Annotated in this window: 107 protein-coding genes and 6 tRNA genes (2 of these 113 only partly in view); 34 read left to right on the top strand and 79 right to left on the bottom strand. The window is 70.1% G+C overall.

From position 1 onward, the window contains the following. Both COA17_RS05555 and COA17_RS05550 read left to right on the top strand, forming a co-directional pair. A protein-coding gene (locus COA17_RS05555) for an HAD-IIIA family hydrolase (protein ID WP_096610619.1) crosses the window boundary here: on the top strand, positions 1 to 1,161 show its 3' portion. 141 nt of this gene lie to the left of the window's left edge; 1,161 of the gene's 1,302 nt are visible here — the last part of the coding sequence; its start codon lies off the left edge, out of view; its stop codon occupies positions 1,159 to 1,161. Then, positions 1,158 to 2,132 (top strand): GHMP family kinase ATP-binding protein, encoded by a 975-nt coding sequence (locus tag COA17_RS05550; RefSeq protein ID WP_066490360.1) that lies wholly within the window; start codon positions 1,158 to 1,160, stop codon positions 2,130 to 2,132. Before COA17_RS05555 ends, COA17_RS05550 begins: the two co-directional genes overlap by 4 nt. On the opposite strand, the gene COA17_RS05545 is transcribed toward COA17_RS05550, so the two are convergent. Beyond that, the gene (locus COA17_RS05545) at positions 2,116 to 3,363 is read right to left on the bottom strand and encodes a hypothetical protein (RefSeq protein ID WP_070321851.1); all 1,248 of its coding nucleotides are present in this window, start codon (positions 3,361 to 3,363) and stop codon (positions 2,116 to 2,118) included. The two genes, COA17_RS05550 and COA17_RS05545, sit on opposite strands and share 17 nt — an antisense overlap. Positions 3,364 to 3,519: 156 nt before the next feature. Beyond that, complete coding sequence (locus COA17_RS05540; RefSeq protein ID WP_096610617.1) at positions 3,520 to 4,341, bottom strand: transglutaminase-like cysteine peptidase; 822 nt, start codon at positions 4,339 to 4,341, stop codon at positions 3,520 to 3,522. Between the two features lie 182 nt (positions 4,342 to 4,523). Here COA17_RS05540 and COA17_RS05535 point away from each other — a divergent pair, with 182 nt between their 5' ends. Then, positions 4,524 to 5,870, top strand: coding sequence for an O-antigen ligase family protein (locus tag COA17_RS05535; protein WP_096610615.1), 1,347 nt, complete (start codon positions 4,524 to 4,526; stop codon positions 5,868 to 5,870). On the opposite strand, the gene COA17_RS05530 is transcribed toward COA17_RS05535, so the two are convergent. The 5 genes from COA17_RS05530 to COA17_RS05510 all read right to left on the bottom strand — a co-directional run bounded on the left by COA17_RS05530 (position 5,817) and on the right by COA17_RS05510 (position 11,155). After that, on the bottom strand, positions 5,817 to 6,482 hold the full coding sequence (locus COA17_RS05530; protein WP_096610613.1) for a hypothetical protein: 666 nt from the start codon (positions 6,480 to 6,482) through the stop codon (positions 5,817 to 5,819). The genes COA17_RS05535 and COA17_RS05530 overlap by 54 nt on opposite strands. 22 nt (positions 6,483 to 6,504) lie before the next feature. Beyond that, complete coding sequence (locus COA17_RS05525; protein ID WP_176484808.1) at positions 6,505 to 8,568, bottom strand: GumC family protein; 2,064 nt, start codon at positions 8,566 to 8,568, stop codon at positions 6,505 to 6,507. A 132-nt stretch (positions 8,569 to 8,700) separates the two neighbouring features. Further along, positions 8,701 to 9,999, bottom strand: a complete 1,299-nt coding sequence (locus tag COA17_RS05520) for an outer membrane beta-barrel protein (RefSeq protein WP_096610611.1) — start codon at positions 9,997 to 9,999, stop codon at positions 8,701 to 8,703. A gap of 92 nt (positions 10,000 to 10,091) precedes the next feature. Then, positions 10,092 to 10,541 (bottom strand): hypothetical protein, encoded by a 450-nt coding sequence (locus tag COA17_RS05515; RefSeq protein WP_096610609.1) that lies wholly within the window; start codon positions 10,539 to 10,541, stop codon positions 10,092 to 10,094. 110 nt (positions 10,542 to 10,651) lie between these two features. Then, a complete protein-coding gene (locus COA17_RS05510) occupies positions 10,652 to 11,155 on the bottom strand; it encodes a polysaccharide biosynthesis/export family protein (RefSeq protein ID WP_066488169.1) in 504 nt (167 codons plus the stop codon). Positions 11,156 to 11,453: 298 nt separating this feature from the next. Between COA17_RS05510 and COA17_RS05505 the strand changes: the two genes are divergently transcribed. Next, positions 11,454 to 12,203, top strand: a complete 750-nt coding sequence (locus COA17_RS05505) for a metallophosphoesterase family protein (RefSeq protein WP_096610607.1) — start codon at positions 11,454 to 11,456, stop codon at positions 12,201 to 12,203. 3 nt (positions 12,204 to 12,206) lie between these two features. Here the strand turns inward: COA17_RS05505 and COA17_RS05500 are convergent, their stop codons facing one another. Beyond that, positions 12,207 to 14,273: a S8 family serine peptidase gene (locus COA17_RS05500; protein ID WP_096610869.1), complete on the bottom strand. Its 2,067-nt coding sequence runs from the start codon at positions 14,271 to 14,273 to the stop codon at positions 12,207 to 12,209. Positions 14,274 to 14,371: 98 nt separating this feature from the next. On the opposite strand from COA17_RS05500, the gene COA17_RS20035 reads away from it, so the two are divergent. Then, complete coding sequence (locus COA17_RS20035) at positions 14,372 to 14,497, top strand: hypothetical protein (RefSeq protein ID WP_269450480.1); 126 nt, start codon at positions 14,372 to 14,374, stop codon at positions 14,495 to 14,497. Positions 14,498 to 14,945: 448 nt separating this feature from the next. Here the strand turns inward: COA17_RS20035 and COA17_RS05490 are convergent, their stop codons facing one another. Next, positions 14,946 to 15,350: a hypothetical protein gene (locus tag COA17_RS05490; protein ID WP_096610605.1), complete on the bottom strand. Its 405-nt coding sequence runs from the start codon at positions 15,348 to 15,350 to the stop codon at positions 14,946 to 14,948. 94 nt (positions 15,351 to 15,444) lie between these two features. Here COA17_RS05490 and COA17_RS05485 point away from each other — a divergent pair, with 94 nt between their 5' ends. Continuing rightward, on the top strand, positions 15,445 to 16,305 hold the full coding sequence (locus COA17_RS05485; RefSeq protein ID WP_096610603.1) for a hypothetical protein: 861 nt from the start codon (positions 15,445 to 15,447) through the stop codon (positions 16,303 to 16,305). Between the two features lie 25 nt (positions 16,306 to 16,330). Here the strand turns inward: COA17_RS05485 and COA17_RS19290 are convergent, their stop codons facing one another. Next, positions 16,331 to 16,468 (bottom strand): hypothetical protein, encoded by a 138-nt coding sequence (locus tag COA17_RS19290; RefSeq protein ID WP_156445755.1) that lies wholly within the window; start codon positions 16,466 to 16,468, stop codon positions 16,331 to 16,333. Positions 16,469 to 16,706: 238 nt separating this feature from the next. Here COA17_RS19290 and COA17_RS05480 point away from each other — a divergent pair, with 238 nt between their 5' ends. Further along, positions 16,707 to 17,651, top strand: coding sequence for a hypothetical protein (locus COA17_RS05480; RefSeq protein WP_096610601.1), 945 nt, complete (start codon positions 16,707 to 16,709; stop codon positions 17,649 to 17,651). On the opposite strand, the gene COA17_RS05475 is transcribed toward COA17_RS05480, so the two are convergent. Beyond that, positions 17,623 to 20,157 carry a TonB-dependent receptor gene (locus COA17_RS05475; protein WP_176484807.1) on the bottom strand — a complete coding sequence of 845 codons (2,535 nt, stop codon included), beginning with the start codon at positions 20,155 to 20,157 and terminating at the stop codon, positions 17,623 to 17,625. The two genes, COA17_RS05480 and COA17_RS05475, sit on opposite strands and share 29 nt — an antisense overlap. 224 nt (positions 20,158 to 20,381) lie before the next feature. On the opposite strand from COA17_RS05475, the gene COA17_RS05470 reads away from it, so the two are divergent. Next, positions 20,382 to 20,903 (top strand): RNA polymerase sigma factor, encoded by a 522-nt coding sequence (locus COA17_RS05470; RefSeq protein ID WP_066488142.1) that lies wholly within the window; start codon positions 20,382 to 20,384, stop codon positions 20,901 to 20,903. 1 nt (position 20,904) lies between these two features. Then, complete coding sequence (locus COA17_RS05465) at positions 20,905 to 21,870, top strand: FecR family protein (protein WP_176484806.1); 966 nt, start codon at positions 20,905 to 20,907, stop codon at positions 21,868 to 21,870. 72 nt (positions 21,871 to 21,942) lie between these two features. Here the strand turns inward: COA17_RS05465 and COA17_RS05460 are convergent, their stop codons facing one another. Further along, positions 21,943 to 24,162 carry a FecR domain-containing protein gene (locus tag COA17_RS05460; RefSeq protein ID WP_176484805.1) on the bottom strand — a complete coding sequence of 740 codons (2,220 nt, stop codon included), beginning with the start codon at positions 24,160 to 24,162 and terminating at the stop codon, positions 21,943 to 21,945. A 185-nt stretch (positions 24,163 to 24,347) separates the two neighbouring features. Here COA17_RS05460 and COA17_RS05455 point away from each other — a divergent pair, with 185 nt between their 5' ends. Together COA17_RS05455 and COA17_RS05450 are read left to right on the top strand one after the other, a co-directional pair. After that, positions 24,348 to 25,991, top strand: a complete 1,644-nt coding sequence (locus COA17_RS05455; RefSeq protein ID WP_245857431.1) for a ShlB/FhaC/HecB family hemolysin secretion/activation protein — start codon at positions 24,348 to 24,350, stop codon at positions 25,989 to 25,991. Further along, positions 25,991 to 28,252, top strand: coding sequence for an EAL domain-containing protein (locus tag COA17_RS05450; protein ID WP_096610593.1), 2,262 nt, complete (start codon positions 25,991 to 25,993; stop codon positions 28,250 to 28,252). The genes COA17_RS05455 and COA17_RS05450 overlap by 1 nt, the downstream gene beginning before the upstream one ends. A gap of 210 nt (positions 28,253 to 28,462) precedes the next feature. On the opposite strand, the gene COA17_RS05445 is transcribed toward COA17_RS05450, so the two are convergent. Beyond that, positions 28,463 to 28,538 (bottom strand) — tRNA-Ala (locus COA17_RS05445). Between the two features lie 79 nt (positions 28,539 to 28,617). Then, positions 28,618 to 28,938 (bottom strand): TIGR02300 family protein, encoded by a 321-nt coding sequence (locus COA17_RS05440; protein WP_066486680.1) that lies wholly within the window; start codon positions 28,936 to 28,938, stop codon positions 28,618 to 28,620. 132 nt (positions 28,939 to 29,070) lie between these two features. Between COA17_RS05440 and aroA the strand changes: the two genes are divergently transcribed. From aroA to COA17_RS05405, 7 genes are all read left to right on the top strand, one after another. Continuing rightward, positions 29,071 to 30,426, top strand: coding sequence for a 3-phosphoshikimate 1-carboxyvinyltransferase (gene aroA, locus COA17_RS05435; protein ID WP_096610591.1), 1,356 nt, complete (start codon positions 29,071 to 29,073; stop codon positions 30,424 to 30,426). After that, positions 30,423 to 31,046, top strand: a complete 624-nt coding sequence (locus COA17_RS05430; protein WP_066486697.1) for a (d)CMP kinase — start codon at positions 30,423 to 30,425, stop codon at positions 31,044 to 31,046. The genes aroA and COA17_RS05430 overlap by 4 nt, the downstream gene beginning before the upstream one ends. A gap of 275 nt (positions 31,047 to 31,321) precedes the next feature. Then, entirely contained in the window at positions 31,322 to 33,028 is a 1,707-nt protein-coding gene (rpsA, locus tag COA17_RS05425) for a 30S ribosomal protein S1 (protein WP_066486674.1), read from the top strand. A 192-nt stretch (positions 33,029 to 33,220) separates the two neighbouring features. Continuing rightward, a complete protein-coding gene (locus COA17_RS05420; protein WP_066486694.1) occupies positions 33,221 to 33,499 on the top strand; it encodes an integration host factor subunit beta in 279 nt (92 codons plus the stop codon). Between the two features lie 68 nt (positions 33,500 to 33,567). After that, a tRNA-Leu gene (locus COA17_RS05415) sits at positions 33,568 to 33,651 on the top strand. Positions 33,652 to 33,704: 53 nt separating this feature from the next. After that, on the top strand, positions 33,705 to 35,135 hold the full coding sequence (locus tag COA17_RS05410) for an ABC transporter substrate-binding protein (protein ID WP_245857429.1): 1,431 nt from the start codon (positions 33,705 to 33,707) through the stop codon (positions 35,133 to 35,135). A gap of 5 nt (positions 35,136 to 35,140) precedes the next feature. Continuing rightward, a complete protein-coding gene (locus COA17_RS05405; protein ID WP_066486672.1) occupies positions 35,141 to 35,569 on the top strand; it encodes a DUF4112 domain-containing protein in 429 nt (142 codons plus the stop codon). Here the strand turns inward: COA17_RS05405 and COA17_RS05400 are convergent. Then, positions 35,553 to 36,644 (bottom strand): anhydro-N-acetylmuramic acid kinase, encoded by a 1,092-nt coding sequence (locus COA17_RS05400; protein WP_096610587.1) that lies wholly within the window; start codon positions 36,642 to 36,644, stop codon positions 35,553 to 35,555. The two genes, COA17_RS05405 and COA17_RS05400, sit on opposite strands and share 17 nt — an antisense overlap. Positions 36,645 to 36,738: 94 nt before the next feature. Here COA17_RS05400 and rimO point away from each other — a divergent pair, with 94 nt between their 5' ends. Further along, the gene (gene rimO, locus COA17_RS05395) at positions 36,739 to 38,070 is read left to right on the top strand and encodes a 30S ribosomal protein S12 methylthiotransferase RimO (protein WP_096610585.1); all 1,332 of its coding nucleotides are present in this window, start codon (positions 36,739 to 36,741) and stop codon (positions 38,068 to 38,070) included. Positions 38,071 to 38,076: 6 nt separating this feature from the next. On the opposite strand, the gene COA17_RS05390 is transcribed toward rimO, so the two are convergent. Continuing rightward, positions 38,077 to 38,967 carry a hypothetical protein gene (locus COA17_RS05390; protein ID WP_141397023.1) on the bottom strand — a complete coding sequence of 297 codons (891 nt, stop codon included), beginning with the start codon at positions 38,965 to 38,967 and terminating at the stop codon, positions 38,077 to 38,079. A gap of 54 nt (positions 38,968 to 39,021) precedes the next feature. Between COA17_RS05390 and COA17_RS05385 the strand changes: the two genes are divergently transcribed. Beyond that, a complete protein-coding gene (locus tag COA17_RS05385) occupies positions 39,022 to 39,543 on the top strand; it encodes a GNAT family N-acetyltransferase (protein ID WP_176484804.1) in 522 nt (173 codons plus the stop codon). Between the two features lie 19 nt (positions 39,544 to 39,562). On the opposite strand, the gene COA17_RS05380 is transcribed toward COA17_RS05385, so the two are convergent. From COA17_RS05380 to COA17_RS05365, 4 genes are all read right to left on the bottom strand, one after another. Beyond that, on the bottom strand, positions 39,563 to 40,027 hold the full coding sequence (locus COA17_RS05380) for an HIT family protein (protein ID WP_176484803.1): 465 nt from the start codon (positions 40,025 to 40,027) through the stop codon (positions 39,563 to 39,565). A gap of 74 nt (positions 40,028 to 40,101) precedes the next feature. Then, positions 40,102 to 40,178, bottom strand: a tRNA-Met gene (locus tag COA17_RS05375). A gap of 66 nt (positions 40,179 to 40,244) precedes the next feature. Continuing rightward, positions 40,245 to 40,760, bottom strand: coding sequence for a 2'-5' RNA ligase family protein (locus tag COA17_RS05370; RefSeq protein ID WP_176484802.1), 516 nt, complete (start codon positions 40,758 to 40,760; stop codon positions 40,245 to 40,247). Beyond that, complete coding sequence (locus COA17_RS05365; RefSeq protein WP_096610575.1) at positions 40,757 to 42,688, bottom strand: potassium transporter Kup; 1,932 nt, start codon at positions 42,686 to 42,688, stop codon at positions 40,757 to 40,759. The genes COA17_RS05370 and COA17_RS05365 overlap by 4 nt, the downstream gene beginning before the upstream one ends. Before the next feature lie 156 nt (positions 42,689 to 42,844). Between COA17_RS05365 and COA17_RS05360 the strand changes: the two genes are divergently transcribed. Then, the gene (locus COA17_RS05360) at positions 42,845 to 43,063 is read left to right on the top strand and encodes a DUF3072 domain-containing protein (protein ID WP_066486657.1); all 219 of its coding nucleotides are present in this window, start codon (positions 42,845 to 42,847) and stop codon (positions 43,061 to 43,063) included. Between the two features lie 10 nt (positions 43,064 to 43,073). Here COA17_RS05360 and COA17_RS05355 read toward each other — a convergent pair whose 3' ends face one another. The 17 genes from COA17_RS05355 to COA17_RS05275 form a co-directional block, all read right to left on the bottom strand. After that, entirely contained in the window at positions 43,074 to 43,706 is a 633-nt protein-coding gene (locus COA17_RS05355; protein WP_096610573.1) for a tetratricopeptide repeat protein, read from the bottom strand. Further along, positions 43,706 to 44,146 (bottom strand): cytochrome c maturation protein CcmE, encoded by a 441-nt coding sequence (gene ccmE, locus COA17_RS05350; RefSeq protein WP_096610571.1) that lies wholly within the window; start codon positions 44,144 to 44,146, stop codon positions 43,706 to 43,708. The genes COA17_RS05355 and ccmE overlap by 1 nt, the downstream gene beginning before the upstream one ends. A gap of 97 nt (positions 44,147 to 44,243) precedes the next feature. Further along, positions 44,244 to 44,969 (bottom strand): heme ABC transporter permease CcmC, encoded by a 726-nt coding sequence (gene ccmC, locus COA17_RS05345; protein WP_096610569.1) that lies wholly within the window; start codon positions 44,967 to 44,969, stop codon positions 44,244 to 44,246. 58 nt (positions 44,970 to 45,027) lie between these two features. Further along, positions 45,028 to 46,077, bottom strand: coding sequence for a Leu/Phe/Val dehydrogenase (locus tag COA17_RS05340; protein ID WP_096610567.1), 1,050 nt, complete (start codon positions 46,075 to 46,077; stop codon positions 45,028 to 45,030). Positions 46,078 to 46,180: 103 nt separating this feature from the next. After that, positions 46,181 to 46,257: transfer RNA gene (locus COA17_RS05335), tRNA-His, on the bottom strand. 80 nt (positions 46,258 to 46,337) lie between these two features. Continuing rightward, a complete protein-coding gene (gene gspN / locus COA17_RS05330; protein WP_096610565.1) occupies positions 46,338 to 47,057 on the bottom strand; it encodes a type II secretion system protein N in 720 nt (239 codons plus the stop codon). 4 nt (positions 47,058 to 47,061) lie between these two features. Further along, positions 47,062 to 47,541: a type II secretion system protein GspM gene (gspM, locus tag COA17_RS05325; protein ID WP_096610563.1), complete on the bottom strand. Its 480-nt coding sequence runs from the start codon at positions 47,539 to 47,541 to the stop codon at positions 47,062 to 47,064. Beyond that, on the bottom strand, positions 47,538 to 48,632 hold the full coding sequence (gene gspL / locus COA17_RS05320; RefSeq protein WP_096610865.1) for a type II secretion system protein GspL: 1,095 nt from the start codon (positions 48,630 to 48,632) through the stop codon (positions 47,538 to 47,540). Before gspL ends, gspM begins: the two co-directional genes overlap by 4 nt. After that, positions 48,629 to 49,603 (bottom strand): type II secretion system minor pseudopilin GspK, encoded by a 975-nt coding sequence (gene gspK / locus COA17_RS05315; protein ID WP_176484801.1) that lies wholly within the window; start codon positions 49,601 to 49,603, stop codon positions 48,629 to 48,631. The genes gspL and gspK overlap by 4 nt, the downstream gene beginning before the upstream one ends. Beyond that, positions 49,590 to 50,360, bottom strand: coding sequence for a type II secretion system minor pseudopilin GspJ (gspJ, locus tag COA17_RS05310; RefSeq protein ID WP_096610561.1), 771 nt, complete (start codon positions 50,358 to 50,360; stop codon positions 49,590 to 49,592). The genes gspK and gspJ overlap by 14 nt, the downstream gene beginning before the upstream one ends. After that, entirely contained in the window at positions 50,357 to 50,758 is a 402-nt protein-coding gene (gspI, locus tag COA17_RS05305; RefSeq protein WP_096610559.1) for a type II secretion system minor pseudopilin GspI, read from the bottom strand. Before gspI ends, gspJ begins: the two co-directional genes overlap by 4 nt. After that, entirely contained in the window at positions 50,745 to 51,233 is a 489-nt protein-coding gene (locus COA17_RS05300; protein WP_245857428.1) for a GspH/FimT family pseudopilin, read from the bottom strand. The genes gspI and COA17_RS05300 overlap by 14 nt, the downstream gene beginning before the upstream one ends. 10 nt (positions 51,234 to 51,243) lie before the next feature. After that, positions 51,244 to 51,681, bottom strand: a complete 438-nt coding sequence (gene gspG, locus COA17_RS05295; RefSeq protein ID WP_066489639.1) for a type II secretion system major pseudopilin GspG — start codon at positions 51,679 to 51,681, stop codon at positions 51,244 to 51,246. Between the two features lie 22 nt (positions 51,682 to 51,703). Continuing rightward, a complete protein-coding gene (gene gspF, locus COA17_RS05290; RefSeq protein ID WP_096610555.1) occupies positions 51,704 to 52,927 on the bottom strand; it encodes a type II secretion system inner membrane protein GspF in 1,224 nt (407 codons plus the stop codon). 99 nt (positions 52,928 to 53,026) lie between these two features. After that, positions 53,027 to 54,604, bottom strand: coding sequence for a GspE/PulE family protein (locus tag COA17_RS05285; protein ID WP_096610553.1), 1,578 nt, complete (start codon positions 54,602 to 54,604; stop codon positions 53,027 to 53,029). Beyond that, entirely contained in the window at positions 54,601 to 56,805 is a 2,205-nt protein-coding gene (gene gspD, locus COA17_RS05280) for a type II secretion system secretin GspD (RefSeq protein WP_066487857.1), read from the bottom strand. The genes COA17_RS05285 and gspD overlap by 4 nt, the downstream gene beginning before the upstream one ends. Further along, positions 56,805 to 57,623, bottom strand: a complete 819-nt coding sequence (locus COA17_RS05275) for a type II secretion system protein N (protein ID WP_096610551.1) — start codon at positions 57,621 to 57,623, stop codon at positions 56,805 to 56,807. Before COA17_RS05275 ends, gspD begins: the two co-directional genes overlap by 1 nt. Positions 57,624 to 57,741: 118 nt before the next feature. Between COA17_RS05275 and COA17_RS05270 the strand changes: the two genes are divergently transcribed. Further along, the gene (locus tag COA17_RS05270) at positions 57,742 to 58,371 is read left to right on the top strand and encodes a prolyl hydroxylase family protein (protein WP_096610549.1); all 630 of its coding nucleotides are present in this window, start codon (positions 57,742 to 57,744) and stop codon (positions 58,369 to 58,371) included. Positions 58,372 to 58,440: 69 nt separating this feature from the next. Here COA17_RS05270 and COA17_RS05265 read toward each other — a convergent pair whose 3' ends face one another. The 5 genes from COA17_RS05265 to lon all read right to left on the bottom strand — a co-directional run bounded on the left by COA17_RS05265 (position 58,441) and on the right by lon (position 66,214). Beyond that, on the bottom strand, positions 58,441 to 61,236 hold the full coding sequence (locus COA17_RS05265; protein ID WP_096610547.1) for a TonB-dependent receptor domain-containing protein: 2,796 nt from the start codon (positions 61,234 to 61,236) through the stop codon (positions 58,441 to 58,443). A gap of 91 nt (positions 61,237 to 61,327) precedes the next feature. Then, a complete protein-coding gene (locus tag COA17_RS05260; protein ID WP_096610545.1) occupies positions 61,328 to 62,977 on the bottom strand; it encodes a hypothetical protein in 1,650 nt (549 codons plus the stop codon). Between the two features lie 259 nt (positions 62,978 to 63,236). Beyond that, positions 63,237 to 63,311: transfer RNA gene (locus tag COA17_RS05255), tRNA-Val, on the bottom strand. A 67-nt stretch (positions 63,312 to 63,378) separates the two neighbouring features. Further along, positions 63,379 to 63,651, bottom strand: a complete 273-nt coding sequence (locus tag COA17_RS05250; protein WP_066487866.1) for an HU family DNA-binding protein — start codon at positions 63,649 to 63,651, stop codon at positions 63,379 to 63,381. Between the two features lie 166 nt (positions 63,652 to 63,817). Then, complete coding sequence (gene lon / locus COA17_RS05245) at positions 63,818 to 66,214, bottom strand: endopeptidase La (RefSeq protein ID WP_096610543.1); 2,397 nt, start codon at positions 66,212 to 66,214, stop codon at positions 63,818 to 63,820. Positions 66,215 to 66,359: 145 nt separating this feature from the next. Here lon and COA17_RS05240 point away from each other — a divergent pair, with 145 nt between their 5' ends. Further along, positions 66,360 to 66,617 carry a hypothetical protein gene (locus tag COA17_RS05240; RefSeq protein WP_066487869.1) on the top strand — a complete coding sequence of 86 codons (258 nt, stop codon included), beginning with the start codon at positions 66,360 to 66,362 and terminating at the stop codon, positions 66,615 to 66,617. Here the strand turns inward: COA17_RS05240 and COA17_RS05235 are convergent. The 8 genes from COA17_RS05235 to COA17_RS05200 all read right to left on the bottom strand — a co-directional run bounded on the left by COA17_RS05235 (position 66,590) and on the right by COA17_RS05200 (position 74,990). Next, entirely contained in the window at positions 66,590 to 67,714 is a 1,125-nt protein-coding gene (locus COA17_RS05235) for a calcium:cation antiporter (RefSeq protein ID WP_096610541.1), read from the bottom strand. The two genes, COA17_RS05240 and COA17_RS05235, sit on opposite strands and share 28 nt — an antisense overlap. Positions 67,715 to 67,787: 73 nt before the next feature. Further along, on the bottom strand, positions 67,788 to 68,384 hold the full coding sequence (locus COA17_RS05230) for a GNAT family N-acetyltransferase (protein ID WP_096610539.1): 597 nt from the start codon (positions 68,382 to 68,384) through the stop codon (positions 67,788 to 67,790). 85 nt (positions 68,385 to 68,469) lie between these two features. After that, a complete protein-coding gene (gene clpX / locus COA17_RS05225) occupies positions 68,470 to 69,735 on the bottom strand; it encodes an ATP-dependent Clp protease ATP-binding subunit ClpX (protein ID WP_066487877.1) in 1,266 nt (421 codons plus the stop codon). Positions 69,736 to 69,827: 92 nt separating this feature from the next. Continuing rightward, positions 69,828 to 70,517 carry an ATP-dependent Clp protease proteolytic subunit gene (locus COA17_RS05220; protein WP_066487879.1) on the bottom strand — a complete coding sequence of 230 codons (690 nt, stop codon included), beginning with the start codon at positions 70,515 to 70,517 and terminating at the stop codon, positions 69,828 to 69,830. 72 nt (positions 70,518 to 70,589) lie between these two features. Continuing rightward, a complete protein-coding gene (locus COA17_RS05215) occupies positions 70,590 to 71,534 on the bottom strand; it encodes a glycosyltransferase family 2 protein (RefSeq protein WP_096610861.1) in 945 nt (314 codons plus the stop codon). A gap of 19 nt (positions 71,535 to 71,553) precedes the next feature. Next, on the bottom strand, positions 71,554 to 73,077 hold the full coding sequence (locus COA17_RS05210; protein WP_096610537.1) for a hypothetical protein: 1,524 nt from the start codon (positions 73,075 to 73,077) through the stop codon (positions 71,554 to 71,556). A 114-nt stretch (positions 73,078 to 73,191) separates the two neighbouring features. Beyond that, positions 73,192 to 74,847: a trigger factor gene (gene tig / locus COA17_RS05205; RefSeq protein WP_096610534.1), complete on the bottom strand. Its 1,656-nt coding sequence runs from the start codon at positions 74,845 to 74,847 to the stop codon at positions 73,192 to 73,194. 58 nt (positions 74,848 to 74,905) lie between these two features. Then, a tRNA-Leu gene (locus tag COA17_RS05200) sits at positions 74,906 to 74,990 on the bottom strand. A 107-nt stretch (positions 74,991 to 75,097) separates the two neighbouring features. Here COA17_RS05200 and COA17_RS19285 point away from each other — a divergent pair. Together COA17_RS19285 and COA17_RS05195 are read left to right on the top strand one after the other, a co-directional pair. After that, a complete protein-coding gene (locus COA17_RS19285; RefSeq protein ID WP_176484800.1) occupies positions 75,098 to 75,259 on the top strand; it encodes a hypothetical protein in 162 nt (53 codons plus the stop codon). A gap of 13 nt (positions 75,260 to 75,272) precedes the next feature. After that, positions 75,273 to 75,476: a hypothetical protein gene (locus COA17_RS05195; protein WP_066490808.1), complete on the top strand. Its 204-nt coding sequence runs from the start codon at positions 75,273 to 75,275 to the stop codon at positions 75,474 to 75,476. A gap of 27 nt (positions 75,477 to 75,503) precedes the next feature. On the opposite strand, the gene COA17_RS05190 is transcribed toward COA17_RS05195, so the two are convergent. The 9 genes from COA17_RS05190 to gatC form a co-directional block, all read right to left on the bottom strand. Further along, positions 75,504 to 76,130 carry a hypothetical protein gene (locus tag COA17_RS05190; RefSeq protein ID WP_096610532.1) on the bottom strand — a complete coding sequence of 209 codons (627 nt, stop codon included), beginning with the start codon at positions 76,128 to 76,130 and terminating at the stop codon, positions 75,504 to 75,506. Then, entirely contained in the window at positions 76,127 to 77,323 is a 1,197-nt protein-coding gene (locus COA17_RS05185) for a M48 family metallopeptidase (RefSeq protein ID WP_096610530.1), read from the bottom strand. The genes COA17_RS05190 and COA17_RS05185 overlap by 4 nt, the downstream gene beginning before the upstream one ends. Beyond that, the gene (locus COA17_RS05180; RefSeq protein WP_096610528.1) at positions 77,320 to 78,078 is read right to left on the bottom strand and encodes a hypothetical protein; all 759 of its coding nucleotides are present in this window, start codon (positions 78,076 to 78,078) and stop codon (positions 77,320 to 77,322) included. Before COA17_RS05180 ends, COA17_RS05185 begins: the two co-directional genes overlap by 4 nt. A gap of 55 nt (positions 78,079 to 78,133) precedes the next feature. Beyond that, positions 78,134 to 79,597, bottom strand: a complete 1,464-nt coding sequence (gene gatB / locus COA17_RS05175; protein WP_096610526.1) for an Asp-tRNA(Asn)/Glu-tRNA(Gln) amidotransferase subunit GatB — start codon at positions 79,595 to 79,597, stop codon at positions 78,134 to 78,136. Continuing rightward, complete coding sequence (locus COA17_RS05170; RefSeq protein ID WP_096610524.1) at positions 79,590 to 80,003, bottom strand: type II toxin-antitoxin system VapC family toxin; 414 nt, start codon at positions 80,001 to 80,003, stop codon at positions 79,590 to 79,592. Before COA17_RS05170 ends, gatB begins: the two co-directional genes overlap by 8 nt. After that, positions 80,000 to 80,293 carry an AbrB/MazE/SpoVT family DNA-binding domain-containing protein gene (locus tag COA17_RS05165; RefSeq protein WP_096610522.1) on the bottom strand — a complete coding sequence of 98 codons (294 nt, stop codon included), beginning with the start codon at positions 80,291 to 80,293 and terminating at the stop codon, positions 80,000 to 80,002. Before COA17_RS05165 ends, COA17_RS05170 begins: the two co-directional genes overlap by 4 nt. 69 nt (positions 80,294 to 80,362) lie before the next feature. Further along, on the bottom strand, positions 80,363 to 80,653 hold the full coding sequence (locus COA17_RS05160) for a hypothetical protein (protein ID WP_141397022.1): 291 nt from the start codon (positions 80,651 to 80,653) through the stop codon (positions 80,363 to 80,365). Then, on the bottom strand, positions 80,647 to 82,131 hold the full coding sequence (gatA, locus tag COA17_RS05155; protein ID WP_096610518.1) for an Asp-tRNA(Asn)/Glu-tRNA(Gln) amidotransferase subunit GatA: 1,485 nt from the start codon (positions 82,129 to 82,131) through the stop codon (positions 80,647 to 80,649). Before gatA ends, COA17_RS05160 begins: the two co-directional genes overlap by 7 nt. Next, complete coding sequence (gatC, locus tag COA17_RS05150; RefSeq protein ID WP_066490786.1) at positions 82,131 to 82,418, bottom strand: Asp-tRNA(Asn)/Glu-tRNA(Gln) amidotransferase subunit GatC; 288 nt, start codon at positions 82,416 to 82,418, stop codon at positions 82,131 to 82,133. The genes gatA and gatC overlap by 1 nt, the downstream gene beginning before the upstream one ends. A 136-nt stretch (positions 82,419 to 82,554) precedes the next feature. Here gatC and COA17_RS05145 point away from each other — a divergent pair, with 136 nt between their 5' ends. The 3 genes from COA17_RS05145 to COA17_RS05135 all read left to right on the top strand — a co-directional run bounded on the left by COA17_RS05145 (position 82,555) and on the right by COA17_RS05135 (position 84,557). After that, on the top strand, positions 82,555 to 83,661 hold the full coding sequence (locus COA17_RS05145; RefSeq protein ID WP_096610859.1) for a DUF3089 domain-containing protein: 1,107 nt from the start codon (positions 82,555 to 82,557) through the stop codon (positions 83,659 to 83,661). Then, positions 83,658 to 84,119 carry a Holliday junction resolvase RuvX gene (gene ruvX / locus COA17_RS05140; RefSeq protein WP_096610516.1) on the top strand — a complete coding sequence of 154 codons (462 nt, stop codon included), beginning with the start codon at positions 83,658 to 83,660 and terminating at the stop codon, positions 84,117 to 84,119. The genes COA17_RS05145 and ruvX overlap by 4 nt, the downstream gene beginning before the upstream one ends. 114 nt (positions 84,120 to 84,233) lie before the next feature. Then, positions 84,234 to 84,557, top strand: a complete 324-nt coding sequence (locus COA17_RS05135; protein WP_245857427.1) for a VOC family protein — start codon at positions 84,234 to 84,236, stop codon at positions 84,555 to 84,557. 74 nt (positions 84,558 to 84,631) lie between these two features. On the opposite strand, the gene COA17_RS05130 is transcribed toward COA17_RS05135, so the two are convergent. Together COA17_RS05130 and COA17_RS05125 are read right to left on the bottom strand one after the other, a co-directional pair. Next, positions 84,632 to 85,090 carry a GNAT family N-acetyltransferase gene (locus tag COA17_RS05130; protein ID WP_096610514.1) on the bottom strand — a complete coding sequence of 153 codons (459 nt, stop codon included), beginning with the start codon at positions 85,088 to 85,090 and terminating at the stop codon, positions 84,632 to 84,634. Between the two features lie 363 nt (positions 85,091 to 85,453). Beyond that, complete coding sequence (locus COA17_RS05125) at positions 85,454 to 85,750, bottom strand: putative quinol monooxygenase (RefSeq protein ID WP_176484799.1); 297 nt, start codon at positions 85,748 to 85,750, stop codon at positions 85,454 to 85,456. A 105-nt stretch (positions 85,751 to 85,855) separates the two neighbouring features. Between COA17_RS05125 and COA17_RS05120 the strand changes: the two genes are divergently transcribed. Next, the gene (locus COA17_RS05120) at positions 85,856 to 86,845 is read left to right on the top strand and encodes an aspartate carbamoyltransferase catalytic subunit (protein ID WP_066490777.1); all 990 of its coding nucleotides are present in this window, start codon (positions 85,856 to 85,858) and stop codon (positions 86,843 to 86,845) included. Then, positions 86,842 to 88,062: a dihydroorotase gene (locus tag COA17_RS05115; RefSeq protein WP_096610510.1), complete on the top strand. Its 1,221-nt coding sequence runs from the start codon at positions 86,842 to 86,844 to the stop codon at positions 88,060 to 88,062. The genes COA17_RS05120 and COA17_RS05115 overlap by 4 nt, the downstream gene beginning before the upstream one ends. Here the strand turns inward: COA17_RS05115 and COA17_RS05110 are convergent. Genes COA17_RS05110 through COA17_RS05100 form a run of 3 tightly spaced genes read right to left on the bottom strand, consistent with a single transcriptional unit; the run spans position 88,059 to position 90,662 of the window. After that, entirely contained in the window at positions 88,059 to 89,408 is a 1,350-nt protein-coding gene (locus COA17_RS05110; protein WP_096610508.1) for an SPOR domain-containing protein, read from the bottom strand. The two genes, COA17_RS05115 and COA17_RS05110, sit on opposite strands and share 4 nt — an antisense overlap. Before the next feature lie 4 nt (positions 89,409 to 89,412). Beyond that, positions 89,413 to 89,946: a hypothetical protein gene (locus COA17_RS05105; protein WP_096610506.1), complete on the bottom strand. Its 534-nt coding sequence runs from the start codon at positions 89,944 to 89,946 to the stop codon at positions 89,413 to 89,415. Beyond that, a complete protein-coding gene (locus tag COA17_RS05100) occupies positions 89,946 to 90,662 on the bottom strand; it encodes a ParA family protein (protein WP_066489645.1) in 717 nt (238 codons plus the stop codon). Before COA17_RS05100 ends, COA17_RS05105 begins: the two co-directional genes overlap by 1 nt. A 199-nt stretch (positions 90,663 to 90,861) precedes the next feature. On the opposite strand from COA17_RS05100, the gene COA17_RS05095 reads away from it, so the two are divergent. Both COA17_RS05095 and COA17_RS05090 read left to right on the top strand, forming a co-directional pair. Next, entirely contained in the window at positions 90,862 to 91,896 is a 1,035-nt protein-coding gene (locus COA17_RS05095; RefSeq protein WP_096610504.1) for an SPOR domain-containing protein, read from the top strand. A 121-nt stretch (positions 91,897 to 92,017) separates the two neighbouring features. Beyond that, positions 92,018 to 94,114, top strand: coding sequence for a glycoside hydrolase family 97 protein (locus COA17_RS05090; RefSeq protein WP_096610502.1), 2,097 nt, complete (start codon positions 92,018 to 92,020; stop codon positions 94,112 to 94,114). Positions 94,115 to 94,212: 98 nt separating this feature from the next. Here COA17_RS05090 and COA17_RS05085 read toward each other — a convergent pair whose 3' ends face one another. Genes COA17_RS05085 through COA17_RS05040 form a run of 10 tightly spaced genes read right to left on the bottom strand, consistent with a single transcriptional unit; the run spans position 94,213 to position 106,613 of the window. Then, a complete protein-coding gene (locus COA17_RS05085) occupies positions 94,213 to 96,105 on the bottom strand; it encodes an XrtA/PEP-CTERM system amidotransferase (RefSeq protein ID WP_096610500.1) in 1,893 nt (630 codons plus the stop codon). Position 96,106: 1 nt separating this feature from the next. After that, on the bottom strand, positions 96,107 to 97,660 hold the full coding sequence (xrtA, locus tag COA17_RS05080) for an exosortase A (RefSeq protein ID WP_245857426.1): 1,554 nt from the start codon (positions 97,658 to 97,660) through the stop codon (positions 96,107 to 96,109). Then, positions 97,657 to 98,841, bottom strand: a complete 1,185-nt coding sequence (locus COA17_RS05075) for a TIGR03087 family PEP-CTERM/XrtA system glycosyltransferase (protein ID WP_245857425.1) — start codon at positions 98,839 to 98,841, stop codon at positions 97,657 to 97,659. The genes xrtA and COA17_RS05075 overlap by 4 nt, the downstream gene beginning before the upstream one ends. Then, positions 98,817 to 99,854, bottom strand: coding sequence for a FemAB family XrtA/PEP-CTERM system-associated protein (locus COA17_RS05070; RefSeq protein WP_096610496.1), 1,038 nt, complete (start codon positions 99,852 to 99,854; stop codon positions 98,817 to 98,819). The genes COA17_RS05075 and COA17_RS05070 overlap by 25 nt, the downstream gene beginning before the upstream one ends. Continuing rightward, a complete protein-coding gene (locus COA17_RS05065; RefSeq protein ID WP_066486276.1) occupies positions 99,851 to 100,711 on the bottom strand; it encodes an XrtA system polysaccharide deacetylase in 861 nt (286 codons plus the stop codon). Before COA17_RS05065 ends, COA17_RS05070 begins: the two co-directional genes overlap by 4 nt. Then, on the bottom strand, positions 100,711 to 101,754 hold the full coding sequence (locus COA17_RS05060; RefSeq protein ID WP_096610494.1) for an ExeA family protein: 1,044 nt from the start codon (positions 101,752 to 101,754) through the stop codon (positions 100,711 to 100,713). The genes COA17_RS05065 and COA17_RS05060 overlap by 1 nt, the downstream gene beginning before the upstream one ends. 17 nt (positions 101,755 to 101,771) lie before the next feature. Next, on the bottom strand, positions 101,772 to 103,454 hold the full coding sequence (locus tag COA17_RS05055) for a hypothetical protein (protein WP_096610492.1): 1,683 nt from the start codon (positions 103,452 to 103,454) through the stop codon (positions 101,772 to 101,774). Further along, positions 103,454 to 104,443, bottom strand: a complete 990-nt coding sequence (locus COA17_RS05050; protein WP_096610490.1) for an AAA family ATPase — start codon at positions 104,441 to 104,443, stop codon at positions 103,454 to 103,456. Before COA17_RS05050 ends, COA17_RS05055 begins: the two co-directional genes overlap by 1 nt. Further along, positions 104,440 to 105,963, bottom strand: coding sequence for an XrtA system polysaccharide chain length determinant (locus COA17_RS05045; RefSeq protein WP_066486325.1), 1,524 nt, complete (start codon positions 105,961 to 105,963; stop codon positions 104,440 to 104,442). Before COA17_RS05045 ends, COA17_RS05050 begins: the two co-directional genes overlap by 4 nt. Positions 105,964 to 105,968: 5 nt before the next feature. Further along, positions 105,969 to 106,613: an XrtA/PEP-CTERM system exopolysaccharide export protein gene (locus COA17_RS05040; protein WP_066486330.1), complete on the bottom strand. Its 645-nt coding sequence runs from the start codon at positions 106,611 to 106,613 to the stop codon at positions 105,969 to 105,971. Positions 106,614 to 106,783: 170 nt separating this feature from the next. Between COA17_RS05040 and COA17_RS05035 the strand changes: the two genes are divergently transcribed. Continuing rightward, positions 106,784 to 107,311, top strand: coding sequence for a P-loop NTPase family protein (locus COA17_RS05035; protein WP_066486323.1), 528 nt, complete (start codon positions 106,784 to 106,786; stop codon positions 107,309 to 107,311). A 15-nt stretch (positions 107,312 to 107,326) separates the two neighbouring features. Here the strand turns inward: COA17_RS05035 and COA17_RS05030 are convergent, their stop codons facing one another. After that, positions 107,327 to 107,983: a GNAT family N-acetyltransferase gene (locus COA17_RS05030; RefSeq protein WP_096610488.1), complete on the bottom strand. Its 657-nt coding sequence runs from the start codon at positions 107,981 to 107,983 to the stop codon at positions 107,327 to 107,329. Continuing rightward, complete coding sequence (locus COA17_RS05025; protein WP_096610486.1) at positions 107,980 to 108,432, bottom strand: NUDIX domain-containing protein; 453 nt, start codon at positions 108,430 to 108,432, stop codon at positions 107,980 to 107,982. The genes COA17_RS05030 and COA17_RS05025 overlap by 4 nt, the downstream gene beginning before the upstream one ends. A gap of 93 nt (positions 108,433 to 108,525) precedes the next feature. Between COA17_RS05025 and dcd the strand changes: the two genes are divergently transcribed. Continuing rightward, positions 108,526 to 109,080 carry a dCTP deaminase gene (gene dcd / locus COA17_RS05020; RefSeq protein WP_066709402.1) on the top strand — a complete coding sequence of 185 codons (555 nt, stop codon included), beginning with the start codon at positions 108,526 to 108,528 and terminating at the stop codon, positions 109,078 to 109,080. 3 nt (positions 109,081 to 109,083) lie between these two features. Here the strand turns inward: dcd and COA17_RS05015 are convergent, their stop codons facing one another. From COA17_RS05015 to COA17_RS05005, 3 genes are all read right to left on the bottom strand, one after another. After that, positions 109,084 to 109,476 (bottom strand): hypothetical protein, encoded by a 393-nt coding sequence (locus tag COA17_RS05015; RefSeq protein WP_096610484.1) that lies wholly within the window; start codon positions 109,474 to 109,476, stop codon positions 109,084 to 109,086. 73 nt (positions 109,477 to 109,549) lie between these two features. Continuing rightward, on the bottom strand, positions 109,550 to 110,593 hold the full coding sequence (locus COA17_RS05010) for a LacI family DNA-binding transcriptional regulator (protein ID WP_096610482.1): 1,044 nt from the start codon (positions 110,591 to 110,593) through the stop codon (positions 109,550 to 109,552). A 109-nt stretch (positions 110,594 to 110,702) separates the two neighbouring features. After that, positions 110,703 to 112,453, bottom strand: partial view of a TonB-dependent siderophore receptor gene (locus COA17_RS05005; protein ID WP_096610480.1) — the 3' portion only. 760 nt of this gene lie beyond the right edge of the window; 1,751 of the gene's 2,511 nt are visible here — the last part of the coding sequence; its start codon lies beyond the right edge, outside the window; it ends in the stop codon at positions 110,703 to 110,705.

Here is a 112,453-nt window from a genome sequence, read left to right as displayed (position 1 = left end):
GTCCTGCTCACCGGCCATCTGGCGGAGGTGATCGAGGCGCATTTCGGTGACGGCAGCGCATTCGGCGTGCGGATCGCGCATGTCCGCGAGGGCGAGCCGCTGGGCACCGCCGGCGCGGTGCGCGATGCACGGCACCTGCTGACCGAACCGTTCTTGGTGCTGTACGGCGACACGTTGCTCGACGTCGATCTGGCGCGCATGGCCGCCTTCCACGCCGAACATGGCGGGCTGGGGACGCTGTTCGTCCATCCCAACGACCATCCGCATGACAGCGACCTGCTGGTCGCCGACGCCGACCACCGCATCCGCCGCTTCCTGCCCAAGCCCCACCCCGACGGCGCGATCCTGCCCAATCTGGTCAGTGCCGCGCTCTACGTCCTCGATCCCGCCGCGATCGACGCGGTCCCCGCAGACGGCGCCAGCGACTGGGGGCGTGACATCTTCCCCGCGATCGTCGCGGCGGGCGGGCGGCTCAACGCCTATCGCAGCGTCGAATATGTCAAGGACATCGGCACCCCTGCCCGGCTGGCCAAGGGCGAGGCGGACCTGGCCTCCGGCCGGGTCGCGCGGCTCAGCCACCGCCATGCCAAGCCGGCGCTGTTCCTCGACCGCGACGGCGTGCTGAACGTCGAGATCAACGGCGTCCACCGCGCGCAGGACCTGGAACTGATGCCCGACGCCGGCAATGCCGTGCGGAGGGCGAACGCCGCGGGTATCCCGGTGATCTGCGTCACCAACCAGCCCGATATCGCCAAGGGTTTCCTGACCGAGGAGACGCTGGGCGAGGTGATGGCCGCGCTCGACACCGGGCTGGCGGCGGCGGGCGCGTATCTGGACGATATCTTCGTCTGCCCGCACCATCCCGAACGCGGCTGGCCGGGCGAGGTCGCCGCGCTCAAGATCGACTGCGACTGCCGCAAGCCGAAACCGGGTATGCTGCTGGCCGCGGCGGAGCGCCATCACCTCGACCTGTCGCGATCGTGGCTGATCGGGGATCGCCACGCCGATATCGCCGCCGCCCATGCCGCCGGCGCGCGGGCGGTGCTGCTCCGGACCGGGCATGCCGGCACCGACGCGGGCAACCGCCGCGCCGATCCCGATCACGTCGCCGCCACGCTCACCGATGCGGTCGCCTTCGTCATGAAAGCCATGGGCCAATGATCATTTCCCGCACGCCGCTCCGCATCAGCTTCTGCGGCGGGGGCAGCGACCTGCCCAGTTTCTACCGCGAACACGGCGGTGCGGTGCTCAGCATGTCGATCGCGCGCTACGTCTATCTGTCGATGCACGATTACTTCGGCGGTGAGGGCTATATCCTCAAATATTCGCAGCTGGAGACGCCGCGCGCCGTCGCCGACATCCAGCATCGCATCATCCGCGAGGTGTTCGGCGCCTATGGCCTGAACGGTGTGGACTTCAATTCCAGCGCCGATGTTCCCGCCGGCACGGGGCTGGGATCGTCCAGCGCCTTCACCGTCGGGCTGCTCAACCTGTGCAACGCCTATCGCGGCCGGTACGAAGGGCGGACCGCACTGGCCGCGCGCGCGTGCGAGATCGAGATCGAGAAGCTGGGCGAGCCGATCGGCAAGCAGGACCAGTATGGCTGCGCGCTCGGCGGGCTGAACTTCATCGAATTCCACCCCGACGAAAGCGTCGATTGCGAGGCGGTGCCGATCACGCTGGCGATGCGCCAGAAGATGGAGCGCAACCTCGTCATGTTCTATCTGGGCGGCACCCGCTCGGCCAGCGCGATCCTGAAGCAGCAGAACGCCGCCGCCGCGACCGACCGGCGGGTCACCGACAATCTGCGCGCGATGGTGGAGATGGCGCGCGGGCTGCGTCGCGACATCGTCGGCGATGTCGACGTGCTCGGCGGCTATCTCCACGAAGGCTGGATGCGCAAGCGCGAGCTGGCCGCCGGCATCACCAACCCGCGCGTCGACGATGCCTATGACCGCGCGCGCGCGGCGGGTGCGTCGGGCGGCAAGCTGCTGGGCGCGGGCGAAGCGGGCTTCCTGCTCGCTTATTGCCCGGACGGCACGCGCGACGCGGTCGTCGCCGCGCTGCCCGATTGTCAGGCCTATGACGTGCGCTTCGACGCGATGGGCACGACGATCATCTACTCGGACTGAGCGTCGTCGCGGGGGTCCAGGCGCCGTCCCGCTCGCGCAGCCACGCCGCCGCGCGCCGCCAGATCGCCACCGCGAACAGCAGTTCGCCCGCCAGCACGCCCAGCACTGACCACAACGGCCCGCCCGCGACGATCAGCACCAGCACCGCCGCCACCGACGCGATCGACGACCATCCGCTCGCCAGCGCCAGCGTGCGGAACGCGCCGCCCGCCTGCAACAGCGCGCTTTCCGGCATCCGCGCCAGCCGCACCGCCGCCACCGCCATCCACGCCGCCGCCGCGCTGCCCACCACCGCCAGCGGATAATGCGGGAACAGCACGTGCGGCGCGACCGTCAGCACCCCCGCCAGCAGCACCGCCGTCGCCACCCAGATCGCGATCAGCACCAGCCGGAAGAACCGTACCGCCGACCGCGCGGTGTCGATCCGACCCTGCGCGATCGCGCCAGCCATGCGCGCGCGCTCGTAATCGGTCAGCGCGTTCATCGCGACCATCACCGGACGGATCGCCAGCGCCCCCGCCGCGATCGGCGCAAAGGCATCCGGCCCCATCAGCGCGGTCACGCAATAAGCATGGGCATTGGCGGTCGCCTCGGTGGTCGCCACCCCGAACAGCGCCCAGCGCGCATGGTCGCGCCAGATCGTCAGGTAACCGCGCCACGCATCCCATCGCGGCAGCACGAACTGCACCCGCGCGAAACCGGCGCCGAACGGCATCAGCGACGCCGCGCTGGCCCAGCCCAGGATCGCGCCCGCCGCCACCAGCCCGCGCGCCCAGCCGATCGCCATCGCCGCGACCCCGGCGACCAGGATCACGGTATAGATGCCGTCGCTGGTCGCGGTCAGCATCTGTCGCCCGCGCGCATAGGCTTCGGCCCGCGCATACCAACGGACCAGCGATGCCGCGGCAAAGGCGGCGAACACCCCCGTCGCCGGCCCGTCCATGCCCACGCCCCAGCCCAGCAGCGCGACGACCCCGGTCGCCAGCACCAGCGCGGGCAGGTGCGCGGCGGCGATCTGCGTGCGCACCTTCGCGATCCCGGCGCGGTCCAGCCCGGCGAACAGCGTCGGCAGCGGCGCGCAGAACAATGCGCCCCACACACCCCACGCCAGCTGTATCGCCACCATCAGGAACGAAAAACGGCCGAATGCCGCCGGGGCCAGCTGGCGCACCAGCAACAGCGACAGCAGGAACTGGCCGGCCGCCCCGCCCACCGGCCCGGCCAGCGCCATCGCATAGCGCCCCGCGCTACGGACGGCAAATTCACGCGGCTGGGACAGGAAGTTTCTCCGATGGTCGGGGCATGGCGCGGATTCGCGCGGACGTGCGCGCTTATCGCCCGAACCGGGCGGTCACGTCGATAGCCATCGCGCCGCGCCCCGTCCCGCTCAGGAACGCCCCCCCTCTCCGGCGGCCGGCTGCGAAACCAGCGTCACGTTGGGCAGCCCGCCGATGCGGTGCCATTCCATCGGCGCGTCCGCCCGCTGCTGGCGCAGCCAGACGTAGCGGGTCTCGTTCCAGCGGCGCAGGTGCCCCGACAGGCTGTCCAGCACGCGGTCGCCATCGGGCAGCCGCGCGATCAGCACGGTGTGCAGCCCGAACCCCTGCTTGAACACCACCGCCAGGAACAGCAGCTCAGGCGGAAAGCCGCCTTCCACCAAGGTCATGCGCTTCTCGATCGCGATATCCTCGCAATCGCCGACCGGGTGCTTGCCCGCTGCCGGACGCTCCCAATATTCGTCGATCCCGCGCGCATCGCGGTCGCTGACCTGGATGACGCGGCGGTTGACCTGGCTGTTGACGCGCTTGACCGTCGCCAGCAGATCAGCGGGCGCCACGGCCGGGCGCATTGTCGGCGCCGGCGACCGCACGACCGCCGGGCGCAGCAGCGCCGCCGCCGGCAAAGTCGCGCCCGGCTCGATCGCGCCGGTCACCATCGCCGCAGCGCTCCACGGCTGCGTACATTGTTCGCCCGCGGCGCACGCGGTCGCAGCCAGCGTCAACGCCGGCAGACGGTCGGGGGACAGGCCCGCCGCGCATGACACGGTATCGCGGGCGCAGAAATCGACGAAACCGGCGGGCGGATCGGCCACCGCGCCGCCCGGCAGGAACGCCGGCTGGCGCGCGCGCGCGTCCGCGCCGCCGGGCGCGAGGCCACAGGCCAGCGCCGTCGCGGCGGCCATCAGCAGGGACAGGTTCGGTCGGGCCATCGCACTCACTCCAGGCTCTCAGCCTGTCCGCAATGCGCCCTCGCCTAAGAAGATCGCGTATATTGAGGTGGTTACGACGACGTGCACCATTTACTTGACGATGCTTCACACAATCCCGACACCCCGTTTACCGCCGGCCACGCGCGCCGTTCGCGCCGGGCGGATTAGGAGCTTAACGCCCCATGCGATCCCCTTCCCCCGACGTCATCCCGAAGGGGCGATCCGCCACCGCGGATCAGCTCGCGGGGTCGGTCAGTGTCTGGTCGCCGAAGGCAGCGGACCGGATGCGCGCGATCCCGGTGGTGGCCGCCGTCGCGCTGGGCAGCGGTTTGTTCTTTCGCGGGTTCAACGACATTGCCGGCCAGGCGGTGTTCACGCTGCTGATGGCGGCGCTGCTAGGCGCGGCCCTGTGGGGCGATGCGCCATCCGAACGCGGCTGGCGCGCGACGCTGCCGGTACTGGCGCCCGCGCTGGCGGCGTTCGGCTGGCTGGTGCTGGGCAGCATCGCGGGCACGCCGGCCGCGCCGGATCTGGTGCCGGCGGGATTGCTGTCGTGGCTGGGCGGTCTCGCCGCGCTGCTCGCGGGGTGGTGGGCCGCCCGTCACCCGCCGCTGCTGGCGCGCGTGATCGATCTGTGGCTGGCCCTTTCGGTGGCGCATCTCGCGCTGGGGCTGGTGCTGGTCCGCACCGGCGCCACCGACGCCTTCGCCTTCTGGCCGGTCGCGCGCGGCGGGCGGTTCCTGGGACTGATCGGCAATGCCAATGTCACCGCCGGGATCGCCGGGGTCACCGCGCTGCTTGCGGCCGCGCGCGTGCGTCAGGCGATCGCCGCCCCGCGCCGCGGCCGACGCGATACGCTGGTGGTGGCGATCTGGAGCATGGCCGTCGCGATCGCGCTGCTGGCGCTGTTGGCGACCGCGTCGCGCTTTACGCTCGCGGTCGCGCTGCTGCTGCTGGCCGCGCTGGTGGCGCCGGCGCGCCGCCGTATCGACTGGCGGCTGGCGGCGGCGGGCGTCGCGCTGACCGCGCTGGCGGCGCTGCCGTTCGCGCCGCTGATCCGCTCGCGCTTCGGGTTGCTGGGCGACGGCATCGACACGCGCTGGCTGATGTGGCGGCGCTATGCCGGGATGATCGGCGATGCGCCGTGGTTCGGCCATGGCGCGAACGGCTTTCCCGCCGCCGCCGCCCATTCGCTGACCGAGGTCACCGCCGCGCGCTTTACCTGGATGGTCAATTCCGCGCACGACCTGCCGCTGCAGCTGATCCTGTCGGGCGGACTGCCCTATGTCGCGCTGCTGGCGGCGGCCGCGGGAATCGCGGCGTGGCGGGTGCTGCGGTTCGTGTGGCGCCGGCCGGTGGCGGCGCAGGATGCCGGGATGCTGTGCGCCTGCGCGCTGCTGCTGGCGCTGTCGATGATCGACATCGTCCTCGACGTGCCGACCACGATCGGCGTCGCGCTGTTCCTGGCGGGGGCGTTATGGGGCCGCGCGATCGCGCCGCCACTCCAGCAGGACGGGGCGATAGGCTGACGATCCGCGCGCCGATGCCATGACCGGCGCGACCAGTTCGGGGTCGATCCGCATCAGCCACACCGCCTCGCGCACCGCGCGCGCGCGCACCTGCGTGTCGATCAGGTCGAACGTGGCGAAGGCGCGTCCGATTCGCCATGCCCCCGCGTGGCGCAGGAACGGCGTCGCGCGATAGCTGGCCGACAGCGCGTCGCGCGCCGCGGCGCTGTCGCTGCCGTCGCGCAGGCCGCGCACCCATGCCGCCAGCGCCCATGCCTCGCCCCACGCCGGGCGCGCCGCCGCCGCCATGGTCGCGCGCCGGTCGGCATCGTCGAGCAGCGCGCGGCGTTCCTGTGCGTCACGCTCGCGCAGCGCCGCGCGCGCGGTGGCCAGCGCCTCGGCGAAGATCGCGCGCGGGGGATGGAGGATCGACGGCGGCGCGGCCGCGGCGGCCGGTGCCTGCGCGCGCTGCGCCCGCGCATCGGCGACGGCGATGCGCCCTTCTCCGGTCAGCGCGATCACCGCGCCGGCGACCATCACCACCAGCACGCCGCCGACCGCGCGCGCGATCGACCGCGAGCGGTCGGGCCGGCGCGGCGCACGCCCGGCTCTGCCCAGCCTGCCGCGCGCCACGTCGCCCCCGCCCCGGCCGCGATCAGCCGGCCTGATAGTAGCTGGAATATTTCTTGGAATAATACAGGCCGCCGATCGCCTCGGCATCCGGATCGACCATCGTGAAGATCACGCCGACCACGTTCGCCCCGTCGCCTTGCAGCGATTGCAGCGCGGAACTGGCCGCCGCCGGCGGGGTCGCGTCCCAGCGGACGCACAGCGCGGTGGCATCCGCCAGCACCGCCAGGAACCGGCCATCGGCCAGCCCGACGATCGGCGGCAGATCGAGCACGATATGATCGTAGCGGTCGCGCAGCGCCCCCAGCAGGTCTTCCATCGCGCCGTCGCCGAACAGGTCGCCGGAGCTGAAATAGGGCGTGCGCACCAGCAGCTGGTCCAGCCGCTCGGTGCCGCTTGGCGTGATCGCCTGGTCCAGCGACACTTCTTCGCGCAGCAGCTCGACCAGACCCGCGCCCTTCGATCGTTCGCCCAGCACCTCGCTCATCGCCGCGCGGCGCACGTCGCATTCCAGCACCAGGGTGCGCGCGTTGTTGATCGCCAGCGTCCGCGCGAAGGCGAGCGCGGTGGTCGTCTTGCCCTCGGCGGGCAGCGCGGAAGTGATCGCGATCACCTTGTGCGGCAATTGCCCGCGCACGCCGACGATCGAGGCGCGGGCGTTGCGCAGCGATTCGGCAAACAGTGACGTCGGCTTTTCCAGCAGCAGGTCGGCCGGATTGGCAAAGCCCGTCACCTTGGGCACCGCCGCGATCATCGGCAGGCCGAGGCGGCTCTGCACTTCCTCGGACGTGCGCATCCCGGCGACCAGCATCTCCTGGATGAAGATCACGCCCGCACCCGCGCCCAGACCCAGGATCAGCGACAGCGCGAACAGCAGTGGCTTGTTCGGCCAGCTAGGCTTCGTCGGCACCTGCGCGGCATCGACGATCTCGGCCTGCGCAATCTGGTTCTGCGCCGACTGGGTGCTTTCCAGCGACAGCTGCGACATGCGCTCATATTGCGCGCGCTTGGCCGCGGCCTCGCGCTCCAGGCTGTCGGCCAACACCGCGTTGCGGGTGTTGCTGGCCTGCTGCGATTCCAGCCGGCCCATCGCGCCGCGCAAGCTGTCGGAGCGCGCCTGCGCCGCTGCGGCGGTCGCGCGCAGCGAGTTGACGACGCGACTCGATTCCTCGCGCAACTGCGCGTCGAGCGCGGCCAGCTGGTCGCGCACGCGGATGCTTTCCGGGTGGCGCTCGCCGTAGCGCGCCTGCACCTCGCCCATGCTGCGCAACACCTCGGCGCGCTGACGGCGCAGGTCGGTGATGACCGGCGAATCGAGCACCTGGCTCACTTCGTCCGCGCCGCCGCGCCGCACCTGCGATTGCGCCGCCGACAAATTGGCGCGCGCCGCCGCCGCGTCCGATTCCGCGGTCGCCAGCTGGTTGGACAGCGGGGCGATCTGCTGATCGGTGATCGTCCCCTGGGTCAGCCCGCCGCCCTGCACGATGCCGGCCTGCGCGCGATATTGCGCGACGCGCGCATCCGCCGCCGCGACCTCGCGGCCCAGTGCGTCGAGCCGCTGGCGGAACCATTCCGCCTGCCGCTCGGCGGTGCCTTGGCGCGATCCGGTCTTCGACTGGATGTACGACGTGGCGAAGGCGTTGGCGATCCGCGCCGACATCACCGCATCGGGGGCGCTGTAGCGCACGCTGAGGATGTAGGTCAGCTTCTCGCGCCCGACCGACAGCTTCTGAAGCAATGCGTTGGCGACCGCATCCTCGCGCTCGCTCGAGCTCAACGCCGGGCCTTCGGTCCGCTCCAGCACCTTGGCGAACAGCGGGCTGTGCGTCAGGTCCAGCTTGCGCACCACCTGCCGCGCCATGTCGAGCGAGCTGAGCACCGTCACCTCGGTGTCGATCGCCTCGGGATTCAGCGCCTCCTGCTGGTTGCGGTCGGCCGCGGCGAGCGGGTTGCGCGCCGGGTCGATGCGCAGCCGCGCGGTTGCCGAATATTGCGGCGTCATCATCAGCACCAGCGTCACGCCCAGCGCGAAGATCGCCGCAGTGACGATCGCCAGCGTCAGCCAGCGCCGCCGCAGCGTGTCGCGCACCTGGGTGACAAGCCCGGGCAGGCCGCTAGCGTCAGCGCCGCCCCGCGGGGCCGCTTCGTGCAGGATTTCCATACCGATGACGGTCTCCGAGATAAACGTATGTCGGGTATGGCGGGGACGCCCGCCTTCCCCTTAGCGCTGGATAGTGAGGGTCAGCAGCCCGCGCAACTCGTTGGTGTCGCTGCCCAGCGCAATGTCCGCCGACGACCGCTTCACGTACGTGATGCCGCCGCGCAGGTTGACGCGACGCGACGACAGGTAGCGCCCCTGGATGCCGAGGCGATAGATGTCGGCGCTGACCGGCGAATCGATGAAGTCCTGCCGCGCATACTGGCCCAGCCCGGTCAGGATGAAGTTCGTCAGCACCTCGTAATCGACCTGCGCCGACACCTGGTTGTTGAAGAACGCGCTGTTGGCGCCGATGCTCGAATCCTCGATCAGTCGGCTGACCTGCAGCGTGATCGTGGCCAGCTCGGTCGGGAAATATTCGACCCGGCCCTCCACCGACAGACCGGAGACGTTGCGATACACCGGGCTGTCGAAGTTGCGCCAGACATAGCCGATGCCCAGCTGCCCGCGGATCAGCGACGTCAGGTCGAACGTCGCGCCGCCGATCAGCCGCCATGCATCCGAATCCCGGTTGGGCTGGCCGTTCAGCAGGTTGCGCGAATAGTTGATCTGGCCGTAGCTCAGCTGCCCATAGAGCGCCATTGCGGGCGAGAAGGCATATTCGGCCTGGCCGACGATGCGGTCGATCGTGCGATCGCGGTCTTCCTGACTCAGCTTTGCGCCCGATGCCAGCGTGATGCCGCTGAAATCGAAACCGGTGTGATCGACCGCGAGCGTCAGGCGGCTCTGCCCCGCCTGATACTGGCCGCGCAGCGACAGGTAATTGCGCAGGTAGTTGGACAGCACCGCGATGTCGGACGAGATCGCGCCGGAGAACGGTGTCTCGTACAGGCGCGCCAGCTGCGCCTCGGCAGTCACCGCCATCGACGAGCCGAGTTCGTACCGGCCCAGCGCACCCACGTCCCAAGCGTTCTGGTTACGCCGCGTCTCGTTGAAATAGCGTTCCAGGTTGGCGCCGCCGCGGAACTGCAACGTGTTGCGGTTCCAGTTGGAATTGAGCTGCACCCGCGGCGCGATCGTCGTAAAGCCGTCGGTCTTCTTCTCCGCGGGGTTGAAGAAGACGTTGTCGGTCACGCCGACGCCGACGTCGAGCCGCGGGAACAGGTTGAACCCGCCGACCGGGATGCCGACCGGATCGTAATCGGGACGCGCGCGGTCGGTGACGCTGGTGTTCCGGCCGCGGTCGAACCCGGCGGGGATCGCTGGTTCGAGCAGGGTCGATTCGGCCTGCGCGAAGACCGGCGTGGCCGACAGGCTGGAGCCGAGCGCCGCAGCGGCCAAGGCGAAGCGGGACAGATTCATGCTATTCTTCCGCACTGGAGCGAGACAGTGGCGAGGGGGTACGCCGTGGTCGACGACGACCGGCTCCGCCTGTGCGCGCCGGTCGTGACGGATCAGGACGAATAGTCGCTGCCGCCACCGCCGCCGCCGCCCGGGCCGAACACGGGGCTGAACACCGCGCCGCCGGTGATCGAGCCGCCGCCGGTCATGAAGTTGCTGTTGATCGCACCGGTACCACGCGCCTTGTTGCGCAGCAGCGCGAGGCGGACGTTGGTGATCGCCTGCGCCAGGTTGACCGGCAGGTCCTTGGCGCCGCGCAGCTGCTCCAGCGCCATCGACACGACGGGCATCTGATAGTCGCGCTGGCTGATGACGAAGACCAGCGACGCCTCGACATCCTCGACCGACGCGTCGCGCGCCACGTTCGCCAGTTCGGCGCGCATCTGACCGGCCAACAGCACCGCCGGGTCTTCCGCGGGCGCCTCACCCTGGATCTGGGGCGGCACCAGCTTCGGCGCGGCCAGCGCCGGCGCGATCACCGCCACGGCCGCGGCGATCGCCACGATACGGCGCCCCGCAATCAACCTCGTCAAACCCTTGGCCATACTCGTTACTCCCTTTTTACGAGGGCGTTCTGCCGCGCCCTTTACCTGGTTTGGCCGGCGGTGCCGGATCAGAAGAAACGTTCGCCGATGCGGATCGTGTCACCGGGAAGCACGCGCAGCTCCGGGGTCAGGCGATAGGCCTGCTCCTCGGTTGATCCCGCACGGCGGATCATCGCCACCGATCGGTTCGACCGCGGCGTGAAGCCCTGCGCGGTCGCGATCGCGTTCAGCACGGTCAGTCCGCTGGAATAGGGGTATTGGCCCGGCGCCTTCACCTCGCCCAGGATGAAGAACGGGCGATAGGCGATCACCTCGGCGCTGACCTTCGGATCGCGCAGGTAGCCGTCGGCCAGCCTGTTCTGGATCGCGGTCGCGATCTCGCCGACATCCTTGTTGCCGGCCGGGATCGTCCCGGCCAGCGGAACCGAGATCGTCCCGTCGGAGGCAACCGCGAACTCGCCCGACAGCGTCGGCTCGTTGAACACGGTCACGCGCAGCTTGTCGCCAAAGCCCAGCTTGTAATTCTCGTTGTCCAGCGCGTTGACGGCGTACCGGTCGCCCGTCTCGATCATCGGACCAGCGGGGCGTCCGATCCCGGACGCGCACGCACTGACCAGCAATGCCACGCAACAAACAAAGAGTGATCGCCACATCAGCGCCACCGAGAATCCCCTTTCTGTCGCTTTAAGCTCGTACCCCTACCCGAAATGGGCGATTTTACCAGCGCCTTTTCCTTACTTGTCCCACCTCAGGACTCGCGGAACAATCGGAACGATTAACGGTTCCAACGGGTTAACCTTTGCATTGACGCGCTGCGGCAACGCGCCGAAAACCGGCCCCGTCATTGCTCAGGACGGTGATGTTCACGCTATGCTGTTTCCGCGCAGGCGCCGCTTCGCCAACGGCCCGTCGACCGAACCGGGCGAACGCATCTACGTCGTGGGCGACGTCCATGGGCGACTTGATCTGCTGACCGAGATCGTCGATCGCATCGGCGACCACGCCGGGCGGCTGCCGCCGGCGCGGGCGATCCATGTCGTGCTGCTTGGCGATCTGGTCGATCGCGGGCCGGACAGCGCGGGAGTGCTCGACCATGTCCACTCGCTCCAGCGCCGGCACGATGCCTTCGTGGTACTGAAGGGCAATCATGAGGATATGATGATCCGCGCGCTGGCCGGGGAGCGCGGCGTACTTTCCGCGTGGCTGGGCGGCGGCGGTGCGGAAACGCTGGCGAGCTACGGCATCCCCCTGCCCGCCGAACCGTATGACGAGGAAGCGGTCGCCGCGGCGCTGCGCGCCGCGGTGCCGCGTCCGATCCGACACTGGCTGGCGGGGCTGCCGCTGACCGCGCGGTCGGGCGACTATTTCTTCTGCCACGCCGGGGTGCGCCCCGGCGTCCCGCTGAAGCGGCAGAGCGCACAGGACCTTCTGTGGATCCGCCGCGAATTCCTGTCCGACGACAGCGATCACGGCGCGGTCGTCGTTCACGGGCACAGCATCGCCAGCGACGTCGAATGGCGCGACAACCGCATCGGCATCGACACCGGCGCCTATCGCACCGGGCGGCTCACCGCGCTCTACCTGGAGGGGACGGAGCGCGAGATCATCGCCACCGGATAACGGTCAGAACGGCCGGCTGAACCGGATCGCCACGCCGTAATCGTCGCGCGCATCGGCGATATTGCCCGGGTTCTGCCGCAGATAGGCGTTGGCGTTGACCCACGCCCCGCCCCAGCGAAAGGCATAGCGCCCCTCCCAGTCGGTCTCGCGGCCGGTCGGCGCCAGCGCGATCCGCTGCGGCGTCCAACCCGACACGCTTTCGCTGGCATAGTCCCATTGCGTCGGCAGCAGCAGCCCGACGCTGCCGCTCGCCACGCGCAGCGGCCGGACGATGCGGATGCCCAGGCTGTCCTGCCCCAGCACGCCGTCCTTGCCGATGTCCGCCGCGAAGGCGCGGCTGACGAGGTCGCCGCCCCCGCCCTGCGCCCCGGCAAAGCCGATCCGCGTCCATCCCTGCCGCCACGCGCCGCCCAGCGACCAGCCGCCGCCCGCATCGAGCCGCAGGTTGCCGTCGACGAACCAGCTGGTCGCGCGCGTTGCGCCCAGGTTCGTCGGGAAGCGCGTGCCCAGCGCGCTGTCCGCCTCGTCCAGCCGGGTCGCCGCGATGCGCGCGAACAGCCCGCCCCAGCGCCGGTCGAGCGCGACGGTCCCGGTGGAGTATCCCGAGCGGCTCCACCGCCGCAGCGCCGCCGGCGCGTCGACGCGGCGGTACAGCGCGTCGCCCTGCTCCACCGCGGCGGTCACGCCGAACCCGGCCCATTCCTGGCGCAGCCCGCTGCTGACGATCCGGTCCGCCTCGAACCCGAAGCGGTTCAGCCCGTCGCCGACCAGGAAGGCGGGCATCGCCTGCCCCGCCAGGCGCAGCGACAGCGTGCCGGCATCCTCGGCGAAGCCGAGCGCGAATTGCGTTGTGCGCCCCAGCCGCTGCGCGACGCTGCCGGCGACCGCCTGCGCGCGGCGCGCCTCGCTCAATCCCAGGCGGAAGGCGTTCAGCCCGACCGTGCCGTTGGGGCGCGCGGCGATGGTCAGCGCCACCGCCATGTCGCCCGCCTGCATCGCCACCTGCCGCGACGGCGCGGCGGTCAACCCGTTCAGCGGGCGCGACACCGCCTGCCGCGCGATCCCGCTCGCCAGCGTCATCGCATAGGCGCGGTCGAACCCGTCGAGCACCACGGCGCCCAACGTGCCACCGCGCGCATCGCCCATCGCGGAGGACAGCACGACCGCCCCGTCGACCGCCGCGACGGTGCGCGTCGTGCCCGCCACGGTCAGCGTGCCGACCGGCTGGAACGCGCGCGTCAGGTCCAGGATGCCGCGACCATATTGCGCGTCGGTGCCGGTCGCCCCTGCATCGCGCGCGGTGGTCAGCAGCAGGTCGACGATCTGCGCGCCGGTCAGGTTCGGGAACGCCTGCGCCAGCAGCGCCGCCGCCGCGGCGACCTGCGGCGCGGCGAAGGACGTGCCCGACCACAGATAGGCGGTGCCGCTGTGGTTGGGCGCGCGCACCTGCTCGCCCACCGCCGCCAGGTAATGCGCCGCGGTATTGCCCGCGCGGTTGCTGCTGGTGGCCAGCGTCCCGCTGGCGTCGATCGATCCGGCGACGATCACCTGCCCGCGCGCCGCGGCGTCATTGGCCACCTGCGCGAAGGCATCGGGATCGGCCGCGCCGTCATTGCCCGCCGCGACCACCACGACCATCCCGGCGGCGGTCGCGCGGCCGATCGCGTCGACGACGGTGGAGGGCAGCGACGTGCCCCCCAGCGAGATGTTGACCACCTTGGCCCCCGCCACCCGCGCGGCGTCCAGCGCGGTGGCGATCGCATCGGTGCTGAACATGCAGCCGTCGGCGGAGCCGCACGTCCCCGGCGCGTCGGCGCGATAGATCATCAGCGTCGCGGCAAAGGCGACGCCCTGCGTCCCGACGCCGTTGCGCCGCCCGGCTGCGGTGAACGCCACCGCGGTGCCATGCCCGTCGACGTCCTGGATGCTGGCATTGCCGGCCACGTCCTGAGAGGCGGCGGAGACGCGGTTCTCGAACTCCGCGCTGTTGAGGTCGATGCCGCTGTCGATGATCGCGATCCCGACGTTCCGGCCGCTTGCCCCGGCATTATAGGCCGCCAGCGCATTCATCGACACCGCGCCAATCGTCGCGCGATATTCGCTGGTGTCGTAGTTCGTCGGCGAAGGCGCCGGTGTCGGAGCGGGCGTAGGCGCAGGGGTCGGAGCGGGTGTCGGCGCCGGGGTCGGTGCCGGTGTCGGTGCCGGTGTCGGCGCGGGCGTGGGCGCAGGTGTCGGAGCCGGCGTCGGAGCGGGTGTCGGCGCGGGCGTCGGCGCTGGTGTCGGTGCGGGCGTAGGAGCCGGTGTCGGCGCGGGCGTCGGCGCTGGTGTCGGTGCGGGCGTAGGAGCCGGTGTAGGCGCAGGGGTCGGCGCCGGAGCGGGCGTGGGCGTCGGCGCCGGAGCGGGCGTGGGCGTCGGCGTCGGCGCCGGAGCGGGCGCAGGCGTCGGCGCCGGAGTCGACGCGGAAGGCGACGGCGACGGAGTCGGGGACGACGGCGCGGGCGTCGGTGCCGGGGCCGGTGCAGGCGCCGGAACCGGCGCCGGGGTGCTGTTGACACCGCCACCCCCGCCGCCGCCGCAGCCGGACAGCGCCATCACGGTCGCAGCCGCGGAGGTGTGAAGAAACAGGGCCTTCAGCGTCATCGAACCATTCCCGATTGGATGCGCCGACCCTGGCCGCGGAACCGCTAAGAGCCGGTTAACCAAGGAGGTTTTTTCACCGTCGCGCGGCAGATTGTCGTTACGCTAGCGATCCTGTCGCGCGCCGAAACGTGCCCCCGCCGGGACCGGCATCGGGCGTCGCATCGCCGCCAGCGCCCGCGCCTGTCGCAGATAACGGCGCTCCCATGCCGCGCGGCGGATCTGGCTGACCAGCGTGATCGCGACCGGCCACATCAATGTCAGCACCACGTCCGACAGCGTGTCCGGCCAGTTCCACGATCCGGCATAGGCGCGGTCCATACATTCGTTGATCAGCTCGGCCGCCGCCACGACATGCAGCGCGGTCATCGACCCGCGCCGCGTGCGCACCAGCAGCTGTACCGCCAGATACAGCGCCAGCCCGACATGCACGTGCATCGTCGCATGGCTGGCGCCGAACAGCGCGACGAACGAATCGATGACGGCATGATAGCTGGCCAGAATGTCCATGTGCAGCGCGCTACACCCCACGGGTTAAGCCGCTCCTACCGATCGGCGCCAATGGCTTGCCGGGTCGCGCTTGCCTCGCTGGGGCGAATCGCGGATGCTCGTCGCCATGCGCACTGTGCCGATCCGCCTGCTCTCCCTCGCCGTCGCGGTGGCAGGGGCAGCATCCGCGGCGATGGCGGCGGGCGGTCCGGCGGTGGTGCGCGGCAGCGACCAGAATTATATTCCGGCCGGCTCGGCCTATTCGCACTACAACGGCATGTGGGCGCGCCATTTCGATCCGTCGCTGCGCGACACCGACGATCCGCGGCGCGCGGGCGGCGCGGGCAACCGATATTGGTCGCGCGCCACCTTCGATCCGGCGCGCTTCCCCTCCGCCACGCGGATCGACTGGATCGTGCCTGCGATCGAATCGTGGCGCCGGCGCGGCAATCCCGGCGTTTACGGCTACCTGGCCACCAGCTATGGCAATTACGACAGCGGGCAGCCTGACCGTCGCGTCGCGCCGGTGCAGGTCGCGCGGCTTGCGCGGTTCATCTCGGTTGTGCGCTGGACACTGCTGGGCGGTCGACCGGGCGACGTCACCGTGTTGCAGGAGTTCTACCTTACGCGCACGCCGAGCGATGCCGCGGCCAAGGCGCTGGAAATCGGGATCCTGCTGCACCCGGGCGACACGGCGCGCGATTTCCATCGCAAAGGCAGGCAATTGGGCGGCTGGACGGACGGCGCCGGCATCGAATGGGCGATCGCGCGCCAGGGCAACTACGTGATGCTGATGCGCGCCGACGGGAAGGACCTCATTTCGGGCACCATCGACTATGGCAGCCTGCTCGCACGGCTTAGCCGGCTCCGGCAGGTCAACGGCGCCGAATGGATCAACGGGATGGCCATCGGCGTGGAACCGATCCGCGGCAACGGATCGTTCCGGCTCGATGAATGGAACGTCGCACTGCGCTAGTCATCGCGCCGCTCCGCGATGGTATTCAGCTGAAGAGGATCGCCGCCACCGAACCCCAGAAAATCACCGACAAGATCAGGCCGTAGACGATGCCCAGCATCGGCGGCGGCGTAACCTCTTGAAAGCGCGCCGGCATCGGCGACATGGCGGGCTGGGTCGTCATCGCCTTTTCCTCTCTCCTCGATCTTCTTTCTTCCTGATGTGAAAACGGTTCACTTCGCGTTCAGTTCCCGGCGGCGAACGCCGGTCGACTTGGGTTAACACCCGCTGTTACAATCACTTGCGTTATAGTAAGCGATGGCATTCCCGTCCGGCGGACCCGTCGGCAACCCGCGAGGTGACCGGTGCCACGGTTTGGCCAGGCTTCCCCACTGCCGGAAGATCGCGCCGCTCCCGTCGCCATGCCGATTCCGCCGGTCACGGGCCTGGTCGCCGAATTCTACGCCCGCGTGGCCGCGCTGGCGGCTCGGCGGTTCGATGGGGATATCGATCGCGGCGTGATCTACGGGATGCTGTGGGGGGTCGCGTTGTCCCGCCCGGCACGCGAGGGTGCGATCTCGATCCACTCGGCCGCCTTCGCGCTGGGCCGGCCGTTCGAAACCGTGCGCCGGCATGTCGCGGCGCTGGTCGCGGCCGGGCTGTGCCAGCGCACGCGCCACGGCATCGCGATCGCCCCCGGGCACCGGGCCGACCCGGTCGTCGATCGCAGCCTGTCGCAGCTCAACAACATCTTCGTCGCGTTCATGGCCGGTGGCGTGGCGTCCGGCGCCTTCCCCGCGCCGGCCCGGCATCCGGCGGGCGTGGCCCGGCGCCCGTTCCGGCGCGACGATGGCGCGCGGCTCGCGATCGACCTGATGCTGGCGATCGCCGACTGCCATCGCCCGTTCGTCCCCGATGTGGTCGATCTGGCGATCGTCGCGGCGGTGATGGAGGCCAATGCGCGCGGATGGGCCGGGGCTGCTGACGGCGCCGGTCCCCGCGCGGCGGATGGCGGACCGGCGGCGTTCGACGGTGCGCACGCCGTCCGCGTCGCGACGGTCGCACGCGCGCTCGGCATCGGCCATGCCACTGCCCGCCGTCGCGCCGCCGGGCTTGCCGGCCCCGGCGGGCCGTTGCTGCGGCTGCGTCAGGGGATGGTGATATCGCCCGCCTGGCTGGCGATGATCGGTTCCGCGGCGGCGGGCGAAGGGCGCCACGCGACGCTGACGCTGCTGCTGACCCGCGTCGCCGCGGCGGGCTTTCCCTTCGACGCGCCCGCGTCGGCCTATGCCGCGCTGCCCGCGCCCCGCCTCGCGCCGGTCCCGGCCGCCGCGCCGGTCAATATTCCCGAGCCAGCGTCAGGGTGACGGTGCGCGGGCGCGCGGAATAGACCTGCCGCACGCCGAACGCGCTCGACACGACCCGCGCCGGCGCGACGGCGTCCGCGACATTGTCGATTCCCAGCCGCGCGCTCCACCCGCCGCGCCGGTACAGGGCATAGACGTCGGCCAGCATCCGCGCGGGAGTGTATTCGCGAAAGGCGGCCTGCGCGGAAAAGGTGGTGGCAAAGCCGCCGTTGCCCGATGCCACCCCGCCCAGCGTCAGCGTCCCGCCGCCGACTCCCCGGCGCAGGTCCCCGCTGACGACCCAGGTCAGCGCCGGCACGTTGGGCAGCGGATCGCCGCGCAGCCCGGCGCCGTCGCCATTGACCGCGGGCGTATCGCGCGACAGCCGGGCGTCCAGCCACGTCGCCCCCGCCGCCAGCCGTAACGCCCCGCGCGTGGCCGTCACGCGCGCCTCAGCGCCGTCGATCCGCGCGCCGCCCAGGTTGGTGTTGTACAGAAACGCGCCATTGGCGCTCGCGGCGACGAAAATAGTGTCCCGCCAGTCGATGTGGAACAGCGCCGACTCGATCCCCACCGCCGGTCCTGCCACCGGCACCCGCATCCCCAGCTCGTAATTCCACAGCCGATCGGCGCGATAGACGCGCTCCGACTCGCTCAGTTCCGGGGTGATATTGACGCCACCGGGGCGAAAACCCTCCGCCGCACTCAGCTGGACGACCGCGCCGCCCGCGCCGCGCCACGCCAATGCCGCCTTCAGGTTGCTTCCCGTCGCCACCGTCCGGTAGCGCGCACTGGCGCCATTTCCCGTTCCTGTGGCGATATTGGGCAGCGGAACCGATCCCCCGGCTGCACGCACATACCGATAACCGCGGATTCCCAGCGTCGCCGACATTCTCCCCGGCAGCTGGCGCGTGACCTCGCCGTACAGCGCCTGCTGGTCCAGCCGCGTGTCGATCAGCCGCAATCCGGTCACGTCCAGTGGCCATATCACCCGTCCGGTGGCGGCATCGGCGCGCACGGCATGGCTGGACACCCCATCGACCCGATGCTCGGCAAAGGCGCCCAGCGTCCAGCGCCACACCCCGTTGCCGTCATCGGACACCCGCGCCTCCGCGCTGCTGCTGCGCATCGTCATCGGCTGGTACAATATCGCCGGCAACCTCGTGTCCAGCCAGCCGCGATACGCCGCCAGGTCGCAACCCGCTCCGCCGATCGACCCGGCATAGCGTTCGCACGCCGCGGCATTGTCGCGCTGCGCGGCCATCACGCTCGTGAAATTGATCTGCCGCAGCGTACGCCACGCATAATGCGATCCCGTCGCGGTGACCCGCATTGCCCCCGGCGCCCAGCGCACCGTCGCACTCGCCAGCCGCAACCGGTCGCTGTTCGGCAGACGGACGGGTGCGTCGCTGCGCTGCGGCCCTGCCTCCCACCGCCACGTGACGGCATCGTCGATGCGGTTGCGCTGTTCCAGCACGATCGCGTCCACCCGCCATCGCGGATCGGGTGTCCACGACACGCCGATCCGTTCGCTCTCGCGCGTCACCTCGTCGCCGTCGCGATAGCCCAGCCAGACATTGTCGGTCACCCCGCCGATGCGCCGCCGGCCCGCCACCACGCGCACTGCCAGCCGGTCGGCGACGAGCGGCACGTTGACCATCGCCGACAGCGCCGCCCCCGGCCCGCCGCCGCGCGTCGCGCTCAGCTCCACCGCGCCATCGGCCGCGAACGCGCCGGCGTCGGCCTGGCGGAACAGCGTGCGCAGCGTGCCGCCCAGCGACGACGCGCCGTACAGCGTGCCCTGCGGCCCCTTCAACAACTCGATCCGCTCGACGTCGATCAAATCGACGTCCGGGGTCATCGCGCCGGGGTCGAATCCGGTCCCCGACGGCGCGGTCACCGGCACCTCGCCGTAATAGACGCCGACCGTCCCCTCCCCTGTGCCGATCACGCCGCGCACCGACAGGCGTTGCTGCAATGGCCCGGTGCTGGTCGCGGTCAGCGCCGGCAGCAGCCGCGCCAGCGCGCCGCGTTCGACCGTGCGCGTATCCTCCAGCGTCACGGCCGATACCACCGCGAGCGACGGGGACGCCCCGCTCAACAGCGTCGGGCGCCGCTCGGCCGTGACCACGATATCGGCGGGCGCCGTCGCCCAGCTTGCGGCGTCCGGCGGCGCGACGCGCTCGATCACCAGCACCCCCGGCCCGACCCGCCGCGCCGCCAGCGGATGGCCGGCGAGCGCCGCGTCGAGCGCCGCCGCTACCGGCATACCGCGCGTCAGCGGCGGCGCGCGGCGCCCCTCTACCAGGGCGGGGTCGACCAGGATCTGCTCGTCGGTCTCGACCGCCAGCCGGCGCAGCACGACGTCGAGCGGTCCGGCGGGGATATCATGGGCGACGCGGCGCTGCGGCGTGCGCTGCGCCGTGGTGGGCGCCGCCCAGAGGCCAGCGGTGCCGATCGCCGCGGTCAGCACGACCCCGCGCGCCGCCACGGCGCCGATCGTCGCTGTCGTCCTGCCGCGCGTCATCAGCCCCGTCACCCCGTCACCGTGCCTGCGTCATCCCCTCCGGCTCGTACGACCTGCCGGACGACCGGCCGCGCGCCGCTGCCATCGCCTTCTTGACGCGCGTGTTACAACATGATCGTCTGTATCCCACAAGCAGGACGTCGGGAGGGGACGTCGAAGCGGCAAACCGCAAGCATGTTTCGGGGATGGCGGCGGGTCGTGGCCCGCGCCGAAGGGGGAAGACGATGGTGCTGATCGCGCAGGCGCCGGCGGTAACCGCGACGGAGGGTGGCGAGATATTCGCGCCGCTCCTTCCGGCCGTGCGGCGTTTCCTGATGAAGCGGGCACCTGCGGACGATGTCGACGATCTGCTTCAGGACGTTGCGCTGCGGATGCATACGCGTGGGCCGCAGGGCGACATCCTGAATCCCGAAGGCTATGTCTTCCAGGTCGCGCAAAGCGTGCTGGCCGATCGCGCGCGCCGCGACGCGGTACGCCAGCGCTCGCGCCACGTCACGATGGAAGAAAGCGACCATCCGGTTGAGGTACGCTCGCCCGAGCGCGTCATGTTGGGCAGGGAACAATGGTCGCGGCTCGTCGCGGCGGTGGGCGACCTGCCGGAGCGTACCCGGCAGGCATTCGTGCTTCACCGCTTCGAGGAGATGAACTACGCGGCAATCGCCCGGCATATGGGAATATCGGTAAGCGCGGTGGAAAAGCATATCATGAAGGCGATACGGCTCCTTGCGGCGACGCTGGAGCGATAGGGTGACGACGGACGATCCGGCCGCGCGCGCAGCGGCCTGGTATGCGCGCCTGCATGCCGACGATGCCCGATCCGAGGATACCGAAGCGCTGGATCGCTGGATGCGCGACGATGCCGCCAACGCGCTGGCCTGGCGCGACGTCCATGACACGGACGCGGCGCTGGACCAGATCCGCGACGATACGGCGATCGCGGCGCTGCGCGCCGATGCGCTGGGGGATGCGGCGCCGGTGCGCCACTGGCGCCGCAGCGCGATCGCCGCCGCGCTGCTCATCACTGTGGGTGTCGGCACGTTCGCGATCGTCGAGCGTGACGAGGCTACCACGACCGCCGCTGCCCCTACGCCGCGTCATTATGCCGCCACCGACGCGATCGGCCGGATCACGCTGACCGACGGCAGCGTCGTCACGCTGGATGCCGGATCGGCGATCGACGTCGCACCGATGGGCACCCAACGGCGCATCGTCCTGCGATCGGGGCGGGCCGGTTTCGCGGTGGCGAAGGATGCCGCGCACCCGTTCGTCGTGACGGCGGGCGCCGCATCGGTGACCGCGCTGGGCACGCATTTCACGGTCGAGCGGCGCGGCCCCGACGTCACCGTCGCGCTGACCGAAGGGCGCGTGCGCGTCGATACCCCGGCCGGATCGCGCATGATGATCCCCGGCCAGGTCCTGTCCACCGCTGGCGGACGGCCGACGTTGGACGATCGCGGCGCGGAGGGTGCCGCCGAATGGCAAAGCGGGCGACTGACCTTCGCCGCCACGCCGCTGCGCGATGTCGTCGCGCAACTGCAACGCTACGACCGGCGCCGCATCGTCATCGCCGATCCGGGGCTGGCCGCGCATCTTTATAGCGGATCGCTCAAGACGCAGGGCGGCACCGACGCGCTGGTCGCCGCGCTGGAGGCCTATCGCATCGCCCGCGTCACGCGCCGCGACGCCGACCGGATCGAACTGGCGCCGCGCTGATCGAGGGCGCCGGGGCCGGAAAGCCGCCTTACCCGCCGGCTCCTCGCGCCGGGCCGGGGTGAGGAGCCGGGATCACGGCTTCTTCGATTTCAGCAACTCGTCCAGCAGCTTGAGCATGTCCTCCAGCGTCTTGGGCTGGTATTTGGCCGGGCCGTCGGGTGCCTTTTGCGCTTCCTTGAGCGCCTGTTCGGCGGCCTTTTGCGCGTCCTGAGCAGCCTTTTCCTGCTGGCGGGCGAGTTCCTCGGCCGCCTTCGCTGCCGCCTCGCTCGCCGCCTTGGCGGCCTTTTCCGCGTCGCGGGCGGCCTTTTCCTGCGCGGCCTTCTCGGCTTCCTTGGCGGCACGCTCGGCCTCGGCCGCCGCTGCCGCCGCCGCCGCATCGCGTGCCGCCTTCTCGGCATCGCGCGCCGCCTGCGCCGCTTGCGCTTCGGCGGCGGCCTGGGCGGCCTGCTGCGCCTTTTCGGCCGCAGCGGCCGCCTCGCGCGCAACGCGATCCGCCTCGGCGGCCGCGGCGCGGGTCGCCTGCTCCGCCGCCTCGCGGGCGGCTTGCTCGGCCGCCCGCGCCTCGGCGGCGGCCTGTTGCGCGGCAGCCTGCGCCGCGTCGCGCGCGGCCTTGTCGGCCGCCGCCTGCGCCGCGGCGTGGTTCGCGGCCTCGGTTTCCTGCGCCGCGCGGGCGGCGTCGCGCGCCGCCTGGTCGGCAGCGGCCTGCGCCGCGACCCGCGCGGCCTCCGCCGCCTCCTGCGCCGCGCGGGCGGCGTCGCGCGCCGCCTGATCGGCGGCGGCCTGCGCCGCGGCGTCGGCCTGCGCCTGCGCGGCCTGCGCCTGCGCGATCTGCTGCGCGGCCAGCGCGGCCGCCTGCTCGGCCTGACGCGCCGATTCCTGGGCGGCGGCCTGCGCCGCTTCTTGGCGTGCACGCTCGACCTCGGCCGCGGCGGCCTCAGCGGTCGCGCGCTGGATCGCCGCCTCGCGTTCGGCCGCGGCGGCACTGGCCGCCTGGGCGCGCGCCGCCTCGTCCGCCGCGGCCTTGGCCGCCGCCGCGGCGGCCTCGTCAGAGGCGCGCTTCGCGGCAGCGGCGTCCGCGTCGGCCTGTGCCTGCGCCTGCGCCTTGGCGACCCGCTCCGCCTCGGCGCGGGCGCGATCCTCGGCCGCCTGCGCCGCGGCCCTGGCCGCTGCCTCCGCCGCCGCGGCGGCCGCCGCCTTCTCGGTGCTGCGCTGCTCTTCCTCCACCTTCGCCCGGGCGGCATCCTCGGCAGCCTTGGTCGCGGCCGCCGCGGCGTCGGCCGACTGGCGTTCCGCCTCCACCTTGGCCAGCGTCGCGGTGACGGTTTCGGTCTCCGACTTCTGGACGGTGGCGGCAGCCTCCGCCGCGGCGGCGCGCGCCTCGGCGATCTGACTTGCGGTCTCGACCATGCGCGTCGTCGATACCGCAGCCTCGGTCGCGATCTTCGTCGCGGCGGCGACACCGGCGATGTCGCCGCCCCCGCCGATCGTGCCGGATACCAGCCCGCCGGTGGTGGTCGCCAGCGACGCCGCCGGGGCATAGACCGCCGCGGTCAGCGCGGGCGCCTCGGCCGGCGACGCGGCCACGACCTCGACCGCGGGCGCTGCCTCGGGAAGGGCCGCGGCGCCCCCGCTCTCGCCCCCCCCTTCACCTTCGCTGGAGGCGGTCTGTTCCGCCACCACCGGGACCGCTGCCGGCGCCGGCTCGCCCTCGCCCGCTCCCGACGATTCCAGAATGCGGGTCCGCCCATTCTCCTCGATCGTCATGCGCATGCGATTGCCCGCCGCGACCATGGCTACCGCGCCGGGCGTCACCAAATCGTGCGCCCCGCCGTCCAGCGTCGCGACGTCCAGCGCGCCCTCCAGCACCTGCACCGACGTGCCCGCGCCCGACACACCGACGGAAAAGGTCGTGCCCTTCACCACCGCGGCCAGATACGGCGTCTTCACCTCGAAATGCGGGGTCATCTTCTTCTTGATCATGAAGACAACGTTGCCCAGTTCCTCGATCACGCGGGTGACGCCGGCGGGCTGCGCCTCCGCCGGCAGACGCAGGCGCGATCCGGGGGCGACCATCATGAATTCCGTGCCGCGGACCAGCACCGCCCGCCCGCCGCGCCCGGTCGATACGACATCGCCCGCGCTCACCGCGCCGCCGCGCGTCGCCACCGTCGACACACCCGCACGCGCGATCGTGACCGGGCCGGACGCCTCGCTGATCGTCCAGCCTGCCGGGCCGGCCAGGGCCTGCGTGGAACAGGATGCCGCCAGCAAGACGGCAAGGGCGCGACGCATCGAAAATCTCCCGCAAGTCCGACCGATTCGGCGGAGCCTGCGCCGTCTCATCGCCCTGGAAGGCTTGCGGTGCTGTTTCATGCTGTGGTGAAGCGCGCGTTTACGCGGGGCGTGACCGCGCCCTAACCAAATCCCAAGATTTCGTCGTCTAGTGCTGTCGGCGGTATGACATCCGGGGATCCGACATGAAGCGTGCACTGGCCCTGGCCAGCTGGATGGTGCTCGCCACGCCGTCCGCGCTGGCGCAGACCGCACTCGACCGTGCCGATCCGACGCTGATCCAACGCACCCTTCCGCCGCCGGCCGCCACGCCGCAGGAGGGGCCCCCGTCGATCGCTGCCCCTGTCGCCCCTGCCAGCGCCGCCGCGCCGGTCACCGGGATCGTCCGCGCGATCACCGTCGATGGACAGGACCGGCTGCCGCCCGCCACGTTCGCCGACGCGATCGCCCCGCGGCTGGGCATCGCGATGTCGCAACCCGATCTGGCGGCGCTGGCCGGCGCCGTCGCGCAGATCGCGCGTGATCGCGGCTACCCCTTCGCCACGGCGCAGGTGCCGGCACAATCAATGGCAGGCGGCATCCTCCATGTCACGCTGGACCTTGGTCGAATCGACGCCGTGCGGATCGTGGGCGCGCGCAGCGTGGCCGCCGATCGCGTGCTGGCCGCCGCGCTGGTCACCGGCGGGCCGCTGCGCCGCGCGGATCTGGAACGTGCGTTGCTGCTGGTCGGCGACATGCCCGGTCTGCGCGTCACCGGCAGCCGGCTGGTACGGCAGGACGGCTTCGGCATCCTGCTGGTCACCGTCGAGGCGGACCGCCGCTCGGCCTATGTCCAGATCGACAACCGCGGCAGCGACGAGGTCGGCCCGGTGCGATCGACGCTGATCGCCACCGCGCGCGAGGTGGCGCAATCGGGTGACGAGGTGACGCTGATCGCGTCGCAGACGCCGCTGCAACCGTCCGAGTTCGTCTTCGTCCGCGCGCGCTACGCCGCGCCGCTCGACGCGCGCGGCACGATTGCCACGGTGTCCGGGTCGATCGCGCGGTCGCGCCCCGGCGGTTCGCTGACGCCGCTGAAGGTCGAGGGAAACAGCGCCGACGCCGCAATTGGTGTCCAGCACCCGTTGCTGCGCACCCGCGCGCGCAGCCTGTGGCTGGGCGGCGAGCTGCGCGCGATCGGGACCGACCAGTATCTGCTGGGCAGCAGCCTGCGCCGCGACCGGCTGGTGACGCTGTCGGGCACGCTGACGGGCGCCGCGATGCTCGCCGGCGGCGCGGCCCGTGCCGAACTGACCACCAATGTCGGCTTGCCGGTTGGCGCAGTCACCCGGGCCGGCTCGCCACTGGCGTCGCGCAGCGACGGCGATGCGCGCTTCGCCACGCTGTCCTTTGCCGCCGACTGGACCACCTCGCTCGGCAAGCCGTTCAGCCTGGTCGTCGCCGGCGCCGGGCAGCTGGCGTCGCGCCCGCTGCTCGCGGTGGCGGAAATCGGCCTTGGCGGCCCGGCGTTCGGCCGCGGATACGATTATGCCGAGCGGACCGGCGATCAGGGCATCCTGGGCGCGGTCGAACTGCGTGCCGATATCGGCCGCCTGCCGGGCGGGGTCGTCGATCGCACGCAGCTTTACGGCTTCGTCGACGGGGGCACCGTCGGCAATCTGCGCGGCGGGGAGGGCGGCGGCAGCCTGATGTCCACGGGCATGGGCGCGCGGATCGGCACCGGACGGTTCGACTGGCTGGTGGAGGTGGCGCTACCGGTCACCGACGCGCGGTTCGACACCGGCGACCACAGCCCGCGAATATCGCTGCGGCTGGCGCGCGCGTTCTGATGCGCACGCGCAGCTCGTTCCTGATCCCCATCATCGCCGCGATCGCGGGGGTGACGACGATGCTGCCGGCGGTGGGCATGCCGCTGAAGCGCCTGATCGAGCCGTTGCGGATCGCGGTGATGTCGCACCCGGCATCGGGTAACGTCGTCGTGGTGGAAATGGACGCGCGCAGCGTGGATGCGATCCGCCGCTGGCCGTGGCCACGCCGCCATTACGCCGCCGCCGTCGACCATCTGAAGGCGGCAGGCGCGGCGACGATCGTGTTCGACGTCGATTTTTCCACAGCCTCCGATCCGGTGGACGACCGCTTGTTCGCCGACGCCATCGCCCGCGCGGACGGGCGCGTCGCCCTTCCCACCTTCGCGCAACAGGCCGGCACGACGGACCGGCGCAATCTCGATTCGCTCCCCCTGCCCGCGCTGCGCGCGCATGCCAGCCTCGCCTCCGTCAGCATCCTGCCCGACCTTGACGGCATCGTGCGCGACATGCCGCTCGCGACCGTGACGGCCGGCACCCCGCGCCCATCGCTGTCTGCCTATATCGCCGCGCGCGCCGGGCAGGCGGGCGAACCCTTCCCGATCGATTTCGCGGCCGCGCCCACCACCATCCCGCGGCTGAGCTTCATCGATGTCGAGCGCGGACGCTTCGATCCGCGTACGGTGCGCGGGCGCAACGTCCTGATCGGCGCGACCGCGATCGAGATGGGCGATCGCTATCTCGTCCCCGCACACGGTGTCCTGCCGGGGGTGGTGATCCAGGCGCTGGCCACCGAAACGCTGTTCGGCGGGACGCCTGTACACGGCACGCGGCCGTTGGTGCTGGCGCTTGCGCTGCTGCTGGCGGTGCCGGCGGTCGCTGCCCGTCGAACCAGCGTGGCGGCGGTGCGGCTCGCGATCGCGCTGGCCGTCTTTACCGCGGCGGTGCTGGCCGCGGAGCGCTGGGGCGGCGTGCGCTATCCGCTCGCGATCGGATTTGTCGTGCTGCTCGTCACCGGCGCGCTGATCGCCGCGCGCGACGTCGCGCGCCGGTTCCGCGACAACCGGCTGACCGACGAAGCGACCGGCCTGCCCAACCAGCGTGCCTTCGCCGGCCGCGGCGATCGTCCGCCGGTGCTGGCGCTGGTACAGGTGACCAATCTGGAACCGCTATCGGCGGTGCTGGGCGCCGATGAGGTGGCGCAGGCGATCGTGCGTACCGCGGAGCGGCTTCGCCTCGCCAGCGCGGACGGCTACGTCTACCGTGTGCGCAGCCACCAACTGGCGATGGCGCTGCCGACCGATGCCGACGTCGGCGAAATCCTGTCCGGCGCGCGTGCGCTGTTGATCCAGCCGGTCGAGGTTGCGGGGCGCAAGGTCGATGTGGCGCTCTCGGTCGGCGTGACGGTCGACGGTCAACTGGCGACCGCCGCGCTCGCGGCGGCGCAGGCGGAGGCTGAGGGCGTGTTCTGGCGCTCGGCGTCGATCGACCGCGACCAGCTGGAACGATCGGTGACGCTGATGGGCGAACTGGATGCCGCGATCGCCGCCGGGCAGATCGAGGTGCACTATCAACCCAAACTCGCGCTGGCATCGAACCGCATCGCCAGCGTGGAGGCGCTGGTCCGCTGGCGCCATCCCGACCGCGGCCTGGTGCCGCCCGACGCCTTCATTCCCTTGGCCGAACAGTCCGACCGGATCGGAACGCTGACGCTGCATGTGCTCGGCATCGTGCTGCGCGACGCCGCACGCTGGCATGACGCCGGCCACCGCATGACCGCAGCGGTCAACATCTCCGCCAAGCTGCTGACCAGCGCGGCGTTCACCAGCGCCGCCGACGCGCTGCTCGACGATGCGCCCGTCGCGCTCGACACGCTGATCTTCGAAGTGACTGAATCCGCCGCGATGGCGGACGCCGATGCCGCGGTGGCCACGTTGCACCATTTCCGCGCGCGCGGGATCGCGATCTCGATGGACGACTACGGGACGGGCCAGTCGACGCTCAGCTATCTCCAGCGCCTGCCCCTCAGCGAACTGAAGATCGACCGTCGCTTCGTCCAATTCGCGCACGAACGTGCCGAGGATGCCGCGCTGGTCGGCTCGACCATCGAACTGGCACACGCGCTGCGCCTGACCGTGGTGGCCGAAGGCATCGAGGAGGCCGAAACGCTCGCCCTGCTGACGAGGCTGCGCTGCGATTATGCGCAGGGCTATCTCATCAGCCGTCCGCTCGGTTACGATCAGTTGATCGAGCGGCTGGCGATGGCCGACGAACACGCCGCCTGACACCACCGCGCCGCCGCCACCGCGGCGCGCGATCGGCTCATTGGCGAGAAAGAGGCGGCAGGGCACGTCATCCTCGCACCGCAACAGCGGTGGGCCGATGCCTGCGCGAATGATTTGCGGAGATAAAGGGCCGCTGCGCTCGGCCGACCGGGCCGTATCATCGCCCCGCGGCGAACCAACCTGCGATCAAGCAGACCCGGGAACCTGGAATGGTGGAGCCGAGGGGGATCGAACCCCTGACCTTCGCAATGCCATTGCGACGCTCTCCCAGCTGAGCTACGGCCCCATTCCGTCCGGGAGGCAGCCCACTAGCGGGCTGCTCGAACATTGGCAAGCGGCGCGAGCCGCCTGCCAACATTTTTTCGTCAGATATTCTCGTCGTCGTCGTTGGACGTTTCCACGCCCAGGTCGTCGTCGCCGCCCAGATCGACTTCGTCGTCCGCCGACACTTCCTCGTCGTCCGCGGGCGCCAGATCCTCGTCGTCACCGGCCAGGTCGGAATCGGCCTCCTGCTTGTCGGCCTTCACCTGCTCGAACGGCAGCGGCTGCTTGGACTTCAGGATCGGTTCCGGCTCCCACGCGTAGCCGCATTCGATGCAGGTGACGGGGTCGTTCTTCTCGAGATCGTAGAAACGCGTCGCGCATTTCGGGCACGTACGTTTCGTGCCCCATTCCGGCTTGATCATGCCGTTTTCAGCCTTTCGGATGGGTGAATCGACAGTGTTGCCCGCCGAAGTGGGGCGCGCCTTGCCATAGCGCAAGGCGGCTGGCAAGGCTGCGCGGCTTTCCCACCCTGTCGATCCGGTGTCCCTGCCCTGATGTCCCATTCCGCGCATGCCCGCCCTCTCTCGATCGCGGCCTCCGGTCCACTGATCGGCACGCTGACCGTGCCGGGAGACAAGTCGATCAGCCACCGCTCGCTGATGTTCGCCGGGCTGGCGGTGGGCGAAAGCCGGATTTCGGGGCTGCTGGAGGGGGAGGACGTGCTCGCCACCGCCGGCGCGATGCGTGCGATGGGCGCCCAGATCGAACGCGCGGCGGATGGCGTGTGGCATGTCCATGGCGTCGGCGTCGGCGGGCTGCTCCAGCCGCAGGTCGCGCTCGACATGGGCAATTCGGGCACCTCGACGCGGCTGTTGATGGGGCTGGTCGCCAGCCATGCGATCACCGCCACCTTCGTCGGCGACGCCAGCCTGTCGAAGCGGCCGATGGCGCGCGTGACGGAGCCGCTGTCGCGGATGGGCGCCAGCTTCACGACCGCGCCGGGCGATCGCCTGCCGCTGACGATGCGCGGCCTATGTCCTGCGGTGCCGATCGACTATACGCTGCCGGTCGCCTCGGCGCAGGTGAAGTCGGCGGTGCTGCTCGCCGGCCTTAACACGCCTGGCACCACCTGCGTGATCGAACCCGTGCCGACGCGCGACCATAGCGAGCGGATGCTGCGCGGCTTCGGCGCGCACCTGACGGTGGAACAGACGCCGCAGGGGCGCCTGATCGCGATCACCGGCGAGGCGGAATTGCGCGCGCAGGATATCGAGGTGCCCGGCGATCCCTCGTCCGCGGGCTTCTGGATGGTCGCCGCCTCGGTGGTGCCGGGGTCAAACGTGACGATCCGCAACGTCCTGATGAACCCGACGCGCATCGGGCTGGTCACCGCGCTGCGCATGATGGGCGCGTCGATCGAGGAACGGGACCGGCGCGACGTCGGCGGGGAGCCGGTCGCCGACCTGCGCGTGCGTCACGCGTCGCTGACCGCGATCGAGGTGCCGCCGGATCTGGCCCCCAGCATGATCGACGAATATCCGATCCTGTTCGTCGCCGCCGCCTTCGCGCGCGGCACCACCGTGGCGCGCGGCGCGCACGAATTGCGCGTCAAGGAATCGGATCGCATTGCCGCGATGGCCGCCGCGCTGGGCCTCGCCGGTGTGCGCGTGTCGGAGCATGACGACGGCCTGTCGATCGAGGGGCGCGACGGTGATCCCCTGCCCGGCACGCGCGACGCGCGCGTCGCCTCGCTGCTCGACCATCGCATCGCGATGAGCATGGCGGTCGCCGGGATGCATGCGCGCGATGCCGTCATCATCGATGATGCAGCGCCGATCGCCACCAGCTACCCGGCCTTCGTCGATACCGCGCGCGCGCTGGGCGCCATGCCGCAATGGATGAACCGATGATCATCGCCGTCGACGGTCCCGCCGCATCGGGCAAGGGCACGATCGCCAAGGCTCTGGCGAAACATTACCACCTGCCGCACCTCGACACCGGGCTGCTGTACCGTGCAGTCGCCGCGACGGTGATGCGGCTGGAGCTGGATCCGACGCAGGAAGCCGATAGCGTCGCCGCGTGCGATTTCGACGAGCTGACGCTCGCCGACCCGGTGCTGCGCGACGACGAGGTCGGGCAGGTCGCCTCGATCGTCTCCGCGCATCCGCTGGTGCGCGCCGCGCTGATGCAGCGGCAGAAAAGGTTCGCGCATCAGGATGGCGGCGCGGTACTCGATGGGCGCGACATCGGCACCGTCATCGCGCCGGACGCCACCGCCAAGCTGTTCGTCCGCGCCACCCCGACGATCCGCGCACAGCGCCGCTTCGCCGAGCTGAAATCGCGCGGCAAATCGACCAGCTACGATCAGGTGCTGGCCGATATCCGCGCCCGCGACGAACGCGACAGCGGCCGCTCCACCGCGCCGCTGATCCCCGCCGCCGATGCGGTGCTGCTGGACACCAGCTTCCTCTCGATCGAGGCCGCCGTCGCCAAGGCGGTGGCGCTGGTCGAGGCGCGCCGCGCCGCCTGACGCGGCCCGCGACGGAGCTTTGGCGCACAGGCCCCGCGAAACCTTGCCTTTCCCGCCCGCCTGCGCTAGGGCGCGCGGGTCCGGCGGACTGGGGTTCGCGGAGGCATGGCGCGACGGGCATGGCCCCTCGCGCCTTTTCGCTTATCGGCGGCCGGCTTCCTCGCACCCCCGTTCGCATGGATGCCGCGTATCGCATGGGGCGGACGCGGCGTTTTGGCCAAGACCAGCGGAACCAACCGCTTGGCCGGAAACGAACGAACAGGACGAACGAATTTATGGCCTCTGCGGCAACTCCCTCGCGCGATGAATTCGCGGCGATGCTCGATGACATGTTCGGCGGTGCCGACAGCTTCGAGGGTCGCGTGGTGCTCGGCACCGTCACCGGCATCGAGAACGATCTGGCCGTCATCGACGTCGGCCTCAAGAGCGAGGGCCGCGTGCCGCTGCGCGAATTCGCGCCGGCGCCGGGCCAGAAGGCCGAACTGAAGGTCGGCGACGAAGTCGAAGTCTATGTCGACCGCGTCGAGAACATGCACGGCGAAGCGATGCTCAGCCGCGACCGCGCCCGCCGCGAAGCCGCCTGGGACAAGCTGGAGCTGGAATTCAGCAAGACCGCGCGCGTCGAAGGCGTGATCTTCGGCCGCGTCAAGGGCGGCTTCACCGTCGACCTGAACGGCGCCGTGGCGTTCCTGCCGGGCTCGCAGGTCGATATCCGCCCGGTGCGCGACGTCACCCCGCTGATGGACATCCCGCAGCCGTTCCAGATCCTGAAGATGGACCGCAAGCGCGGCAACATCGTCGTGTCGCGCCGCGCCGTGCTGGAAGAGACCCGCGCCGAGCAGCGTTCGGGCCTGATCCAGTCGCTGCATGAAGGCCAGATCATCGACGGCGTGGTGAAGAACATCACCGATTACGGCGCCTTCGTCGATCTGGGCGGCATCGACGGCCTGCTGCACGTCACCGACCTCAGCTACAAGCGCGTCGCGCACCCGAGCGAGATGATCAACATCGGCGACACCGTGAAGGTGCAGATCATCCGCATCAACAAGGACACGCAGCGCATCTCGCTGGGCATGAAGCAGCTCGAGAGCGATCCGTGGGACGGCGCCGCCGCCAAGTATCCGGTCGGCGCGAAGCTGTCGGGCCGCGTCACGAACATCACCGAATATGGTGCGTTCGTGGAACTGGAAGCGGGCATCGAGGGCCTGGTCCATGTCAGCGAAATGTCCTGGACCAAGAAGAACGTCCACCCGGGCAAGATCGTGTCGACCAGCCAGGAAGTCGATGTGATGGTGCTGGAGGTCGACGAGGACAAGCGTCGCATCTCGCTGGGCCTCAAGCAGGCGCAGGCCAACCCATGGGAGGCGTTCGCCGCCGCGCATCCGATCGGTTCGACCGTCGAGGGCGAAGTCAAGAACGCGACCGAGTTCGGCCTGTTCATCGGCCTGGACAACGACGTCGACGGCATGGTCCACATGTCCGACATCGCCTGGGGCGTGTCGGGTGAGGACGCGCTGAACCTGCACCGCAAGGGCGAGACGGTTCAGGCCGTGGTGCTCGACATCGATCCGGAGAAGGAGCGCATCTCGCTCGGCATGAAGCAGCTCGAGCGTGGTGGTCCGGTCGTCGCCGGCGCCGGGGACCGCCTGGGCAAGAACCAGGTCATCACCGTCACCGTGCTGGAAGTCCGCGACGCGGGCCTCGAGGTGCAGGCGGGCGACGATGGCGCGACCGGCTTCATCAAGCGCACCGATCTCGGCCGCGACCGCGACGAGCAGCGTCCGGAGCGCTTCCAGGTCGGCCAGAAGTTCGACGCGATGGTCACCGGCTTCGATCGTTCGAAGAAGCCGACCTTCTCGGTCAAGGCGATGCAGATCGCCGAGGAGAAGCAGGCCGTGGCGCAGTACGGTTCGTCCGATTCGGGTGCATCGCTGGGTGACATCCTGGGCGAGGCGCTGAAGGCGCGCGACACCAAGAAGTAAGCGGCCGTCGACACTTGCTGTCGAAACGGGGGAGTGGCAGATGCCGCTCCCCCTTTTTGCGTTATGGGCCAGCGATGTACCGGAGTGACCCGTTTTGCGCGTTTCGTGTCGATGCGGTGCTACCAACGCAGGAAACTTACCTGTATCAGCTTTATACGAGACAAACGTCACGTAGTGGGGACAAAGCGGAAGATGATTCGGTCGGAATTGGTGCAATCGCTGGCGACGGAAAATCCGGAACTTTCAATCCGCGACGTCGAAGCGATCGTTGCCGCCTTCTTTGACGAGATCGTGCTGCGGCTGGCTGCGAACGGGCGCGTCGAGCTGCGCGGCTTCGGCGCCTTCTCCACCCGTGCGCGCGATGCGCGGACCGGCCGCAACCCGCGCACCGGCGAAACCGTCGATGTCGAGGCGAAGCGCGTACCGTTCTTCAAGCCCGGCAAGGAAATGCGCACTCGTCTGAACGTCTGAGCCGCGGCGCCTGCGGTACGCTGGCGCTTGACGCCGCGCGCGCCAACCGCTTCGAGGGAGCGCGATGCGCGGACGTGGCGGAATCGGTAGACGCTGGAGACTTAAAATCTTCTGCCCATGGCGTGCGGGTTCGAGTCCCGCCGTCCGCACCATCGGTGCGCGCGCAGCGCCCGGTGGCCGCGCACCGGCCGTTACCGCGCTGGCGTTGCTCGCCCTTGCCGCCACCGCCGCCTGCGGGCGCCGCCCCGATGTCGGCGCGGTGATCGTCAGCGTCATCGGCGGTACACCCGACCTCGCGGCGCGCGACCGCGCGGACCTGTCGCCTCCCGACCGCCTGCTGACCGATTCGCTGGCCGAAGGGCTGGTCCGCTTCGATGCCTCCGGGCAGATCGAGCCGGGGATCGCCGAACGCTGGATCGTCACCGACAACGGCATGAGCTACATCTTCCGCCTACGCCGCGCGCAATGGGCGGATGGCGCGCCGGTGCGCGCGGCGGAGGTGGTGGCCCTGCTGCGGCGGCAGATCGCTTCCGGATCGGGCAATCCGCTCACCCCCTATCTCAGCGCCATCACCGGCATCGTGGAAATGACGCCGGAGGTGATCGAGGTCGAACTGTCGCGCCCGCGCCCCGATCTGCTCAAGCTGTTCGCCCAGCCCGAAATGGCGGTGGTGCGCGCGCGTCCGCGGGCCGGCGCCGGGCCGTTCCGCCGCCGCGACCTTGGCGACGGCGCGATCCTGCTGACCCCGGCGCCCGATCCCGATCGCGATCCCGACGAGGACGGCCCTGCGCCGGAGGACAATGTGCGGTTGCGCGGCGAACGCGCCGCCACCGCGATCCTGCGCTTCGTCGAACGATCGTCGGACATGGTGACCGGCGGAACGCTGTCCGACTGGCCGATCGTGCAGGCGGCCGGCACCGGCCCGGCCAATATCCGCATCGATCCCGCCGCCGGGCTGGCCGGGCTGGCGGTGGCACGGCGCACCGGCTTCCTTGCCGATCCCGCCGATCGCGCCGCGCTGGCGCAGGCGTTAGACCGCGCCGACATCGGCAACAGCGTGTCCTCGGACTGGGCGATGCGCGAGACGATCCTGCCCGAACAGCTCGATTCGGCGAGCGCCCCCGCGCTGCCTGCCTGGTCGCTGGTCCCACCCGATCAGCGCGTCGCCGCCGCGCAGGCGCGGGTAGCGGCGTGGCGTGCCACCAACGGCGTCCCGCGCGTCACGGTCGCGCTGCCCGGCGGCCCGGGCGGTACGTTGCTGTGGGGGCGGATCGCACGTGACCTGTTCGCGATCGGCGTCCGCCCGGTCCGCGTGCCGCTCGACGCGGCGGACGCCGATCTCGTCTGGATCGACCGCGTCGCCCCCTATGACAGCGCGCGCTGGTATCTGGCGGAGGCGTGCGTGGCCTGTTCCGACGTGGCGCGCGCCGCGATCGAGGCCGCGCGCCTCGCCCCGACGCTGGACGACCGCGCCCGCGCCATCGCCGCCGCCGATGCCGCGATGGCCGCCGACGTCGCCTTCATCCCGTTCGCACGGCCGTTCCGCTGGTCGCTGGTCGCGCTTCGGCTGCGCCAGTGGCAAGGCAATGCGCGCGCGTGGCACCCGTTGAACCGGCTGCGCGCCGATACCAATTAAGGGGCATGAACGCCCGTCCCACGCCGCTCGGCGGTTCGATTCTCTCCACCCTGCCGACCGGTCGCGATCCGGCGTCGGTGCGCCGCCGCGTGGAGGCGATGGAGCAGCTCCTGGAGGGGATGTTCGTCGTCCCCGGCCTTAACCGCCGCGTCGGGCTGGACGCGATTCTCGGCCTCGTCCCCGTCGTCGGCGATCTCGCCGCGGCCGCGATGGGAATGTGGATCGTGTGGGAGGCGCGCAACCTGGGCATGGGGCGCGCGGCGGTGATGGCGATGACCGCGCGGGTCGGGTTCGACGCGATGCTGGGCGCGGTGCCGCTGATCGGCGACGCGGCCGACCTGTTCTACCGCTCCAACACCCGCAACGTAAAACGCATCCGCAAATATCTCGACAAGCACCACCCCGCGACGGTGACGATCACCCCTTCGGCCTGAACACCGTGCCGCCCGCCATCGCCTGCGGCGCGCCGGTGGTGCCGGGGAAGCTGATCGGCAGCCCCTTCAGCGTGCGCACCGCCATATAGGCGAAGCCTTCCGCCTCCAGCCCGTCGCCGTTCCAGCCCAGCGCGTCGACCGGCTCCGGCGTCAGTCCGGTGTGCTGCGCCAGCATCGCCATCAGCGTCGGATTGAGCCGCCCGCCCCCCGCCACCAGCAATCGGCGCGGCGCCTGCGGCAGCAACCGCAGCCCCTCCGCCACGGTCGCCGCAGTGAAGGCGGTCAGCGTCGCCGCGCCGTCCGCCGCCGACAGGCCGCGCACCGGCTGGATCGTGAAATCGTTGCGGTCGAGCGACTTGGGGTAGGGCGCGGCAAAGAACGGATGGTCCAGCATCGCGGTCAGGATGCCCTGATCGACCTGCCCCTGTGCCGCCAGCGCGCCGTCGCGGTCGAACCGCTCGCCCGTCTCCTGCTCCATCCAGCTGTCGATCAGGCCGTTGGCCGGCCCGGTATCGAACGCCGCCAGTTCGCCGTCCGCGCCGATCAGCGTGACGTTCGCCACCCCGCCCAGGTTCAGCACCGCGACCGGCTTGTCCAGCCCAGCCGCCAGCGCCGCGTGATAGACCGGCAACAGCGGCGCCCCCTGCCCCCCGGCGGCGACGTCGGCGCTGCGGAAATCGGCGACGGTGGTGATACCGGTCACGTCGGCCATCGCCTGCCCGTCGCCGATCTGCCAGGTCCAGCGCCGGTCGGGGCGATGCGCGACCGTCTGGCCGTGGAAACCGATGACGCCGACATCCGTCGCCGCGACCCCGGCGTCGCGCAACAGTTTCTGCACCGCCAGCACATGGGTGCGCGTGATGAGCTCCTCTGCGGCCACCAGCGGCGGGCTGGCGCGCGGGCGCTCGAACGCCAGTGCCAGCGCGGTCGCCTCCGCCAGCTGCGCGCGTGCCGCGTCGGAGAACGGCTCACCGCGGAACGCCAGCGCGCGCACCTGCGCCTCCCCGTCGGTTTCGATCAGCGCCGCGTCGATCCCGTCCAGCGACGTCCCCGACATCAAACCCACTGCCAGCATCGTCGCTCCATCATCGCCGTTTCACGCCCGCTCCTATCCCCCGACACGCGATACTGGCAAATCGGCCCGTTCCGCATTATGTCCGCGCGATCTCATGGCAACGCAACTTCCCTCTCCGCCCCGCGTGGGCATGGTCTCGCTCGGCTGTCCGAAGAACCTGGTCGACAGCGAGCGGATCCTGACGCAGCTGCGCGCCGACGGCTATCAGATGTCGGCCGATTATGCCGGCGCGGACGTGGTGCTGGTCAACACCTGCGGCTTCCTCGATTCCGCCAAGGAGGAATCGCTGGAGGCGATCGGCGAGGCGATTGCGGAGAACGGCCGCGTCATCGTCACCGGCTGCATGGGCAAGGAAGCCGAGGCGATCCGCGCGCGCTTCCCGGAGGTGCTCGCCATCACCGGCGCGCACGAGTACGAACAGGTCGTGGAGGCGGTCCATGCCGCCGCCCCCGCCGCGATCAGCCCCTTTGTCGATCTGATCCCCGATGCCGGGCTGAAGCTGACGCCGCGCCACTACAGCTATCTCAAGATTTCGGAGGGCTGCAACCACCGCTGCTCCTTCTGCATCATCCCCAGCTTGCGTGGCGATCTGGTCAGCCGCCGCCCCGACGCGATCCTGCGCGAGGCGGAGAAGCTGGTCGCCGCGGGCACGAAGGAACTGCTGGTCATCAGCCAGGACACCTCCGCCTATGGCATCGACATCCGCGATCAGCCGCGGATGTGGAAGGGAGCCGAGGTGCGCCCGCACATGACCGATCTGGCGCGTGAGCTGGGGCGCATCGCCCCCTGGGTGCGGCTCCACTACGTCTATCCTTACCCGCACGTCGACCAAGTGATCCCGCTGATGGCGGACGGGCTGGTGCTGCCGTATCTCGACATTCCGTTCCAGCATGCCGCGCCCGCGGTCCTGCGCCGGATGAAACGGCCCGCGAACGACGCCAAGGTGCTCGGCCGGATCAAGGCGTGGCGCGAAATCTGCCCGGATATCGCGATCCGCTCGACCTTCGTCGTCGGCTTCCCCGGCGAGACGGAGGCGGATTTCCAATATCTGCTCGACTGGCTGGACGAAGCGCAGCTCGACCGCGTCGGCGCGTTCCGCTTCGAACCCGTCGAAGGCGCCGCCGCCAACGCGCTGCCCGATCCCGTCCCCGAGGAGGTGAAGGAGGAACGCTACGCCCGCATCATGGAGCGTACCGCCGCCATCTCCACCGCGAAGCTGGCCGCCAAGGTCGGCCGCACGCTCGACGTCATCATCGACGCGGTCGACGCCGACACCGGCGGCGCGACCGGCCGCAGCAAGGCCGACGCCCCGGAGATCGACGGCGACGTTCATCTGCGCGACGCCGGCCATCTGGCACCGGGCGACATCGTCCGCGTCACGATCGAGGACGCCGACGAGCATGACTTGTTCGGGGTGGCGGCCTGACGTCAGTCAGCTTACCGTTCCGATCCGAGTGTAGGTAGTACGCAGTCGCGCCGCGAACCTTGCGCGTCGTCCCTGCGGCACCTCAGGCGGGAAGAACTCCGGAAATGTCACGGACGGGATGTTGGGCTCGTCCTTGTGCTCCTTCGCATATTCCTCGGCAATGCGCGCCATAATGCGGAAGGTGCGCTTGTTATAATAGACTTCGATATACTTGCGCAGCTTCCTCCCCGCAGCCTCGTCGTCCTTGCGCTTATGATCCTTGGGAAACAGGACGCGGTGGCAGTAGAAGCTGAGGTCGGCATATTCGGATGGCGTTACGCTGATCGAGCGCACATCGTCCGCCACCGATTGCAGGAAGGTGCAGAAGGCATCGAAACAGGTACGGTACGTGAACATGTCAGCACTTTCCCATTCCGGATCGCGCATCACCTCCAGCGACCGGACGAAGCGCCCCCAGTCGATCCGAAAATAGCCTTTCCCGGGTGGATCGGCGTGCCATACCGGACGCGGCGACTGCCCTTCGACCACATCGAATAGCGGCTGGAATTGTTGCGGGATCTGCGCCGGCCCGCTGCGCCAATCCAGAACGCGCAGCGCCAGCGCCAGATTCGCGTCGGTCGACATCTGCGACAGGTACGAGCGCACCAGCTCCGATCGCTTCCACCCCTGCTCGGTCTTGTACTGCTTGCCGCTTCGTCGGATCTGGAAGCCGGTGAAGAACACACCAAAGCCGGTGATCATCGGGCCGAGCAGGGCCGGGATATAAGCGTGGCCGCGCACGAAGGCGTCGAACGCGCCCGCCCATCCCGCGGCGGCACCCGCAATCTCCCCAATCATCGTCCATCCCCCCGGTTGAACTACCGTCGTTCGCGACAGCGCTCGCAGGATGGCACGCATCGTCGCTCGATGCTACGCCACTCACATTCGTTTCGGAGCGAGAAGGAAGCAGGCGTGACGCAGGACGACCGATCGGCACCATCCGCGATCACGCTCGCGTGGGACGGCTCGCCCGCTGCCGCCGCGCAGGCCTCGGCCTTTGCCGGGCGGATCATCGGCGGCGATACCGCCTACATCAGCCATGGCGAGATACAGACCGGGCTGAGCATCGACGCCGACACCTGGGCGCCCGCGCTCGCCGACCTCTATGCCGATGACTTCGCCGCGCTGGGGGACGATCGCGACCTGCTCCTCGCCCGCGATGCGCAGGGCGCGATCCTGGGCATGGCGGTCGTCGCGTGGGAACAGACCGCGCGCCGCCGCTTCGCCGTGCTGGAGGATATGGCGGTCGCCCCCAAAGCCCGGTCGCATGGCATCGGCACGCGTCTGATGGCGATGATCGAGGAACGGGTGCGGGGCGCGGGCATCGACTGGCTGTTCCTGGAAAGCGGCGTGCGCAACACCCGCGCCCACGCCTTCTTCGAGCGCGCCGGATTCACGATGACCAGCCACGTCTTCGCCCGCCAGTTGCGCTGAAGCGGCGCGAACGCCGACCCTAGTCGCCCGACGCGTCCAGCGCCGCCACGATCCGCGCCCGCATCCCCTCCATCTGCGCGGGCGTCGCGTGCTCCACCTTCTCCACCGGCGTGTTCGGGATCACGTGGAAATGGACGTGGCAGACGTGCTGCGCGCCGCCGCCGTTGTTCTGCTGGATGACATAGCCCGTGTTGCCGAACGCGCGCCGCTGCGCCGCCGCGATCCGGCGGGCTAGCAGCAGCGCGTCGGCCATCTCGGTCGCGGTCATGTCGTCCAGATTGCGCACCGCGCGCCGCGGAATCACCAGCACATGCCCCGGCCGTTCCCAGGCGATCGGCACCAGCGCGATCATATCCGGGGTCTCAGCGACGATGCTCGCGGGTGCCTTGCCCGCCAGGATCTGCGCGAACGGATTGCGCGGGTCATAGGGTGCATCCAGCGGGCAGCGCGGCACCGTGACCGCCGCCTGCAACGCCAACGCCATTGTCCACATTATCGCCCTGCCCCCCTGAAACGGCGGCATCATATCGACCGGCTAGGTGGAATGTCACGAGCGGTTGGTAGCGGAGGAGGGACTTGAACCCCCGACCCCAGGATTATGATTCCCGTGCTCTAACCAGCTGAGCTACTCCGCCTCACCGCATCTGCGGGAGCGCCGAACCGCTCGTGAGGCGCGGGCTATAGCAGCCGGAACGGCGCGGTCAAGCGGCGAACGGATAACGCCGGATCAACTCCCACGGACCACCGCGATACCAATATGCCGCCAGCCCGGCGACCGCCACCGGGCGCGCCAAGAACCGCGCCTGCATCTGCACCAGCAGCGCCCTGGCCACCGCCGGCTCGACCTTGTTCTGCACCGTCACGTGCGCGCGCCAGGCCGCCTGGTCCTGCGGCGTCAGCAGCCCGTGAAACGCATCGGCCAGCCGCGTGCGGATCGCCGCCAGTTCGGGGCTGTCGATGCGATAGGCCACCCCGCGTCCCAGCGAGAAGACGCCCGCCAGCCGCGCCGCGGGGGCCGGCACGCCGCGCGTCTCGTCGCCCAGCCGCCGGTGCAGCTCGTCCAGCGCGCCGGGCGGGATGTGGTGGAACAGTGTCAGGTGCGCGGCCAGTTGGTTGCGCTCGGGCGGGAAATGCGCCCGCCGCTCGGCATCAAGAAACGCCTGATCCTTCGCCCCGAACAGCGCGCTCACGATGATCGGGGCGAGCGGTGCGCTCAAATCTCGATCTGGCTGCCCAGCTCGACCACGCGGTTGGTGGGCAGGCGGAAGAATTCCATCGCGCTTTCGGCGTTGCGCAGCATCCAGGCGAACAGTTTCTCGCGCCAGATCGCCATCCCGGGCCGCTCCGACGCGAGCAGCGTCTGGCGGCTGAGGAAGAAGCTGGTGTCCATCATGCGGAACGCCGCGCCGCATCCGTCGAACGACTTCAGGTTCGCCGGCACGTCCGGCTCCTCCATGAAGCCGTAGCGCAGGATCACGCGGTGGAACCCCTGCCCCAGATCCTCGTGCAGGAAACGGTCGTCGCTGGGGAAATAGGGCATGTCGGTGACGCGCACGGTCAGCAGGATGACGCGCTCGTGCAGGACGCGATTGTGCTTCAGGTTGTGGAGCAGCGCGTGCGGCACACCTTCGGGCGTCGATGTCATGAACACCGCCGTGCCCGACACGCGCGTCGCGCTGCTGGCGGCCGAATCGATGAAGATGCGGATCGGCATCGCCGCCTCGCGCATCCGCTCCAGCATCAGCTTGCGCCCCTGCGACCAGGTGGTCAGCAGCACGAACACGATCACCGCCACCAGCAACGGGAACCAGCCGCCATCGGGCACCTTGGTCAGGTTCGACGCAAAATACAGCCCGTCGATGGTCAGAAACACCAGCTCGAACAGCGCCACCGCCCAGATCGGCCAGTGCCACACGCGCCGGATCAGCACGCCGACCATGCAGGTGGAGATGAACATCGTCCCCGTCACCGCGATGCCGTAAGCGGCGGCAAGGTTGGACGATTCGCCGAACCCGAACACCAGCAGCAGCACCATCACCATCAGCGCCCAATTGGCCGCCGGGATATAGATCTGCCCCGCTTCGGACGCGCTCGTGTGGGTGATGCGGATGCGCGGCATCAGCCCAAGCTGCACCGCCTGCTGCACCACAGAATAGGCGCCGGTGATGACCGCCTGGCTGGCGATGACGGTCGCCATCGTCGCCAGAATGACCAGCGGCAGACGCCAGTCCTCCGGCGCCATCAGGAAGAACGGGTTGACCGCCGCCGCCGGCGTTTCCAGCAGCAGCGCGCCCTGCCCCAGGTAATTGAGCATCAACGCCGGCAGCACGAAGCCGAGCCACGCGTAGGAGATCGGCTTGCGCCCGAAATGCCCCATGTCGGCGTACAGCGCCTCCGCGCCGGTCACCGCCAGCACCACCGAACCCAGCGCCAGGAAGGCGAGCTTCCCGTCGGTCACGGCGAAGCGCACCGCCCAGGCTGGATTCAGCGCCCACAATACGTCGGGCCGCTCGGCGATGTGCATCACGCCCATCACCGCCAGCACGATGAAATACAGGATCATGATCGGGCCGAACAGCCGCCCGACCTTCGCGGTGCCGATCGACTGGAGGTAGAACAGCGCGATCAGGATCGTCACCGCGATCGGCAGCACGAACGAATCGAACCCCTGCTCGACCGTCGCCAGCCCTTCCACCGCGGACAGCACCGAGATCGCCGGGGTGATCATGCAGTCGCCGAAGAACAAGGCGGTCGCGACGACGCCCAGCATCACCAGGCTCGGCCCCCAGCGCTTTCCGCCCGCCGCGCCCGATCGCCGCTGGATCAGCGCCAACAGCGCGAGGCTCCCGCCCTCGCCGTTATTGTCGGCGCGCAGAATGATGAGGACGTATTTCAGCGTCACGATCAGCATCAGCGACCAGAACATCAGGCTGATGACGCCGAAGATGTGCAACTGATCGACCGCCAGCGGGTGGTGGCCGACGAACACTTCCTTCATCGCATACAGCGGGCTGGTGCCGATATCGCCATAGACGACGCCGATCGCGCCGATCGCCAGCCCGGCCAATCCCTGGCGCTGGCCATGATGATGCGGGGCGGACGGCTGCGCCGGATCCGCCGTGCCCGCTGGAGCGACGTCGCTCACGCCCCGTTCCGACAGGAACCGGAGTTGCCGACCGTGCCCACGGCGTTTTCGCCCGCTAAGGTCCCCATCATGATGGCGCGCCTAGCACCATGGCCGGGCGGCTGCAACGCGGAACATATGGTAAACATCGGGGTTGTGCCACCGAAAGGATACACGATGACCGACACGCACAACCCCAAGGCCGAGCCCTTTTCCAACGCGGAGAAGGACCCCGCCGACTGGACCACCGGGGACGAGCCGATGACCGGCGCGCAGGCCAGCTATCTCAAGACGTTGAGCGAGGAAGCGGGCGAGCCGTTCGATGACGGGCTGACCAAGGCGGACGCCTCAAAACGGATCGACGCGCTTCAGGAACAGACCGGGCGCGGGCGCTGACCCCGCCGCCTCAGCGCGCGTCGCGTGGCAGTGCGATCAGCCGGTCGAGAACGGCCAGCCGGATCGCGATTTCGCGGCGATAGTCCGCGCCCTCTGGCGACAGCGCCAGCGCGCGCATCCATGCCGCCCGCGCGGGCGCCAGCTGCCCGGCGCGGATGTAGGTGAGCCCCAGATAATAAGGCGGCGCCGGATGGTCCGGCGCCAGCCGCGCCGCCTGCCGGAACGCCAGTAGCGCGGGCGGCGTCATCTGGTCGTCGGCATCGGCAGACAGCGTCACGCCCGCCCAGGTCCAGAGCATGAAGCTGCGCGGCAGCCGCGACAGCCCGCCCAGCACCGCGCGCGCCGCCGCGCTGCTGTCGCCGCTGCGCGTCATCGCATCGGCGGCCATGATATAGGCGCTGTCCTGCGTGTATCGGCCGAACAGCATGTCGCGCATCGCAATCTCTTCGGGGACGATCGCAGTTGTCGTCGCGCGATGCTGCACTGGCGCGGCGGCGAGCAACGGCCGCCCCTGCCACGCATAGCCGATCGCGCCCAGGAACAGCGCCGCGCCGACCGTCGACCACAAGGCGCGATCCAGTTTCATCCACCACATCGCCGCAAAAGCGGCGAGGCCCAGCGCCGCCAGCGCGACGAACCCCATCAGTGCGTGTCCTTCAGCGTCGTCGTCTCGTGCATCTTGCCCGCCATCTGCGGCGGCATGTACTTCTCGTCATGCTTGGCCAGCAGGTTGGTCGCCGCGAACGAGGCGTCGGGGCGGAAATGCCCCTCCGCCACCACGCCCGATCCCTCGCGGAACAGGTCCGGGGCGATCCCGCTGAACGTCACCGGGGTGGTCGCGCGCCCGTCGGTGACGACGAACGCGATCGACACGCCGTCGGCCGCGCGCCGGATCGATGCCTTTTGCACCATCCCGCCCAGCCGCACCGCCTTGTCCGGCGCGGGCAACCCGCCTGCCACGTCGGAGGGGGCATAGAAGAACGCCGCCTGGTCCTTCAGCCCCGATAGCGCCAGCACCGCCGCCGCGCCCAGCGCCGCCAGCGCCAGCACGACCAGCATCAGCCGCTGGTTCTTCGCGGTCACTTCTCGGCTCGCCGCATCGCGCGATAGGCGAGCGCCCCCACGATGCCGGTCCCCGCCAACGTCACGGCATAGGCCGCGATGACGAACGCCCACTGGTTCATGCGCGCGCGCGCCGCTGCATCCGCGCCTCCGCCTTGGCGATCGCCAGCATCGCGCGCATCCGCATCAGCACGATCGCGCCGAACAGCGCGCTGAACCCCAGCAGCATGAACGGCAGCGGCCACAGCAGCGCGCGGTCGATCGACGATCCGGTCAGCCCGATGCTCGCGCCCTGGTGAAGGGTGTTCCACCACACCACCGAATAACGGATGATCGGCAGCAGCACCGTGCCCGCGATCCCGTACAGCGCCGGGATCCGCCCGTCGCCGCCGCGTTCGCGGTCCGCCTTCGCCAGCGCGATGAAGCCCAGATAGACGAAGAACAGCAGCAGCATCGACGTCAGCCGTCCATCCCACTGCCACCACGTCCCCCACGTCGGCCGTCCCCAGATCGATCCGGTGACCAGGCAGATCGCGGCGAACACCGCGCCCGGCAGCGCGATCGCGCGCGCCGCCACCCCTGCCAGCGGATGGCGCCAGACGAGGAAGACGATGCTGCTGATCGCAATGCCGCTCCATCCCCCCATCCCCAGCCACGCGGCGGGGACGTGGATGTACAGGATGCGCACCGTCTGGCCCTGCAGATAGTCGGGCGGGGTCTGCGTCAGCCCGGCCCAGCAACCGAACGCGATCAACGCCGCCCCCATCCACCACAGGATCGGGGTCAGCGGCCGCGCGATCCGCAGGAAGCGCGCGGGATTGGCCAAGGCATGAAGGGTCGCCACGAACCGGATCGATAAGCCAAGCCGGCGCGCGCGTCACCCCGTCTGTTGCAGGTGCGTTCTATCGCCCGATCAGCCGCCGTGCGATCCGGTCGGCGACGTCCGCCGTCGGATCGCCCGACGCCGCCGCTTCGTCCCACACCTGATGCAGGCGTCCGGGGATGGTCGCGATCCGCGCCATCACCTCGGCCTCGTCGCCATGGCCCAGATATTCCAGCCCGACGTTGATGATGCCGCCGGCGTTGATGACATAATCGGGGGCATAGACCACGCCCGCTTCGTGCAGGCGTCGCCCGTCCTCGCGCGTGGCGAGCTGGTTGTTCGCGCCGCCCGCGACGATCCGCGCCTTCAACTGCGGGATGCTCGCCTCGGTCAGGATCGCGCCCAGCGCATTGGGGCTGACGATATCGGCGTCGGTCGACAGGATCGTCTCCGGCGCGGCGACGTTGGCGCCGATCTCGCCCGCCAGCGCCTCGGCCCGCACGCGATCGACATCGGCGATGGTCAGCACCGCGCCGTCCTTCGCCAACAGGCGCGCCAGCCCGCCGCCGACCGATCCGGTACCCTGGATCGCGACGCGCACGCCCTTCATGTCGTCGGTGCCCAGCCCGCGCTTCGCCGCCGCCTTGACGCCCAGATAGACGCCATGCGCGGTATACGGCCCGGGATCGCCGCCCGCCGCGCCCTGCGCCACCGGCAAGCCGGAGACGTAGCGCGTGTGCTGCGCGATCACCTTCATCCGCGCCTCCGACATGCCGACATCCTCGGCGGTGACGTAACGCCCGCCGAGCGATTCGACCGCGCGGCCGAACGCCCCGAGCTGCTCGCTGGTGATGACCGCGCCCGGCGCCGGCGCCAGCACCACGCCCTTGCCGCCGCCCAGTTCGAGGCCCGCCATCGCATTCTTGTAGCTCATGCCGCGCGACAGCCGCAGCGCATCGGTCACCGCGCGGGCATCGTCGGCGTAGTGCCAGAAGCGCACGCCCCCCGCGGCCGGCCCCAGCGCGGTCGAATGGACCGCGATCACCGCCTTCAGCCCTGATGCCGGGTCGGTGAACAGATGCAGCCCCTCATGGGCGTCGAAATCGGGATAGTCCCACACGGAGGTCATGGTCGCTCCATCATGCACAGCCGAAAATTACCGGCCCGCGCAATATTATTATTGACGGCCGTTGGCCAGTCAAAAGCGATTGCCGTGGATGTGGGAGAGGAAATGGGGCGATCGACGGGACTTGAACCCGCGACCCTCGGTACCACAAACCGATGCTCTAACCAACTGAGCTACGATCGCCGCGAAGGCCGTGCCCCTAGCGGCGACGGGGGCATCCCGTCAAGCGCTTCGGCGGCGCGCCGGCACGATCCCGGTCGGAGTCAGAACCGCCCCTCCACCGCCAGCGTCCGCGCCGCGCCGTTCGCGACGAAGCCCGCACCGTCCAGCCGCGCCGCAATCGCGGGATCGCCGGGCACTAGCGTCAGTTCGGCGCGATAGCGCCCGTCGGGCCACAGCCGCAATGCCACGCCCTCCCCCGCGCCGCTGGTCAGCGGCAGGAACAGCGCACCCGCATCGCAGCGCGCGGTGCCACTGACCGCGCCGGGCAACGGCTGGCCTAGGAACGCACCCGATAGGGCCGCGCGCACACGCCCGTCCGCCTGCTCGCATGCGCCGTCGACGAACCGCACCGACACCTCGTCCAGGTTCAGCGCGGTCACCGGCAACGGCGCGAAGGCATTGCCCGGCACCAGCGGGCCGGTCGCGCCCAGCACCGCGGCGCGCCCTCGCGCGATTTCGACGACGCCCGCCAGCCGCTGCGCCGGATCGGGCGTGCGCGTCGCCAGCGCGATCCGCGCGCGCCCGATCGCCAGCGCCAGGGGCGACAGGCCCGCGTCCATGTCGCCCAGCCCGACGTCGCCGAACCGCGCCTCCACCAGCCGCCCCGACCACAGGCTGCCGCGTACCTCGCGCGCGGTGAAGCCCTGCGCGTCCAGCCCCGCCCAACCGAGCGCCAGCCGCATCGGCAGGAACACGACGATCGCCACTGCGAACATCGCCAGGAACAAGGTGCGGCGCCGCGTCGCCAGCCGGATGCGCATCGCCTCAGTTCCCCCGCGCCGTCAGCACCAGTTGCGCCGACACCGCCCCCGGCCCGGCCGCGGCGACATTGAGCGAATCGACCAGGATGCCCTCGCTCTCCAGCCGCGCGATCCACGTCATCAGCGCGCCCGCCCGTGCGGCCGGTACCGATACGCGCACCCGGTCGGCGCCGTCATTGTCGACGCTTCCCAGCACGATCCCCGCGGCATCCGCGCGGGTGCGTACCGCATCGGCCAGCGGCCCGCCCAGCGACAGCGGCGGCTGGCGGCGCTGGATCGCCTTGACCTGCGCCAGCCGTGCCTGCGCCTCGCCCAGCGTCACCACCGCCTCGGTATAGCGCGCCCGCGACGACGACAGGCCGTCGCGCACCGGACGGATCACCCCGGCCCATATGATCGTCACCGCCGCCAGCGCCAGCATCACCAGGATCAGCCGCCGCTCGCGCAGGCTGCGGCCCGTGAACCATTGCGACAGCGCGCTCACGGCCGCACCGTCATGTCGCCGGTCAACCGGCCGTTGGCCTGCTGGAACACGCTCGATTCCACGGTGAAGCCCGCCCCCTCCAGCTGCGATTTGACGCTGTTGGCCTGCGCCTCGCCCGCCACCGACAGCGACAGTTTCAGCGTGCCGTCGGCGGCGAAATCGATCGCGGTCACCTCGCTGTCGGGCACCGACTGGACGATCTGGAACGCCGCCGCGGCGGTGCGGGTGAAGCCCTGCCCCGGCCCGCGCAGTCGCGCCAGCCGGTCGGCGAGCAGGCGCCCGCTCTGTGCGCCATCGTCGCCGACGTTGGCACCGCGCGGCAGGCCCTGTCGCGCGATCGTCGCGGTACGCGCCTCGACCGCGTCGGCGCCCAGCGAATAGCGCATGATCCGCACCACATCGATCGCCAGCGTCGCCAACAGGATCAGGCCGGTCAGCACCGCCAGCCGCCGTACCAATGCCCAGTCGATCGCGCGCCGCTGCCGCCGCGCGAACGCCCCCTGTCGCAGGTTCAGCGCCGGCGTTGCGGCCACCGCCGCCAGCACCGCGCCGCGATCCAGCGTCACTGGTTCCTGCCCGGCGGTGACCAGTTCGGTCAGCCGCGCCTCGTCCGCCCAGCCGCTGGTCCGCCCGCGCACCACGCTTTGCCCCGCCAGGTCGGCGCGGACATAGCCGTCCTCGGGCATCGGCAGCAGCAGCGGGGCAGGCACCACCGTCGCCGGGTCCAGCCCGCGCTGCGCCAGCGCATCCAGCCACGCGCGCATCCGCGACGGCGCGACGACCGCGATCGCGCGGTCACCGTCATGCTCGGCGCCGACCGCGACGTGCAGGTCGTGCGCCGGTTCGGCGGTGGCATCGCTTACCACCACCCGCGCCGCGGCCACCGCCTGCGCGGTCGATCGCGCGGGCAGCGCCGCCCAGTGGAGCGTCACCGCATCGGCAGGCGCCACCGCGATCACGTTGGCGGCGGCCTCCTCGCCCGGAGCATCAGGCACGCCCTCCCCCTCGGTGATCGCATCGCCTTCCACGCGCCACCATCGCCACGGCAGCGACTCGTCGGGGGGCAGGAAAAGAAGCGTGGCAGCGGTCATGTCGCGTCCCCCCATTGCCGCGCGACGAGCCGGACGGGAAGGGCCCGCGCGTCAATCAGCGCCTGTTCGTGCAATTCGCTGCTGCCGTTGACGACGTCGATCGCCAGTGCGAACCAGCGCGTCGTCACCGCGGTCTGCTGCTTGGCGGACAGATCGGGCGTCACGCCCCCGCCGCCGGTCAGCGACAATTGGTTCCACAGCGGGTCGACGCCGGCCCAGCCATCGGGCGGGCGGCGCGACAGCACCGCGCCCGCCTGCTGCGGCGACAGCGTGTCGGGCAACAGCATCGCCAGCAACGCACCCTGTTCGGGCAGCAGCGTGTTGATGTTGATCGTCGCGCGCTCGGCCACCGGCAGCGCGCACAGATACGGGCGCACCGCGCGATAGACCTGCGGCGTCACCCCCGCCACCGCGCGCCATTCGCTGACGTCCGCCATCAACGTGCCCGCGGTGCGATAGCCACGATAGCCGGAATCCTCGGCGCCGCCCGGCAGCGGAACGTCGTCACTGTCGATCCAGTCGGCGGTCGCCGGCGCGATCGTGTCCCCGCCGGGGACGCGCAGCAGTCGCATCAGCCGCGCGAACTGCGCGACCGTCCCACTGTCCGCCACCCAGCGCCCGTCGATCGCGCGCGACACCAGGCTGTTAAGGTTGAAGCAATTGCCCCCGTCGGTGATCCGCGCAGTGGCGGTGCCGCCGGGGATCGACAGGCCGAACGGCCGCCCGCTCCACCCGCCGGCCAAGGCCACCCGGTCGCCCGCACGGCGCAGCAGCGCAGTGGTGCGTGTCGTCGCGAGCGCCTCCGCGGCATAGGCATAGCCGCGCGCCTGGTCGATCGCGACCGCATTGGCCGCCAGCCGCGTCGCCAGCCGCACCTTTTCCAGCGCGGTCGCGGCCATCACCGCGATCACCGCCACCAGCAGCAGCACGGTCAGCAGGGCCGCGCCCCGCTCGCGCTCACGACGCCGCACCGGCCTGCCCTGGCGTGGGGGATGGTCGCGGCGCCGGCGTTCCGGCGCGCGGCGCGCCGGTGCCGACCAGGAACACCATCCGATAGGTCGCGCCGCCCTCGCGCTCCAGCGTCATCTCGGCGGCCTGCGGCAGCGCGGCGCGGTCGTTGCCCTGCCAGCTGTCGGTCCACGCGCCCTGATAGCGGAACCGCCAGCGCACCCATTTGACGCGATCGAGCAGCAGCGCGGCGGGCAGCGGCGCGGCGCCATCCAGCTCGGGATAGGCGATCCGCTCCAGTCCGCCCGAATTCAGCCGATATTCCACCTTCTGCAACGTCGGGCGCGCGACCTCGTCCGGGTTGCTCCATCCGGCACGCACCAGCCGCAGCGCGGGGTCGAAGCCGCTGCCGCCGGTCATCGCCGGCAGCAGCGTCCCCGCCACATCGCGCGTGGGCCGGTCCTGCGCCTGCGCCAGATCGGCGGTCAGGATCGACGCGGTACGGTTGAGCGCGCCCGCATCGTCGAGCGCGGCCCCGCCCGCCCGCTGCGCCTTTACGCTGAACGACAGCAGCGCCACCCCCGCCGCCGCGATCATCCCGAAGATCATCAGCGCGATCATCACCTCGACCAGCGTGAAGCCGTGTTCGGCGGAACGCCCAAAAGAACCGAAGCCGTGTTCGGCGGAACGCCCAAAAGAACCGAAGCCGTGTTCGGCGGAACGCTTACAAGAACGGAAGCCACCCGACTGGGCAGGCAGGACATCGCGCGCCGTTCTCACCGCGCCACCGCCGCATTCGCCGCCGCCGGCCGCACCATCGTCATCCGCCCCAGCACCGCGCCGCCGCGATCCGCCACGCTCACGTCGATGCGCATCACCCCGGCGTCGCCGACCGGCTGCACCTCGCGAGTCCACGTCCAGTCGCGCCCGCCGTTGCTCTCCACCCCGCTCGTCCGCCCGCGCACCGGCGCTTGCGCATCGGTCACCGCCTCGATCGCGACGTTGCGCGCGACGGTCTGCGCCAGCAGCGTCGCGGCGACCGCACCGGTCGATCGGATCACCTGCCCCTCCAACCGGATCAGCGCCAGCGCGGCGAGGCTGAACACCGTCAGCGCCACCATGATCTCGATCAGCGTGAAGCCCGCCGCCCCGGCGCGGGGCGCGTCATCCCGCGACATGGACGCTTCCGTCCGCCGCGATCTCCACGTCGGCGCGCACGCCCTCGCGGCGCAGCGTCACGGTCAGCGGACGATCGGCCAGCCCGGTCGCGTCGAACATCACCCGCTCGCGCGCGCCGAAGCCCGCGGCGGTGCCGCTGTTCCACCGCTCGATCGCCAACGGACCGTCCTCGATCGGCGTCCAGCGCCCGCCGCGCCATTCGTCGAAGCCATAGCCGGTCGGCGTCACCCACAGGCTGACCGGCCGCGCCTGAAGGATCGCGCCATCATGCGCCGCGCGCGTGCGCACCGCGAAGCGCGCCGCCTCGTCCATCAACCGCCCGCGCGAATCGGGCATCGCCAGCACCGCCGCCGCCGACGCCAGCCCGATGACGGTGATGACCACCATCAGCTCGACCAGCGTGAAGCCGCGTTCGGCGGAACGCCAACGAAGGCCGAAGCCGCGCGCTCGCGGGTCGCGCGCGCTACCGCGCACCGGCGTCCGCTTACTGCCAGGAACCGATATCGGCATCGATCCCCTCGCCGCCGTCCTTTCCATCGGCGCCCAGCGTCCACACGTCCGCCTGCCCGTGCTTGCCCGGCGCGGCATACAGGTAGTCGCGGCCCCACGGATCCTTGGGCAGCTTCTTCACGTACCCGCCCGCCTGATAGCGCGCGGCATCCGCACCGGCGGGCGCCGACACCAGCGCCGGCAGCCCCTGCTGCGTCGTCGGATAGCTGCCCATCTGAAGGCGATAGAGTTCCAGCCCCTGTTCGATCGTAGCGATGTCGGCCTTCGCCTTCTGGATACGCGCGGTATCGCCCGACGGCAGCACATTGAGCGCGACGATCGTCGCCAGCAGGCCGATGATGACGATCACCACCATCAGCTCGACAAGGGTGAAGCCGTTCTTCCTACGCCGCTTCTTCGTCTCGGTACGCATGGTCTCTCTCACTGTCCGGCCGCTATTGCCCCGCCAGCGTGTTGAGCTGGAGGATGGGAAGCAGGATGGATAGCACGATCGTCGCCACGATCGCGCCCATCACCACGATGATGAGCGGTTCCAGCAACGATAGCGCGGTGGCGGTGAAGCGGTCGAATTCGCGCTCCAGATAATCGGCGGCGCGCTCCAGCATCTCGTCCAGCCGCCCCGCCGCCTCGCCGCTGGCCGCCAGATAGACCAGCAGCGGCGGAAACACCCCCGTGCGCCGCATCGCCGCCGACAGGCTGCCGCCGCCGCGGATCGCCTCGGTGATCTCGTCCGACGCGGCCTTCAAGCGGCGGTTGTGGATCGTCCCGGCGGTGAGGCTGAGGCCCTCCAGCAACGGCAGGCGGCTGGCGACCATCGTCGACAGCGTGCGTGCCATCCGCGCGGCGTGCAGGTCGCGCAGCAACCGCCCCAGCAGCGGAACGCGCAACAGCCAGGTGTCGAAAGCCAGCCGTACCGGCGGCTGGCGCAGCGCCGCCCAGGCGCCGACGCCCGCCGCGACGATCGTCGCCACCAGCAGCCACCACCAATGGACCAGCAGGTCCGACAGCCCGATCACCAGCCGCGTCAGCAGCGGCAGTTCCTGCCCCACGGTATCGAACTGTTCGACCACCTGCGGCACCACGAACGCCATCAGAGCGATCACCACACCCATCGCCACCGTGGCGAGGACGGACGGATAGGCCATCGCGGTCAGCAGCTTGCCGCGGATCTCCGCCTGCCGTTCCAGCAGCGTCGACAGCCGCTCCATGATCTGCGGCAGCGTGCCGGAACTTTCGCCCGCCGCCACCATCGCGCGGTACAGCGGCGGGAAGCTCTTCGGCTCGCGCGCCATCGCATCGGCCAGCCGCCGCCCCTCGACCACGCCGGCATGCACGGTGGCGACGATCGCGCGCACCCCCTCCTGCTCGGTCTGCCGCGTGATCGTGCGCAGCGATTCCTCCAGCGGCGATACGCGGTTCAGCGTCGCCAGCTGGCGCGTGAACAGCGTCAGCTGCTTGCCCGACATCTTCGCGCGGCCAAGGTCCAGCCCGAACAGCGGCCGCCCCTTCGCGGCGGGCGCGCTGCCCGGGTCCAGCCGGACGACGAACAGACGCCGCCGGTCCAGCACCGCCCGCGCCGCCGCCGCGTCGGCGGCCGCGACATGCCCGCGCGTCTCGTTCCCGCGCGTGTCGATCGCGACATAGTCGAAATCAGCCATCACTCCACCCCGGCACGGGGAGGGGGACCGCTCGCGCAGCGAGTGGCGGAGGGGGACCACCACAGGGGAAATCGGGCGGGGCAGGCCCCCTCCACCATGCTACGCATGGTCCCCCTCCCCGTCCCGGGGAGGATCGGTATCCACCCCCTCGCTGCGGCTCACCCGCACCGCTTCCTCCGCGGTGGTGACGCCGCTTTCCACCAGCCGCCGCGCCGCGCTCGCCAGCCTGTCGTTGTTCGCGAAGGCGTGGCGCGCGATCGCGTCCTCGTCGCCGCCGTCATTGATCAGGCGCCGCACCGTCGCGTCGACGCGCACCGCCTCGTACACGCCGATCCGCCCCTTGAAGCCGGTGCGGTTGCACTGCTCGCACCCGACCGCCTCGTACACCGTCGCCCGCGGATCGACGCCCAGCAGCGGCGCGACCGTGTCCGCGGCCACCGCCGGGCGGCGGCACGCCGGGCACAGCCGCCGCACCAGCCGCTGCGCGATCACCGCACGCAGCGTGCTGGCGATCAGGAACGGCTCCACCTTCATGTCGCGCATCCGCGTGATCGCGCCGACCGCGTCGTTGGTGTGGACGGTCGACAGCACCAGATGCCCGGTCAGCGACGCCTGCACCGCGATCTCGGCGGTTTCGCGGTCGCGGATCTCGCCGATCATTACCGTATCGGGGTCCTGGCGCAGGATCGCGCGCAAGCCGGCGGCAAAGGTCAGCCCGACCTTGGCATTGACCTGCGTCTGCCCGACACCCTCGACCGCATATTCGACCGGATCCTCGACGGTCAGGATGTTGCGCGTCCCGTCGTTCAGCAGCCGCAACGCCGCATACAGCGTCGTCGTCTTGCCGCTGCCGGTCGGCCCGGTGACCAGCACGATGCCGTTCGGCTCGGCGATCGCCTCACGCAGCAGCGCGTACATCGGAGGTGCCATCCCCAGCGCGTCGAGATCGATGCCCGCGTTTTCCTTGTCCAGGATACGCAGCACCACCCGCTCGCCCGCGCGGCTCGGCAGCGTCGAGACACGCACGTCCAGCAGCTTGCCGCCCAGCGTCAGGCCCATGCGCCCATCCTGCGGCACGCGCCGCTCGGCGATGTCCAGCCGCGCCATCACCTTGACACGGCTGACCACCACCGGCGCGACATGCGGCGGCATCCGCAGCGTCTCGCGCAGCACACCGTCGATGCGCATCCGCACCACCAAGCCGGTCTCATACGGCTCGATATGGATATCCGACACGCCGTTGCGCGCGGCATCGGCGATGACGCCGTTGATGAGGCGGATCGCCGGCGCGTCGTCGGCGGTGTCCAGCAGGTCCTCCGCGGTCGGCAGCCCCTCGGCCAGCAGGTCCAGCTCGTCGCCCATGCCCACCGCCGCGGCAGCGGTCGCCTGCCCGTCCATCGCATAATGATCGGACAGCAGCCGGTCGAACTCGGCCGGCGCGACCACCGCGATATCGAACGCGCGCCCCACGACGCGCCGCACCTCGATCAGCGCGCGCGGATCGCTCCCATCGCGCAGCGCCACCCGATCGCCGTCCAGCACCACGCCGAACTTGCGCGCGAAGGCATAAGGCAGCACGACCGGCGGCACGACCAGCGTATCCGGGATCGCATCAGGCGCGACCGGCGCCGGCGCCGCGTCCGCCGCGTCGATCTGCGCGCCGGTGCGGACGATCATTTCTTCCGCCCCGGAATGGTCACCACCGAATTGCGATAGACCGGCACGCCGACGCGCATGTCCTCGATACTGCCCGGCTGCCCGGCCGGGGGCAGCGGCGGCGTGGTGCCCATATATTCGCGCACCAGCGTGTCGATCGACGGCTCCGACGACGGGTCCTGCTGCCCCTGTTGCAGGCGCAGATATCCGTACCGCTGCTCGGTGACGCGGCGGTTGTCCTGCGCGGTGCGGATCACCGTCGGGCGGATGAAGATCATCAGGTTGGTCTTGGCGCGCGTCTTCGCCTTGGACTTGAACAGATTGCCCAGCAGCGGAATGTCGCCCAGCAGCGGGATGCGCTCGATCGTGCGGCGTTCCTCGTCGCTCAACAACCCGCCGATCACCCCGATCGCGCCGTCGTCGACGGTCAGCACCGTCTCCACCTCACGCTTGTTGAGGATGAGGTCAGAATTGTTGTTCGACACCGGCCCCGCGATCGAGCTGACCTCCAGGTGCAGGTTCAGCTTGATCGTCCCGGATGAATTGACCTGCGGCCGCACGTCCAGCCCGATGCCGACATTCTGCCGCTGCGTGGTGCGGAAGGCGTTGTCGAAATTGGCCGACAGCGCCTCGCCGGTGGTGATCGGGATCTCCTGCCCGACCAGCGTATGCGCCTCCTGATTGTCGATCGTCATGATCTGCGGCACCTGCAGCAGGTTCGACTGGTTGTCGGCCTTCACCGCATTGATGATCGCGCCGAACACCGTCTGGCCGATCTGCCCGCCGAACCCGCCGAACCCGCCCGACGATCCGATGATCGAACTGATCGCCGATTGCGTCAGCTGGTCGGTGCCGGGGCTGTTGGTGACGGTCTCGGTCTTCGTCCCGTCCGGCGCGGTCACGATCGTGCGCGTGCCGCCCAGGTTGCGCCCGCCGATCGCGCCGGCGATCTGCAGGATGTTCGGTGCCGAATTGCTGAACGTCGATGCGGCGAAGGCGCCGCCGTCCAGGTTGCCCAGGATGAATTGCGCGCCCAGCCGGTTGACCGTGCTGTCGGACACTTCGGCGACGATCGCCTCCACCAGCACCTGTTGCCGGCGCTGGTCAAGCCGCGCGATCACGTCGCTCAGCTGGCGCTGCACGTCGGCGGGCGCGGCGATGACGATCGCGTTGGCGCCGGCATAGCGGGTGACGACCGCGGCGGTGCGCCGCCCCTCACCGGTGATCGCCGCCTGTTGCGGTTGCCCGCCGGACGATTGCGTCGCGGCCGGCGACGGCTGCGCGCGCGTCGCCGGCTGCGGCGTCGCACCCACCCCGGTCGCGCCGGTGCTCGACGTGCTCAGCCCGGTGCGCGACAGCCCCTGTTCCTGGATTGCGTCGGGCGCCTGCCCGACCAACTGCTGGAGCACGGGCACCAGCTGCGTCGCGTCGGCATTTTCCAGGAACACGACCTTGATCTCGGTCGCGTTGCGCGCGCTCTGGTCCAGGTCGCGCGCCAGTGCCGCCAGCCGCGCCACCGTCTGCGGATCGCCACGCAGCGCCACCGCGTTGGAGCTTTCGATCGCCACCGCCGCCGCGCCGCCACCCGGCCCGGTCGCCGCTCCGGCGCCCCCACCGCCCGCCAGCCCCTGCAACGCGGTCGCCACGTCGCTTGCGCGCGCGTTGCGAAGCGCGATGACGCGCGTCGACGACGTGTCGGTGTCGATCCGGCGCACCACTTCGCGCACGCGCCGGACGTTGTCGGCGAAATCGACCACCACCAGGCTGTTGCCGCTGCGGTTGGCGGTGACCGACCCTTGCGCGCTCACGAGCGGGCGCACCGTGTCCACCGCCTGCGCGGCATCGCCGGAACGCAACCGGATGATCTCGGTCACCAGCTGGTTGCGCGCCGCACCCGCCACGCCGACACGGCCGGGCTGGCTGGCGGCATTGTCGATCGGCTGGACGCGGAACGCGCCATTGGCGGTCGGCACTGCGACCAGCCCGTTGGCGCGCAGCGTCGACAGGAACACTTCCAGATACTCGGAGCGCGACAGCGGCCGGTCGGTGACGACCGTCACCTTCCCCTGCACGCGATTGTCGATGATGAAGGTGCGCCCGGTCACCTTCGCGGCATCGGCGATGAACGCACGAATATCGGCGTCGCGCACGTTGAGAGTCGTCTGGGCCAGCGCCGGCGCAGCGGCCGCAAGGAGCGCGATAGGGGCGAGATAAGGCTTCATCAGGATACCGGAATGGAGAGCGGAAGCGCCTGTCCGTCGCGCTCCACCGTCAGGGAAAGGGTGCCGCCGGCCGCGCTGTCGCGCACCAGCCGTTCGAGATCGCCGGCGCCCGCCACCGGCTTGCCGCCGACTTGCGTCACCACGTCGCCGTCGCGCAAGCCCGCCGCGGCGAAGCTGCCGCCGCCCTGCCCGCGCACCGTCAGCCCGGTGACGCGCCCGCCCTCGATCCGCGGGATCGCACCGATATCCGCGCGCAGCCGCTCGACCGGCAGCGTCACGCCCGCCGCCGCCGGCGCGGCGGGGCCGGTCACGCTTGCGGTGCTGGCGGCGGGCGCAGCGCCGGTGCTGCTGGCGGGATCAAGGAACAGTTCTTGCGTCGCGCCGCCGCGATCCAGCGTGACATGGTCGAACGCCACCGCCTTCAGCGTGACGCCGGGGGTGACCTCCTCACCCACGCTGACGCTTTTCTGGATGCCGTCCGGCCCCGCCACGATCGCCGATCCGCGCCCGCCGGCCGCGTCCATGCGCGTCCCGAACAGCGTCAGTTGCAGCGACGCGGCCGCCGCCGGCGCCTGCCCGCCCGTCACGCGATAAAAGGGATCGAACCCCGCCAGCACGCCCGCGGGATCGGCGGGAATCGTCGGAGCGGCGGGCATCCACGCCCCCAGCGGGGCGACCGGGGTCACGATCACCCACAGCAGCCGCGCGCACTGCACCGCCAGCCCCGCCAGCAGCAGCAATTCCGCAGCCGAATAGATGCTGACGACGGGCAAACGCCTCAGGATCGCCCGCGCGCGGGCGTCGAACTTCAATCGCATGCGCTTGGCCAACTCCCCGCGAGCGCCCGGCTAGGCCGCGCATGTTACAGCGCCATTGCGCGCTTGTGTAATATTTCTCTGCTTGGGCACGCGCGGGGGGCTGTGGCAAGGAAGGGCCATGGCCAGCGACCCGATCGTCTCGCATCTTTCCGCCCAGCCCGGCATCCAGAAAGTGCCCAGTCCCAAGCTGACGCTGTTCCTGCGGCGCGGCTTCCTGGACGCCGCGACCTGCGCCGCGCTGGTCGAGCGGATCGACGCGCACCGCCGCCCCTCGACCGTCTCCGATCATAACGGCGATAACGCCTTTCGCACCAGCGAGACGTGCGACCTGTCGGCCGCCGACCCGCTGGTCGCCGCGGTCGACGCGATGCTGGCGGCGTTCACCGGGCTTGACCCCACCTATGGCGAACCGCTCCAGGGGCAACGCTATGCCGTGGGGCAGGAGTTCAAGGCGCACACCGACTATTTTGAACCCGACGGCGTCGATTTCGAGAAATATTGCAGCATCGCGGGCAACCGCACCTGGACCGCGATGGTCTATCTCAACGAACCCGACGCCGGCGGCGCGACGCGGTTCAAGGCGATCGACAAGACCATCCAGCCCGAGACCGGCAAACTGGTGTGTTGGAGCAACCGCCGCCCCGACGGCAGCCTCAACCCGTCGACGCTCCATCACGGGATGAAGGTGCGCGCCGGCACCAAATACGTCATTACCAAATGGTATCGCGAACGCCCCTGGGGCTGGTGACGGTACAGCAAACGGCAAACCCCGCGCCGTCCATCGACGACGCGGGGCCTTGCTCATCCGTGCGACCGATCAGAACGTGACGCTGGCGCCCAGCGTGAACATCCGGCCGAGGCGGTAACGGTTGACGTCGACGACATTGCCGCCCTCGAACGTCTGCCGCTCCTGATAGCGCGTACCCGTCAGGTTGCGCCCTTCCGCCTTGATCTCGATCTGCTGGCCCAGGAACTGGGTCTTCTGCCGCGCGACCAGGTCCAGGCGGATGCCCGGCCGCTCGACGATATCCGGCTGGAAGCCGACGCCGCCCAGCAGCGACGGGCCGCGGTTGGTGACGCGGTCGCTGGCATAGTTGAACAGCGCAGTCACCTGCGTGCCGTTGTCGGTGTCCTCGTAACCCAGCTGCAGGTTGACCAGGTGATCCGACTGCCCCGTCAGCGGCGCGCCGTCGCGGAACAGCAGGCGGGCCGGCGCGAAATTGGCCTGGCAACCGCCCAGCGTCGTACCTTCCAGCACGCCAGGGACGCAGGTATCGTCCGCCGTGATCTTCGACTGGGTATAGGTGTAGTTGGCGATGATCACCGCCCGCTTGCCCGCCATCCCGTCGGAGATGAAGTCCAGCGGCACGTACTTCTGCAGCTCGACCTCGGCGCCCCACAGCGTCGCCTTGGGCAGATAGGTGAAGCCGGTCTGCAACCGCGCGTCGGGCGTCGGATAGAAGCCGACCTGCTCGATCGGGCGATCGATCCGCTTGTAGAAGCCCGCCGCGGTGATCCGCTGGTCACGCGCGAAGAACCATTCGTAGCGCGCTTCCAGATTGTACAGCTCGCTGTCGCGCAGCCGCGGGTTGCCGAAGAACAGGCGATCCGATTCGAAATCGCGGAACGCCTGCGGCGCCAGTTCGCGGAACTGCGGGCGGGCGATCGTCTTCGACGCGGCGACACGCAGCTGCATGTTCTCCGCGAAATTCCACGTCAGCGTCGCCGCCGGCAGGAAATAGTCGTTGTTCAGCAGCGTCCCGGTCGAGTTGACCGGCGTGACCTGCTGCTTGGCGGTTTCGTATCGAACGCCGATGATCGCGCGCAGCCCGTCGAACGCCTCCGCCTCGGCCTGGACATAGCCGGCGTGGATGCGCAGCTTGGCGTCATAGGCGTAGGAGCCGTTCTGCCCCGCGTCGAAGCGCAGCTGCACCGCATTCTGTGCCGGCGTGCCGGTGGGCGACACCGCGCAGCCGTTGAGGACGTCCGGCGACAGCAGGAAGTCGGGGCGGAACAGGTTGCACGGGAACGGGATCTGCGAACCCGTCGTCGTCTGGTAGACGAACGGCAGGCGGGTCGACGTGCGATCGTTGTCGGAGAAGTAATAGCCGCCCGACAGCGTCATCGGCCGCTCGCCCGCCAGCTTGTAGGCGACGTCCGCCTGGCCGGAGTACAGGTTCTCGTCCAGCTCGCTGAACACCACCGTGGCGAACCGGTCGAAGGCGTTGGTCGCCTGCCACACGCCCGGGCAATTGAGCGCGCTGCCGCCGACCGGCACGTCGACCGTGATGTTCAGCGCGGTGTTGCACAGGTAGATGAACTGGCGCTCGTACGGCGACTTGCGCTTCGAATTGGCATAGGCGCCGCGCAGGTCCACCGACAGGCCGTCGACCGGCTTGAACTCGCCGACCAGCTGCGTCTCGATCAGCTGCCGTTCGAAGAAGCTGGTGTTCTGCTGGAACAGCGGCGCGCCGCTGGAATTGTTGTAGATCGTCGCCGCCGACGCGCGACCCTGCTTCAGCGAATCGTGGATGTACACGTTCGTCCAGCGGATGCGGTTCGCGTCGAACTCCGCACCGAAGCCCAGCAGGCCGTTCACCACCGCGCGATTGTCGGTGATGACGGTGTGGAAGTCGTTGCGCAGCGATCCCGTCTCCTGGACGGTATCCTGCTGCGTCACGTCGCGGGTGCGCCACGTGTTCGAAATGCTGCCGGTCGCGACCACGCCCAGCCGGGTCGCGCCCAGATCGCCGGTCAGGCCAGCGCTCAGCTCGCCGGACCAGTTGGGCGGGATATCGCCGTTGCGCTGGAGCAGCGTGGTCGGCGCGTTCGACAGCTGCGCGACCTGCTCGGTCGGGATCACGCCGGTGCCGGTCGGCGCCGCCTTGATGAAGCCGGGAACGCGGCGCTCGCCGTTGTCATAGCCCAGCCAGTCGGTCTTGGAGCCGTAATAGGTATAGCCCAGCCGCCCGGTCGTCTCGGTATCCACCGTGATCGACGCGCCGCCGGTGATGAAGCTTTCGTCCGGGATCGCCTTGGTCGTCAGGTTGATGACGCCGCCGCCGAACTCGCCCGGGTAATTGGCCGAATAGGTCTTCTGCACCAGCGCCGATCCGACGATCGACGTCGGGAAGATATCGAGCGGGACGGTACGGCGCAGCGGCTCGGGGCTGGGCAGCGGCGAACCGTTGAGCAGCGCCGACGAATAGCGATCGCCCAGGCCGCGCACGAAGACATAGCCGTTGCCGACCACCGACAGGCCGGTGACGCGGGTCAGCGCGCCGGCGATATCGCCTTCGCCGGTGCGCGCGATATCCGCCGCCGACAGGACGTTGACCACCTGCGCGGTCGCGCGGACGGTATTGGGGATGTTACGGCCGACGACGACGATATCCTCGCTGGCGGAGGTATCGACGCCCGGCGCGGACACTTCCGCCTGATCCTGCTGCGGATCGGCAGCCGGATCGGCGGGCGTGTCCGGCGAGGCCGTGGCGGGAGCCGGGGCCGGCGCGGCGGGCACGCCGGTGGAGGGGGCGACCTGCGCCAGCGCCGCGGGGGCGACCAGCGTGGTGGTCAGCAGGAGAAGCGATGCGTAGGCGGTGCGCTGGCGCATGGATCGGGCCTTCCGATAGGGGGCAAAGAGCGGGGCCGGGGCGGCGTGTGCGCGCCCCGGCCGACCGCCGGTCAGTGAAGCGCGATGCGCCTCACCGGCCCTGGCACTGGAAGTAGACCGAGTTGAACGTCGGCGGCCCCACGTCCTGCAGGGCGCTGTTGGCCGGGCGGATCGTCGAGCGATCGTTGCCGGTCGCCGCCGCGCCGTTCACCTGGTTGCTGGCGATCATGTTGACGCAGGTCTGGCCGGCCGGGGTCTTCACCACGCCGTTGACGAACGCGAAGTCCGCACCGCCGCGCAGGCGGATCGCCGACGGCGCCGACGTCGTCTGGACGAAGGTGAAGTTGGCGTAGCGGCCGTAGGTGCGCGGCAGCAGGTCTTCCGAACCGTTCGAGTCGATCTCGGTCGCGAACGAGTCGGCGGTCGAACCGCCGGCCTTCTGCGCCGCGATGATGAACTGCATGAACCCGCGCCAGCCGTTGTCGACGTCGAAGCCGTCGTCGTCGGCGCCGGTCACCACGAAATACTTGATGTTGGCGGTGCCGCCGAAGATCTCGACGCCGTCATCCGACGAATTGTGGCTCTGCACGTGGTCGATCACGGTGCCCGAACCGACGCCGCCCAGCGTCAGGCCCTGCAGCTCGTTACCCTCGCTGATCGCGATGCCGGTGTAGCGGATCTGGACGTACTGCAACGTGCCCGAGCTGTCGGTCTGGCTGGTGCCGCCGTAGAAGCGGCCGGTCACGCCCTCGATCGCCTGCTGGCAGGTGGTCGACGTGCCGCCGGCATCGTTCGGGCCGGTGCCGGTGGCGCACACCGCGGTCGGCGCGCGGCCCAGCAGGACGACGCCGCCCCACAGGCCCTGGGTCGCGTCGGACACGCCGTTGTTCACCAGGTTCTGCTGCGCGGTGAAGACGATCGGCGCATCGGCGGTGCCGACCGCGTTCAGCTTGCTGCCGCGGTTGACCAGCAGCAGATCGTTCGACGATTCGCTGGCATCGGCGGCGAGCACCACGCCCGGCGCGATCGTCAGCGTCACGTTGCTGGTGCCGTCGACGCCCACTTCGGTCTGCCCGCGGAAGCGATAGACGACGCCCGCGATCTTCGGCAGCGAGAGGTCGGCGGAAATGACGCCCGGCAGGCGGCAGTAACGCCAGGACGGGTTGGCCGCGCCGCTCGGCGTGAACGTGCCGTCGTCGATCAGGCCGGTCGGGCAGACCGAGGTCGCGGCGGCATAGGCGCCGATCGACGGCACCGCGCCGCACTGCGCGCTGTTCAGGAACGCCGCGGTGGTCGACGAACAGGTCCAGCCGGAGAAGGCGCTGTCGTTCGGGCCGCTCAGCGCGCCGACATAGCTGGTGTTCTGGATGAAGCTGGTGTTGCCCAGCACCGTCTGCGGGTTGCTGGCGGTGGTCAGCGAGGTGCCGTTGACCGGATAGACGCCGTTCAGCGTGTTGCCGAAGCCGTTGACGTTGTTGTTAGCGCCCGCGTTCACGATCGCCAGCTGCTCGTCTGCGGTGATCGTCACGCCACCCTGCGTCGTCGCGGTGGCGAACTGCGCCGCGGTCAGCGCGGTCGGGGTCGGCGTACCGGTCGGCGTCGGGGTCGGCGCCGGCTGGTTGATGACGACACCGATCGAACCGGCGCCCGGCGAGGCGACATCGTCCGCGCCGCACGACGCGAGGAACAGACAGGCGGTGGTCGCCAGCAGGCTGCTGTGACGACGGCTGAAGCTGAGCATGAAACACTCCCTTTGATGGCGGGTCCGTCCCTCGGATCCCCGGAAACGGAAGGGCGGCTGGCCCGTCCGTTCGTCCCATCGGCGGCGCTAGGCGCCGGAGGTGACAATAGAATGCAGGTTTGAAGTCAGTTGAATGACGCATGAGTGACGTTTTGATGACGTCACCCGAAAGCCACGTGCGCGGCCGAGGCGGCCCCGCGCCGCGTCAGCGCGCAAACGAAAAACCCCGCCGGCACGGGCCGGCGGGGTCTGTCGGACATGGTGGGCGCGACAGGGATTGAACCTGTGACCCCACCCGTGTGAAGGGTGTGCTCTACCGCTGAGCTACGCGCCCGATCCGTATCGGAGCGGCGCGTCTAAGCAAAGCGTGTGCGCCTGTCCAGCACTTAAATGTCCAGCGCTTAATTCAGCGAATCCTTCAACACCTTGCCCGCCTTGAACTTGGGCTGGTTGGACGCCTTGATCGTCATCGGCTCGCGGGTGCGCGGGTTGCGCCCGATCGAGGCCTTGCGCTTGCTGACCGCGAAGGTGCCGAATCCGACCAGGCGCACTTCGTCGCCCTTCTTCAGGCTGGCCGAAATCGTGTCGAACACCGCCTCGACCGCGCGGCTTGCCTCGTTCTTGCCAAGCCCCGCCGACGTCGCCACCGCCGCGATCAGTTCCTGCTTGTTCATCCGAAATTGCCCCGTTTCTTTACAGTTTACGCGATTTGAAAGAGATTCGCGGCTTGCGGCCACATCCGCCCAGTAATGCGCGGGCACGGACGCGAGTCAAACGAAACCGCCGCGCGGCCTTGCCGTGCGGCGGTGACGTTCTGCTGACAATCGTGTGCGATTGCGGTCAGTGGTGCAGTTCGCCCCCCGCCGGCGCGATCGTCGCGGGCGGCAGCGCCGCCAGTTCGTCCGCCTCGGTCCACACGATCGACTCGAGTGGCCGCGTCAGCGCCAGCTTCAGCACCTCGTCGACATGCGCCACCGGCACGATGGTCAGCCCGTCGCGAATGTTCCGCGGGATCTCGACGAGGTCCTTTTCATTCTCCTTCGGGATCAGCACCGTCTCGATCCCGCCGCGCAGCGCCGCGAGCAGCTTTTCCTTCAGCCCGCCGATCGGCAGCACCCGCCCGCGCAGCGTGACCTCGCCGGTCATTGCCACTTCCTTGCGCACCGGAATGCCGGTCAGCGTCGACACGATCGACGTCACCAGCCCGATCCCCGCAGACGGGCCGTCCTTGGGCACCGCACCTTCGGGAAGATGGATGTGGATGTCCTTGCGATGGAACAGGCTGGGCTTGATCCCGAACGACGGCGCGCGCGCCTGGACGAAGCTGAAGGCGGCCTGCACCGATTCCTTCATCACATCGCCCAGCTTCCCGGTCACCTTCGCCGCGCCCTTGCCCGGCACGGTGACGCTCTCGATGGTCAGCAATTCTCCGCCCACCTCGGTCCATGCCAGTCCGGTCACCGCGCCGATCTGGTCCTCGGTCTCCGACAGGCCGTGGCGGAACTTCTGCACGCCCGCGAAATCGGCGAGGTTGTCGGGCGTGATCGTCACGCTTTCCACCTTGCCCTCCAGGATCTGGCGCAGCGCCTTGCGCGCCAGCCTGGCGATCTCGCGCTCCAGCGTGCGCACGCCCGCCTCGCGGGTGTAACGCTGGATCAGCGCGCGCAGCCCTTCCTGCGTCAGCGTGAACTCGCCGGGCTTGAGACCGTGCGCCTCGATCTGCTTGGCGATCAGGTGCCGCTCGGCGATCTCGACCTTCTCGTCCTCGGTATAGCCCTCCAGCCGGATGATCTCCATCCGGTCCAGCAGCGGCTGCGGCAGGTTGAGCGTGTTGGCGGTGCACACGAACATCACGTCCGACAGATCGAGGTCGATCTCCAGATAATGGTCGTTGAACTTCGCATTCTGCTCGGGGTCCAGCACCTCCAGCAGCGCCGACGCCGGATCGCCGCGGAAATCCTGTCCCAGCTTGTCGATCTCATCCAGCAGGAACAACGGATTGGACGCCCCCGCCTTCTTGAGGTTGGTGACGATCTTGCCCGGCAGCGATCCGATATAGGTGCGCCGGTGGCCGCGAATCTCCGCCTCGTCGCGCACCCCGCCCAGCGACTGGCGGATGAACTCGCGGCCCGTCGCCTTGGCGATCGACTTGCCGAGCGAGGTCTTGCCGACGCCCGGCGGCCCGACCAGGCACAGGATCGGCCCCTTCAGCTTGTTGGTGCGCGCCTGCACCGCCAGATATTCGACGATCCGGTCCTTCACCTTGTCGAGCGCATAATGATCCTCGTTCAGGATCGCCTCGGCAGCGGGAATGTCCTTCTTGATCTTGCTGCGCTTCCCCCACGGCAGCCCCAGCAGCACGTCCAGATAGTTGCGCACCACCGTCGCCTCGGCGCTCATCGGCGCCATGGTCTTCAGCTTCTTCAGCTCGGCGGTCGCCTTGCTGCGCGCTTCTTTCGACAGCTTCAGCGTGGCGATCTTCTGGGTCAGCTCGGCGATCTCGTCGCCCTCGCCTTCCTCGCCCTCGTTGCCCAGCTCGCGCTGGATCGCCTTCAGCTGCTCGTTGAGGTAATATTCGCGCTGCGTCTTCTCCATCTGGCGCTTGACGCGGCTCTTGATCTTCTTCTCGACCTGCAGGACGCCCAGCTCGCCTTCCATCAGCGCATAGGCCATTTCCAGCCGCTTGAGCGGGTCGGCCTCCATCAGCAGCGCCTGCTTCTCGGCGACCTTGACCTGGATGTTGCCCGCGACCGTATCCGCCAGCCGCGCGGCGACGTCGATCTCGGCCAGCTGCGCAGTCAGCTCGGCGGGCAGCTTGCGGTTGAGCTTGGCGTAATTCTCGAACTGGCTGACGACCGATCGCATCAGCGCCGCCGCCTCGGTGCCCGACACCTCGGGATCCTCCAGCGCGGCGACATCGGCGACCAAATGGTCGCCCGCCTCCTCCAGCGCCTCCAGCGTCGCGCGCACCTTGCCCTCCACCAGCACACGCACGGTGCCGTCGGGCAGCTTCAGCAGCTGGAGCACGGTGGCGGTGACGCCCATCGTGTACAGGTCGTCGCGCGCCGGATCGTCCTCGGCAGGGTCCAGCTGCGCCACGAGGAAGATTTCCTTGTCCGCGGCCATCGCGGCTTCCAGCGCGGCGACCGATTTGTCGCGTCCGACGAACAGCGGCACGATCATGTGCGGGAAGACGACGATATCGCGAAGCGGAAGAACGGGAAGAGTGGTCGTCATGAATACTCCGGTGCCGCACGAACGACGCGGCGATCGTCCATTATATGGTGCGTTTCGCCCCCGCATCAATCACGCTTGCCGTGCATCGCGATACTTCCGCGCGTGCGATGCGTTCGGGCCACGATCACGTGACAAGGATGACGTCATGACCCGTATCGCACTGCTGCGTACCGCCGAGATGGCGGCGATGTTCATGATCGGCGACGGTGTGGCGGGGCTGGTCCAGCCACGCCGCCATGTCGCGCTGTGGCAGGATCGCGCGCTGGGCGCGGAACGCACCGTCCGCCCGTTCGTGGGCCACCCCGCGCGCCGCCGCGCCTATGCGCTGGCGCAGATCGCCGCCGGGCTGCTGCTCGCCTCGCGACTCCACACCGGTCAGGGGACGACCGTGGTGAACAGATAGACCGCGAAGATCACCAGATGCACCGCGCCCTGCATCACCGTGGTGCGTCCGTTCCCCAGCGAAATCGTCGCGACGAACAGCGACAGCGCCAGCAGGATCAGCTTCATCGGCCCGATCCCCAGTGCAAGCGGCAGGTCGAGCGCCAGGCTGACGATCGCGACCGCCGGGATGGTCAGCCCGATCGTCGCCAGTGCCGATCCCAGCGCAAGGTTCAGGCTGGTCTGGATGCGGTTGCGCTTCGCCGCGCGATAGGCGGCGAGGCTTTCGGGCGCCAGCACCAGTGCGGCGATCACCACGCCGACGATCGCCAGCGGCAGCCCGGCGCCGAGCACCGCGCGCTCCACCGTTGCCGACAGTGCCTTGGCCAGCATCACCACCGCGACCAGCGCGACCAGCAGCACGCCGAACGCGATCACCGTCGTCTGCCGCGACGGCATTGGCGCGTGATCCTCGACGTCGTCGGTCTGCGGCAGGAAATAGTCGCGGTGGCGCACCGTCTGCACCATAACGAACATACCGTACAGGAACAGGCTGACCACCGCGACCAGCAGCAGTTGCGACGTGGCATAGAAGGGGCCGGGCGTGGTGGAGGTGTAGCTGGGCAGCACCAGCGTCAGCACCGCCATCGCCGCCAGCGTGCACAACGCCGCACTGACCCCGCGCAGCGAGAAACGCTGCTCGCGATGGCGCAACCCCCCGGCCATCAGACAGATGCCGATGATGCCGTTCAGGATGATCATGATCGCCGCGAACACCGTATCGCGCGCCAGTGCGGAGGCATCGCCCGCATCGCTGAGCATCAGCGACACGATCAGCGACACCTCGATCACCGTCACCGCGATCGCCAGCACCAGCGTCCCGAACGGCTCGCCGACGCGGTGCGCAACCACCTCCGCATGGTGGACCGCCGACAGCACGCACCCGATCAGGATCAGCGACGCCGCGACCGTCCCCGCCGCGCCCAGTTGATAGAGTGACGTCAGTACCGCCAGCATCCCCGCCGCGGGCAGCGCAAGCGTCCAGAGCGGCAACGACAGCCGCCCCAGCAACGCGCGTCGGGTGGCGGGCGGTGGAAGGGATTCGTCGCTGATCGTCATGCTGCGGTGCTGGCTCCTTTCCCCACCAATGCACGACGCGCGGCGACGATCCGCGCCCGTAACGAAAGCCGCGTCAGGAACCTCGTGCGGCCGCGCGGCGCATCGACCAGAATGGCGGCCCCCCACCCGGCACCCGCCAGTCGCCCACCAGTTCGAACCCCAGTGCCGCGTACAGCCCCAGGTTCTTCTCCGTCGCCGTTTCCAGATAGCAGGGGACGCCCGTCGCAGCGGCCCGTGCCAGCCCGGCACGGATCGACGCGCCGCCCAGTCCCTTGCCCTGCTGCGCCGGATCGACGCCGGCGATGTGCAGGTACCAGAACGGCTCGACGGGAAAATGCTCCGCGATCGCCGCGCTCAGCCGCAGCGCGCGACCTACCGCCGGCCCCAGCGCGGCGAGCAGCGGCACCGCGCGCGCCGCGGTGGACCACAGCGGCGCCTCCGGCCGCCCCGGCCGCCGCCACAGCGTCGCGGCATCGGCCTTCCCGCTGACCAGCCGCATCCCGTCGCGATCCTGGGCGAACAGTTGCGCGAACAATCGCGGCAGGCCCGTCGCGCGCCGGTCGGGATCGGGAAAGATGTAGCTCATCGCCGGATCGTCGGCGAACGCGCGCGCCAGCATGCCGGCCACCGCCGGCGCATCGCTGGCGGCCGCATCGCGGATCGTCATCATGCCCGTCCCCTCCCCCATGAAGAACGGGCGCCGCCGCATGATGCGACGACGCCCGGTCCCATTCTACATCGCCGTTCCGGCCGCGTCAGGCGACTTCGCCGGCCTTCTTCTTGTCGGCATAGACGCGCACCGGCTCCTTGCGGCCGTCCACCACGTCCTTGTCGATCATCACCTCGTCGACGCCGTCCATGCCGGGCAGGTCGAACATCGTGTCGAGCAATATGCCCTCCAGGATCGAGCGCAGCCCGCGCGCACCGGTCTTGCGCTCGATCGCCTTCTTGGCGACCGTGGTCAGCGCGTCGTCGGTGAAGCCCAGCTTCACTTCCTCCATCTCGAACAGCTTCTGGTACTGCTTGACCAGCGCGTTCTTCGGCTCGGCCAGGATCTTGACCAGCGCGGGGACGTCCAGGTCCTCCAGCGTCGCGATCACCGGCAGACGGCCGACGAATTCGGGGATCAGCCCGAACTTCAGCAGATCCTCCGGCTCGGTCTGGCGCAGCACCTCGCCGGTGCGCTTCTCCTCGGGGGAAGCGACATAGGCGCCAAAGCCGATCGACTTGCCCTGCAACCGGTCGCCGATGATCTTCTCCAGACCGGAGAAGGCGCCGCCGCAGATGAACAGGATGTTCGTCGTGTCGACCTGCAGGAATTCCTGCTGCGGATGCTTGCGCCCGCCCTGCGGCGGCACGCTGGCGGTGGTGCCCTCCATCAGCTTCAGCAGCGCCTGCTGCACGCCCTCACCGGACACGTCGCGGGTGATCGACGGGTTTTCCGCCTTGCGGCTGATCTTGTCGATCTCGTCGATATAGACGATGCCGCGCTGCGCGCGTTCGACGTTATAGTCGGACGCCTGCAACAGCTTGAGGATGATGTTCTCCACATCCTCGCCGACATAGCCCGCCTCGGTCAGCGTCGTCGCGTCGGCCATCGTGAACGGCACGTCCAGGATGCGGGCGAGCGTCTGCGCGAGCAGCGTCTTGCCGCAACCGGTCGGGCCGACCAGCAGGATGTTGCTCTTGGCCAGCTCGACGTCGGCCCCCTTGGCGCCGTGGTTCAGCCGCTTGTAGTGGTTGTGCACCGCCACCGACAGGACGCGCTTGGCCTGCTTCTGGCCGATGACGTAATCGTCCAGCACGTCGCAGATTTCCTGCGGCGTGGGCACGCCGCCGTCCTTCTTCGCGACCAGCGCCGACTTCGTCTCCTCACGGATGATGTCGTTGCACAGCTCCACGCACTCGTCGCAGATGAAGACCGTCGGACCGGCGATCAGCTTGCGCACCTCGTGCTGCGACTTGCCGCAGAACGAGCAATACAGGGTGCTCTTGGAGTCGCCGCCGGAGAGCTTCGTCATTCAAACCGTTCCTTCCGCGCTGCCGCGGTATGCTGGGCCGGATATGCTAACCCGGCCCGGATGCTCCCGGCAATGCCGGAAAGCGATTAAGATTATGCCGACGGCTGCGTTTCGTCGGTTGGGACGGGCCGCTTGTCGAACACCTCATCGATCAGGCCGAACGCCTTGGCCTCGTCCGACGACATGAACTTGTCGCGGTCCATCGCCTTCTCGATCTCCTCCAGCGGCTGGCCGGTGTACTTGGCGTACAGCTGGTTCAGCGAGTGGCGGATGCGCAGGATCTCGCGCGCCTGGATCTCGATGTCGCTGGCCATGCCCTGCGCGCCGCCCGACGGCTGGTGGATCATGATCCGCGCGTTGGTCAGCGCCACGCGCATGCCCGGCTCGCCCGACGCCAGCAGGAAGCTGCCCATCGACGCGGCCTGACCGATGCACACCGTGCCGACGCGCGGGCGGATGTACTGCATCGTGTCGTGGATCGCCATGCCCGCCGTGACGACCCCGCCCGGCGAGTTGATGTACATGAAGATGTCCTTCTTCGGATTTTCCGATTCCAGGAACAGCAACTGCGCGGTGATCAGGCTGGCCATGCCGTCCTCGACCCCGCCGGTGACGAACACGATCCGCTCGCGCAGCAGGCGGCTGAAGATGTCGAAGCTGCGCTCGCCGCGATTCGACTGTTCGATGACGATCGGCACCAGCCCGGCCTGGGTCTGCTGCATACCGACGCCGGCACGCGCCAGCGCCCCTGCGAAATCGCCGGTCTCGAACGGATTGTGCATGTAAAAAGCTCTCTTATGCCCTGAGGAAAATCGTGGCCCGCGCCGCCAACATCGGCGCTCGCCGCCGGCAGTTCAAGCCCCGCTGCGTGTCGGCGCGGGATGCGACAGATAGGCCAGCCGCCGCACCTCCCGCCGCCCGCGCACCACCGTATCCAGGATGAGTCCTGCAAAACCGTTGAGGGCCGCCAGGATCATCAGCCCGGTGACCAGGATCGCGGTCGGCACGCGCGGCACCAGCCCGGTGTGCATGTAGGTGATCGCCAGCGGCACCGCCAGCACCACCGCCAGCAGCGCCAGCACGGTGCCGATCGCCCCGAAGAACCACAGCGGCCGCTCGATCCGGTACAGCATCGCGATCGTGCGCAGGATACGCCAGCCGTCGCGATAGGTGCTCAGCTTCGATTCCGAGCCGTCCGGCCGCGCGAAATAGGGCGTCTCCACCTCGCCCAGCGGCATCTTCAGCTCCAGCGCGTGGACGCTGATCTCGGTCTCGATCTCGAAGCCGACCGACAGCACCGGGAAACTCTTCACGAACCGTCGCGAGAAGACGCGGTAACCGCTCAGGATATCGGTGAAACTCCGCCCGAACAGCTGCGCCAGCATCCCCGTCAGCATCGCATTGCCGAACCGGTGCCCGCGGCGATAGGCGGCCGCCGCCTCGCCGATCCGGGTGCCGACGATCATGTCGAGCTGTTCGTCGACCAGCCGCGCGACCATCGCCGGCGCGCTGGCCGCGTCATAGGTCGCGTCGCCGTCGGCCATGACATAGACGTCGGCGTCCACGTCGGCGAACATCCGGCGCACCACCGCGCCCTTGCCCTGGATCCGCTCGGTCCGGACGATCGCGCCCGCCGCGCGCGCCACATCCACCGTGCCGTCGCGGCTGTTGTTGTCATAGACGTAGATCGCCGCGTCGGGCAGCGCGGCGCGAAAACTCGCCACCGTCTGCGCGATCGCCGCCGCCTCGTTATAGCACGGCAGGATCACCGCCACGCGCAGCCCGGTCTGCCGTTCCATCATTTGTTTCCCATGTCCGTCACGATGCCGGCTGCACCGGCAGCGGTTGCGGGACCGTTACCGTCAGCCGCCCCGCTTCCGCCACCATCATCACCGCCGCCGGCAGCAGCAGCGTTACCAGCATCAGGTCGCGTCGCACCCGCCACAGCCGCCGCACGCCCGGATCGGCGAGCAGCAGCGCCACCGCCAGCAGCGCCGTCGCCGCCGGATAGGCGAAGTAACGGGGCGCGGTCGCCACCCCCACCACCACGAACGACGCGGCATAGGCAAGCCCCGACGCCGCCAGCGCCGCCGCGACGCGCACCGGCCACCGCTCGCCCCGACCCCGCTCGCCCGTACCCCATTCGCCGTTCCCGCGGCGCAGCGCGGCCAGCGCGACGATCCACGCCACCACGCCGATCGCCACGAACATCGCCGGGATCAGTACGACGCCCGCGGTATAGCGGACCAGCGCCTTCGCCAGCGATTCGCGCGGCGGCGCGGGGTCCGGCACGGCGGGGCCGATGCCGTTGCGCGGCTTGATCGACACGAACAGCAGCAGCTCCGCATTGGCGTGTTCGGCGCGGTGCAGCAGATAGCCGCCCGGATAGCTGAGCAGCGCGCGCCGCCACGCCGCGTCCAGCGTCGCGGGCGATGGTGCCGCACCGCGCGCCAGTTCGAGCTGATCGTGGATCGGCACGCCCGCCTTGCCCGAAAACCACGGGCAGCGGCCCCATGGCGCCATCGTGTCCCACATCACGGGGGTGTAGCAGCGTGCGACGTCGCGCATCGTCACCCGCGTTGCCGGACCGAACGGCGCGGTCGTCCCTTCCTGCGCGGCGATCCCGGCCAGGTCGAACAGCCGCAGCGATTCGATCGCCCCCGCTGGCGCGGCGTCCAGCATGCGCCGGTTGATGACTCCCGCGACCGGGATCGCCAGCGCCGCGACCAGCACGCTCACCACGATCGTCACGCCAGCGCGCTCGATCCAGCGCGGCCGCCACGCCAGGATCAGCAGTGGCCCCAGCGCGAAGGCGCCGTTGTGCCGCATCAGCACGCCCGCCAGGAACGCCGCCGTCGCCAGCACCGCCGCGCCGCGCGGCGCGCGCGTATCGCCGCCCGCCAGCAGCAGCCCCGCGCCCAGCAGCAGCAGCGCCGCCAGCAACGCATCCTTGGTCACCAGGCTGTCGACCAGCACCGCCAGCACCAGCGCGCCGATCACCGGCACCGCCAGCGCCGCGATCACCGCGCCGCGCCGCACCAGCGCCCAGCCGATCAGCGCGAACGCCCCCCAATACAGGAGCGCGGCCAGGACGAACAACGCGCCCTCGCCCAGCCCCGTCTCGATCAGCGCCTGCCACGCGCGCGTCATCAGCGGCGAATGCCAGTCATTGACGCGGTCGGCGGCGATCTGCGCCAGCTGCCCGCGCTCGTCGTTGCCGATCGCGCCGCGCCACCCGCTGGCGATCGTCGCCGCGGCCAACACGGGGGACATCGCCACCGCCAGCGGCGCCAGCGCGCGCGTCGGGGGGAAAGTCGCGCGCCGCGATGGCTCAGGCGTCATCTTTCCACTCCCCCTTACGCACACGGCGGGACCGGGCCTTGCCCGATCCCGCCGCCGTCGTCGTCACCGGCCCGGCGCCCGTCATATGCCGGGCGCCGCGTGCCGCCTAGACTGTTACTCGGCGTCGCCGCCCGCCGCCTTCTTGGCGCGCGGCTTCTTGGCCGGCGCGGTCTCCGCTGCGGGGGCCGCATCGTCCTCGGCCGGGGCCGCCGCCTTCTTGGCGCGCGGCTTCTTCGCCGGGGCGGCGTCCGCCTCGGTCGGCTCGACCGCGGCGTCCTCGCTCTTGGCCGACGGCTTCTTCGCCGCCGCCTTCTTGGCGGGCTTCGCCGGGGCGTCGCCCTCGGCCGCGTCGCCCGTCTCGCTCGCCGCCGCCTTCTTGGCCTTGGTCTGCTTGGGCTTGTGGTTGTCGTGGTCGTGGTGATGCGTGCCGGTCGCGAAGCCGTCCTCGCTCTCGATCGCGGCCTCCAGCTCCTCGCGGGTGGTCTCGCGGTCGGTCACCTCGGCCTTGTCGAACAGGAAGTCGACGACCTTGTCCTCGTAAAGCGGCGCACGCAGCTGCGCGGCGGCCATCGGGTCCTGCTGGACGTACTGGATGAACCGCTGGCGGTCTTCCGGGCCATATTGCTGCGCGGCCTGCATCATCAGCCGCTGCATTTCCTGCTGGCTCACCTCGACGCCGTTCGCCTGGCCGATCTCGGACAGCAGCAGGCCCAGCCGCACGCGGCGTTCGGCGATCTTGCGATAATCCTCGCGCTCGGCTTCCATTTCCTTCAGCGCCGCGTCCGGATCCGCCTCATGCGTGGCTTCGTGCTGCAGCTGCTGCCAGATCTGGTTGAACTCGGCCTCGACCATCGACGGCGGCACGTCGAAGTCATGCCCCTCGGCCAACTGGTCGAGCAGCTTGCGCTTCATGTAGGTGCGCGTCAGGCCGTTGTGCTCCTGCTCGATCTGCCCCTTCAGCAGGCCCTTGAGCTGGTCCAGGCTCTCCAGCCCCAGCGACGTCGCCAGTTCCTCGTCGATCACGCTCGCGCCGGCGGTCTTCACCGACTTGATGGTGAGGTCGAAGGTCGCGTCCTTGCCGGCCAGTTCCTTCGCGCCGTAATCGGCCGGGAAGGTCACCTTGATCTGGCGCTCCTCGCCCGCCTTGGCGCCGATCACCTGGTCCTCGAAGCCGGGGATCAGCCGGCCCGCGCCGATCTCCACCGCCATGTCGGTGCCGGTGCCGCCGTCGAACGCCACGCCGTCCATCGTCTTGCCGACGAAATCGACCGTCACCAGGTCGCCGGTTTCGGCGGCCTTGTCGCCGGCATCGTCCCAGCGCTTCTGCTGGTCGGCGAACTTCTGCAGCTGCGCATCCACCGCCGCGTCATCGACCGGCACGGTCAGCCGCTCCAGCTTCAGGTTGTCGATCGCCGGGGCCGGCACCTGCGGCAGCACTTCCAGCTCGACCTTCAGCTCGGCGTCCTTGCCGGGGGCATAGCCCTCGACCAGCTCGACCGACGGCTGCACCGCGGGGCGCAGCTGCTTGTCGGCGATCAGCGACTGGATGCCTTCCTGGATCGACGTGTTCAGCGCCTCCTGCAGCATCGCGTCGCCGTGCATCTTGCGCACCAGATTGGCGGGCACCTTGCCGGGGCGGAAACCGGGCATCCGCACCTGCGGCGCGACGCGCTTGATCTCGGCATCCACCCGCGCCTCGATCGCGCTGGCGGGGATGGTGAGGGTGTAGGCGCGCTTCAGCCCCTCGTTCAACGTCTCGACAGTCTGCATCTAGGCCGCTTTCGTCTTGAATTTCGTGAGTGGTGGCCACCCCGCAACGCGCGGGGACTGGTGCGGGCGAAGGGACTCGAACCCCCACATCTTGCGATACTGGAACCTAAATCCAGCGCGTCTACCAGTTCCGCCACGCCCGCTTGATCGGACACCGCCGGTCGGCGGCCTCTATACTGCGGCGGCCCGCTGGGCAAGCGGGCAACCCGGCGGGGGGCGAAGCGTTGATCCGCGGCGAAGGAGAACCCCCATGGCGACCAATCCCGGCATCCCCGCCGACGTGCCCCAGCCGACCCCGCCGGCGCAACCCGACGCCCCGCCGCCGGAGATCAATCCGCCGACGCCCGATGTCGACGTGCCCTCCCCCGGCACTCCGGCGGGCGATCCGGCCCCGGCCAACCCCAGCATCTGACAGGAGCGCCAGCATGGCCGATATCAAGACGATCGACGTCACTCCCAACCGCGACGATCCGCGTCCCGACATCCAGCAGGCGGTAGAGGCGCGCAGCGACGCCGTCGACCGCGGCGAAGGCGGCGAAGAACCGGCGCGCTTCACGAAGACCGGCGAGTTCGACGGCAACAGCGGCACCGGCGGCGAGGTGAAGAATCAGGACCTGACGCAACAGTGACGCGGCGGGGCGGCCCGCGCCGCCCCGCTATCGCCCGCCGCCCGTTGCGGGCGGGGCCGCCAGCCGCGTGGCGGCGACCAGCGCGTGATAATCCCCCACGCCCTTGTCGAAATAATGCAACCTCGGCGCATCGAACGTCACCATATACAATCGCTTGTCGATGATCGTCGCCACGGCCTCTCCGCGCCGCGGCAGCTGATCCGAATCGAGATAGTCGTAGGCGAACGTCACCGCATCATGGTCGAGGAACCGGCCGGGCTGCGACGACGTCACCGCAAACGTCCCGATCCCCTTGAGCGCGCGATACGTGCCCTCCAGCAGCTCCGGGATTTCCGCCAGCAGCGTCCCGCCCGTGAACTTCGGCAGCGGCGCGCGCTTGCGGTTGCGTTCGCGCACCAGCGGGTCGCCCGGCTCGACACCGGCATAGAAGGTGACGTCGTTCAGCTGCTCGCCATCCAGCGTCCAGGTCTCCGCGACCTTGCCCGGCTTGCCCGACAGCCGGTTCCAATCGCGCGGCGGCGTGACGGTCAACCGCGTGTCCGCGATCGGCGTGGCGACGTTCCTTTCGCGATAGCTGTGCGCCCGAGCCCCCGTCGCGGCGACCGTCAGCGCGGCCGCCAGCGTCGCGGCGATCATGCGGTTCGCCAACGTCATTTCGCTTCTCCGATCGTGGAAAGGATCATGCCGATCATCGCGGCGTCGGCAGCGCCCGGTTTGAGGTGGAGATAACGGCGCAGCGCGGCTGCCCCCTCCATGGTCCGCCCGGTCTTCACCAGCGACAGCCCCAGCCCGCGCTGTGCCTCCGCCAGTTGCGGGTCGAGCGCGACCGCCTTGGCGTAGAAATCGGCCGCATTCATCAGGTCGCGCGGCTGCCCGCGCCGGCGGAACAGGTCGCCGCGCGCCCGCCACAGCGGCGCGGTCCAGCCGCTTTCCGCCAGATGGGTGATGATGAAATCGCTCGCGCCGAAATCGTTCAGCTTGATCTGGTCGTCCAGGAACGGCGGCAGCCATGGCGCCATCGCCGCGGCGTAGCGCTCCGTCCCCTCGTCGCGCGTCTCGCCGTCGGGCGCGGCCAGCGCGTAGAGATAGTCCGCACGCTCGCCGTCGGGCGGGTGCGAATCGAAAAACGCCACCCGGTTGAAATCGGGCTTGCGCAGGCCGCGCGCCGCGGCCGACGCCTCGCGCTCCTGGATCAGCGTGCGCCATACCCGCGACGCGGCACCGGGGCGCATCGTACTGGCGTTGAGATACCCCAGCCCGACCAGATCGGCCTCGCGCTCCTGATCCCGGCCAAAGCGGTATATGTTGCCCAGCACCGACAACTGCAGGTCGTTGAAGCTGCGCGCGCCCTGCGGCCCGGCCATCGAGCCCAGCACCGCCGCCCAGCTGAGCAGATCGGTGCCGGTGCGGCGCGCCTTGAACTGGCTGAGCAGGTGGCGCTTCTCGAAATGCCCGAACTCATGCCCCAGCACCGCCGCCAGCTCGGATTCCGAACGCACCCGCAGCAACAGCCCGCTGTAGACCAGCATCGTCCCGTTGGGCGACATGCTGGCGTTGAACACCGGCACGCGCACCACATAGACGCGCGTCGCGTTGCACCGGTCCTCGCCCACCGCCGCGCACAGCACGCGGCAGACATAGCCGGTCAACGCCTCGTCGTGGATGACCAGCGGCGAATGCGCCAGCTTCGCCTCGCGCTCGTCATCCTCGCGCCACAGCCCGATCTCGTCGACGCCCTGCGGCTGATAGACGCCGGCATAGGGCGGCGGCGGCGGCGCGGGCTTCGTCGCGCCCGCACCCCCAGGCGCCGCCAGCGCCAGCGCCAGCGCCGTCAGCGCCGCATTCACTTCGCGGGGACCGGCGGCGCCACGACCGGCGCCGGCGCGCTGCCGGGAAATTCCTCCAGCAACTGGCCGACACGCTTCTTCGCCCCGTCCGCGTCGCGCACGTCGCCGCCCATCGCCCCGTCGGCGTTGAGCCACAGCACATCGCCGCTGCGCAGGTCGACGAGCCCCGCGTAACCGGCATGTTCGCCCGACGTCACCGCGATTCCCGGCCCCAGCAGCGCCGCGATCTGCAACAGCTTGCGGCCCGTCGAGCCGTACGCATCCTTGTTGTAGATGAAGAGCGCATAGTCCGCGTCCTTCGCCCCCGGCAGGTCGCGCACCCCCTCGCCCAGCGACCAGTCGAACACGCCGGCCTTGTTGTCGCGCTTCTTGGTGGGCAGGCGGTTGCCGACGAAGAACTGATATTCGATCACCGCCTGCGATACCGCGGCGAACAGCCGGGAATATTCCTCGACCCGCTGCGCATCCTCGCCAAAGCTCTCGGGCGCCGCGATCACCTTGTTGCCCAGCAGCGCCTGTCGCTCGGCCAGCGCGGCATCGATGTTCGCGCGCGCCTTATCGGTCCAGTCGGCGTTCGGCTCGAACATGCCCCCGGTCGATTGCGCCCCGACGCTGACGGTGGGGCGGAACACCAGGATCGTCTTGCCGCTGCCCGCCGCCAGGTCGAACCCCTGCCGCACCGCGCGCTTTTCCTGCGCGCCAGCCGACGTCGCGCACGCCAGCAGCGCCGCTGCCGCGACCAGAATAACCCGCATGGTAAGACGCCCCCGTCCCGTTTCCCCGCCGGAAAACTAGAGGGCGCCGCCGGCGCTAGTCCAGCGCCTTTTTCAACAATTCGTTGACCACCGCGGGGTTCGCCTTGCCGCCCATCGCCTTCATCGTCTGGCCGACGAAGAAGCCGAACAGCGCCACCTTGCCGCCGCGATACTGTTCCAACTGGCCGGGGTTCTTCGCCAGCACCTCGGCGATCACCGCCTCGATCGCGCCGGTGTCGCTGGTCTGCTTCAGCCCGCGTTCCTCGACGATCCTGCCCGGCGCCTCGCCGGTCTCCAGCATCGCCTCGAACACCTGCTTGGCCAGGCTGCCGGACAGCGTGCCGTCCGCCACCAGCGCCAGCAGCTCGGCCGCCTGCGCCGGGGTCACCGGGCTGTCGGCAATGCTTTTGCCCAGCCGGTTGAGCGCGCCGAACAATTCGCTGGTCACCCAGTTCGCCGCCGCCGCCGGCTTCGCCCCCGCCTCGAGAAGCGCGTCGAACCAGCGCGCGCTCTCCACCTCGGCGGTCAGCACCTCGGCATTGTACGGCGTGATCCCCAGCCCCTCGTAGCGCTTGCGCTTGGCGTCGGGCAGTTCGGGCAGGCTGGCGCGGCAATCCGCCAGGAACGCCTCGTCCAGTTCCAGCGGCAACAGGTCGGGATCGGGGAAGTAGCGGTAATCGTGCGCATCTTCCTTCGACCGCATCGACCGCGTCGTGCCGGTGTCCGGGTTGAACAGCCGCGTCTCCTGCACGATCGTCCCGCCCGCCTCCAACACGTCGACCTGGCGGTTGGCCTCATGCTCGATCGCGGCCATCACGAAACGCACCGAATTGACGTTCTTCGTCTCGGTCCGCGTGCCGAATTCCTCGCCCGGCTTGCGCACGCTGACGTTGACGTCGGCGCGCATCGAGCCTTCCTCCATATTCCCGTCGCACGACCCAACATAGCGCAGGATCGCCCGCAGCTTTCGCAGGTAAGCCCCTGCTTCCGAAGGAGAACGCATGTCCGGCCGGCTGACGATCTCCATCAGCGCCACGCCCGAGCGGTTGAGGTCCACATAGGAACGCGTCGGGTGCTGGTCATGCATCAGCTTGCCGGCGTCCTGCTCGACATGGATCCGCTCGACGCCGATCGTCTTGACGGTCTCGCCATCTTCGATCTCGATCGAACCGTCGCCGACAAGTGGATGATACAGCTGGGAAATCTGGTAACCCTGTGGCAGGTCGGCGTAGAAATAATTCTTCCGGTCGAACCGCGACCATTTGTTGATCTGCGCATCGATCGCCATGCCCGTGCGCACCGCCTGGCGGATGCATTCGCGGTTGGGCACCGGCAGCATCCCGGGCATCGCGGCATCGACCAGCGACACCTGCGTGTTCGGCTCCGCCCCGAACGCGGTCGCCGCGCCGGAAAACAATTTGGCGTTCGACGTCACCTGCGCATGGACTTCAAGGCCGATCACGACCTCCCAGTCGCCGGTGGCGCCCTTGATACGGAACGGGGTGGATGCGTCAGCCATGATGGGTCTCGGGTGTGATGAGGGTGAGGTCGGGGAAGTAGGTGCCAAGTTGTCGGTCGCGCGTGACCAGCGATGCGCCCAGCACCGCGGCGTGGCCCGCGATCAGGAAATCGCCCAGGATCGCCGTCTTGGCGCCCCCGCGTCGCCGATACTCGCGAAACGCCGATCCGGCGCTGAAAGCGGCATCGTCGGCGAAGCTCATGATGCGGATCTCAAGCCGGTCGAGGCGATCGCGCAGCGCGGACATCCCGGGCGCATGGCCCGCCAGTTCGGCAAGCACGATCTGGTTGCAAACGACCGGGCCAGCCGCGACCGCGTCGCCATAGCGCGCCAGCGACCACGCAGCCTCCGCGCCACGGCCGTCGCTGAACAGGTCGATGATGACGTTCGTATCGAGGAAGATCACGGCAGCGGATCGTCCCCGCGCAACTCGCGCATGATCTCCGCCGACGGTCGATCGAACAACGGGTCCCGCCGCATCTCCGCCAGCACGCCTAGCAACCGTCGGCGCCGCTGCTCCGGCGTCTCGCTGGCCGCGCCCTGCGGCACCACCACCGCCTCGCCACGGTCGTTGATGCCAACATCGACCGGCTGCCCGGGCACCAACCCGATCAGGTCGCGCACGTCCTTCGGAATCAGGACTTGACCCTTGCTGGTCATGTTCGTCCGGGTACGCTTGTCGAGCGGAGCGTTCATCGCATACCTCCAGTGTTACCAAGGTAACACTTCGGCCCGCCACGGTCCAGCGTCATCGAAAATTCCGCCTCAAATGGCACCTGTTCCTAAAAGCTCGTCGAGCAACGCCGCTATCTCGCGCTTCATGAGCTGATCGTATGTGGAACTCCCGGTGACGTCCACGTTATCGAGATACAGGACCGTGGTGTCCCGATACTCGGGGAAGGATCGCAGACCTCGCAGATAGGCGATGATGATCGGCGCGAGGTTGTCTTCCCGATTGATCTCATGGTGCAGGCACCGGATCAAGTTCGCGTAGGCGATCACGCGAACGGTGGGATCGCCGTCCGCGCTGCCGGCCTCGGGCTTCTCGCCTACCACCACCGCCCCGGCCGCGCCACGAAGCCGGCACGCTGCTCGATCGCCAGCGCCGCGTTCAGCACGGCCTGTTCGTCCAGCGCCTTGCCGATGACCTGCAACCCCAGCGGCAGCCCGCCGGCGTCGACGCCGCCCGGCACGCTCATCGCCGGAAGCCCGGCCAGCGACGACGGCACCGTGAACACGTCGTTGAGGTACATCGCGATCGGATCGGCGTTCTTCTCGCCCAGCGCGAAGGCCGCCGACGGCGCGGTCGGGGTCAGCAGCACGTCGCACCGCTCCCATGCGTTGTCGAAGTCCTGCGCGATCAGCGTGCGGACCTTCTGCGCCTGCGTGTAATAGGCATCGTAGAAGCCCGCCGACAGCACGTAAGTGCCGATCAGGATGCGCCGCTTCACCTCGTCCCCGAACCCCTCGGCGCGGGTCTTCGCGTACATCTCCTGAAGGTTCGCGCCGTCCGGCAGGTCGCGCAGGCCGTAGCGCACGCCGTCATAGCGCGCGAGGTTCGACGACGCCTCCGCGGGGGCGATGATGTAATAGGCCGGCAGTGCGTATTTGGTGTGCGGCAGCGATACCTCGACCACCTCGGCGCCCGCATCACGGACCCAGTCGATGCCCTGCTGCCACAGCGCCTCGATCTCCGGCGGCATGCCGTCGACGCGATATTCCTTCGGGATGCCGACGCGCTTGCCCTTCAGCGAGGGGGTCAGCCCCGCCTCCCACTGCGGCACCGCGACGTCCAGGCTGGTCGCGTCCTTGGCGTCGAAACCCGCCATCGCCTCCAGCATGATCGCACAGTCGCGCACGTCGCGCGCCATCGGCCCGGCCTGGTCCAGCGACGAGGCGAAGGCGATCACGCCCCAGCGCGAACAGCGGCCATAGGTCGGCTTGATCCCGCTGATCCCGGTGAAGGCGGCCGGCTGGCGGATCGACCCGCCGGTGTCGGTGCCGGTCGCCCCCGGCGCGATCCGCGCCGCGACCGCCGCGGACGATCCGCCCGACGATCCGCCCGGCGCCAGATCGGCATTGCCGCCGTCGCTGCGCCGCCACGGGCTGACGACATTGCCGAAATGGCTCGTCTCGTTCGACGATCCCATCGCGAACTGGTCCATGTTCAGCTTGCCGAGCATCCCCGCGCCGGCATCCCACAATTTCTGCGAGACGGTCGATTCATACTGGGGGGTGAAGCCCTCCAGGATGTGGCTCGCCGCGGTGCTGGGCACGCCCTTCGTGCAGAACAGGTCCTTCATCCCGATCGGCACGCCCGCCATCGGCCTGGGCGCCTCGCCCGCCGCGCGCGCGGCGTCGGCGGCGTCGGCGGCGGCCAGCGCATGGTCGGGGGTTTCCACCAGGAAGGCGTTGAGCGGCTTGGCCGCGGCCACCGCGGCGACGAACGCCTCGGCCACCTCGCGCGCGGAAAAGTCGCCGGCGCGCACGCCGTCGCGGATCGCGGCGATGCCCAGGTCGGTCAGCTCGGTCATTATTCGATCACCTTGGGCACCGTGAAGAATCCATGTTCGGCCTGCGGCGCGTTCGCCAGCACCGCCTCGCGGATGCCGCCGTCGGTGACGACGTCGTCGCGCAGCCGCAGGTGGTTGGGGATCACCGCGGTCATCGGCGCGACCCCGGCGGTATCTACCTCGCCCAGCTGCTCGATGAAGCCCAGGATATTGCCCAGTTCGGGCGCGAGGCGCGCGGCCTCCTCCTCGGTGATGGCGATGCGGGCCAGGCCGGCGATGCGCCTTACGGTATCGATGGTGACGGACATGGCGCGCCGCTACCATTGCGGACGGCGGGAACGCAACCACCGCGCCGCCACGGTTGCGCCCACCGCCGATCCGGGGCACGGCAATGCCGCTGCCGTCGGGGCATTTCCGCCGCCGGGCAAGGATGGTGATGGCACGTTGGTCCGCAAATTCCTCTATGTCGTCGCGGGGCTGATCGTGCTCGGGATCGCCGCGGCCTTCGCCTATCGCCTGTGGGGGGTGGAGATCATGCGCATGGCGATGGTCCCCGGCGAATCGTTCGAGGGGCAGCGCGCGCTGTCCGCCGCCGATTACCGCGAGCGGAAGATGTGGCTGGCGCGCCCCGACCTGCCGGGCAACCCGGCGCTATGGGCGCCCGCCGGTCATCAGCCACGCCGCACCGCGGGCGGGGCGGCGGTGTTCTTCATCCACCCCACCTCCTACCTCAATCGCGCGCACTGGAACGCGCCGCTCGACGATCAGGAAGCCAATGCGCGCGCCGCGTTGTTCCTGCGCGGTCAGGCCAGCGCCTTCAACGATGTCGGCGCGATCTGGGCGCCGCGCTATCGCCAGGCGACGTTCGGCGCCTTCCTGACCGACCAGTCGGCCGCCGAACAGGCGCTGCGCCTCGCCTATGGCGATATCCTGGCCGCGTTCGACGAATTCCTGGGGGAGGTCGGCCCGACACGCCCGATCATCCTGGCCGGCCACAGCCAGGGCGCGCTGCACCTGACGCATCTGCTCAAGGATCGCGTCGCCGGCACCCCGCTCGCGCGGCGGATCGTCGCCGCCTATGTCGTCGGCTGGCCGGTATCGACCGCCACCGATCTCGCCGCACTCGGCCTGCCCGCCTGTACCGCCGCCGATCAGGCGGGCTGCGTGCTGTCGTGGCAGACGTTCGCCGAACCCGCCGACCCTTCGCTGATCCAGCAGGTCTATGACCGCAGCACCGGGTTCGACGGCCGCCCGCGCCGCGGCACGCCGATGCTGTGCGTCAACCCGCTGACCGGCACGCAAGGCGCCGCCGCGCCCGCCACCGCCAACCTCGGCACGCTCTATCCGAACAACGACATGAGCACGGCCGATCTGCGCCCCGGACAGGTGCCGGCGGCTTGCGATTCGCGCGGGCTTCTGCTGATCGGCGCCGCGCCCGACGTCGGCCCCTATGCGCTGCCGGGCAACAACTACCACGTCTACGACTACAGCCTGTTCTGGGCCAACGTCCGCGCCGACGCCGCGCGCCGCTACGCCGCGGCGACGCGATGATCGCACTCGCCGCCGCCGACTATCGCGCCGCTTTGCCCGCCGGCGGCCGGCTGCTCGGGCTGGACGTGGGGACGAAAACGATCGGCACCGCGCTGTGCGATGCGGGCTGGAGCTTCGCCAGCCCCGCGCAGCTGATCCGCCGCACGAAGTTCACGAAGGACAAAGAGTCGCTGGTCGCGCTGTCGGTGCAGCAACAGGTCGCCGGCTGGGTCATCGGCCTGCCGCTCAGCCTGGACGGCAGCGACAGCCCGCGCACCCAGTCGATCCGCGCCTTCGCGCGCAATTGCGTCGACGCCGGCTATCCGATCCTGCTGTGGGACGAACGCTGGTCCACCGTCTCCGCCGAGCGCGCGATGATCGAACAGGACCTCAGCCGCGCCAAACGCGCCGACCGCATCGACAACCACGCCGCCGCGACGATCCTGCAAGCCGCGATCGACGCGCTGGTCATGGGGTGACGTTTTCCTCAAGCGATCGGGAAATGGAAATCGCCATGTCAGCACCCCGATTTGCCGAACAGAATCGATCGGGACAGGAGGTGAGGCATGGCGGTCAAGCGGGTCGTGGCGAATATGGCGACCGACCGGATGGATGCGGCGAAGGCGTTCTATGGAGACGTCCTGGGCATGTCGCTGGGCATGGATCACGGCTGGATCATCACCTTCGTCGGAACCGGCCAATCGACGCCGCAGCTCAGCTTCGCCGTAGAAGGCGGGTCCGGCACGCCCGTTCCCGATCTATCGATCGAGGTGGATGACCTTGCCGACGCTTACGAGCGGGTCGTCGCTGCCGGCCACCCGGTGGAATATGGCCCGACCGACGAGCCGTGGGGCGTACGGCGCTTCTTCGTTCGCGATCCCTTCGGCCGATTGCTGAACATCCTCGCGCACCGATAACGTCGGCCCGCAGCGGCTTTCCATGAAGACGGTGTTTCGGGGCAGGCGAGCGCTATGCCGCGAGCGCGATCAAATCAAAGATCGCAGACCTTCTGAACAATTCCTTCGGGCGTTCGATATGTCCGAAAACCCATAGCATCATAGTATCTCAGGCCGGATGAATTGTCGGCTCCGATATAGGCGTCGATCTTTTCCAGACCTGCTTGAAGTGCGGCTTCTCGCGTCGCTGCGAATAAGAGTTTGCCGACGCCTTGCCGGTGCACTTTGGGGCTAATATGGGTTCCGACGATCCCCCATCCTTCCGGTGTATCATACGGGTTTCCCGCGACGGCTTTCTTCAAAGATTGAAAGCCAACCACGTTCCCTGCTTCGTCGATAGCAACCGTACATTGTATGCTGGTAGGGTCAGCGATGTAGCGGCCCATGACGAAATCGACATCGCTCGGACGCTGGCGGCCGTTATGGTCAATGATCTCGCGAAGCACTCGGCCCATTTCCGCAGCATCATCGGCCGATGCGGCGCGGGTTTTCATTGCGGTTCCCCAAAACGGCATTTCATTTGGATCCAGAATGCCGTGCCCATCACCTGGCCGCAACCCCGCGCTTCACGTTCCCGCAAGCGAACGAATAACAGCGAAAAGCGCCACCAACGGTCGATCCGATCCTGGCGCCATCCTCATGTCCCCAAACCCGTTCCCGAACACCCATCGACCGGGAAACGGGAATGCCTCCCCCACCCCTGTCCTACACGCCGACCGGCGCCCTAGACCGCTCGCCATGTCCCGATGCGCACGCCATGCACCGCCTTCCGCCCCGCTCCCACCCGGCGCCGCGCGTTTCCGCCACACCCCCGCCAGCGTCTCAACATTCGCAACATTCGCGTGGCGCAACGCTGCTCACGGCGCGACTGGCATCGCCTCGAAAATCTCGATCGGTTCGATCGCCTGCGCATGGCCACGCATCGTCGTCATGAACCGCGCCGATCCCGGATGCGCGAAATGCGTGCGCAGCGCCGCCATGTCGGTCCAGCGTTCGAGGAACACGATCCGCAGCGGGTCGTCGGGGTCGCGGTGCCAGGCGTGCGCGATGCACCCCCGCTCGGTGCGCGACTGCGCGACATGGCGCGCGGCCTCCGCGACGATGGTGTCCACGGTGTCGGGCGCCGCGATGACAGCGCCGGTAACGATCAGCATGACCTGTCCTCCCCTGTGACGCGGCATAAAGCGCCCGCCGATACGAAGAAAGCGCGCGCCGTCCATATTGCCCCGGCCCGCGCGCCCCGCTACCCGGCGCTCTCGATGCAACGCTCGGACCACCGCCCCGCTACCCTCATCCCCGGAGGCGCGGTCTTTCCGCACCGCCACCTGACCGGGATCGAGGGGCTTCAGCCGCACGAGATCATGTTCCTCCTCGACGAGGCGGAGACATGGGTGGAGGCCAATCGCGGCCATGCCGCTCCCGACAAGCGGCTGGCCGGCTATACGCAGATCAACGCCTTCTTCGAAAACAGCACGCGCACGCTCTTGAGCTTCGAGATCGCGGGCAAGCGGCTGGGTGCCGACGTCGTCAACATGCACGCCGCCCAGTCGAGCGTGAAGAAGGGCGAGACGCTGATCGACACCGCGATGACGCTCAACGCGATGCGCGCCGACGTCATCGTCATCCGCCATATGTCGTCGGGCGCGGTGCGGCTGATCGCGGACAAGGTCGACTGCCCCGTGCTCAACGCGGGCGACGGGCGGCACGAACACCCGACGCAGGCACTGCTCGATGCGCTGACGATCCGCCGCCGGCTGGGCGGCATCGCCAACAAGCGCGTGGTGATCTGCGGCGACCTGTTGCACAGCCGCGTCGCGCGTTCGAACATTCTGGCGCTGACCGCGCTGGCGGCTGAGGTGCGGGTGTGTGCGCCCTCCACGCTGATGCCGCCCGCGATCGAGCGGTTCGGCGTCACCCCCTTCACCGATTTCGACCGCGCGATGGAGGGGGCCGACGTGGTGATGATGCTGCGGCTCCAGACCGAGCGGATGGCGGGCGGCTACGTCCCCTCGGTGCGCGAATATCATCTGCGCTACGGCCTGACGCTCGACCGGCTGGAGCGTTACGCGCCCGGCGCGCTGGTGATGCACCCCGGCCCGATGAACCGCGGGGTGGAGATCGATTCGGCGGTCGCCGACCATGTCGAACAATCCGCGATCACCGAACAGGTGGCGATGGGCGTGGCGGTGCGGATGGCGTGCCTGGACGTGCTGACGCGGCGCGCGCGCGGTGTGGAGGGCTGGGCATGAGCGACACGCTGCACTTCATCAACGCGCGGCTGGTCTGCCCCGCGGGGGGCGAGCGCGACGACGACCTGGTGATCCGCGACGGCGTGATCGTCGACGAACTGGCGCCCGACGACGCCATCGTCGTCGATTGCGGCGGGCGGTTGCTGGCGCCGGGGATCGTCGATCTGGGCGTCGGCGCGATCGACCGGGCGGCGTGCCGCGCGGGCGGGATCGTGCGCGTCGCGCCGATGCCCGATCAGTCGCCGGTGCTGGACGAACCGGGCGCGGTCCAGCGGCTGGCACTGATCGGCCGGCCGGACCTGTGGATCCACCCGATCGCCGCGGCGACGCGCGGGCTGCAGGGGCAGGATCTGGCCGAAATGGCGATCTGCCGCTCGGCGGGAGCGGCGGCGGTGGGGACCGGACGGCGCTGGATCGCCGATTCGGGGGTGATGCACCGCGTGCTGTCCTATGCCCGCGATCTCGACATCGCGGTCGTCAGCCATGCCGAGGATAGCGGGCTGGCCGCCGATGCCGTCGCGACGGAGGGGGAAACCGCCAGCCGGCTTGGCCTTCCCGCCGCGCCCGCGCTGGCCGAACCGCTGGCGATCGCGCGCGACCTGATGCTGGCGGAGGAGACCGGCGCGCGCCTCCACCTGCGCTGCGTCACCACCGCCGCCGGCTTCGCGCTGGTGCGAGCCGCGAAGGCGCGCGGCGTGCGCGTCACCTGCGGGATCACGCCCGCGCATTTGCTGCTGTCGGATATCGCGATGAGCGATTTTCGCACCTTCGCGCATGTCTCGCCCCCGCTGCGGTGCGAGGCGGACCGGCGCGCTGCGCTGGCGGCGCTGGCGGACGGGACGGTCGACGTCATCGCATCCGGCCACGACCCGCGCGGGCCGGAGGAGAAAAGGCTGCCCTATGCCGATGCCACCGCCGGATCGGCGGATGCCGCGACGGTGCTGGCGCTGGCGCTGGGGCTGGCGCGCGACGGGCACGTCACGCTGGCGCGACTGTTCGATCTGCTGGCGCGCGCGCCGGCGGCGGTGCTCGGGCTGGCGACGGGCACGCTGGCGCCGGGGATGCCGGGCGACGTCATCCTGGTCGATCCGCACGCCCCGTGGCGGATCGTGTCGGATCACCTGCCGGGCCAGGCCGGCAACACCCCCTTCGACGGCCTGCCGGTGCAGGGCCGCGTGCTGCGCATGTGGAAGGGCGGGCGCGAGATCGCGGGTTAGCGCGCCGCCAGCTGCGCGCCCTTGCCGCGCGGTGCCGTCTTCGCCAGCCGGTTCGGCGATGCCTTGTGCCAGGCGGCGATCTGTTCGCCCACGCCGCCGCGCACGAAGCACGGGCCGCCCCGCGCCCGCAGACCGCGGCACAGCGCCACCGCGTCGGTGCGCGCGAACCCGCCCACCGACAGACGATAGACGCTGGCGCCCTTGACCGTCGCGGTCGCACCATTGGGGTTCAGCCGCGCCAGCACCGGCAGGCGCCGCGCGGCGCGGCCCCAGCCATCCTTGGCGACGGCGGCATTCTGATACGCGCCGAGCTGGACGAACCAGTCGCCCTTCGCCGGCATCCGCACCGCCGCCGCGGCCGGGGCAGCGGCCCGGCGCGGTGCCGGCGCGACCTTGTAGCCGGCAGGCTGCGCCGCGATCACGTGCGCCGGCGCCGGGGCGGCGGGCACCGCCGGCGCCATCGCCACCGCCGGCTCGGCGGGTTCGGCGGGTTCGGCGCTGGCGGCGGCATCGGCCACCACGGCCTTTTCCACCGCGGGGTCGGCGCGCCCCGGCATGAAGGCGTCGACCGTCTCCGCGGTCGTCACCGGCACCGTACCCGCCAGCGCCAGCGCGACCGGCTGTCCCGGATCGACCACGGGCGTGACGCCCAGCAGCGACGCGACCTGATCGGATGCCGAACGCGGCCGCACGAAACTGGCCCATTCGCCCAGCCGCGCATCGACCGCACCGGCGTCCAGATCGACGCTGACCAGCGCGCGCGCCTCGGCCCAGCGGCCCGCCATGGCATAGGCCAGCGCCAGGTTCTGGCGCGTCTTGGCATCCGCTTCCGCCGATCGCGCGGCGACCGTCAGCACCTCGACCGCGCCCGCCGGGTCACCCGCCAGCGCGATCGCCAGCCCGCGGTCGGCCGGCGCGATCGTTTCGGCATGCGCGTCCAGCGTCACGCGCGCCTCGTCCCACTTGCCCGTGCCGATCTGCGCCAGCGCCAGGTTCAGCGCCGCGCGGCCGTTGTCGGGCTGCAACGTGATGACGTCGCGATACGCCTGCTCGGCCGACGCGAACCGCCCGGCGCGCAGATAGGCCGCGCCCAGCAGCGCGCGATACCCCGCGTCCTGGCCGTTCAGCCCCACGGCCTCCTCGGCCAGCTTCACCGCCTTGTCCCACTGCTTCTTCGCCAGCATCCGCTGCGCGTCGGCGGCGCAATCGGCGGCGGCCTTCGCGTCCTTGGGATCGACGCGCGCGGTCGCTACGGCCGGTGCCGCACCATGGCTCAGCGACAGCGTCGCGACGGATGCGACCAGCAGGGCGGAAACCCCCGCGCCGGCAAGAGTGCGAATGGTCATTGGATCAGTCCCCCCGAACGATCGTCTGCCCGTCGTCGGGCAGCTGCGCGCGCAGCGCCTCCACCTCGGGCATGGTGGCGATCAGCGCGTCGAGCGCGTGCGTGACAAGCTGCTGCGCGGACTGGCCGCGCACCGCCGCCGCCAGCCGCAGCCGCAGGTGGCGTTCGCGGTCCAGCCGCAGCGTGAAGGCGGCCTTGCGCCCCGATGCCGGCAGTGGCAGCTGAGCCGGCGCGGCGGCAACGACCGGCGCGGCGGCGACGACCGGAGCGGCGGCGACGACCGGAGCGGCGGCGGGCGCCGTCGCCGACTCCTCCTCTTCCACCACCAGCGCGGCTTGCAACTGCGCGCGCTCCTCCAGCACCAGCGGCAGCGGCTCGGGCGCGGCCGGGGCGGTGCCCATGTCGTTCCAGCCCAGTTCCTCCCCGGCGTGCGACAGCGCGGTCAGCGACGCGCCCTGCCGGCGCATCGCCGGTCGCGCCTGTCCCTTGCGCGCGAGCAGCCCGGAGGTCAGCGACGCCAGCGGTTTGGTGCTCAGCATCAGCCCACCACCCGGCGGCCAAAGCCGCCCGCCTGTGGCCGTACCGATCCGTATCCGGCGCCCGGCTTGGGCGCGGAAAAGACCGTGCGGCGGAAATTCTTCTCCAGCCGGTCGGAGACATAGTCCCACAACTCGGCGATCTCGGCGGCGGAGCGGCCCTTGGGGTCGACCTCCATCACCGTCCGCCCGTCGATCATCGACGCGGCGAAATCGGTGCGTTGATGCACCGTGATCGGCGCTACCGTCCCATGTTGGGACAGAGCGACCGCCGCATCGGACGTGATCCGCGCCTTGGGCGTGGCGGCGTTGACGACGAAGATCAGCGGCTTGCCCGACCGTTCGCACAGGTCGACGGTCGCGCCGACCGCGCGCAGGTCGTGCGGGCTGGGGCGGGTCGGAATGACGATCAGCTCGGCGACCTGGATGACGCTCTGGATCGCCATGGTGATCGCTGGCGGGGTGTCGATCACCGCCAGCTTGAACCCCTGCTGCCGCAGCACCTCAAGGTCCGCGGCCAGCCGCGCGACCGTGGTCTGCGCGAAGGCGGGATATTCCTCCTCGCGCTCGTTCCACCAGTCCGCCAGCGATCCTTGCGGATCGATGTCGATCAGCACCACCGGGCCGGCACCGGCGCGCTGCGCCTGCACCGCCAGATGCCCGGACAGCGTGGTCTTCCCCGACCCGCCCTTCTGCGATGCCATCGCCAGTATGCGCATCTCGCCCCGTTCACCTCGTCGACGTTTCGGCTGCGGGAATGCCACGGCGATGTGGACGAACCGTTAATGCCGTTGCGAAACGATCGGACGCGATGGCACGCCGCCCACGGTGATGACGGATGGTTAATGCCTTTGCGCGCATGGCCGTGGTAAGGCATGAAGCCGGCACATGGGGCCGGCGTGTAAGGGGATATGCGCGATGAAGGGCAGTCTGGTGGCGGCGCTCGCCGCGGTGGCGATGCTGGCGCCGGCGGTTGCCGCGGCCGATGTGAAGGCGGGTGTCGAGGCATGGAGCAGCGGCGACTACGCCAAGGCGGTCGAACAATGGCGCGCGCCCGCCGCCGCGGGCGATGCCGATGCGCAGTTCAATCTGGGCCAGGCGTACAAATTGGGCCGCGGCGTCCCGGCCGATCAGGCGCAGGCGCTGGAATGGTTCCGCAAGGCCGCGATGCAGGGACATCCTCAGGCGGAGGACAATTACGGCCTGTCGCTGTTCCAGAACGATCGCAAGGCGGATGCGCTGCCGTGGCTGGAAAAGGCCGTGGCGCGTGACGAGAAGCGCGCGGAGCTGGTGCTGGGCACGATGCTGTTCAACGGCGATGCGGTGTCACGCGACTGGACGCGCGCCTATGCGCTGGTAACGCGATCGTCGCAGCAGGGCCTACCGCAGGGGTCGCAGACGCTGGCGCAGATGGATCGCTACATCCCGGAGGATCAGCGGCGCGAAGGGATCGCGATGGCGCAGCAGATCGAGGCGCGCGGCCGCGCGGTACAGGTCGCCGCGGCCGCGCCTGCCCCCACCGCTCCCGCGCCGAAGCCGGCCGCACCCAAGCCGGCCACTCCCACGCCTGCCACCCCCAAGCCGGCGGCGACCCCCACCCGTCCCGGCGCCAGCTATTCAGCGCCCGGCGGCGTGACCGTCCCGACCGCGCCCAAGCCGGTCGCGACCTCGACCGCCCCGGCCGCGACGCCCAAGCCCAAGCCAGCCGCCCCCGCGCCCAAGCCTGCCGCCAAACCCGCCGGTGGCGCCTGGCGCATCCAGCTCGGCGCGTTCCGCGACGCCGCCAACGCGCGCGCGCTCTGGTCGCAGGTCGGCGCGCGCGTCGGCGGCCGCGCCGATTACGTCCGCGCGGGCGGCCTCACCCGGCTTCAGGCGACCGGCTTCGCCTCGCGCGCCGATGCACAGCGCGCCTGCACGAAGGCGGGTACCGCCTGTTCGGTGGTCGCCCCCTGATCCGGCAAGCCGGCGGCCGGCGGGATCGGCCGCCGGCCGCGTCGGGCGGTCCGATTTCGCTCCCCGCCCGGCGCGCACCGGTATAGGCGTTGTCGCGCGAGAGGATTCCAAAGGAGCGACGATGACCCGCCGTATCACCATGCCAGCCCTGCTGACGCTGGCCGCGATCACGCTGGCGCCCCCCGCCGCCGCGCAGGACGATCTGGCGAACCGCCCGAAGACGCAGGTGGTGGCGAAGGGTGCCTCCCCCGACGGGCGCATCACCGTCACCGTCTCGCTCGATGGCGAAGGGGGCGCCAGCTATGCGGTCGCGCGTGACGGGCGCGCGATCCTCAACGACAGCCGGCTGGGCTTCCTGTTCACCGACGCGCCGAAGATCGACCGCGCGCTCGCGCTGGTCGGCACGTCGCGCGATCGCGCCGACACGACCTGGCGCCAGCCGTGGGGCGAATGGGAGACGATCCGCGATCGCCACAACGAACTGACCGTCCGCCTGCGCGAGGCGACCCGGCTGCAGCGCGAGATCGGCGTCACCTTCCGCATCTTCGACGACGGCGTCGGCTTCCGCTACACCCTGCCCGCGCAGGCCCATCTGAAACAGGCCAACATCGCCGGCGAGCTGACCGAATTCGCCTTCGCCGAACCGGGCACCGCGTGGTGGAAGCCCGCCTATCTGTGGAACCGCGAGGAATATCGCTACCGCAAGACCCCGCTCGACGGCGTCGGCACCGCGCAGACGGTGATGACAGTGAAGCTGGCCAGCGGCACGCATGTCGCCATCCACGAAGCCGCGCTGGTCGATTATGCCGCGATGAACCTGCGCCGCTCGGATCGCCCCAATGCCTTCATCGCCGACCTGACGCCCGGATCGGCCGCCGCCTCGGTATCGCGTGCCGCGGGCTTCTCCACGCCGTGGCGCACGATCGCGATCGCCGACGATGCGGCGGGCCTCTACGCCGCCAGCCGGATCGAGCTGAACCTCAACGAGCCGAACAAGCTGGGCGACACATCCTGGTGGATCCGCCCCGGCAAGTTCGTCGGCGTGTGGTGGAACATGATCACCGGCAAATGGACGTGGTCGCGCGGGGCCAAGCACGGCGCGACGACCGCCAACGTCAAACGCTACATCGACTTCGCCGCCGCCAACGGCATCCCCGGCGTGCTGGTCGAGGGGTGGAACGTCGGCTGGGACGGCGACTGGTTCGGCAACGGCAACGACATGCAGTTCGACCAGCCGACCGAGGATTTCGACGCCGCCGAACTGCAACGCTATGGCAAGGCGAAGGGCGTGTACCTGATCGGGCACAACGAAACCGGCGGCTCGGCCAGCCATTACGATGCGCAGCTGGACCGCGCGTTCAAATATGCTGCCGACCACGGCATCCCGGTGGTCAAGACCGGCTATGTCACCGACGCCGGGCAGATCGAGCGCGTCGACCCCGACGGGTCGCAGCATCGCGAATGGCACGAAGGGCAGTGGATGGTGAACCATTACGCCCGCGTCGTTGAAACCGCCGCGAAATATCATGTCTCCATCGACAGCCACGAACCGGTCAAGGACACCGGGCTGCGCCGCACCTGGCCCAATTGGGTCGCGCGTGAGGGCGGGCGCGGGATGGAATATATGAGCTGGCAGGACAAGAACCCGCCAGAGCATGAAGCGAACCTCGTCTTCACCCAGCTGCTGGGCGGGCCGATGGACTTCACCCCCGGCATCGTCAGCCTGAAGGGGTCGGATGACAGCGACATCCCCTCTACGCTGGCCAAGCAGCTGGCCAATTACGTCGTCCTCTACTCGCCCGTGGTGATGGTCGCCGACACGCCGGAGGCCTACGCACAATATCCCGCCACGCTGCCGTTCCTGCGCGCGGTGCCGACCGACTGGAGCGAGACGCGCGTCCTGAACGGCGAAGTCGGCGACTATGCCACCGTCGTCCGGCGCAAGAAGGGGTCCGACGAATGGTTCCTGGGATCGGTGGGCGATGAGGAAGCGCGCAGCTTCACCGTCGCGCTCGACTTCCTCGATGCCGGACGCGCCTATACCGCCGAGATCTACCGCGACGGTCCCGGCGCCGACTATCGCACCGCCGCGCGCCACGCGATGACGGTGGAGACGAAGACGGTCCGCCGCGGCGACCGGCTGACCATCGCGCTCGCCCCCGGCGGCGGCCAGGCGATCCGCTTCGTCCCGGTCGGCAAGGCGGCAAGGAAACGCTGAGCCGCGCCGCCCCGACCCGCGTCGCCCCAGCGCAGGCTGGGGCCTTCCGCCGCATTACGCGCCAGCCGGCGATCCCCTCGATCGTCGCGCGCCCGCCGCTACCCGAACAACCGCGTCAGGCTCCGCTCCAGCATCACGAACTGCCACAGCGTCCGCCCATGTTCCTCGCGCCCGTGGCGGTGCGCCTCCGCCAGCCGTGCCAGCCGGTCGAGGTCGAACCAGCCGGTGTCCGCCAGCGTGCGCGATCGCGCCAGCCCCGCGGCCTCCTCCGCCAGCGCAGCCCGGAACCACGCGCTCACCGGGGTCACGAACCCCATCTTCGGCCGGTACAGGATCTCGCGCGGCAGATAGCGCTCCATCGCCTTCTTCATCAGCCACTTGCCCTGCCCGCCGCGCAGCCGCACCCCCACCGGCAGCCGCGCGGCGAATTCGATCAGCCGGTGGTCCAGCAACGGCTCGCGCGCTTCCAGCGATACCGCCATGCTGGTCCGGTCGGTCTTGGTCAGGATATCGCCGGGCAGCCAGATCTTCAGGTCGGCATATTGCGCGCGGTCCAGCGCGTCGCGCGCCGGCGCATCGCGCATCGCCGCGACATAGCGGTCTTCCGCCCGGTGCCCTGACAGCGCGCGCTTGGCCGCATCGGTGAACAGCGCCGCGCGCAGTTCGGGCGTGGTCACCCCCACGGCGCGCGCATAGCCCTCCGCCCCGTCGCCCGCGAGCGCCAGCAGCGTCGTCTTCGCGCGCAGCGGGCGCGGCGCCCAGTCCGCCTTCGGCCAGGCGCGCCCCAGCGTCCCGAACAGCGGCGCGCGCCATGCGGCAGGGACGATCCCGCGCACCCGCTCCTCGGCATGCTGGAAGCGGTGACGGCGGTATCCGGCCAGCGCCTCGTCCGCGCCGTCGCCCGACAGCGCCACCGTCACCGTCTCCCGCGCCAGCGCCGCCACCTGATAGGTCGCGAGCGCGGAGGCATCCGCGAACGGTTCGTCGAAGGCGTGGACGATCGTGTCGATCAGCGCGACGTCGCCCGATCGCACCACCCGTTCGTGGTGCGCGGTCGCGAACCGCTGCGCCACCTGCGCGGCATAGCCGCGTTCGTCATGCCCCGCCTCGTCGAAGCCGATCGTGCAGGTCTTCACCGCCTGCCGGCTCGCCTCCGCCATCAGCGCGACGACCGCCGAACTGTCGACCCCGCCCGACAGGAATGCGCCCAGCGGCACGTCGGCGACCATCCGCGAGCGCACGCCCTCGCGCATCAGCGCCAGCAATTCCTCCTCCAGCGCCGCGGTGCCACCCCGCGCGCGATCGGCGAAGCTGACGTCCCACCAGCGCCGCGGCGCGGGCACCGGCCGCCCGCGCTCGACCAGCAGGAAATGCCCCGCCGGCAGCTTCCTCACCCCCGCGACGATACAGGCGTCGTCGGGGACGTAGCCGAACGCCAGATAATCCTCGACCGCGCGTATGTCCGGCGCACGGCGCAGCAGCGGATGCGCCAGCAGCCCCTTCAGCTCCGACGCGAACGCCAGCGCGCCATCCGCCAGCTCGACATAATGGAGCGGCTTCACCCCCAGCCGGTCGCGCGCGACGAACAGCGTCTGCGTCGCGGCATCGTGGATCGCGAAGGCGAACATCCCGACCAGTCGGTCGAGCAGCGCCGGCCCCCATTGGGCATAACCGTGCAGCAACACCTCGGTATCGCCATCGCTGCGGAACACGCAGCCACGCTCGATCAGCTCGGCGCGCAATTCGCGGTAATTGTAGATCTCGCCGTTGAAGACGATCGCGTGGCGCGCGTCGGCGCTCGCCATCGGCTGCGGCGATCCGGCGATGTCGATGATCGACAGCCGGCGGTGCGCCAGGCCGACGCCCGGCGCGGTCCACACCCCCGCGCCATCGGGGCCGCGGTGCGCCATCGCATCGGCCATCGCCGCCACCCGCGCCGGATCGACCGGCTTGGGCGTGGCGGGGTAGAACAGTCCGGCGATTCCGCACATGTCAGTAGGCCGGCCGCACGATCCGGTCGACCGCCGGGCCGACCGGGCCGATCGCGGCGCGAAACGCGCGGATCGCCGCCACCGCCGCGGGAACGCCGCCCGCATCGGGGCGCACCACCGCCGACAGATGCATCGCCACCGCGGTCTGCGTGCCGCCGCGCAGCCGGTCGGCCATCGTCGCCCATTTCACGCTTCTGTCGTCTCCGGTCACGGTCCAGCCGACGCGATACCATGTGACGACGATCCGCTCCACGGTGCCGCCGCCCCCGCCCGATCGGGTGACGATCCGCATCGCATGGCCGCCGTCGATCGCCGGCAAATCGGCGACGCGGATCCAGCGGTCCCCCTGCCGCAGCGCACCGGTGCCGAACGCCGCCAGCTTGCGCCCCTCGCCCTGCCCGGCATAGGCCGCCAGCGCCCAATCGACCGCCTGCCCTCGCGCATCGCCGTAGCGCGCGAACAGATGATGGTCCGCGCCCGGATGCCACGGTGCCCATGCGACCGCGCCCGCCGCCGGCGCAACGCGCTGCCATCCCGCCACATCGGGCAACGCGATGCGGTGCGGCATCGCCAGCGCGCGCGCCGCGATGCTCGCGCTGGTCGCCGGCGCCACCGCCGCCGCGCCGACCGCCAGCACGCCGGCAATGGCAGGCGCCAGCATCATCCGCACCGGGCGGCGCAGCCGCGCGGGATCGAACGGCAGGTCGTCGGGCGCGCGGTCAAACCACCGCCACGCCGCCGCCATCAACGCGGCCATCACCACGCCGAAGAACACCCAGCCATAGACGATATGGTCCACCCCGGTCGCCGCCGCGACGCCCCAGCGCTGCGCCGCCACGATCGTCCCGAACGCGCGCACCGCATTGGCCAGCACCGGCACGATCACACACGCCGCCATCCAGATCGCGCGCCGCCGCCAGCTGCTGAAACAGGTGTTGGCGACCAGCGCGCCATAGGCCAGCATCGCGATCACGAACTTGGCGCCCGAACACGCCTCCGCCACCTCGAAATAATAGGGGCCGGCGTGGATCAGCACCCCGTCGACGCTGGCGGGCACGCCCGCCACATGGAGCAGCGGCATCACCATCGCGACCGTCACGTCCTGCAACACCGGTTCCAGCTCGTCGCCGAACGGCACCATGAAGAACGCATAGGCGATCGGAAACGCCAGCGCGCGCGCCACGTTCGGCCCCAGCACCGCGATCGTCACGCCCGCCAGCATCGCGACCAGCGCGACCTGTCGCACCAGCGCCACCTCGCCCGCATCGCCCAGCAGCCACACGAACGCCGCGCCCGCGGTGATCGCCACCCCCGGCGCCCAGCCGGTCGGCACGATCCGCGCCAGCCCCGCGCGCCGCGTCCACACCAGCCACGCGACCACCGGCGCGATGAACAGGCAGTGGCCGAACGTCGTGCTGGTCCACCAGATGCGCGTCATCGCCGCCACATCGGCGCGGAACAGCAGCAGCAGCGCCGCCGCGGTCGCCGCCAGCGCGATAAGGTGACGCGGCCACACATTGCGCTCCACCACGGCCGCCACGGTCGTGTCGCTCACGCCGCCAGTCCGACGATCGCGTCCAGCGGCGCCAGCCGCGCCGCCCAGTCATAGCGTGCGATCACCCGCGCCCGCGCCGCGCGCCCCAGCGCCGCCGCCGCATCCCGGTCCGCCAGCAGCGCCGCAATCTCCCGCGCCATCGCCGCCGCATCGCCCGCGACGCGCAGCGCGCCGCCATGGTCGATCCCCTCGGCAGCGGCCGCGCTGGCGACGACCGGGCGCGCCATCGCCATCGCTTCCAGCACCTTGTTCTGGATACCGCGCGCCAGCATCAGCGGCGCGACCACCACATCCGCCGCCGCCAGCCAGCCGCGCACGTCCGCCACCTCCCCGGTCACGGTCACCCGCTCCCCTACCAGCGCGCGTACCGAGGGCGTCGGCGCGCGCCCGACGATCGCGAACTGCGCCGGCGGCAGCTGAGGCATTGTGTCGCGCACGAACGCCGTCACCGCCTCGACATTGGGGCGATAATCCATCTGCCCGGTAAAGACGATCAGCGGCACGCCCGGCGCCGCGACCGGCGCGAACGACGCCGCGGGGTCGAAGAACCCCGCGTCGATGCCGTTTTCCAGCGGCTGTCCGCCCGGCACCAGCGCGGCTTCCTCCGCGCTGACGAACAGGCTGGCGTCGACCGCCGCCGCCACGCTGCGCTCAAACGCCGCCAGCAACCGCGCCTCGCGCGCCAGCATCCAGCGCATCGGCCCGCGCGCGTCGGCAGCATAGGCGGCGAACTTCGCCGAATCAGCATCGACGAAATCCATGACGCGCCGCACCCTCGCCGGCAGATACGGCGCCATCTGCCCGGAGAAGGCATAGGCGCAGGTCACCCTCTGCCGCGCCATCACGTCCGTCACCGCGCGCCGTACCGCATCGTCATCGAACGCGGTCAGCGACAGCGGCCGGCCGCTCGCCAGCGCCTCCAGCCCGGCGCGCCATTGCTTCTTGGTGCGCGGCACGATCGTGTGGCTGGCCAGCATGTCGGTGAACGCCGCCGCGGGCGACCGGTCGCGCGGATCGTCGGCGAACGCGACCAGATGCACCCGCGCGCGCGCCGCCAGATGGCGCAGGATGTGATAACCTCTGATCTTGTCGCCGCGATCGGGGGGAAAGGGCACGCGATGCGCCAGGAACAGCACATCGCCGCTGGCGCCCGCGATCACCCCAGCCCCCGGCTGATCCACGGCCCGATCGCATTGGCGACCGGCAGCGGCAGGCGCCGCCATGCCTTCACCATCAACGCATATCTGGGGTTCAGCGGATTGACCTCGCGCCGTTCGCCCGCGCTCCACACCGAATAGGACAGCGGCCGCCCCTCGAACCCCCAGTTCTTCTTGAACGCCGCCGCGCCCGTCCCGGTCTTGGATCGCCCGAAGTCGAAGCGGGTGCACCCGCGCGCGCGGGCATGCGCCATCAGCGCGAAATACATCCGGTCGTTGGCGCGCAGGACGCGCGCCGCCTCGGTCCCGCCACCCCAATAGGGATAGACGGTGCCGCGGTGATACAGGCTCAGCACGCTCGCCACCGCGCGGCCATCGTGGCGGACGGTCAGGACGTCGGCGTCCATCGTCTCCAGCACGGCACGAAACAGCGCGCGCGGAAACACCGGCGTGCCCAGGTTGCGCACCGATTCGGCATAGATGCGATAATGTTCGTCCGCCGCCGCGCGCGTGCGCGCGACATGGACGGTCAGGTCGCCCGCCAGCGCCTTTCGTACCTCGGCACGCTGCTTGCGCGGGATAGCCAGCAATTCCGCATCGTCGTCCGCCGCCAGATCGCGCGCGAAGCCCAGATAGCTCGTCGTATCGACCGCCCAGCCCGCCGGTGCCGCCCCGCCACGCCATTCGACCGAGGGGCAGCCTCGTTCCTGCGCCAGCGCCACCGCGCCCGCCGCCAGCGGCGCCACCGCCGCCGCGTCGCCCAGCATCCCGCCATCGACCGCGAAGCCCGCCGACACCAGCGCGCGCCCGAACAGCGGCGATCGCATCTCGGTCAGCGGTACCGCGCCGATCATCGCGCCGTCGGCGTGCTCGGCGACCAGCCAGTGCGCACGCTGCCCGCAGCCGCGCTCCACCGCCGCGCTCCATTCCGGCAGGTGAAAGGGCGTGGCATCGCGGTGCGCCGCGACGAACGCCGCCACCTCGCGCGCGTCGGCGCGGCGCACGCCGACCGGCGCGGTGGTCAGCGGCATCGTCATCGCGACAGCCGCGCGACCACCGCGTCGGTCCGCCCCCAGCGGTGCCGGCGCAGCAGTCCGTCGAGCTTGCCCGCCATTGCGCCGATCCGGCTGTAATGCCGCACCCGTGACTTCAGCGGCGCGCCCGCGACGCGCGGCTGGCCGGGATCGACCTCCCACGGGTGGAAATAGAAGACACCCGGTGCGCCCGCGGCATGGACCTGGCGCAGCGCATGATCGGTCAGCGCGGCGGGCAGCAGCCGGAAGAACCCGCCCCCCGTCGCGATCCGCCGCCCGGCGAACTCCGCCACCGTCACCGGCAATTCGACCAGCGCCGCATCCGCCAGCGGCGACCAGGCATAGCGCGGGCTGTCGCGCCAGCCGTAATGGTCGTGCGCGACCGGTGCGACACTGCTGGAATAAGCATAGCCTTCCTCCGCCAGCACCGCGTGCGCCCAGGGCGTGCGCCGGTCGATCGAGAAGCTGGGCGCACGATAACCCGTCACCGCGACCCCGCCGGCATCCTCCAGCGCGGCGCGCGCGCGGCGCAGGTCGGCACGGAATTCCTCCGCGCTCATCGTGAAGACGCGCCGGTGATCCCAGCCGTGGCTGGCGACCTCATGCCCCGCCGCGGCGATCCGCTGCATCAGCGCGGGGTTACGCGCCGCCACCCAGCCCAATGTGAAGAAGGTCGCGCGCACGTTCGCGGCAGCGAACAGGTCGATGACGCGCGCGGTGTTGTCCGCCACGCGCGATTCCAGCGTCGCCCAGTCGGCCTTGTCGATCGTGCGTTCGAACGCGCCGACCTGGAACCATTCTTCCACGTCGACCGACATGGCATTCAGGATGGGGGCGTCGACGACCGGATCGGGGCGCATCACGCCGCCCCCCGCATCGCCTCCGCGCGCGCCGCGTCGCCCTCCACCCAGTCGACCAGCAGCGTCAGCACGCGGCGTAGCGCGGCATCCTGCTCGGCGATCCGCGCCTCCAGTGCCGCGATCCGCGCCTCGGTCTGCGGGTCGGCGCGCGTGAGGGTCGTCGCGGCGGCGTCGTTGGCGACGGTCGCGGCCGGACGCGGCGTGGCGGGCGCATCGGCGCGCGGCGCGGGCAGGTCGCGCTCCTCGTCGGCGACGACGCCTGCGATCAGCGCCGCGTCGATCGTCTCCGCCTGCGCCAGCGATCCGTGCAGCAGCACGCGCGTCATCAAATGGTTCAGCCGCCGCGGCACCCCGCCGGTGGCGCGGTGCAGCGCGGCGAAGGCATCGGCGGAAAACGCCGGCCGCCCCGTCCATCCCGCCACGGTCAGCCGGTGGGTGACGTAATCCTCCACTTCCTCGGCCGCCATCGGGTCGAGGTGATGGACCGCGATGACCCGCTGGCGCAGCTGCTCCAGCCGGTCCGATCCGTTCAACCGCTCGCGGAACTCCGGCTGGCCCAGCAGGAAGATCTGCACCAGCGCCCGCCCGCCCGCCTGGAAATTGGAGAGCATCCGCAGCTCCTCCAGCGCCGACGGCGGCAGCGCCTGCGCCTCGTCGACGATCAGCAGCGTGCGCCGCCCGGTGCGCGCCACCGCATGCAGCCCGCGCTCGACGATCATCAGCAGCTCGGCCTTGGTCTTGCCCGCCGGGTCCAGGTTCAGCCCCTGCGCGACGATCCGCAACAGGTCCTCATGCTCCACCGCGGTCGACACGATCGTGATGACGTTGAGGTTCGCCGGGTCGATCTGCGCGGTCAGATGGCCGACCAGCGTGGTCTTGCCCGCGCCGATATCGCCGGTGATGACGATGAACCCCTCGCCCTGTGCCAGGCCATAGCCCAGATAGGCCATCGCCTTGCGGTGGGTCGACGTCTCGCACCAGAAACGTGGATCGGGCGTCAGCTGGAACGGGCGGTCGGCCAGGCCGTAGAATGCGTCATACATGCGCTGTCTCGCGTCCGTCAGAAATTGTACCGCGCGCCGACCAGCGCCTGCGCGGACCATTGCGTGTCGATCCCGCTCTGGTCGAAGCCGTATACGCCGATCGACGCCAGCGTGCCGAGCCGCCCGAACTGGCGCGAATAGGTGGTGTTCGCGCCCCAGCCATAGACGTCGCCGGCGCCCGGCAGCCCGCTGGAATACCAGTTGCCGAAGACATTGGCATCCAGGTTCGACACCCGCGACAGCGCGCGCGACCAGAACAGCTGGGCATAGGCGCTTTCGTCCTCCAGCCCGATCACCGTCACGCCCGGCGCGCCGCGCGGCGCGTACAGGCGGCGGTTGGCATAGCCCATGCCGAACCCGAAGCTGGTGCGCCCGCGCGACGCGCTGATGACGCCATCGATCCCGCGCGCGCGATAGCTGGCGGTCGCGATCGACTGGAACACGTCGTTCAGGCACCCGCCCGCACCGCCGCCGGCGCCCGCGTCCTGCCCCGGCCGCGCGCCGAACACGCACCCGCCGAACTGCTGGCCGAACGGGTCGATGCTGGTGTCGAACGCGCGCGGCAATTGCGTCAGCCCGTCGCGCAGCTGCCGCCCGAACGTCTCGATCCCGTCGTACAGCAGCACGTTGACCGCCACGTCGCGCGACATGGCGTAGCTGAGCGACCCGAAATAGGTCTCGCCGCCATAACGATATCCGGCATTGGCGCGCAGCTCCAGCCGCGGGCTGGGGCGCCAGATCACCCCGGCGTCATAGATCAGCCCATCGGTCTGGTACGCGATCCGCACCGGCGACGCCGGGTCGGTCACGAACCGCCCGTCGGCATCGCGCACCGGCACGCCGCCGGTCACCAGCGCATCGCGCTGCCCGACCTCGATCTTCTCATACCCCACGCCCGCGCGCACCGCGACGGTACGCGACAGCGGCATCACCACGTCGCCGCGGCCGAACCAGCCCTCGTACCGCTGGTCGAGCTGGTCGGCGTCCTCACGCTCCCACCCGCCGCTGACGGTCACGCCGAACGGCGCGACACGCCCCACCGGCACGCCGACGGTCGCGGTCGCCATGTGATTGCGCGAGCTGTCGAAATAATCGAACGGCGCCTGACCGGGCAGCAGCGCGGGGACGTCCGGCACCTCCACCTTGGTATAGCCGAAGCGATAGGCCGCACCGACGTCCAGCAGCCCGACCTGCGTCGACAGCGTCGGCCCGGCGTAGAAGGAATAGAGCTGCGACACGTTGGCGGCATTGCCCAGCAGGTTGCCCGGCGCCGCACCGCGGATGTCGCTGCGCGCGCGCGTGGCGATCGCCCCGCCCTCCATCGACAGCGACGGCGTCAGCCGCACCTGCGCCAGCGCCAGCCCGCTGTGGATATCCTGGTCGCCGACGTCGCCGTTCCAGTCGATGCGCCGTTCGTAGCGATAGCTGACCTGCCCCTGCGCACGTCCGTTGCTGATCCCCGCGTCGATCCCGGCGGCGACCTGGGTATAGGTCAGCACGTCGTCGGTGGTGAGGTCGGCGGTCACCACCTGCCCCAGCTCGATATAGGGCTGGACGTAGCGCGCGGTGCGACCGCCAGCACCGCCATTGCCCGCGCCGCCGCCCCCGTTGCCCGCACCGGCATCGCCCGGCGCCTGCGCCGCGACACCCGCCGGGGCCAGCAGCGCCAGCGCCGCGGCCGCGATATACGCCCCCCGCATCACTCCCCCCGCCCGTAATAGCTGCCGAACCGCCCGCGTCCCGGTTCGTAGGATACCGCGTTCAGCACCAGGTGGATTTCGTCGCATCCGTCCAGCAGCTGCACCGCTTCCTGCACGTCACCCTCGGTCGTGCGGTCGGCCCGCACCACCAGCATCACCTGACCGACCAGCAGCGCCAGCACCGATGCCGGCGACGCCGCCAGTGCCGGCGGCGAATCGAACACGATGATCCGCTTCGGGTTCGCCGCCAGCAGCCGGTCGAGCACCTCGCCGGTGCGGGCCGAGGCGAGCAATTCGGTGTCCGAATGGCTGCGCTTGCCCGCCGCCAGCAGCGACAGCTGCGGCACGTCGGTGCGGATCACGCACGCCTCCGGGTCGATCCGCGGATCGGCCAGGATGTCGAGCAATCCGGTATGCTCTCCGTCCACGCCCAGCCGCGCCAGCACGTCGGGCTTGGCGAAGTCGGCGTCCACCAGCAGGATCTCGACGTCGCGCTCGGCCGCCAGGCTGATCGCCAGGTTGATCGCGCAGAACGTCTTGCCCTCGCCCGGCTTGCCCGATCCGACCAGGATCGTGCGCGCGCGCTGCCGCAGCGGCCCTTCGGCGACAACCCGCGCCGTCAGCAGCAGCTGGCGCTTCACCAGCCGGAATTCCTCCGCCAGCGCCCCCACCGGTGCGCCGGGCACCAGCATCCCCATCTCGGCCAGCATCGTGCGGTCGATCATCGCCACGTCGCTGGGCGGGGCGATCCATTCGTCCAGTCCGTCGTCGTCGCTGTCCGACAGGAATTCCGCCGGGATCGCCGCCAGCGTGCCGACCGGTGCCGGTGCCGGTGCCGGTGCCGGCCCGGGCACGTCCCGTACCGGCACGGGCGCCGGCTCCTCGGCGGCAATGGGCTCGACCGGCGCTTCGGCGCGCCCGCGCAGATGCGCGTTGAAGTCATAGACGCGCGCCGCGCGCTCGATCAGCGATTCGGGCCGCGCGCTCATGCCGCCATTCCCCGCTGAAGCATTTCCACCCCCAGCAGCGCGACATAGGCGACCGCCAGACCCGCCGCGCCGCCCGCGAACCACGTCAGCTGGCGCCGCCGCCGCTCCGCCTGGGCGCGCGTCACCATCTCGCCGATCGATCCGATCACGGCGATGCCGGTCGCCTTCTCCAGCCGCTGCGCGGTGGCGAAGGTCGCCTGCACGCGCCCGATCGCGAACGCCGCGCCGATCCCCGCCGCCAGCCCCGCCAGCAGCACTCCGGTCAGCAACAGCGGCCGGTTCGGCGCGGTCGGCGTGCGCGGCACGGTCGGCGGATCGATCACGCTGAACTTCACCGCATCGGTCTGCGACTGCGCGCTGCTGCGCAGCTTCACCTGTTCGCGCTGCGCGAGCAGCTGGTCGTACTGCTGCTTGAGGACGTCGTAATTGCGGTCGATATCGCCCTGTTCGGCGGCCACTTCCGGGTCGCCGGCCAGCTTGGAATTGAGCAGGTCCAGGTCGCCCTGCAACTGCCGCTTGCGCATCTGCAACGCGGCGACCGCGGACTGCTTGTCCGCCAGCATCGCCTGAAGCGACAGATACGCCGGGTTCGGCACGCTGCCGTCCGCGCCGGCCGCCACCGGCTCGTTGCGCGCCGCCGCCTGCGCCTGCGCCAGCTGCTGCTTCAGCGCGACGACGTCGGGGTGGCTGTCGGTAAAGCCCCGCGCGCGCGCATCGGCCAGCTGCCCCTGCACCAGGGCCAGCCGCGCGCGCGCCGGGCCGACACCGGGGGCGATCCCGCCGCCGCCGGGAACGCTGCGCTGCGTCCCCGCCATCTGCCCCGAAATCGCCGCCAGGCTGGATTGCGCGGCGGCCAGATCGCCGTCGACCTGGCTCATCTGCGTGCGCGCCGCGCCGATCCGGTCGGCGATCGATCCGGTGCCGGGCAAGGCGCCCAAATAACGGTTCTGGAAATCGGCGCGCTTGCCCTCGGCATCCTGCAGCTTGCGCCCCAGCGCGTCGAGCTGCCCGTCCAGGAAGGTGATCGCCTGGCTGCTCTGGTTCCGGTCCTCGGACAGGTTGGTCTCGACGAACAGGTCGATCAGCTTCTGCGTGATCTGCGTCGCCAGCCGCGGGGTCGCGGCGGTGGTCGTGATCTCGAACAGATTGTCCTGCTGCGCGACGATCTTGATCGCATTCTGCAAACCGCCGACGCGATCGGCGACGTCGCGGTCGCTCGACACCGTCTGCGCCAGGTCGGTGCCGCGCACCACCTTCTCCAGGCTGACCGCGCTGGTCAGCGTCTGGCGCACGGTATCGACGTCGCGCGCCGCATCGCTTGCTTGCGACGGGTCGACCCCGGCGGGCAGCACGTTGTTCAGCTGGACGAACACGCGCGCGTGCGATTCGTATTTGCTCGGCATCTGGCTGACGACCAGCCAGCCGGCGATGCACACCGCCCACGCCACCGCCAGCCCCAGCCAGCGGCGCGTCCAGATCGCATGGAGTGCGATCCTGATCTCTTCGATGATCCCGCCCACGGCCTTTAGAACATGCTCTCGGGGATGATGATGACATCGCCCGGTTCCAGCTTCACGTTGGCGCTGGCGTCGCCGTCCTTCAGCAGCCGGCTGATCTTCAGCGCGAATTCGCGCTGCTTGCCGGTCGCGCGGTCGTAACGGATCAGCCGCGCCTTGTTGCCGGCGGCATATTCGCCCAGCCCGCCGACCGCGATCATCGCGTCCAGCAGCGTCATGTTGGCGCGGTACGGCAGGCTGGCGGGCTTCTGCGTCGCGCCGACGATCCGCACCTGCTGGCTGTACGTGCCGGAGAAGCTGTCGACGATCACCGACACGATCGGGTTCTGGACATATTCGCCCAGCGCCAGCTTCATGTCGGCGGCCAGCATCGACGGGGTCTTGCCCACCGCCGGCATGTCCGCGATCAGCGGCGTGGTGATGCGGCCGTCGGGGCGCACCTGCACCTTGGCCGACAGCTCCGGGTTGCGCCACACGAAGATGTTGAGCGAATCGAGCGGCCCGATGACATATTCCTCGCCCGGCTGCTCCTTGGCCGCGACGAAGCTGGCGGGCGGCAGTTCGGGGCGTCCCCCCGCACCCGCGCACGACGCCAGCAGCATCGCTCCCGTCGACAGGGTCAGCATGGTCCTGGAACCACCGGCGAAACGCATCACGATCTCCTCCGCGCACACCGCACCCGCCGGGCGCAGTGCCACCTGCCGCGGATATGGGCGGCAGAGGTGAAGATAGCGTTAGGAAGCTTGCCCCACCTGTCCCGCATCGGGACCGCTTGCGGCACGGCGACGCGGATATTAGGCGGCTTCGCCCGGAGGACACGGCGATGACGCTCGACGATCTGGGGCCGCGGATCATCATCATGGGTCCGTCGAACAGCGGGAAGTCGACGCTGGCGCAGTCGATCGCGCGGGCGCGCGGGCTGCCGGCGGTCCATCTCGACCGGTTGCATCACCTGCCCGATACCGATTGGGTGCCGCGCCCCGCGGCGGCGTTCGCCGCGCTGCACGATGCCGCGATCCGCGGCGATCGCTGGGTGATCGACGGCAATTACACCCGCCTGCTGCCCGCACGGCTCGATCGCGCGACCGGGCTGATCCTGCTCGATCTCTCGACGCCGCGCAGCCTGTGGCGCTATCTGCGGCGGTGCTGGTTCGAACGCGACCGCGCCGGCGGGCTGGCGGGCGGGCGCGACAGCGTGAAGGCCGCGATGCTCCGCCATATCGCGATCACCACCCGCGCCAACCGCCGCCGCTATGCCCGCATGGCCGATACGCTGGCGCTGCCGGTCATCCGCCTCGACACGCCCGCATGCGTCGACGCCTTCTACCGCGCCAACGGCCTGCACCGCTGACGACGGCACGCCGCGTCAGTCGTCGATCGCCACTTCCCACGTCCCGAACCGCACGAAGCCGCTCGATCGCGCCAGCGCCAGCGATGCCGCATTGTCGGTCTGACAGCGATATTGCGGCGCCCATCCCTGTCCGCCCGCCCAAGCCGCGGCGGCGCGCACCACCGCGCGCGCCAGCCCCTGCCCGCGCGCTGCCGGCAGCGTCAGCACGCCCAGATCCGCGATCGGCGTCCCCGCCCAGCAATACAGGCTCGCCGCGCACAGCACGTCCCCGCCGATCACCGCGCCGAACACCGCGTCATGGTCCCATTCGACCCACGCATCCTCGCGATCCTGCTCCGACGCGGCGGCATGGAATGCCGCGAAGGCGGCCGCGTCCTCCGGGCCCAACCGGCGCGCCCGCGGGTCGGCAGCGTCCCCGCCGCCCCAGCGGAACAGCGCATCGGGATCGTTCAGCGCGATCCCCGCCGCGGCCAGCCGCGCGCGCCACTCGGCGATCGACGCCGCCCCGTCCGTCCAGCCGATCGCCGTCGCGACGGCGGGCGGCATCACCGCGCGCGTCCGCCCGCTCACCTCGGTCAGCATCATCGCACGCCGGGCGCCGGGATCGACCGCGACGCCGGCATGGTCGCCGCCCATCGCGCGGTGCCAATAGCCCTCGAACGCCCCGCTCACCACGCACCCCCGGCGACGCGCCCCGCCGCCAGTTCCGCCAGCCGCCGCCGCGTCGCGGGCGACGCCTCCGGCGGGGGTGCGTCGGGCGAAAAGAAGCACGCCTCGATCACCTCGCGCCCGTCCGGCTGCGGCGCGTCGTCGGTCCGCCCGCGCACCAGCCACACCGTATCGCGCCGCCCTTCGGCACGCGCCTCGAACCGCGCGAGCACCGCCGCCTCCGCCAGCCGGCAGCCGGTCTCCTCCGCCAGTTCGCGCACCGCGCCGGCGTCGGCGCGCTCGCCGCGGTGCAGCCCGCCGCCCGGCAGCATCCACAGGTCCGACCGGCCATAGCCGTGCCGCACCAGCAGCACGCGGCCCCCGCCGTCGAACGCCGCGACCTTCACCCCGCGCGTGCGCCAGCGCAGCAGCGCCAGCACGCGGCGGCGCACCCTGTAGAGGAACTGCATCATCGTACCGGCCAGTGTAGCGCGCGCGATGTTCCTCTTGCACCCCCCGCCGCGACGGGCGAAAGCGGCGGCGCAACCGGGGGTAGAAAGCGCGCCATGTCCATCCTGTCCGACCGCTGGATCCGCGAACGCGCGCTCGCCGACGGCATGATCGAACCGTTCGTGGAAAATCAGCGCCGCGACGGCTGCATCAGCTACGGCCTGTCCTCCTACGGCTATGACGCGCGCGTCGCCGACGAATTCAAGATCTTCACCAACGTCGACAATGCGATCGTCGATCCCAAGGATTTCGCCGCCAACAGCTTCGTCGATCGCAAGACCGACGTGTGCATCATCCCGCCGAACAGCTTCGCGCTCGCCCGCACGGTCGAATATTTCCGCGTGCCGCGCGACGTGCTGGTGATCTGCCTGGGCAAGTCGACCTATGCGCGCTGCGGCATCATCGTGAACGTCACGCCCCTGGAGCCGGGTTGGGAGGGGCATGTGACCCTCGAATTCTCGAACACTACGCCGCTGCCCGCGCGCATCTATGCCAACGAAGGCGCGTGCCAGTTCCTGTTCCTGCAGGGCAACGAACCGTGCGAGGTCAGCTACGCCGACCGCGCCGGCAAATATATGGGCCAGCGCGGCGTCACGCTGCCGCGATTGTAAGGGTCAGCGCACCCGGTCGAGCCGCACGAAACGGTCCAGCCGCACGAACCCCGACGGGATGCCCGAATTGCGATCGACCAGCCGCACCGCATCGCCGCGGCACAATTGCCCGCCGCGGATGTCGGTGACCAGGATGTCGCTGTCGTCCAGCCGGTCGGCCCCGACGCTCGGCACGTTGAGGTAGCTTCGCGCGCCGACGCGATAGACGATGCCCTTGCCCGCGATCACCCGCGTGCCCGAAATCCCCGATGGCATCACGCAGTCGGTCGCCGGCCCGGCGACGTTCTCGCGCAGCAGCGTATCATATTCCTTCTGCCCGCGCGGATCGGCGGGCCGCGCCGCCGCGATACCGGGCAGAAGCGCCATCGCCGCCAGCACCGCCATCCACTTTCGCATCACCCGTCTCCGTCCCGTGTCGCGGCACCGCGATACGCGCCCCGCGCTGAACCGCGGCTGACCCGCGCGGGCGTCAGGCGGAGGCGCGCACCACCAGCTGCGGGGTCATCACCACCGACGGCGCGTCATACCCCGCGATCCGCGCCAGCAGCGCGTCGGTCATCGCGCGTGCGCCGCTGGCGATATCCTGCCGCACGGTGGTCAGCCGCGGTACCATCTGTTCGGCCAGCGGCAGGTCGTCGAACCCGGTGATCGCGATATCGTCGGGCACGCGCACGCCGCGATCCGCCAGCACGCGCACCGCCTGCATCGCGATCACGTCGGACGCGGCGGCGATTCCGTCGATCCGCCCGCCCACCGCATCCCAATGCGCGGCGATCTCCTCATACATCACGTCCGATGCCAGATGCGTGTCGAGCTGCAACGGCGCGTCGACGCCGCGCTCGGCGCACACGTCGCGCACCCCCGCGTGCCGCTCGGTCAGTTCCAGCGTGCGGATCTCGCCCATGAACGCAATCCGCCGGCATCCGCGCTCGATCAGCCGCTCGCCCGCCAGCCGCCCGCCCAGGTAATTGTCGACCCCGACCGCGCAATGCCGCTGCCCTTCGCGGTGATGCCCCCACACCACCATCTGGCGATAGCGCGCGGCGGTCCGCTCGATCACCGCCAGCTGGTCCGACTGGCCGATCACCAGCACCCCGTCCAGCATCCCCGAATCGACGATATCGTCCAGCCAGTCGTCCCCGCTCGGCACCACGCGCGACAGCATCAGGTCGTAACCGTTGGCGGTCACGCCATCGGCCAGATGCCCCAATATGGTCATGAAGAACGGGTCGGACAGATGCTGCCGCTGCTCATGCCCCAGCGGCACGACCACGCCGATCATGTTCGATCTTTTGACGCGCAGCCGGCGCGCCATTTCGTTGGGGCGGAAACCGTGCTCGGCCGCCAGCGCCTTGATCTTGTCGCGCGTCGCCTTGCTGACCAGCGGGCTGTCGGCCAGCGCGCGGCTGACGGTGGCGACATGGACGCCGGTCAGCCGCGCCAGATCCGCCATGTTGCGGACGCGGTCGCCACCATCCCCGAACACGCCATCCTCGCTGCCGCCGTCGCCCATCGTATCCCGTCATTCCCGGCCGGGGATGGAACATGTCCCCATAACGAAAGGGAATGGCGGTGCCCCGGCCCGATTGCAAGCCGGGCCGGAGCACCCGATCCGCTATGGATCAGAAGCGCAGCCCGATCGTCGCGCTGATGTTGCGGCCCAGCGCCGAACGCGCGGTGGTGACGCCGTCGGCGGGGATGCGGTCCTGCACCTGCCCGACTTCGGTGATCGCCAACACGTTGAAGATGTTCTGCGCATTGACCGACAGCTTGATCGACGGCGTCAGCGCATAGGAACCGAACAGGCTGGTCAGCACATAGCCCGGCATCTTCAGCGTGTTGACGTCCGCGGCATAGGACGAGGTGGTGCCTGTCACGTTCGCCCCGATCGAAAAGACGTCGTTGCCGATCGACGGCGTCGCCTGGAAGATCAGCGCCGCCTGCCGGTACGGGGTGTTGCCGTTCAGCGCCGGGGTCACCTGGCTGTCGGTGATGCGCGCATGGGTGTAGGTCGCGCCCGCGATCAGGTGGAACAGCCCCCAGTCGCCGCCGCCCTCGGCCTCCAGGCCGTAGGAACGATATTTGTTGTTGATGATCTGCTGGACCGGGATGACCAGCTCGTTCGCCTCGGCGGTGGTGGCGCGGAACGCGGTCAGGTTGGCGTACATCGCGCCGCCGCGATACTTCAGCCCCAGTTCCTGCTGGTTGACGAAATTGACCGCGACATTGTCCGCGATGCTGCCGTCGTCGCGCACGCCGCCGCCGAACAGCACGCGATCGGCATTGAAGCGCGCACCGCGGCTGACCCGCGCGAACGCCGCCAGACCGGGGTTCAGCTCATAGTTCGCGCCGACCGACCAGGTGAAATAATTCTTGCGGTAGTCCACCGGCTTGGCCGCCGCCAGGCTGACCACCGGCACGACCCGTTCCGGGGTCTGGATCACGCCGTCCTGGTTGACGTCGATGACGCGGTTGACGCTGCCGGCGTAGATGCCCTCGGCCTTGCTGCTGTTGTAGCGGACGCTGCCGTCCAGGCTCAGCCCGCCGATCTTCCACGACAGCGCGATATACGGCGCGTCGATGTTGTAGTCGACGTTGTAGTAGCGCTGGCAGCAATTGCCGAACACCGGCTCGCCATAGGCGATCAACCCGTTCTGCGTCACCGCCTGCCCGGCGGCGTTATAGACGTCCAGCAGCGCGGCGTTCTCGCCCTTCACTTCCTGAAGATAGCTGTTCCAGTGCCAGTCCATCTTCACGGCCTGATACGACTTGAAATAGCCGAAGGTGACCGATCCGGTTCCGGCGCTGCCGGCATCGACATCGCGGCTCAGCGTCAGGATGTTGGTGGCGTTGGTGAAATCGTCCAGCGTCACGTTGAACAGCAGCGTGTTCGATGCCAGGCCGTTGCCGTTCAGCGCGCCGGGATTGGCGATCGTCTGCCCGGCGTTCGGCCCGTTGGCATAGCGCAGCGTCGCGCCCGCCCCGCCGATCGACGACACGAACGACGCCGCCGACGCGACGTTCGCGGGATAGGGGGTGACGAACCCGCCCGAATTCTTCGCGATGTTGAACTTGTCGTCCAGCGACCAGCCGCCGCCCAGCCCGAACGACGCCTCGCCGCCGATCGCGCGCGACTTGATGCGATAGCCGTCGGCCACGTCGGTCAGGATGCGGTTGCCGTCCGCGCCGATCGAAATGTCCTGCCGCAGGTAGCGCGACATGGTGGTGCCCGACTTGGCGTCGAAACCGGGGAAGGACGAATAATTGGGGTTGTCGACCGTCCCCGTCAGCCGCACCGGCACCGGGACATAGGCGGGGGCGCGGTCGTCCAGCACCTTGAACGTCAGCCGCAGGAAGCCGTCGGCCAGCTTGC

This window comes from Sphingomonas ginsenosidimutans (assembly GCF_002374835.1).
Classification (GTDB): domain Bacteria; phylum Pseudomonadota; class Alphaproteobacteria; order Sphingomonadales; family Sphingomonadaceae; genus Sphingomonas; species Sphingomonas ginsenosidimutans.
This window is presented reverse-complemented; position numbering and strand designations above follow the sequence as displayed.

Bases quoted from the DNA above. Each gene is read 5' to 3' on its own strand.
- clpX (WP_066487877.1), bottom strand. From the start codon at position 69,735: ATGACGAAGCTCTCCGGCGGCGACTCCAAGAGCACCCTGTATTGCTCG.
- COA17_RS19285 (WP_176484800.1), top strand. From the start codon at position 75,098: ATGGCGACCAATCCCGGCATCCCCGCCGACGTGCCCCAGCCGACCCCG.
- gspD (WP_066487857.1), bottom strand. From the start codon at position 56,805: ATGAAGCCTTATCTCGCCCCTATCGCGCTCCTTGCGGCCGCTGCGCCG.
- COA17_RS05095 (WP_096610504.1), top strand. From the start codon at position 90,862: ATGAAGGGCAGTCTGGTGGCGGCGCTCGCCGCGGTGGCGATGCTGGCG.
- COA17_RS05470 (WP_066488142.1), top strand. From the start codon at position 20,382: ATGGTGCTGATCGCGCAGGCGCCGGCGGTAACCGCGACGGAGGGTGGC.
- gspL (WP_096610865.1), bottom strand. From the start codon at position 48,632: ATGACCGCTGCCACGCTTCTTTTCCTGCCCCCCGACGAGTCGCTGCCG.
- COA17_RS05060 (WP_096610494.1), bottom strand. From the start codon at position 101,754: ATGTATGACGCATTCTACGGCCTGGCCGACCGCCCGTTCCAGCTGACG.
- COA17_RS05390 (WP_141397023.1), bottom strand. From the start codon at position 38,967: ATGCGTGCCATCCTGCGAGCGCTGTCGCGAACGACGGTAGTTCAACCG.
- COA17_RS05430 (WP_066486697.1), top strand. From the start codon at position 30,423: ATGATCATCGCCGTCGACGGTCCCGCCGCATCGGGCAAGGGCACGATC.
- gatB (WP_096610526.1), bottom strand. From the start codon at position 79,597: ATGGCTGACGCATCCACCCCGTTCCGTATCAAGGGCGCCACCGGCGAC.
- COA17_RS05265 (WP_096610547.1), bottom strand. From the start codon at position 61,236: ATGCGCCAGCGCACCGCCTACGCATCGCTTCTCCTGCTGACCACCACG.
- COA17_RS05455 (WP_245857431.1), top strand. From the start codon at position 24,348: ATGAAGCGTGCACTGGCCCTGGCCAGCTGGATGGTGCTCGCCACGCCG.
- COA17_RS05550 (WP_066490360.1), top strand. From the start codon at position 1,158: ATGATCATTTCCCGCACGCCGCTCCGCATCAGCTTCTGCGGCGGGGGC.
- COA17_RS05210 (WP_096610537.1), bottom strand. From the start codon at position 73,077: ATGACGCCTGAGCCATCGCGGCGCGCGACTTTCCCCCCGACGCGCGCG.
- ruvX (WP_096610516.1), top strand. From the start codon at position 83,658: ATGATCGCACTCGCCGCCGCCGACTATCGCGCCGCTTTGCCCGCCGGC.
- COA17_RS05065 (WP_066486276.1), bottom strand. From the start codon at position 100,711: ATGCGCCCCGATCCGGTCGTCGACGCCCCCATCCTGAATGCCATGTCG.
- COA17_RS05490 (WP_096610605.1), bottom strand. From the start codon at position 15,350: ATGGACATTCTGGCCAGCTATCATGCCGTCATCGATTCGTTCGTCGCG.
- COA17_RS05260 (WP_096610545.1), bottom strand. From the start codon at position 62,977: ATGCTCAGCTTCAGCCGTCGTCACAGCAGCCTGCTGGCGACCACCGCC.
- COA17_RS05105 (WP_096610506.1), bottom strand. From the start codon at position 89,946: ATGCTGAGCACCAAACCGCTGGCGTCGCTGACCTCCGGGCTGCTCGCG.
- COA17_RS05115 (WP_096610510.1), top strand. From the start codon at position 86,842: ATGAGCGACACGCTGCACTTCATCAACGCGCGGCTGGTCTGCCCCGCG.
- COA17_RS19290 (WP_156445755.1), bottom strand. From the start codon at position 16,468: ATGACGACCCAGCCCGCCATGTCGCCGATGCCGGCGCGCTTTCAAGAG.
- tig (WP_096610534.1), bottom strand. From the start codon at position 74,847: ATGCAGACTGTCGAGACGTTGAACGAGGGGCTGAAGCGCGCCTACACC.
- COA17_RS05475 (WP_176484807.1), bottom strand. From the start codon at position 20,157: ATGACGCGCGGCAGGACGACAGCGACGATCGGCGCCGTGGCGGCGCGC.
- COA17_RS05535 (WP_096610615.1), top strand. From the start codon at position 4,524: ATGCGATCCCCTTCCCCCGACGTCATCCCGAAGGGGCGATCCGCCACC.
- COA17_RS05405 (WP_066486672.1), top strand. From the start codon at position 35,141: ATGAACGCCCGTCCCACGCCGCTCGGCGGTTCGATTCTCTCCACCCTG.
- COA17_RS05120 (WP_066490777.1), top strand. From the start codon at position 85,856: ATGCAACGCTCGGACCACCGCCCCGCTACCCTCATCCCCGGAGGCGCG.
- aroA (WP_096610591.1), top strand. From the start codon at position 29,071: ATGTCCCATTCCGCGCATGCCCGCCCTCTCTCGATCGCGGCCTCCGGT.
- COA17_RS05440 (WP_066486680.1), bottom strand. From the start codon at position 28,938: ATGATCAAGCCGGAATGGGGCACGAAACGTACGTGCCCGAAATGCGCG.
- COA17_RS05545 (WP_070321851.1), bottom strand. From the start codon at position 3,363: ATGGCGCTGGCCGGGCCGGTGGGCGGGGCGGCCGGCCAGTTCCTGCTG.
- COA17_RS05090 (WP_096610502.1), top strand. From the start codon at position 92,018: ATGACCCGCCGTATCACCATGCCAGCCCTGCTGACGCTGGCCGCGATC.
- COA17_RS05520 (WP_096610611.1), bottom strand. From the start codon at position 9,999: ATGAATCTGTCCCGCTTCGCCTTGGCCGCTGCGGCGCTCGGCTCCAGC.
- COA17_RS05230 (WP_096610539.1), bottom strand. From the start codon at position 68,384: ATGATGACGATCCGCGATGCGGCCGCCAGCGATGCGCCGGCGGTGGCC.
- COA17_RS05235 (WP_096610541.1), bottom strand. From the start codon at position 67,714: ATGACGATCAGCGACGAATCCCTTCCACCGCCCGCCACCCGACGCGCG.
- COA17_RS05220 (WP_066487879.1), bottom strand. From the start codon at position 70,517: ATGCACAATCCGTTCGAGACCGGCGATTTCGCAGGGGCGCTGGCGCGT.
- COA17_RS05025 (WP_096610486.1), bottom strand. From the start codon at position 108,432: ATGATGCAGTTCCTCTACAGGGTGCGCCGCCGCGTGCTGGCGCTGCTG.
- gspG (WP_066489639.1), bottom strand. From the start codon at position 51,681: ATGCGTACCGAGACGAAGAAGCGGCGTAGGAAGAACGGCTTCACCCTT.
- COA17_RS05450 (WP_096610593.1), top strand. From the start codon at position 25,991: ATGCGCACGCGCAGCTCGTTCCTGATCCCCATCATCGCCGCGATCGCG.
- COA17_RS05540 (WP_096610617.1), bottom strand. From the start codon at position 4,341: ATGGCCCGACCGAACCTGTCCCTGCTGATGGCCGCCGCGACGGCGCTG.
- rimO (WP_096610585.1), top strand. From the start codon at position 36,739: ATGGCAACGCAACTTCCCTCTCCGCCCCGCGTGGGCATGGTCTCGCTC.
- COA17_RS05110 (WP_096610508.1), bottom strand. From the start codon at position 89,408: ATGACCATTCGCACTCTTGCCGGCGCGGGGGTTTCCGCCCTGCTGGTC.
- gspN (WP_096610565.1), bottom strand. From the start codon at position 47,057: ATGCGCATCCGGCTGGCGACGCGGCGCCGCACCTTGTTCCTGGCGATG.
- dcd (WP_066709402.1), top strand. From the start codon at position 108,526: ATGTCCATCCTGTCCGACCGCTGGATCCGCGAACGCGCGCTCGCCGAC.
- COA17_RS05360 (WP_066486657.1), top strand. From the start codon at position 42,845: ATGACCGACACGCACAACCCCAAGGCCGAGCCCTTTTCCAACGCGGAG.
- COA17_RS05070 (WP_096610496.1), bottom strand. From the start codon at position 99,854: ATGACGATGCCGCTGACCACCGCGCCGGTCGGCGTGCGCCGCGCCGAC.
- COA17_RS05040 (WP_066486330.1), bottom strand. From the start codon at position 106,613: ATGCGTTTCGCCGGTGGTTCCAGGACCATGCTGACCCTGTCGACGGGA.
- COA17_RS05010 (WP_096610482.1), bottom strand. From the start codon at position 110,593: ATGGGCGACGGCGGCAGCGAGGATGGCGTGTTCGGGGATGGTGGCGAC.
- COA17_RS05055 (WP_096610492.1), bottom strand. From the start codon at position 103,454: ATGCGGGGGGCGTATATCGCGGCCGCGGCGCTGGCGCTGCTGGCCCCG.
- lon (WP_096610543.1), bottom strand. From the start codon at position 66,214: ATGACGACCACTCTTCCCGTTCTTCCGCTTCGCGATATCGTCGTCTTC.
- gspI (WP_096610559.1), bottom strand. From the start codon at position 50,758: ATGTCGCGGGATGACGCGCCCCGCGCCGGGGCGGCGGGCTTCACGCTG.
- COA17_RS05165 (WP_096610522.1), bottom strand. From the start codon at position 80,293: ATGAACGCTCCGCTCGACAAGCGTACCCGGACGAACATGACCAGCAAG.
- COA17_RS05400 (WP_096610587.1), bottom strand. From the start codon at position 36,644: ATGCTGGCAGTGGGTTTGATGTCGGGGACGTCGCTGGACGGGATCGAC.
- COA17_RS05195 (WP_066490808.1), top strand. From the start codon at position 75,273: ATGGCCGATATCAAGACGATCGACGTCACTCCCAACCGCGACGATCCG.
- COA17_RS05250 (WP_066487866.1), bottom strand. From the start codon at position 63,651: ATGAACAAGCAGGAACTGATCGCGGCGGTGGCGACGTCGGCGGGGCTT.
- COA17_RS05285 (WP_096610553.1), bottom strand. From the start codon at position 54,604: ATGATCGTCCGCACCGGCGCGCAGATCGACGCGGCGGACGCGGCGCCG.
- COA17_RS05015 (WP_096610484.1), bottom strand. From the start codon at position 109,476: ATGCGAAAGTGGATGGCGGTGCTGGCGGCGATGGCGCTTCTGCCCGGT.
- rpsA (WP_066486674.1), top strand. From the start codon at position 31,322: ATGGCCTCTGCGGCAACTCCCTCGCGCGATGAATTCGCGGCGATGCTC.
- COA17_RS05130 (WP_096610514.1), bottom strand. From the start codon at position 85,090: ATGAAAACCCGCGCCGCATCGGCCGATGATGCTGCGGAAATGGGCCGA.
- COA17_RS05355 (WP_096610573.1), bottom strand. From the start codon at position 43,706: ATGGGGTTCGTCGCGCTGGCGGCGCTGGGCCTCGCCGCTTTTGCGGCG.
- gatC (WP_066490786.1), bottom strand. From the start codon at position 82,418: ATGTCCGTCACCATCGATACCGTAAGGCGCATCGCCGGCCTGGCCCGC.
- COA17_RS05240 (WP_066487869.1), top strand. From the start codon at position 66,360: ATGACCCGTATCGCACTGCTGCGTACCGCCGAGATGGCGGCGATGTTC.
- COA17_RS05100 (WP_066489645.1), bottom strand. From the start codon at position 90,662: ATGCGCATACTGGCGATGGCATCGCAGAAGGGCGGGTCGGGGAAGACC.
- COA17_RS05340 (WP_096610567.1), bottom strand. From the start codon at position 46,077: ATGACCTCCGTGTGGGACTATCCCGATTTCGACGCCCATGAGGGGCTG.
- COA17_RS05190 (WP_096610532.1), bottom strand. From the start codon at position 76,130: ATGACGTTGGCGAACCGCATGATCGCCGCGACGCTGGCGGCCGCGCTG.
- COA17_RS05275 (WP_096610551.1), bottom strand. From the start codon at position 57,623: ATGCGATTGAAGTTCGACGCCCGCGCGCGGGCGATCCTGAGGCGTTTG.
- gatA (WP_096610518.1), bottom strand. From the start codon at position 82,131: ATGACCGAGCTGACCGACCTGGGCATCGCCGCGATCCGCGACGGCGTG.
- COA17_RS05460 (WP_176484805.1), bottom strand. From the start codon at position 24,162: ATGCGTCGCGCCCTTGCCGTCTTGCTGGCGGCATCCTGTTCCACGCAG.
- COA17_RS05135 (WP_245857427.1), top strand. From the start codon at position 84,234: ATGGCGACCGACCGGATGGATGCGGCGAAGGCGTTCTATGGAGACGTC.
- COA17_RS05085 (WP_096610500.1), bottom strand. From the start codon at position 96,105: ATGTGCGGAATCGCCGGACTGTTCTACCCCGCCACGCCCAAGCCGGTC.
- COA17_RS05480 (WP_096610601.1), top strand. From the start codon at position 16,707: ATGCCGATTCCGCCGGTCACGGGCCTGGTCGCCGAATTCTACGCCCGC.
- COA17_RS05380 (WP_176484803.1), bottom strand. From the start codon at position 40,027: ATGGCGTTGGCGTTGCAGGCGGCGGTCACGGTGCCGCGCTGCCCGCTG.
- COA17_RS05420 (WP_066486694.1), top strand. From the start codon at position 33,221: ATGATTCGGTCGGAATTGGTGCAATCGCTGGCGACGGAAAATCCGGAA.
- COA17_RS05215 (WP_096610861.1), bottom strand. From the start codon at position 71,534: ATGGAACGGCAGACCGGGCTGCGCGTGGCGGTGATCCTGCCGTGCTAT.
- COA17_RS05050 (WP_096610490.1), bottom strand. From the start codon at position 104,443: ATGAGCGCGCGGCCCGAATCGCTGATCGAGCGCGCGGCGCGCGTCTAT.
- COA17_RS05500 (WP_096610869.1), bottom strand. From the start codon at position 14,273: ATGAATGCGCTGGCGGCCTATAATGCCGGGGCAAGCGGCCGGAACGTC.
- gspF (WP_096610555.1), bottom strand. From the start codon at position 52,927: ATGGCTGATTTCGACTATGTCGCGATCGACACGCGCGGGAACGAGACG.
- COA17_RS05270 (WP_096610549.1), top strand. From the start codon at position 57,742: ATGGCCAGCGACCCGATCGTCTCGCATCTTTCCGCCCAGCCCGGCATC.
- COA17_RS05485 (WP_096610603.1), top strand. From the start codon at position 15,445: ATGCTCGTCGCCATGCGCACTGTGCCGATCCGCCTGCTCTCCCTCGCC.
- COA17_RS05180 (WP_096610528.1), bottom strand. From the start codon at position 78,078: ATGCGGGTTATTCTGGTCGCGGCAGCGGCGCTGCTGGCGTGCGCGACG.
- COA17_RS05125 (WP_176484799.1), bottom strand. From the start codon at position 85,750: ATGCTGATCGTTACCGGCGCTGTCATCGCGGCGCCCGACACCGTGGAC.
- COA17_RS05035 (WP_066486323.1), top strand. From the start codon at position 106,784: ATGACGCTCGACGATCTGGGGCCGCGGATCATCATCATGGGTCCGTCG.
- COA17_RS05510 (WP_066488169.1), bottom strand. From the start codon at position 11,155: ATGATCGAGACGGGCGACCGGTACGCCGTCAACGCGCTGGACAACGAG.
- COA17_RS05505 (WP_096610607.1), top strand. From the start codon at position 11,454: ATGCTGTTTCCGCGCAGGCGCCGCTTCGCCAACGGCCCGTCGACCGAA.